Origin of the sequence: Salinimicrobium sediminis (genome assembly GCF_900215295.1) — a bacterium.
GTDB classification, from domain to species: Bacteria; Bacteroidota; Bacteroidia; order Flavobacteriales; family Flavobacteriaceae; genus Salinimicrobium; species Salinimicrobium sediminis.
Map to the genome: position 1 here is coordinate 1,439,510 of NZ_OCMF01000001.1, position 111,641 is coordinate 1,551,150.

At 42.3% G+C, this 111,641-nt stretch carries 119 protein-coding genes and 3 tRNA genes (2 of these 122 running past the window's edge); 50 read left to right on the forward strand and 72 right to left on the reverse strand.

The genetic code is table 11. From position 1 onward, the window contains the following. The 3 genes from CRO16_RS06540 to CRO16_RS06550 form a co-directional block, all read right to left on the reverse strand. Positions 1-1,251, reverse strand: partial view of a hypothetical protein gene (locus tag CRO16_RS06540; RefSeq protein WP_097055488.1) — the 5' portion only. It extends 447 nt beyond the left edge of the window; 1,251 of the gene's 1,698 nt are visible here — the first part of the coding sequence; it begins with the start codon at positions 1,249-1,251; the stop codon falls past the left edge of the window. Positions 1,252-1,391: 140 nt separating this feature from the next. Then, on the reverse strand, positions 1,392-1,781 hold the full coding sequence (locus CRO16_RS06545) for a response regulator (RefSeq protein WP_097055489.1): 390 nt from the start codon (positions 1,779-1,781) through the stop codon (positions 1,392-1,394). A 99-nt stretch (positions 1,782-1,880) separates the two neighbouring features. Next, positions 1,881-2,384 (reverse strand): DUF456 domain-containing protein, encoded by a 504-nt coding sequence (locus CRO16_RS06550; protein WP_097055490.1) that lies wholly within the window; start codon positions 2,382-2,384, stop codon positions 1,881-1,883. A gap of 107 nt (positions 2,385-2,491) precedes the next feature. Here CRO16_RS06550 and CRO16_RS06555 point away from each other — a divergent pair, with 107 nt between their 5' ends. The 4 genes from CRO16_RS06555 (at position 2,492) to CRO16_RS06570 (ending at position 5,922) form a co-directional block, all read left to right on the forward strand. After that, a complete protein-coding gene (locus CRO16_RS06555; RefSeq protein WP_097055491.1) occupies positions 2,492-2,848 on the forward strand; it encodes a BlaI/MecI/CopY family transcriptional regulator in 357 nt (118 codons plus the stop codon). A 4-nt stretch (positions 2,849-2,852) separates the two neighbouring features. Next, positions 2,853-4,205 carry a M56 family metallopeptidase gene (locus tag CRO16_RS06560; RefSeq protein ID WP_097055492.1) on the forward strand — a complete coding sequence of 451 codons (1,353 nt, stop codon included), beginning with the start codon at positions 2,853-2,855 and terminating at the stop codon, positions 4,203-4,205. 10 nt (positions 4,206-4,215) lie between these two features. After that, positions 4,216-5,379, forward strand: a complete 1,164-nt coding sequence (locus tag CRO16_RS06565; protein ID WP_097055814.1) for a tetratricopeptide repeat protein — start codon at positions 4,216-4,218, stop codon at positions 5,377-5,379. Positions 5,380-5,442: 63 nt separating this feature from the next. Then, on the forward strand, positions 5,443-5,922 hold the full coding sequence (locus CRO16_RS06570) for a hypothetical protein (protein ID WP_097055493.1): 480 nt from the start codon (positions 5,443-5,445) through the stop codon (positions 5,920-5,922). 481 nt (positions 5,923-6,403) lie between these two features. On the opposite strand, the gene CRO16_RS06575 is transcribed toward CRO16_RS06570, so the two are convergent. Genes CRO16_RS06575 through CRO16_RS06585 form a run of 3 tightly spaced genes read right to left on the reverse strand, consistent with a single transcriptional unit; the run spans position 6,404 to position 9,420 of the window. Next, the gene (locus CRO16_RS06575) at positions 6,404-7,276 is read right to left on the reverse strand and encodes a hypothetical protein (protein WP_143544445.1); all 873 of its coding nucleotides are present in this window, start codon (positions 7,274-7,276) and stop codon (positions 6,404-6,406) included. A 48-nt stretch (positions 7,277-7,324) separates the two neighbouring features. Continuing rightward, entirely contained in the window at positions 7,325-8,458 is a 1,134-nt protein-coding gene (locus CRO16_RS06580; RefSeq protein WP_097055495.1) for a glycosyltransferase family 2 protein, read from the reverse strand. Next, a complete protein-coding gene (locus CRO16_RS06585; RefSeq protein ID WP_143544447.1) occupies positions 8,455-9,420 on the reverse strand; it encodes a lysylphosphatidylglycerol synthase domain-containing protein in 966 nt (321 codons plus the stop codon). The genes CRO16_RS06580 and CRO16_RS06585 overlap by 4 nt, the downstream gene beginning before the upstream one ends. A gap of 56 nt (positions 9,421-9,476) precedes the next feature. On the opposite strand from CRO16_RS06585, the gene ruvC reads away from it, so the two are divergent. The 10 genes from ruvC to CRO16_RS06640 all read left to right on the forward strand — a co-directional run bounded on the left by ruvC (position 9,477) and on the right by CRO16_RS06640 (position 19,326). After that, entirely contained in the window at positions 9,477-10,028 is a 552-nt protein-coding gene (gene ruvC, locus CRO16_RS06590) for a crossover junction endodeoxyribonuclease RuvC (RefSeq protein WP_097055497.1), read from the forward strand. A 74-nt stretch (positions 10,029-10,102) separates the two neighbouring features. Then, positions 10,103-11,233, forward strand: coding sequence for a radical SAM family heme chaperone HemW (gene hemW, locus CRO16_RS06595; protein ID WP_097055498.1), 1,131 nt, complete (start codon positions 10,103-10,105; stop codon positions 11,231-11,233). 416 nt (positions 11,234-11,649) lie between these two features. Next, a complete protein-coding gene (locus tag CRO16_RS06600; protein ID WP_097055499.1) occupies positions 11,650-11,943 on the forward strand; it encodes a GIY-YIG nuclease family protein in 294 nt (97 codons plus the stop codon). Between the two features lie 389 nt (positions 11,944-12,332). Continuing rightward, on the forward strand, positions 12,333-13,085 hold the full coding sequence (locus CRO16_RS06605) for a cyclase family protein (RefSeq protein ID WP_097055500.1): 753 nt from the start codon (positions 12,333-12,335) through the stop codon (positions 13,083-13,085). Then, a complete protein-coding gene (locus CRO16_RS06610; protein ID WP_097055501.1) occupies positions 13,082-13,459 on the forward strand; it encodes a DUF4260 domain-containing protein in 378 nt (125 codons plus the stop codon). The genes CRO16_RS06605 and CRO16_RS06610 overlap by 4 nt, the downstream gene beginning before the upstream one ends. Before the next feature lie 17 nt (positions 13,460-13,476). Further along, the gene (locus tag CRO16_RS06615; protein ID WP_097055502.1) at positions 13,477-13,833 is read left to right on the forward strand and encodes an MmcQ/YjbR family DNA-binding protein; all 357 of its coding nucleotides are present in this window, start codon (positions 13,477-13,479) and stop codon (positions 13,831-13,833) included. 5 nt (positions 13,834-13,838) lie between these two features. Continuing rightward, entirely contained in the window at positions 13,839-15,614 is a 1,776-nt protein-coding gene (locus CRO16_RS06620; protein ID WP_097055503.1) for a MutS-related protein, read from the forward strand. A 197-nt stretch (positions 15,615-15,811) separates the two neighbouring features. Then, positions 15,812-16,813, forward strand: coding sequence for a metal-dependent hydrolase (locus CRO16_RS06625; RefSeq protein WP_097055504.1), 1,002 nt, complete (start codon positions 15,812-15,814; stop codon positions 16,811-16,813). Between the two features lie 58 nt (positions 16,814-16,871). After that, complete coding sequence (locus CRO16_RS06630; RefSeq protein ID WP_097055505.1) at positions 16,872-18,587, forward strand: DUF885 domain-containing protein; 1,716 nt, start codon at positions 16,872-16,874, stop codon at positions 18,585-18,587. 163 nt (positions 18,588-18,750) lie between these two features. Continuing rightward, entirely contained in the window at positions 18,751-19,326 is a 576-nt protein-coding gene (locus tag CRO16_RS06640) for a PhnA domain-containing protein (protein WP_097055507.1), read from the forward strand. 82 nt (positions 19,327-19,408) lie between these two features. Here CRO16_RS06640 and CRO16_RS16395 read toward each other — a convergent pair whose 3' ends face one another. The 3 genes from CRO16_RS16395 to CRO16_RS06655 all read right to left on the reverse strand — a co-directional run bounded on the left by CRO16_RS16395 (position 19,409) and on the right by CRO16_RS06655 (position 22,957). Next, a complete protein-coding gene (locus CRO16_RS16395) occupies positions 19,409-20,947 on the reverse strand; it encodes a M56 family metallopeptidase (RefSeq protein ID WP_097055508.1) in 1,539 nt (512 codons plus the stop codon). A 2-nt stretch (positions 20,948-20,949) separates the two neighbouring features. Next, entirely contained in the window at positions 20,950-21,315 is a 366-nt protein-coding gene (locus CRO16_RS06650; RefSeq protein ID WP_097055509.1) for a BlaI/MecI/CopY family transcriptional regulator, read from the reverse strand. A gap of 244 nt (positions 21,316-21,559) precedes the next feature. Further along, positions 21,560-22,957 carry a dipeptidase gene (locus CRO16_RS06655; protein WP_097055510.1) on the reverse strand — a complete coding sequence of 466 codons (1,398 nt, stop codon included), beginning with the start codon at positions 22,955-22,957 and terminating at the stop codon, positions 21,560-21,562. Between the two features lie 289 nt (positions 22,958-23,246). Between CRO16_RS06655 and CRO16_RS06660 the strand changes: the two genes are divergently transcribed. From CRO16_RS06660 to CRO16_RS16145, 4 genes are all read left to right on the forward strand, one after another. Continuing rightward, positions 23,247-23,328, forward strand: a tRNA-Leu gene (locus CRO16_RS06660). Positions 23,329-23,367: 39 nt separating this feature from the next. Next, entirely contained in the window at positions 23,368-24,627 is a 1,260-nt protein-coding gene (locus CRO16_RS06665) for a tyrosine-type recombinase/integrase (protein ID WP_097055511.1), read from the forward strand. Between the two features lie 28 nt (positions 24,628-24,655). Further along, positions 24,656-25,222, forward strand: a complete 567-nt coding sequence (locus CRO16_RS06670) for a hypothetical protein (RefSeq protein WP_097055512.1) — start codon at positions 24,656-24,658, stop codon at positions 25,220-25,222. Further along, entirely contained in the window at positions 25,219-25,365 is a 147-nt protein-coding gene (locus CRO16_RS16145) for a hypothetical protein (RefSeq protein ID WP_179670498.1), read from the forward strand. The genes CRO16_RS06670 and CRO16_RS16145 overlap by 4 nt, the downstream gene beginning before the upstream one ends. Positions 25,366-25,470: 105 nt before the next feature. Here the strand turns inward: CRO16_RS16145 and CRO16_RS06675 are convergent, their stop codons facing one another. The 15 genes from CRO16_RS06675 to CRO16_RS06740 form a co-directional block, all read right to left on the reverse strand. Continuing rightward, entirely contained in the window at positions 25,471-25,836 is a 366-nt protein-coding gene (locus tag CRO16_RS06675; RefSeq protein ID WP_179670499.1) for a hypothetical protein, read from the reverse strand. Next, positions 25,736-26,122: a hypothetical protein gene (locus CRO16_RS06680; RefSeq protein WP_143544451.1), complete on the reverse strand. Its 387-nt coding sequence runs from the start codon at positions 26,120-26,122 to the stop codon at positions 25,736-25,738. Before CRO16_RS06680 ends, CRO16_RS06675 begins: the two co-directional genes overlap by 101 nt. Before the next feature lie 120 nt (positions 26,123-26,242). Continuing rightward, entirely contained in the window at positions 26,243-26,683 is a 441-nt protein-coding gene (locus tag CRO16_RS06685; RefSeq protein WP_097055515.1) for a DUF5675 family protein, read from the reverse strand. Next, entirely contained in the window at positions 26,680-27,249 is a 570-nt protein-coding gene (locus tag CRO16_RS06690) for a phage holin family protein (RefSeq protein WP_097055516.1), read from the reverse strand. Before CRO16_RS06690 ends, CRO16_RS06685 begins: the two co-directional genes overlap by 4 nt. A 23-nt stretch (positions 27,250-27,272) precedes the next feature. Next, entirely contained in the window at positions 27,273-27,395 is a 123-nt protein-coding gene (locus CRO16_RS16400; protein ID WP_262507418.1) for a hypothetical protein, read from the reverse strand. An 18-nt stretch (positions 27,396-27,413) separates the two neighbouring features. Beyond that, positions 27,414-27,596 carry a hypothetical protein gene (locus CRO16_RS06695; protein ID WP_097055517.1) on the reverse strand — a complete coding sequence of 61 codons (183 nt, stop codon included), beginning with the start codon at positions 27,594-27,596 and terminating at the stop codon, positions 27,414-27,416. Next, positions 27,596-29,041, reverse strand: coding sequence for a right-handed parallel beta-helix repeat-containing protein (locus CRO16_RS06700; RefSeq protein ID WP_097055518.1), 1,446 nt, complete (start codon positions 29,039-29,041; stop codon positions 27,596-27,598). Before CRO16_RS06700 ends, CRO16_RS06695 begins: the two co-directional genes overlap by 1 nt. 73 nt (positions 29,042-29,114) lie before the next feature. After that, a complete protein-coding gene (locus CRO16_RS06705) occupies positions 29,115-30,086 on the reverse strand; it encodes a hypothetical protein (RefSeq protein ID WP_097055519.1) in 972 nt (323 codons plus the stop codon). Further along, positions 30,087-31,751 (reverse strand): fibronectin type III domain-containing protein, encoded by a 1,665-nt coding sequence (locus CRO16_RS06710; protein WP_097055520.1) that lies wholly within the window; start codon positions 31,749-31,751, stop codon positions 30,087-30,089. Continuing rightward, complete coding sequence (locus CRO16_RS06715; protein WP_143544453.1) at positions 31,751-32,242, reverse strand: DUF6712 family protein; 492 nt, start codon at positions 32,240-32,242, stop codon at positions 31,751-31,753. The genes CRO16_RS06710 and CRO16_RS06715 overlap by 1 nt, the downstream gene beginning before the upstream one ends. Then, a complete protein-coding gene (locus CRO16_RS06720; RefSeq protein ID WP_097055522.1) occupies positions 32,226-33,620 on the reverse strand; it encodes a hypothetical protein in 1,395 nt (464 codons plus the stop codon). The genes CRO16_RS06715 and CRO16_RS06720 overlap by 17 nt, the downstream gene beginning before the upstream one ends. A gap of 4 nt (positions 33,621-33,624) precedes the next feature. Beyond that, complete coding sequence (locus CRO16_RS06725; RefSeq protein ID WP_097055523.1) at positions 33,625-34,152, reverse strand: hypothetical protein; 528 nt, start codon at positions 34,150-34,152, stop codon at positions 33,625-33,627. Between the two features lie 4 nt (positions 34,153-34,156). After that, the gene (locus CRO16_RS06730; RefSeq protein WP_097055524.1) at positions 34,157-34,759 is read right to left on the reverse strand and encodes a hypothetical protein; all 603 of its coding nucleotides are present in this window, start codon (positions 34,757-34,759) and stop codon (positions 34,157-34,159) included. Between the two features lie 37 nt (positions 34,760-34,796). After that, positions 34,797-35,870 carry a hypothetical protein gene (locus tag CRO16_RS06735; RefSeq protein WP_245858893.1) on the reverse strand — a complete coding sequence of 358 codons (1,074 nt, stop codon included), beginning with the start codon at positions 35,868-35,870 and terminating at the stop codon, positions 34,797-34,799. 27 nt (positions 35,871-35,897) lie between these two features. After that, positions 35,898-37,031, reverse strand: a complete 1,134-nt coding sequence (locus CRO16_RS06740) for a head maturation protease, ClpP-related (RefSeq protein WP_097055526.1) — start codon at positions 37,029-37,031, stop codon at positions 35,898-35,900. A gap of 52 nt (positions 37,032-37,083) precedes the next feature. Between CRO16_RS06740 and CRO16_RS06745 the strand changes: the two genes are divergently transcribed. After that, positions 37,084-37,314, forward strand: coding sequence for a hypothetical protein (locus CRO16_RS06745; protein ID WP_097055527.1), 231 nt, complete (start codon positions 37,084-37,086; stop codon positions 37,312-37,314). Further along, the gene (locus CRO16_RS06750; RefSeq protein WP_097055528.1) at positions 37,311-37,559 is read left to right on the forward strand and encodes a hypothetical protein; all 249 of its coding nucleotides are present in this window, start codon (positions 37,311-37,313) and stop codon (positions 37,557-37,559) included. Before CRO16_RS06745 ends, CRO16_RS06750 begins: the two co-directional genes overlap by 4 nt. Here the strand turns inward: CRO16_RS06750 and CRO16_RS06755 are convergent. The 12 genes from CRO16_RS06755 to CRO16_RS06810 all read right to left on the reverse strand — a co-directional run bounded on the left by CRO16_RS06755 (position 37,556) and on the right by CRO16_RS06810 (position 48,084). Then, a complete protein-coding gene (locus tag CRO16_RS06755; RefSeq protein WP_097055529.1) occupies positions 37,556-37,786 on the reverse strand; it encodes a hypothetical protein in 231 nt (76 codons plus the stop codon). The genes CRO16_RS06750 and CRO16_RS06755 overlap by 4 nt on opposite strands. Positions 37,787-38,082: 296 nt before the next feature. Next, the gene (locus tag CRO16_RS06765) at positions 38,083-40,695 is read right to left on the reverse strand and encodes a hypothetical protein (protein ID WP_097055531.1); all 2,613 of its coding nucleotides are present in this window, start codon (positions 40,693-40,695) and stop codon (positions 38,083-38,085) included. Positions 40,696-40,697: 2 nt separating this feature from the next. Further along, positions 40,698-43,289, reverse strand: a complete 2,592-nt coding sequence (locus tag CRO16_RS06770) for a PKD domain-containing protein (RefSeq protein ID WP_097055532.1) — start codon at positions 43,287-43,289, stop codon at positions 40,698-40,700. Next, a complete protein-coding gene (locus tag CRO16_RS06775) occupies positions 43,289-44,386 on the reverse strand; it encodes a hypothetical protein (protein ID WP_097055533.1) in 1,098 nt (365 codons plus the stop codon). The genes CRO16_RS06770 and CRO16_RS06775 overlap by 1 nt, the downstream gene beginning before the upstream one ends. After that, positions 44,386-44,526: a hypothetical protein gene (locus CRO16_RS16150; protein WP_179670500.1), complete on the reverse strand. Its 141-nt coding sequence runs from the start codon at positions 44,524-44,526 to the stop codon at positions 44,386-44,388. Before CRO16_RS16150 ends, CRO16_RS06775 begins: the two co-directional genes overlap by 1 nt. Beyond that, entirely contained in the window at positions 44,526-44,987 is a 462-nt protein-coding gene (locus tag CRO16_RS06780; protein ID WP_097055534.1) for a hypothetical protein, read from the reverse strand. Before CRO16_RS06780 ends, CRO16_RS16150 begins: the two co-directional genes overlap by 1 nt. Beyond that, positions 44,984-45,286 (reverse strand): hypothetical protein, encoded by a 303-nt coding sequence (locus CRO16_RS06785; RefSeq protein ID WP_097055535.1) that lies wholly within the window; start codon positions 45,284-45,286, stop codon positions 44,984-44,986. The genes CRO16_RS06780 and CRO16_RS06785 overlap by 4 nt, the downstream gene beginning before the upstream one ends. A gap of 2 nt (positions 45,287-45,288) precedes the next feature. After that, a complete protein-coding gene (locus tag CRO16_RS06790; RefSeq protein WP_097055536.1) occupies positions 45,289-45,705 on the reverse strand; it encodes a hypothetical protein in 417 nt (138 codons plus the stop codon). After that, positions 45,683-46,264 carry a hypothetical protein gene (locus CRO16_RS06795; protein ID WP_097055537.1) on the reverse strand — a complete coding sequence of 194 codons (582 nt, stop codon included), beginning with the start codon at positions 46,262-46,264 and terminating at the stop codon, positions 45,683-45,685. The genes CRO16_RS06790 and CRO16_RS06795 overlap by 23 nt, the downstream gene beginning before the upstream one ends. Continuing rightward, positions 46,257-47,438, reverse strand: coding sequence for a PBSX family phage terminase large subunit (locus CRO16_RS06800; protein WP_179670501.1), 1,182 nt, complete (start codon positions 47,436-47,438; stop codon positions 46,257-46,259). The genes CRO16_RS06795 and CRO16_RS06800 overlap by 8 nt, the downstream gene beginning before the upstream one ends. Positions 47,439-47,476: 38 nt before the next feature. Next, complete coding sequence (locus CRO16_RS06805) at positions 47,477-47,929, reverse strand: terminase small subunit (protein WP_097055539.1); 453 nt, start codon at positions 47,927-47,929, stop codon at positions 47,477-47,479. Between the two features lie 80 nt (positions 47,930-48,009). Continuing rightward, a tRNA-Met gene (locus tag CRO16_RS06810) sits at positions 48,010-48,084 on the reverse strand. A gap of 337 nt (positions 48,085-48,421) precedes the next feature. Here CRO16_RS06810 and CRO16_RS06815 point away from each other — a divergent pair. Beyond that, a complete protein-coding gene (locus CRO16_RS06815) occupies positions 48,422-48,817 on the forward strand; it encodes a hypothetical protein (protein ID WP_097055540.1) in 396 nt (131 codons plus the stop codon). Positions 48,818-49,293: 476 nt separating this feature from the next. Here CRO16_RS06815 and CRO16_RS06820 read toward each other — a convergent pair whose 3' ends face one another. The 19 genes from CRO16_RS06820 to CRO16_RS06905 are packed head-to-tail and all read right to left on the reverse strand — an operon-like array spanning position 49,294 to position 60,701. Next, positions 49,294-49,674 carry a hypothetical protein gene (locus tag CRO16_RS06820; protein ID WP_097055541.1) on the reverse strand — a complete coding sequence of 127 codons (381 nt, stop codon included), beginning with the start codon at positions 49,672-49,674 and terminating at the stop codon, positions 49,294-49,296. 10 nt (positions 49,675-49,684) lie between these two features. Then, positions 49,685-51,121 carry a replicative DNA helicase gene (gene dnaB, locus CRO16_RS06825; RefSeq protein WP_097055542.1) on the reverse strand — a complete coding sequence of 479 codons (1,437 nt, stop codon included), beginning with the start codon at positions 51,119-51,121 and terminating at the stop codon, positions 49,685-49,687. Between the two features lie 2 nt (positions 51,122-51,123). Beyond that, positions 51,124-51,876: a DUF4373 domain-containing protein gene (locus CRO16_RS06830; protein ID WP_097055543.1), complete on the reverse strand. Its 753-nt coding sequence runs from the start codon at positions 51,874-51,876 to the stop codon at positions 51,124-51,126. A 20-nt stretch (positions 51,877-51,896) separates the two neighbouring features. Further along, entirely contained in the window at positions 51,897-53,093 is a 1,197-nt protein-coding gene (locus tag CRO16_RS06835; protein WP_097055544.1) for a phosphoadenosine phosphosulfate reductase domain-containing protein, read from the reverse strand. Next, positions 53,090-53,341: a hypothetical protein gene (locus tag CRO16_RS06840; protein ID WP_097055545.1), complete on the reverse strand. Its 252-nt coding sequence runs from the start codon at positions 53,339-53,341 to the stop codon at positions 53,090-53,092. Before CRO16_RS06840 ends, CRO16_RS06835 begins: the two co-directional genes overlap by 4 nt. A gap of 1 nt (position 53,342) precedes the next feature. Continuing rightward, positions 53,343-53,888, reverse strand: coding sequence for a hypothetical protein (locus CRO16_RS06845; RefSeq protein ID WP_097055546.1), 546 nt, complete (start codon positions 53,886-53,888; stop codon positions 53,343-53,345). A gap of 2 nt (positions 53,889-53,890) precedes the next feature. Further along, on the reverse strand, positions 53,891-54,166 hold the full coding sequence (locus CRO16_RS06850) for an AsnC family protein (protein WP_097055547.1): 276 nt from the start codon (positions 54,164-54,166) through the stop codon (positions 53,891-53,893). Continuing rightward, positions 54,163-54,357, reverse strand: coding sequence for a hypothetical protein (locus tag CRO16_RS06855; RefSeq protein ID WP_097055548.1), 195 nt, complete (start codon positions 54,355-54,357; stop codon positions 54,163-54,165). Before CRO16_RS06855 ends, CRO16_RS06850 begins: the two co-directional genes overlap by 4 nt. Beyond that, positions 54,357-54,899 carry a hypothetical protein gene (locus CRO16_RS06860; RefSeq protein WP_143544455.1) on the reverse strand — a complete coding sequence of 181 codons (543 nt, stop codon included), beginning with the start codon at positions 54,897-54,899 and terminating at the stop codon, positions 54,357-54,359. Before CRO16_RS06860 ends, CRO16_RS06855 begins: the two co-directional genes overlap by 1 nt. Before the next feature lie 2 nt (positions 54,900-54,901). Next, positions 54,902-55,633 carry an MBL fold metallo-hydrolase gene (locus CRO16_RS06865; protein WP_097055550.1) on the reverse strand — a complete coding sequence of 244 codons (732 nt, stop codon included), beginning with the start codon at positions 55,631-55,633 and terminating at the stop codon, positions 54,902-54,904. Between the two features lies 1 nt (position 55,634). Further along, positions 55,635-56,510, reverse strand: coding sequence for a recombinase RecT (locus CRO16_RS06870; RefSeq protein WP_097055551.1), 876 nt, complete (start codon positions 56,508-56,510; stop codon positions 55,635-55,637). Between the two features lie 10 nt (positions 56,511-56,520). After that, positions 56,521-56,694, reverse strand: coding sequence for a hypothetical protein (locus CRO16_RS16155; protein ID WP_179670502.1), 174 nt, complete (start codon positions 56,692-56,694; stop codon positions 56,521-56,523). A 2-nt stretch (positions 56,695-56,696) separates the two neighbouring features. Beyond that, the gene (locus tag CRO16_RS06875; protein WP_097055552.1) at positions 56,697-58,721 is read right to left on the reverse strand and encodes an AAA family ATPase; all 2,025 of its coding nucleotides are present in this window, start codon (positions 58,719-58,721) and stop codon (positions 56,697-56,699) included. A gap of 2 nt (positions 58,722-58,723) precedes the next feature. After that, positions 58,724-59,344 (reverse strand): hypothetical protein, encoded by a 621-nt coding sequence (locus CRO16_RS06880; RefSeq protein WP_097055553.1) that lies wholly within the window; start codon positions 59,342-59,344, stop codon positions 58,724-58,726. Beyond that, positions 59,341-59,562 carry a hypothetical protein gene (locus tag CRO16_RS06885; RefSeq protein ID WP_097055554.1) on the reverse strand — a complete coding sequence of 74 codons (222 nt, stop codon included), beginning with the start codon at positions 59,560-59,562 and terminating at the stop codon, positions 59,341-59,343. Before CRO16_RS06885 ends, CRO16_RS06880 begins: the two co-directional genes overlap by 4 nt. Next, positions 59,559-59,795 (reverse strand): hypothetical protein, encoded by a 237-nt coding sequence (locus CRO16_RS06890; protein WP_097055555.1) that lies wholly within the window; start codon positions 59,793-59,795, stop codon positions 59,559-59,561. Before CRO16_RS06890 ends, CRO16_RS06885 begins: the two co-directional genes overlap by 4 nt. Before the next feature lie 58 nt (positions 59,796-59,853). After that, complete coding sequence (locus CRO16_RS06895; protein WP_097055556.1) at positions 59,854-60,048, reverse strand: hypothetical protein; 195 nt, start codon at positions 60,046-60,048, stop codon at positions 59,854-59,856. Positions 60,049-60,051: 3 nt separating this feature from the next. Continuing rightward, positions 60,052-60,366, reverse strand: a complete 315-nt coding sequence (locus CRO16_RS06900; protein WP_097055557.1) for a hypothetical protein — start codon at positions 60,364-60,366, stop codon at positions 60,052-60,054. Continuing rightward, positions 60,360-60,701 (reverse strand): response regulator transcription factor, encoded by a 342-nt coding sequence (locus CRO16_RS06905; RefSeq protein WP_097055558.1) that lies wholly within the window; start codon positions 60,699-60,701, stop codon positions 60,360-60,362. The genes CRO16_RS06900 and CRO16_RS06905 overlap by 7 nt, the downstream gene beginning before the upstream one ends. A 146-nt stretch (positions 60,702-60,847) precedes the next feature. Between CRO16_RS06905 and CRO16_RS06910 the strand changes: the two genes are divergently transcribed. The 3 genes from CRO16_RS06910 to CRO16_RS06920 are packed head-to-tail and all read left to right on the forward strand — an operon-like array spanning position 60,848 to position 62,190. Beyond that, positions 60,848-61,585 carry a helix-turn-helix domain-containing protein gene (locus CRO16_RS06910; protein ID WP_097055559.1) on the forward strand — a complete coding sequence of 246 codons (738 nt, stop codon included), beginning with the start codon at positions 60,848-60,850 and terminating at the stop codon, positions 61,583-61,585. After that, positions 61,585-61,926 carry a hypothetical protein gene (locus CRO16_RS06915; protein WP_097055560.1) on the forward strand — a complete coding sequence of 114 codons (342 nt, stop codon included), beginning with the start codon at positions 61,585-61,587 and terminating at the stop codon, positions 61,924-61,926. The genes CRO16_RS06910 and CRO16_RS06915 overlap by 1 nt, the downstream gene beginning before the upstream one ends. A gap of 12 nt (positions 61,927-61,938) precedes the next feature. Then, positions 61,939-62,190 (forward strand): hypothetical protein, encoded by a 252-nt coding sequence (locus CRO16_RS06920; RefSeq protein ID WP_143544457.1) that lies wholly within the window; start codon positions 61,939-61,941, stop codon positions 62,188-62,190. Between the two features lie 526 nt (positions 62,191-62,716). Here the strand turns inward: CRO16_RS06920 and CRO16_RS06925 are convergent. The 3 genes from CRO16_RS06925 to CRO16_RS06940 form a co-directional block, all read right to left on the reverse strand. After that, entirely contained in the window at positions 62,717-63,031 is a 315-nt protein-coding gene (locus tag CRO16_RS06925) for a hypothetical protein (RefSeq protein WP_097055562.1), read from the reverse strand. 246 nt (positions 63,032-63,277) lie between these two features. Beyond that, a complete protein-coding gene (locus CRO16_RS06930) occupies positions 63,278-63,952 on the reverse strand; it encodes a DUF4097 family beta strand repeat-containing protein (RefSeq protein ID WP_097055563.1) in 675 nt (224 codons plus the stop codon). Between the two features lie 573 nt (positions 63,953-64,525). After that, a complete protein-coding gene (locus CRO16_RS06940; protein WP_097055565.1) occupies positions 64,526-64,891 on the reverse strand; it encodes a hypothetical protein in 366 nt (121 codons plus the stop codon). 261 nt (positions 64,892-65,152) lie between these two features. Between CRO16_RS06940 and CRO16_RS06945 the strand changes: the two genes are divergently transcribed. The 4 genes from CRO16_RS06945 (at position 65,153) to CRO16_RS06960 (ending at position 70,323) form a co-directional block, all read left to right on the forward strand. After that, positions 65,153-66,481, forward strand: coding sequence for a DUF5723 family protein (locus tag CRO16_RS06945; protein ID WP_097055566.1), 1,329 nt, complete (start codon positions 65,153-65,155; stop codon positions 66,479-66,481). Positions 66,482-66,612: 131 nt separating this feature from the next. Further along, a complete protein-coding gene (locus tag CRO16_RS06950; RefSeq protein ID WP_097055567.1) occupies positions 66,613-67,290 on the forward strand; it encodes a response regulator transcription factor in 678 nt (225 codons plus the stop codon). 243 nt (positions 67,291-67,533) lie between these two features. Beyond that, a complete protein-coding gene (locus tag CRO16_RS06955; RefSeq protein ID WP_097055568.1) occupies positions 67,534-69,927 on the forward strand; it encodes a PAS domain S-box protein in 2,394 nt (797 codons plus the stop codon). A 48-nt stretch (positions 69,928-69,975) separates the two neighbouring features. After that, positions 69,976-70,323, forward strand: a complete 348-nt coding sequence (locus CRO16_RS06960) for a response regulator transcription factor (RefSeq protein ID WP_097055569.1) — start codon at positions 69,976-69,978, stop codon at positions 70,321-70,323. A 656-nt stretch (positions 70,324-70,979) separates the two neighbouring features. Here the strand turns inward: CRO16_RS06960 and CRO16_RS06970 are convergent. Further along, complete coding sequence (locus tag CRO16_RS06970) at positions 70,980-71,276, reverse strand: GIY-YIG nuclease family protein (RefSeq protein WP_097055571.1); 297 nt, start codon at positions 71,274-71,276, stop codon at positions 70,980-70,982. Positions 71,277-71,604: 328 nt separating this feature from the next. After that, positions 71,605-71,784 carry a hypothetical protein gene (locus tag CRO16_RS06980; protein WP_097055573.1) on the reverse strand — a complete coding sequence of 60 codons (180 nt, stop codon included), beginning with the start codon at positions 71,782-71,784 and terminating at the stop codon, positions 71,605-71,607. A 264-nt stretch (positions 71,785-72,048) separates the two neighbouring features. Between CRO16_RS06980 and CRO16_RS06985 the strand changes: the two genes are divergently transcribed. Further along, on the forward strand, positions 72,049-72,549 hold the full coding sequence (locus tag CRO16_RS06985; RefSeq protein ID WP_097055574.1) for a Cif family virulence factor: 501 nt from the start codon (positions 72,049-72,051) through the stop codon (positions 72,547-72,549). 253 nt (positions 72,550-72,802) lie between these two features. On the opposite strand, the gene CRO16_RS06990 is transcribed toward CRO16_RS06985, so the two are convergent. Both CRO16_RS06990 and CRO16_RS06995 read right to left on the reverse strand, forming a co-directional pair. Further along, positions 72,803-73,372: a DinB family protein gene (locus CRO16_RS06990; RefSeq protein ID WP_097055575.1), complete on the reverse strand. Its 570-nt coding sequence runs from the start codon at positions 73,370-73,372 to the stop codon at positions 72,803-72,805. 57 nt (positions 73,373-73,429) lie between these two features. Next, positions 73,430-73,966 (reverse strand): Crp/Fnr family transcriptional regulator, encoded by a 537-nt coding sequence (locus tag CRO16_RS06995; protein WP_097055576.1) that lies wholly within the window; start codon positions 73,964-73,966, stop codon positions 73,430-73,432. 276 nt (positions 73,967-74,242) lie between these two features. On the opposite strand from CRO16_RS06995, the gene CRO16_RS07000 reads away from it, so the two are divergent. Both CRO16_RS07000 and CRO16_RS07005 read left to right on the forward strand, forming a co-directional pair. Further along, positions 74,243-76,042, forward strand: a complete 1,800-nt coding sequence (locus tag CRO16_RS07000; protein ID WP_097055577.1) for a DUF885 domain-containing protein — start codon at positions 74,243-74,245, stop codon at positions 76,040-76,042. A gap of 301 nt (positions 76,043-76,343) precedes the next feature. Further along, complete coding sequence (locus CRO16_RS07005; protein WP_097055578.1) at positions 76,344-77,177, forward strand: DUF5602 domain-containing protein; 834 nt, start codon at positions 76,344-76,346, stop codon at positions 77,175-77,177. Between the two features lie 198 nt (positions 77,178-77,375). Here CRO16_RS07005 and CRO16_RS07010 read toward each other — a convergent pair whose 3' ends face one another. The 4 genes from CRO16_RS07010 to CRO16_RS07025 form a co-directional block, all read right to left on the reverse strand. Continuing rightward, positions 77,376-77,996: a dioxygenase family protein gene (locus CRO16_RS07010; RefSeq protein ID WP_097055579.1), complete on the reverse strand. Its 621-nt coding sequence runs from the start codon at positions 77,994-77,996 to the stop codon at positions 77,376-77,378. A 69-nt stretch (positions 77,997-78,065) separates the two neighbouring features. Beyond that, positions 78,066-79,046, reverse strand: coding sequence for an HNH endonuclease (locus tag CRO16_RS07015; RefSeq protein ID WP_097055580.1), 981 nt, complete (start codon positions 79,044-79,046; stop codon positions 78,066-78,068). 2 nt (positions 79,047-79,048) lie between these two features. Further along, positions 79,049-82,195 carry a DEAD/DEAH box helicase gene (locus CRO16_RS07020; RefSeq protein ID WP_097055581.1) on the reverse strand — a complete coding sequence of 1,049 codons (3,147 nt, stop codon included), beginning with the start codon at positions 82,193-82,195 and terminating at the stop codon, positions 79,049-79,051. Further along, a complete protein-coding gene (locus tag CRO16_RS07025; RefSeq protein WP_097055815.1) occupies positions 82,192-82,581 on the reverse strand; it encodes a (deoxy)nucleoside triphosphate pyrophosphohydrolase in 390 nt (129 codons plus the stop codon). The genes CRO16_RS07020 and CRO16_RS07025 overlap by 4 nt, the downstream gene beginning before the upstream one ends. Positions 82,582-82,839: 258 nt before the next feature. Between CRO16_RS07025 and CRO16_RS07030 the strand changes: the two genes are divergently transcribed. Continuing rightward, positions 82,840-82,974, forward strand: a complete 135-nt coding sequence (locus tag CRO16_RS07030) for a CIA30 family protein (RefSeq protein WP_097055582.1) — start codon at positions 82,840-82,842, stop codon at positions 82,972-82,974. 99 nt (positions 82,975-83,073) lie between these two features. On the opposite strand, the gene CRO16_RS07035 is transcribed toward CRO16_RS07030, so the two are convergent. Continuing rightward, the gene (locus CRO16_RS07035) at positions 83,074-83,808 is read right to left on the reverse strand and encodes an SDR family oxidoreductase (RefSeq protein ID WP_097055816.1); all 735 of its coding nucleotides are present in this window, start codon (positions 83,806-83,808) and stop codon (positions 83,074-83,076) included. A gap of 355 nt (positions 83,809-84,163) precedes the next feature. On the opposite strand from CRO16_RS07035, the gene CRO16_RS07040 reads away from it, so the two are divergent. The 6 genes from CRO16_RS07040 (at position 84,164) to trxA (ending at position 91,236) form a co-directional block, all read left to right on the forward strand. Further along, entirely contained in the window at positions 84,164-84,655 is a 492-nt protein-coding gene (locus tag CRO16_RS07040; RefSeq protein ID WP_245858898.1) for a CIA30 family protein, read from the forward strand. A gap of 169 nt (positions 84,656-84,824) precedes the next feature. Further along, on the forward strand, positions 84,825-85,052 hold the full coding sequence (locus CRO16_RS07045; protein ID WP_097055584.1) for a hypothetical protein: 228 nt from the start codon (positions 84,825-84,827) through the stop codon (positions 85,050-85,052). Between the two features lie 297 nt (positions 85,053-85,349). Then, entirely contained in the window at positions 85,350-85,715 is a 366-nt protein-coding gene (locus tag CRO16_RS07055; protein ID WP_097055586.1) for a GerW family sporulation protein, read from the forward strand. A gap of 232 nt (positions 85,716-85,947) precedes the next feature. After that, complete coding sequence (gene dinB / locus CRO16_RS07060; RefSeq protein ID WP_097055817.1) at positions 85,948-87,168, forward strand: DNA polymerase IV; 1,221 nt, start codon at positions 85,948-85,950, stop codon at positions 87,166-87,168. Positions 87,169-87,727: 559 nt separating this feature from the next. Next, positions 87,728-90,736, forward strand: a complete 3,009-nt coding sequence (locus tag CRO16_RS07065; protein WP_097055587.1) for a DNA polymerase III subunit alpha — start codon at positions 87,728-87,730, stop codon at positions 90,734-90,736. 182 nt (positions 90,737-90,918) lie between these two features. After that, positions 90,919-91,236, forward strand: a complete 318-nt coding sequence (gene trxA, locus CRO16_RS07070) for a thioredoxin (protein ID WP_097055588.1) — start codon at positions 90,919-90,921, stop codon at positions 91,234-91,236. A gap of 70 nt (positions 91,237-91,306) precedes the next feature. On the opposite strand, the gene CRO16_RS07075 is transcribed toward trxA, so the two are convergent. Beyond that, positions 91,307-91,741, reverse strand: coding sequence for a hypothetical protein (locus CRO16_RS07075; RefSeq protein ID WP_143544461.1), 435 nt, complete (start codon positions 91,739-91,741; stop codon positions 91,307-91,309). A gap of 167 nt (positions 91,742-91,908) precedes the next feature. On the opposite strand from CRO16_RS07075, the gene CRO16_RS07080 reads away from it, so the two are divergent. The 6 genes from CRO16_RS07080 to CRO16_RS07105 all read left to right on the forward strand — a co-directional run bounded on the left by CRO16_RS07080 (position 91,909) and on the right by CRO16_RS07105 (position 96,722). Then, complete coding sequence (locus tag CRO16_RS07080) at positions 91,909-92,835, forward strand: DUF58 domain-containing protein (RefSeq protein WP_097055590.1); 927 nt, start codon at positions 91,909-91,911, stop codon at positions 92,833-92,835. 122 nt (positions 92,836-92,957) lie between these two features. Then, positions 92,958-93,031: transfer RNA gene (locus CRO16_RS07085), tRNA-Asp, on the forward strand. 379 nt (positions 93,032-93,410) lie between these two features. After that, on the forward strand, positions 93,411-93,776 hold the full coding sequence (locus tag CRO16_RS07090) for a hypothetical protein (protein ID WP_097055591.1): 366 nt from the start codon (positions 93,411-93,413) through the stop codon (positions 93,774-93,776). Positions 93,777-93,875: 99 nt separating this feature from the next. Next, positions 93,876-94,379, forward strand: a complete 504-nt coding sequence (locus tag CRO16_RS07095; protein WP_097055592.1) for a hypothetical protein — start codon at positions 93,876-93,878, stop codon at positions 94,377-94,379. A gap of 88 nt (positions 94,380-94,467) precedes the next feature. Beyond that, positions 94,468-95,406 carry a calcium/sodium antiporter gene (locus tag CRO16_RS07100; protein ID WP_097055593.1) on the forward strand — a complete coding sequence of 313 codons (939 nt, stop codon included), beginning with the start codon at positions 94,468-94,470 and terminating at the stop codon, positions 95,404-95,406. Positions 95,407-95,444: 38 nt separating this feature from the next. Continuing rightward, positions 95,445-96,722 carry a dicarboxylate/amino acid:cation symporter gene (locus CRO16_RS07105; protein WP_097055594.1) on the forward strand — a complete coding sequence of 426 codons (1,278 nt, stop codon included), beginning with the start codon at positions 95,445-95,447 and terminating at the stop codon, positions 96,720-96,722. A 99-nt stretch (positions 96,723-96,821) separates the two neighbouring features. Here the strand turns inward: CRO16_RS07105 and CRO16_RS07110 are convergent, their stop codons facing one another. Together CRO16_RS07110 and CRO16_RS07115 are read right to left on the reverse strand one after the other, a co-directional pair. Continuing rightward, positions 96,822-100,379 (reverse strand): ABC transporter permease/M1 family aminopeptidase, encoded by a 3,558-nt coding sequence (locus CRO16_RS07110; RefSeq protein WP_097055595.1) that lies wholly within the window; start codon positions 100,377-100,379, stop codon positions 96,822-96,824. Continuing rightward, positions 100,376-101,302: an ABC transporter ATP-binding protein gene (locus tag CRO16_RS07115; protein ID WP_097055596.1), complete on the reverse strand. Its 927-nt coding sequence runs from the start codon at positions 101,300-101,302 to the stop codon at positions 100,376-100,378. The genes CRO16_RS07110 and CRO16_RS07115 overlap by 4 nt, the downstream gene beginning before the upstream one ends. 321 nt (positions 101,303-101,623) lie before the next feature. Between CRO16_RS07115 and CRO16_RS07120 the strand changes: the two genes are divergently transcribed. From CRO16_RS07120 to CRO16_RS07135, 4 genes are all read left to right on the forward strand, one after another. Further along, complete coding sequence (locus CRO16_RS07120; protein WP_097055597.1) at positions 101,624-103,057, forward strand: serine hydrolase domain-containing protein; 1,434 nt, start codon at positions 101,624-101,626, stop codon at positions 103,055-103,057. 94 nt (positions 103,058-103,151) lie between these two features. Further along, on the forward strand, positions 103,152-104,561 hold the full coding sequence (locus CRO16_RS07125) for a sensor histidine kinase (protein WP_097055598.1): 1,410 nt from the start codon (positions 103,152-103,154) through the stop codon (positions 104,559-104,561). Further along, the gene (locus CRO16_RS07130; RefSeq protein WP_097055599.1) at positions 104,562-105,248 is read left to right on the forward strand and encodes a LytR/AlgR family response regulator transcription factor; all 687 of its coding nucleotides are present in this window, start codon (positions 104,562-104,564) and stop codon (positions 105,246-105,248) included. It abuts the gene before it with no gap. 252 nt (positions 105,249-105,500) lie between these two features. Then, entirely contained in the window at positions 105,501-106,598 is a 1,098-nt protein-coding gene (locus tag CRO16_RS07135; protein WP_097055600.1) for a serine hydrolase domain-containing protein, read from the forward strand. A gap of 172 nt (positions 106,599-106,770) precedes the next feature. Here the strand turns inward: CRO16_RS07135 and CRO16_RS07140 are convergent, their stop codons facing one another. Continuing rightward, positions 106,771-108,045: a sensor histidine kinase gene (locus CRO16_RS07140; RefSeq protein WP_097055601.1), complete on the reverse strand. Its 1,275-nt coding sequence runs from the start codon at positions 108,043-108,045 to the stop codon at positions 106,771-106,773. Positions 108,046-108,054: 9 nt separating this feature from the next. Beyond that, complete coding sequence (locus CRO16_RS07145) at positions 108,055-108,648, reverse strand: DNA-binding response regulator (protein WP_097055602.1); 594 nt, start codon at positions 108,646-108,648, stop codon at positions 108,055-108,057. A 630-nt stretch (positions 108,649-109,278) separates the two neighbouring features. Here CRO16_RS07145 and CRO16_RS07150 point away from each other — a divergent pair. Both CRO16_RS07150 and CRO16_RS07155 read left to right on the forward strand, forming a co-directional pair. Further along, the gene (locus tag CRO16_RS07150; RefSeq protein ID WP_097055603.1) at positions 109,279-110,631 is read left to right on the forward strand and encodes a M24 family metallopeptidase; all 1,353 of its coding nucleotides are present in this window, start codon (positions 109,279-109,281) and stop codon (positions 110,629-110,631) included. Between the two features lie 177 nt (positions 110,632-110,808). Then, positions 110,809-111,641 carry the 5' portion of a hypothetical protein gene (locus CRO16_RS07155; protein WP_097055604.1) on the forward strand. It continues 43 nt past the right edge of the window, so 833 of the gene's 876 nt are visible here — the first part of the coding sequence; the start codon lies at positions 110,809-110,811; its stop codon lies off the right edge, out of view.

A 111,641-nucleotide genomic window follows, 5' to 3' on the forward strand; every position in this document is an offset into this window, starting at 1 on the left:
ATCACCTTTTTTAGCATTGGCATTTTGTTGGCCGTTATTAAAGAAGGCCGTTACTTTATTAAGCACCTTTTCAACCTTGGCTATTTTTTGATCTGCTTCCTGTTCGCTCATATCCTGAGAGGCCAGTAATTGGACGAGGGTCTTTCTGTCCATTGCACTTGCTTTAGCCTTCGCAATATTTGAAGCTTGTTTAGGTTCGTTCAGGATCCTTTTCAGGTCTTCCTCAAGTTTTTCGGGTTGCAATTCTTTATTATCGGTATTCTTAAGAGCTTTTCTTATCTCTACCTGATACTTATCGATCTGTTCCCTGTCTGCCGGAGTGAGTTCTTCAATACCTGATTTTGCTTTCTCTTCATTAGAGGCATTGCTTTGGGCGATATCTTTAAGACTGTTCACATGATCCTTTACGGCTTGCTTATCTTCTTTTGAAAGCGTGCTATTGTCTGTTTCTTCAAGGATTAACCTTTTTACTGAATTGGGATAATCAAAATCGGCTTTTTCTGTCACCTGGAAATCGGTAAGCAAATCCTTTATCTGCTTCTTAAGGTCTTTTATATCTATCTTTTGGGGTTTAAGAGTTTGCACATAATCCTCCACTTTTTTATCTACGTCATGAGTATTGAACAGTTTTTCCAGCTGTTTTCTCATTTCCTTAGCTTCAGTCTTTGCTTTTGTCTTAGCCACATCTTTGGCAACAGAAGCATCTGATTGTGAAAAAACCGAAGATGCAGAAGATAATCCCTGCTTAACAGTTGAAGTAAGGCCTCCTACCAGAGAAGTAACCATGTTTACTTCGAGATAGGTGATCAACATAAAGAATGCTGCCCAAATTACAAGACCTAAAGTTGCACCTATAAAATTAGCTCCAATAAGTCCAAGTTTTACAGCTAACATACTCGCAAAGAACAAAGCTACAGAGGTGGTGACAAGGGTCCAGACTCCCAGTCCTGTAGAAACCTTTTGTCCCACATTCATTCCATCATCATCATCATGCATATCATTCTTGTGGATTTTTTGACGATCTGTATTATTGCTGTTGTGTACTTTTTCCCGCACGTTACCAACAGCAGTTATTCCTCCTGCAACTGAGAGCGCGGTTAGTAAAAGTTGGAATCCAACAGCCAACAAAACACCTGCGACAACACAAATAAAGAAATTTGTATCCTCTAATAGAAGACCTGCTCGGGTCTCCTCCTGCGCAAAAAGTTCCAAAGGAAGTAAAGTAGAAAATAATAATAAATACCTTTTCATATCTGATTTTTAATTGGTTACATCTTAATGTAAGGCTTTAAAAACCAGATTTTTTTAATTTATTCTTAAAACGGACGGGTTTTAAGGATACCTTATAAATTAATTGCGGCAGCGTTAAAGAATTATACTAAAGTTTAAGATTATAGCAGGGGCAACAACTTCATATAGAGTTCTTCACATGCTTGTTTTGAAAGCGGCTTTTCCAGGTAATCCAGGATTAAGGGATATTGTTCTGCTCTATTCCTGTCACTCCTGTTAATGGAGGAGGTGACCATGACCACGAAAATTTTTTTGGAAAAGCTGAGGCGGTTGAGGTAGTCCAGGAAATCCCAGCCGTTAATGTCTGGCATGTTGATATCAAGGAAGATCAATAAATTTTTTCGCGTAGAACGCTGTCGCATAAATTCCAATGCCTGTCCTGCATTGGAAAAAGCATTGACATTTGACGGCAGCGAACTTTTTTGAATAAGTACCTTATGTAAAAACAATACGACTGCATCGTCATCGATAACAACAACGTCTAGATCCATATAAAAGAGTGAAAGCAATCTTGGGCGGGGGAAGCCGGAATTGCAGTGAAAATTCAGCTTTGATTTAAAGTATAAAGATACGAATTAAGGTGGTCAATTCTAAAAATTAAAAAGAACGAACCTGTACTCCCATACTTTCCAGATGAACAAAAGCAGGAATATGGCAGTCACCACAAATTCCATAAAGGTGGAGGCAAGCAAGCCTATAAAAGATCCTGAAGCGGCTTTTAATGCAGTTCGGGAATCAGCTTTATTCAGGACCTCTCCAATATAGGCCCCTACAAAAGGAGCAATAAGAATTGCGAAAGGTATAGGAATGAAAATTCCGGCGAAGAGACCCAGGGTAGCTCCCCACATTCCCTGCTTACTTCCTCCCAGATATTTTGTTCCCAGGGCAGGAATGGCATACTGTAAGGCAAAGATCACTATTGTTATAAGTAAGGTGACTCCAAGGAAGGTATAATTTGTAGGTACTGCAGAGGTGAGATGCAATACCAATAGTCCGGCCCAGCTAAGCGGAATTCCGGGTAACATGGGTAAAAAACTTCCCAGTACGCCAACCAGCATTAAAACGGCTGCCAGTGCAACAATTATAAGATCCATGTTGATAATTTTCGGCTAAGATATAGAAAGAGCCGAAATAAATTTTAACTAAAGTATTAGTTTAAACTAAATATTTAGTTTAACTTAGCTCAAACAGAATAGGAGTTATGAAGCAATTGACCAAAGCAGAAGAAGAGATCATGCAGATCCTCTGGGACTTAAAAGAAGCCAATGTGGCAACTGTCATTGAAAAAATGCCTGAGCCTAAACCTGCTTATAACACAGTTTCCACCATTGTTCGAATCCTGGAAAACAAAGAATTTGTGGATCACCGCAAAGAAGGGAAGGGGTATATCTATTTCCCAAAAGTTGAAAAGGAGACCTACACCAACCAAAGTATGAACAAATTGATCGACGGATACTTTAATGGGTCCTTCAAAAGCATGGTATCCTTTTTTATGAAGAATAATAAAATGGATACTAAAGAATTGGAATCCATTTTAAAAGAGATGAACAAAAAATAATAAGATGCAGCACTACCTCATACAGATCATTGTTTTTCAGCTCTTGTTTTTACTGGTATATGAGCTGTTCCTGAAGAAGGAGACCTTCTTTACCTATAACAGGGCGTACCTCCTAATCACTCCCGTTATAGCCATACTCCTCCCTTTGCTGAAGATCCCTTTTCTGCAAAGCGCCATCCCTGCGGAAACTTTTACAATACTTCCCGAAGTCCTTGTAGGAGGAAGCGGGGAGGTACAATCCAGCCTTACCTCAAGTCCAGTTGCTCCTGAAGCAGATCAAAACATCAACTGGTGGCTGCTGGCCTATAGCGCCGGATTCCTCTTTAACCTGGGAGTATTTTTCCACAAGTTCAGGATCCTGAAGCAGTTATTTTCACATGAACCCATCCTGAACACAGGAAAAATGAAGATCATTGAGGTGCCGGGCAGCACAATTGCCTGTACTTTTTACAACACCGTTTTCCTGGGGACCGAGCTTTCTGAAAAGGAGCGGGAACAGATCCTCTCACATGAGCTGGTGCACGTGCGGCAGCGGCATACCCTGGATCTGTTATTCTTTGAATTCCTGAAACTTGTTTTCTGGTTTAATCCCCTCATCTATATCTACCAGGCCCGCATCTCTACACTTCACGAATTTCTTGCCGATGCAGGGGTAGTCAAAAATGTGGAAAAACAGGATTACTTCCAGCAGCTGCTCAATACTGCTTTTAATACCAGAGACATTTCATTTATAAACCAATTTTTTAATCATTCAATAATCAAAAAACGAATAGTTATGTTGCAAAAATCAAGATCAAAAACAGCTTCAAAATTCAAATTTTTAATCATTCTGCCGCTTATGCTGGCCATGTTGACCTATGTAGCCTGCAGCTCCGGTAAATCGGTTTCTTCTCACGAAGCTCCACCTGCCCCGCCGGAAACTCCGGTAAATGATGTTTCCGTTACAGAGGATGAAAATCTTCCTATACCGTTCGCTGTGGTAGAACAGGTGCCTGTTTTTCCGGGTTGTGAAGACCTTGCCACCAACAAGGAACAAAAGGAATGCATGTCACGAAAAATTACAGAATTTGTTAGTGTAAATTTTAATACCGGACTGGGGAAAGAATTAGGTCTTACAGGTATAAACAGGATCTATGTGCAATTTAAGGTCTCAAAAGATGGGGAGGTCTCAAGTATTAAATCGAGGGCGCCACATCCTGATCTGGGTGCAGAGGCAGAAAGAGTAGTCAATAGTATCCCGGATATGGAACCTGCAGTACACAATGGAGAAAATGTAGCCATTTTATATTCCTTACCCATTGTTTTGAATACTCCGGCACCAGAACCATCAGAGGATGGGGAAGGAAATCAGGATTAAAGGGAGTTTGATGAAATTAAAATTCTTCATTATTTTATTATTATTATCAGCCACTAAAGCCGAAGCACAAACTTCGGCTTTAGCTATAGCCGACAGCCTGTATGCAGTCGGCAACTATTCCGAAGCTATTGAGGAGCTGGAAAAGTTCGGTGATAAATCTGAAGTAATTTTGTTGAGGCTTGCGCAGGCGCAAAAAGCCAATGGGAATATGGCAGCAGCTTTGGCGAATTATAATTCCGTGTTAGAATCCAATCCGGAAAGGATATTGACTGCTGTGGAATATGCAAAACTACTTTCTTCCACCGGGAAATTAAAAGAAGCCGATAGCATTTTCAAGCAGCTCGTGAAGCAATATCCCATGAATGCAAATTTTCATTATCAGCTGGGACTGGTAAAAGAGAAGCAGAATGATTCCACTGCCATGAATCATTATAACATCACTGTTCTGCTACAAAAGAATCACCAGCAGGCTCTGGCAAAAGTGGCAAAACGAGCTTTGGTTTCAGGAAAGTTACTGGAGGCCGAGCGGCTCAGCAAGCAGGGCCTGGATACCAATCCCACTAACTTAACTTTACTTTCAATCCTTGCGCAGGCTTATTACTTTCAGAAAGAGTATAAATTGGCAACAGACCCATTTGAAAAGCTGGTGAGTTTAGGAGAAGGCAGTGAATTTATACATAGCAGGCTTGGCACTTCCTATTATCATCTGGAGCAAATCGAAAAGGCCATAGATAATTTTGAACTTGCGCTTTCTTTTGAAGATAAGAATCATGCTACTCATTATAGTCTCGGGAAACTCTATGCCATGACCGGGAACTACAAAAAATCTGAATTTCATTTGCTTGCAGCCATCCTTCTTAAGGATCAGATTCTGGATGAAGAATTCACCAGCCTGGGGCTTACCTACAAATTTAAGGATGAGCCAAAGAAGGCGCTTGAGTATTTCAACAGGGCACTGGAAGAAAATCCTGATAACGAAAGGGCAATGTTTGAACGCGCCATAGCAGGGGATTCCTTTTATAAGGACCTGGAAACGCGGTTAAAACTTTACGAAGCCTATCTGGAGAAATATGAACCTACAGGAGATTCCTATCTCAGGAAGCTGGCCCGGCGAAGAGTAAAGGATCTCCGGGAAGAAATTCATATGGCCGCTTCGGCTAAAGAAGACAAATAGAAAGGAGATTTTTTCTGCAAACAGCTTAATTTCATTATTTTTGAGTTAAGTTTCCGGTCCCGAATGAAGAAAACTTTACTCTTAATTTTTTTGGCTTTCCTGTTTTCGTCCTGCGAGGAGTTTCAAACACGAAAAATTTCTTCGGAAGAAATTCTGGTAGAAGAAACTCGGGACTTTAACTGGCACGAGGTGGATCAATATCCTGCTTTTGCCGAATGTCGTAATATTTCTGAAGTTGAGGCCGCTAAAACCTGCTTCGGAAATAAGGTTTCTCAATACTTTTTTTCCCGGCTCGAAGCCAAACAGCCTGTTGTGACTTCAGAGATCGATGATACCTTATATCTCTATCTAAAAATCTCAGAAAAAGGCATTCCGGCCATTGATTCCATGGAAATAGATTCGCTTGTACTTGAACAGTTACCCGATATACGCACCTGGCTTGTTCAAAGCGTTGATTCCCTCCCAAAGATCTATCCCGCTACCAAACGTGGAATTCCGGTGAAAACCACCTTTAGAATGCCGGTGGTGATTAAAGCGGAGTAAAAAAGGAGAATCAAGAAACTAGAGTCAAGAGACAAGACTTTTTTAGTGATCAGTACCACCCCCGCTGAATAGCAGGATTGCCGAGCAAAATGATTTTTCAGTAAAGTAGAAGTTAGATTTTAGAAGTACGAATTTCGATTTTCTGCTTATGCCAGCCCCAGCGGGGCGAAATATTGGTAGCCCGGGGTGAAACCCCGGGTTGTAGATATTCCGAATCACCCCGTCCGTAGGAGCGATTCCGAGGTAGTCATATGTAGTGTTCAGGAATCAGAAAAAGTTGGCAGTATGCAGTTCCCAGTGGGCAGTAAATTTGATAGAACATAGACTGCAATAAATGGAAGTGCAAATTCTTTATGTGCTTCTTTTATCATTGCTTTTTGTACTTCCGTCTTTGCGGGCGACTGCAGGGAGCGCAGCAATCCTATAATGGTTAGTAAAATTATGTTCTACAGAAAGCATTTATCGGCAACCGGAAATATACCTACAGGTTGTACTTATACCCAACTGTAAAATCCAGCGGAAAACTTCCGTTGCTGTCCCAAACAATGGCAAAAATGTCATTATAGCCAAGGGTGATAAAACTTTTGGGCGTGATCTGTATATCACTGCCCACTCCAAAACTAAAGGGTGCTGTAAAGGTAAATCCATTATCCTCTCTAATCGCGATCACCTCGCCCTGATCATTGGTGACAGGGATCTTATCTTCCGAATAGAAAAAAGTGGCAAGTTTGGTATTGATATGGAGATCAAAGTTTGAAAAATAGAGTGCTTTAAATCTGTAGTTAAGTGAGAGCTGAGTCGATGTATAGCGATAATCGTCCTGCTTAAATGAATGTCTTAACTGCACAAAAGCCGAATGCCTTGGGGCCAGGTTAGGATCATAGAATTCGTACTCCAGTCCCACCACCGGGACCAGGACATTTTCGGGATTTTCAGTATAAATATTATTGGAGAGTCCGGTGAAGAGGCCAAGGCGGTGATGAATATCATCTGAGGCCTCATTGGCGACATAATCTTCCTGTACCCTGGCATTATATGTATTCGTGAAATGTTTGAGACTATACAGGACAAAAAGTACATCCCGGGTTTTCATTTCTGCGTCTGTCGTAAGCTCCTGTAGTTGCTGCTTGTATTCTTCGTTTCCGTCAGTATTTTTTAGCTCGATGAGGCGGTCTTTCTTTTGAACAAAGTAGCGGTATTTATGGTCTTTTTCGGTCCAGTAGAGGCTTAGAGGCCCGTTAACTTCCCTTTTTAACTCGAGCGTATCCTTATTGATTATAAAGGTTTCCTGTGCAATAAGCGGAAATGCCATACACATAAAAGTCGCGAAAAAGATGATCCTTAAATACTGCATTTTTGGGACTCAGGTGAATTAAAGATAATAAAAATATCCGGCCACCTGCTATTTTTTGAACCTGCGGCCTTTCCATTCGTACCCCGAAAATATAGATAAAATGACCACTGAACTGCTAAAGAAAGGATAAATCATGCTGCTCCAAAAATAGCTTTTAAGGCTGCTTTCCCTGCCAAAGAAGCTTGCAGCTCTATGGATAAGCAGGAAGTCTACGTTGAATTTGAACAGGAACATACCCAGGAAAACAGTATGGGAAAAACTGCCAGAAATCATGGCAATAAATGCTGCGGAAAGCAAAAAGTTCATCAGGAAAACTATCAAACCAACAGCTTTCCCAAAACTGTTCTTTGTTGCTGAAGTCTTTCCTGCCCACCTGATGCGCTGCGAAAGCATTTGACCTACTCCCGAAGCCGGGGAGGTAGCGACAACAGCTCCTGGGGATCTTAAAAAGGCAATTTTAAGCCCCATTTTCTGAAACTTCTCCAGTAAAAAGACATCATCTCCACTGGCAATTGCAGAATTGCCTTCAAAACCGTCGACATTTAAAAAAGCCTTTTTTGAGTAGCAAAAATTCGCGCCGTTACACATAAAAGGAATCCTCACTCCAAAGCCTCCCAGTGTTGCGGCCTGCAGACTGAAAAAATCCATCTCCTGAAATCTTCTCCAAAATCCCATTTTTGACACCCCGCTTTTCAGCATTACCGGCCCGGCTACTGCGTCGGCTTCTTTTTCTGTGATCAGGCCGTTGAATTCGTGTAACCAACCTTCCGGAACAATACAATCTGCATCGGTAGTGAGGATATAATCCATTTTAGCCACTTTGATCGCCGTCTTGATGGCATCCTTTTTCGGGCTTCCGGATTTTCGGATGTTCTGTAAAAGCTGCAGCTTTAGTTCAGGATGCTTCCGCCGGAAATCTTCACAAATTGCTTCCGAAGCATCTTCCGAAGCATCATTGATGAGCAGGATCTCATATTTTTCAGTAGGATAATTCAGCTTCAGCAGGGAATCTAACAGTGTCGGCAGATTTTCAGCTTCATTCCGCATCGGAATGACTATCGAAAAAGTGGTTTTTGGAACAGCATTTTTTCCGGAGAAAACAGGAAGCTGGTAAGTGCCGTACAGCAGGAAGAGCATGGCCAGCACGTAGAGCAGCGTGATGACTATAGCCGCCGGGATCATGCTACGGCGTGCTTTGCCTTTTTATAGCGAAGGACGTAATAACTTCCGGCCAGCCCCGGCAAACCAAAATTGAGGATCCACACGGTCAATACAATGGTGAGGACAATAATCTGTGGTACCTGCAAAAATCCGAAGATCCAGACTCCAAAGCCACCTTTTATAAAAGCGTCAAAAATGATCATGGTGGGGATGATGGAGGCAAGGATGTAGGTGCTAAACACGGCCGAGATCAACAGCGGATAAGAGACATCGATCTTGAACTGTACCAGTAAAAAATAGAATTGATGCGTAAAAATGAGAAATCGCAAACTTGCGAACAGAATAGTCTTCCACCTTATCTCTTTGGAAACTTTATGGAAAGATTCTTCCAGCCGCCTGACAGAATATCCTTTGAGCCTTATCTTGAATTTCTTCATGATGATGTACAAAATGAAGGGCGCCAGTAAAAGACCTATCACGAGGATGGCATTAAAGACAGGCAAGGGCAGGTCTAATTTGGTAATGAGGAAAAGCAGACCCACAATTCCGAAGAAATAGGTGGCAAATAACTGCGCCATGTTCCCTAGAAAATTCAAAAAGATGACCTTTCTCCACGCGGCGCGGGTGTAATAGAGGCATTTAGCTCCATATTCCCCTATGCGGCTGGGAGTGAAAATAGCAGCGGTAAAGGATGCCAGGCTTTCACGTGTCGCGGCTCTAAAGGTGTTCTCCCGCACATGACTGCTAAGGTTTTGCCATTTCAGGATCTCGAAATACCAGTTGAAAATGGTAAAAAGCACCAGGATCACGATATTGGTGAAGGAAAAGATCCTGTATTGATCAAGCATATTCACAAATTGATCAAAATCCATTGTCTCGTCATTGGTCACCTTGTACCAAATAAATGATACTGCGGCCAATACCACCAGGATCTTAAGAGCTAGTGAGAAGAATTGATTAGCTTTGTGCGAGGTAATTCGCATGAATTAATTTAAGAACCGGGGATTAACCGGTATGAACCTGCAATATTACGAAGCTTTTGACTACCGAAAAAATCATTTTAGGGATTGACCCGGGAACTACCATTATGGGCTTTGGCCTTATAAAGGTTGTGAACCGTAAAATGTCCTTTTTGCAACTCAATGAATTGCACCTCCAAAAATACGACGATCCTTACGTGAAACTGAAGCTTATCTTCGAACGTACTGTAGAGCTAATCGACACCTGGCATCCCGACGAGATCGCTATAGAAGCGCCTTTCTTCGGAAAGAACGTGCAATCCATGCTTAAGCTTGGTCGGGCACAGGGAGTGGCGATGGCCGCAGGCCTTAGCCGCGAAGTGCCGGTAACAGAGTATTCTCCTAAAAAGATAAAAATGGCGATCACCGGAAACGGAAACGCTAGCAAGGAACAGGTCGCCGGAATGTTGAAGAGCCTGCTCTCCCTGGAAACCCTCCCCAAAAATCTCGACGCCACCGACGGACTCGCAGCTGCTGTATGTCACTTCTATAACTCAGGAAAAGTGGAGATCGGGAAAAGCTACTCAGGCTGGGAGGCGTTCGTTAAACAAAACCCTGGGAAAATTAAATAATTTGAAGATGTGGAAATTTGAAGATTTGAAAATGATCTTCAAATTCTCAAATCGCCGAATTTTCAAATCGAACTATGGCCGGAATTTATATTCACATACCATTTTGCAAACAAGCCTGTCACTATTGTGACTTTCATTTCTCGACTTCGGTAAAGAAGAAACCGGAGATGGTGGAGGCGATCTGCAAAGAACTTGAGCTGCGGAAGGAGGAAATTGGAGATGAGGTCGAGACTATTTACTTTGGTGGGGGAACTCCGTCTTTACTTTCTGCGGAAGAATTGCAGCAGATATTTAAAACGATCTTCAGCAATTACAAAGTTTCCGAAGATCCTGAAATTACCCTTGAGGCCAATCCCGATGATCTTACTGAAGAAAAGATAAAGATGCTGGCAGCTTCGGGGATAAACAGACTGAGCATAGGCGTACAATCATTCTTTGAAGAGGATCTTAAGCTGATGAACAGGGCGCATAATGCTGAAGAGGCTTTGGAATCCATAAAACTGGCGAAGCAGTATTTTAAGAATATTTCCATTGACCTTATCTACGGCATCCCTGGCATGAGCAATGAGCAATGGAAGGAAAATCTCCAAATCGCTTTGGATCTCGGAGTACCGCATATTTCCAGTTATGCATTGACAGTAGAGCCAAAGACAGCTTTGAAGAGCATGATCGAAAAGGGAAAGATCGCCCCTGCAGAGGAGGAGTTGGCTAAGGAGCAGTATGAGATGATGATCGAAGTATTGTCTGTTGCCGGTTTTGACAACTATGAATTCTCCAACTTCGGCAAACCCGGATTCTTTTCCCGCAACAATACCGCCTACTGGTTTGGAAAGCCTTATCTCGGAATTGGACCATCAGCACATTCCTTTAATGGCTTTCACCGCAAGTGGAACATCAGCAATAACACCATTTACATCAAGGCACTTCAAAAAGGGGAAATTCCGGCGGAGGTTGAGAAGCTTTCTATTGCCGACCGCTACAATGAGCTCGTAATGACCCGCCTCCGCACCAAATGGGGCATTGCCGTAGATGAGGTGGAACGAAGCTTTGGAAAAAAGTATAAAGATTACCTGCTTCGGGAAGCAGCAAAACTCTTAGAAGACGGACTACTGGAATGGAACGACAGCCGGCTGCAGGTTTCCAAAAAAGGGAAATTCTTAAGCGATGGTATTGCCGCGGAGTTGTTTTGGGTGGAGGAGTATTAAAACAGAGATGCTGAAACGAATTCACTTTGAACTGATTTCAGAGTCTACAATTCAGCTCTAAATAGAGATGCTGAAACGAGTTTAGAATGACGATAGGATTTTTTGTCCTCCGTCACCCTGAATTTATTTCAGGGTCTACAATTGAGCTTCAAATAGAGATGCTGAAACAAGTTCAGCATGACGTGGTGTTTTCGCCGTCCCCTTGAATTTATTTCAGGGTCTACAATTGAGCTCTAAATAGAGATGCTGAAACAAGTTCAGCATGACGATAGGTAAAACTGTGCACTCGTCACTCTGAACTGGTTTCAGGGTCTACAATTGAGCTCTAAATAGAGATGCTGAAATAAGTTCAGCATGACGTGGTGTTTTTGCCGTCACCCTGAATTTATTTCAGGGTCTTTTTTACCTTTATTCAAATGAAACGTAGCTACATCTATATTCTATCCAATGAGCGGAGAGCAGTTTTATATATTGGTGTCACAGCAGATCTCTATAAAAGGGTGGCCGAACATAAATCGGGAAGAGGTGCAAATTTTACTCAGAAATATAATTTAAAGGTGCTGCTGTATTTTGAAGAATTCTCATCCATAGATCAGGCAATAGCAAGGGAAAAGCAATTAAAGAACTGGCATAGAGAGTGGAAATGGAATTTAATAAAGAAATTGAATTCGGAGTTGAAGGATCTTTTCGAAGATATTACTCCACACTAGATGCTGAACCAAGTTCAGCATGACGTGGTGTTTCGCCGTCCCCCTGAATTTATTTCAGGGTCTACAATTGAGCTCTAAATAGAGATGCTGAAACAAGTCCAGCATGACGTTAGGATTTTTTGTCCTCCGTCCCCCTGAATTTATTTCAGGGTGTACAATTGAGCTTCAATTAGAGATGCTGAAACGAGTTCAGCATGACGTTAGGAATTTTTTTGTCCTCCGTCACCCTGAATTTATTTCAGGGTCTACAATTGAGCTTCAAATAGAGATGCTGAAACGAGTTCAGCATAACGTTAGGAATTTTTTTGTCCTCCGTTACCCTGAATTAATTTCAGGGTCTCCTTGCATAAAAATATCCTGCTATCTTTGGTTCAATTTAGAATTAAGCAGTGCAGGCAGTAATAAAACATCATCAGCAACAGTACTTAATCGATTTCTCCAAGCCCCTGGACATTTCCCTTAGTTTAAGAGGGGATGACAAGAATCCGGTGGCCTGGTATCTCAAGGCGCCAAAAATCACTCCGGTGCAGGATGGGACCTGGATTGGAAAGGTGAGCAAAGGCGGATCTGTGAATTTCAACAACATTTATTTTAATCCGCATGGCCATACTACGCATACTGAGTGTGTAGGGCATATTACTTCTGAATATCACGGCATTAATGAAAGCTTAAAAACCTTCTTCTTTGCGGCTAAATTAATTTCTGTAGAGCCTGTGAAATTTGGCGAAGATGAGGTGATCACAAAAGATCAGATAAGAAAGCTTTTTAAAGAGGGAGAGGCCCAGGCGATTATAATCCGTACGCTCCCAAACAGCATTGCCAAGCGCAGCAAACACTATTCTCACACCAACTGGCCCTACCTAATGGAAGATGCCGCGGTCTATCTGCGGGAGTGCGGAGTCCAGCATCTGTTGATCGATCTGCCTTCTGTAGACCGGGAAGAGGATGGTGGAAAATTATTGGCTCATAAAGCCTTTTGGAACTATCCGAAGAACACGCGTCACGAAGCAACTATTACCGAACTGGTTTATGTACCGTCACGAATTGAAGACGGCTTTTATTTTTTAAATCTGCAGCCGGCCTCATTTGAAAATGACGCTGCACCATCAAAACCGGTGCTTTACAAACCTCAAAACATATGAAAACAACTCTAAAACTTGAAGAGCTGGCGATGCTGCTGCTCGGTATCTACGTCTTTGGCTTTTTATATTACGAATGGTGGTGGTTCCTGGTCCTTTTTCTGGCACCCGACCTCGGAATGATAGGTTATGTTTTTAACAATAGAGCGGGCGCTTTTCTGTACAACCTCTTTCATCATAAAGGAGTCGCGATCATGATCTATCTTGCCGGATTCTTCTTTTTTGTTCCCGTGTTGCAGCTTATTGGAGTGATCATGTTCTCTCACGCCGCTTTTGACCGGCTGTTGGGCTACGGTCTCAAATATGAGAAGGGTTTCCATTACACACATCTCGGCACCATAGGAAAGGCTAAGAAAGAAGACGCTCAGCTATCCTGATTTCTTATCTTTGAGCTATGGATATAGATAGCTTCAGGAATTATTGTCTGGCAAAGAAAGGAGTGACCGAGGAATTGCCTTTTGGCCCTGATGCTCTTGTCTTTAAAGTGATGGGTAAAATGTTTGCGCTTGCAGCTTTGGAAAGCATTCCTTTCCAGGTGAGCCTAAAGTGTGATCCCGAAAAAGCTCTTACTTTGAGAGATGAATATCCAGATCAAATTGAGGGCGCTTATCACATGAACAAAAAGCACTGGAACAGCCTTCAGGTAGAAAGTCTTCCGCCACAGCTGGTCAGGGAGTTAACAGATCACTCTTACCTGCTGGTGGTCTCTGGTCTCACCAAGAAACTTCAGCAGGAATTACAAAACCTATAGATTTAATGACACAGGATCCCGCGACTTTTTATAATGCTCAAATAGAAAAATATCGTACTCACCTCCATGCTGCTTCCCGAAAGCTTGGGTTTTCCAGCCTTTTGCGGGTGCTGGTTTTCCTGGCGATTGCTTTTGCAGTCTATGTTTTTTGGGGCAATGCGACAGCTATTTTGGCTGTAGTACTGGTTGGAAGCGCAATTTTTATCTTCCTGGTTTCAAGACATTCAGATCTAAGGTACGAGCGGGATAAGTTCCGGGAATTGATCAATATCAATGAGACCGAACTTAAGGTTCTTAAGCGGAATTTCCACAACCTGCCCAACGGATCTGAATTTGCAGATCCCCTGCACCCGTATAGTCAGGATATCGATCTCTTCGGAAAAGGCTCTTTTTTTCAGTACCTCAATCGTTCTACTCTGGTAGAAGGAAAGGAGAAGCTGGCGCAGCTGCTGCTTTCCAATGATATCGAGCATATCGACCTGAAGCAGGAGGCGATTAAAGAACTTGCGGGAATGGCCGACTGGCGACAGAATTTCTCTGCTATTGCAACTCTGGTAAAAACAGAGAACCGTACCCTTACAATCACGAAATGGCTGGACCAATATAAAAATTTTGTTCCCCGTATAATGAAGTGGTTACCTGTGCTATTTTCAGTACTCTCTGCAATTATAATCACGGGTTTTATTCTGGATTATATCAGCGGCGTCTCCCTGGGGATCTGGTTTTTTATAGGGCTTCTAATTACGGGAGTTTATACGAAGCGCATCAATGTGCTTTCTGAAAGTGTGAGTAAGGTGCAGGACACTTTTCACCAGTATTATCAGCTTTTGGCAATAATCGAAAATACCTCGTTTACTTCAGAGCTGTTAAGGAAGAACAAGGAGCTAATAGTCACCGAAAAACAAAAAGCCTCTGTCATTCTTAAGAAATTTTCAAGAGCGATCGATTCCCTTGAACAGCGGAACAATATGATCTTCGGAATTTTGGGAAAGGGTTTTATGCTATGGGATCTCCGATATTCCTGGAAGCTGGAGCAGTGGATAGGCGAGCACGGGCAGGAGGTTCAAAAATGGTTTCGCGCTATAGAATACCTGGATGCCTATAACTCCCTCGGAAATTTTGCTTTCAATCATCCTTCATACATTTTCCCCGACCTGCATCACGATTCCCATATTTCTGAAGCCACTCAGCTGGCACATCCTTTATTGGATCCCGAGAAGCGAATAGCCAATGATTTTTCCATCGAGAAAGAACAGTTCTTCATCATTACCGGTGCAAATATGGCCGGGAAAAGCACCTTTTTGCGAACTGTAAGTCTGCAGATCCTTATGGGAAATGTAGGCCTTCCGGTTTGTGCTACCTACTGTCATTACACCCCGATCAAGCTCATCACCAGTATGCGGACCACAGATTCGCTTACAGATGATGAATCTTATTTTTTCTCAGAATTAAAACGCCTGAAGTTTGTCGTAGATGAGATCAAGACAGACCAGTATTTTATCATCCTCGACGAGATCCTAAAAGGGACGAACAGCACAGATAAAGCCATTGGCTCCCGTAAGTTCATTGAGAAGCTGGTCGGCTCGAATTCCACCGGGATCATCGCCACCCATGATCTTAGTCTATGTGAAGTAGCCGAAGAACTGCCACAGGTAAAGAACTACTATTTTGACGCTGAGATCATCAATGACGAACTCAATTTTGACTACCGTTTCAAAAAAGGCATTTGCCAGAATATGAACGCCTCATTCCTGCTGAAAAAAATGGAAATAGTCGATTGAAGTTAGATGTTAGAAGTACAAAGTTAGAAGTGGAACTTGTTTAGACCTCAGAGGTTTCAAAAACCTGTGAGGTCTTAATTGGAACAACATGATGGCGCGGATTTGTAATTCGGGCCTACTGATTTAGTCTGGTCGAGCGGAGTCGTGATCTTTAAAAAAGAACCTTGAACCTTGAATTTTGAACCTTGAATTTTTAAATGGATAGTTTAACCCAAATAGTCTTTGGCGCCGCGGTAGGCGAAGCAGTTCTTGGCAGGAAAGTGGGGAACAAAGCGATGCTGTACGGTGCTATTGCCGGTACTATTCCCGATCTGGATGCCCTTGCCGGAAATTTTACCGACACTATTACTGCGATCGAGGTCCATAGAGGATTTTCTCATTCCATAGTCTTTGCAGTACTGGCAGCCCCTGTATTTGGCTGGCTTATTTCAAAAATTGAACGAAAAAGCGGCGTAGGCTGGAAAGGTTGGACCTGGCTTATGTTTTGGGGTTTATTTACGCATCCTATTCTTGATTCTTTTACAACCTGGGGTACTCAGCTGTTCTGGCCACTGGACATAAGGCTGGCATTTAAAAACATCTTTGTAATTGACCCTTTATACACCCTTCCTTTCCTCACTTTTATCATTTTGGCCATGCGCCGGAAAAAAGAGGATCCAAAAAGGACAAAATTTAATCGCCTTGGTTTGATTGTTAGTTCAAGCTACCTGATGCTCACTTTACTCCTGAAGTTTATTGCGCACCAGCAGTTCGTCGAAGACCTGGAGCAGCAGGGAATTTTTTACTCCCGAATTGACACGCGTCCCACGCCGCTCAACACCATTCTTTGGTCAGCTAATGTTGAAGCGGAAAAAGATTTTCTCATCGGGTATTATTCCTTTTTTGATGAGGAGATGATAAGGTTTGAACCGGTGCCCAAGAACCATCATTACCTCGGGGGTCTCAAAAATGATAAAAATGTGCAGCGTTTAATTAAGATTACAAAGGGTTGGTATGCAGTTACCGAAAAAGATGGCTTCCTCTATTTTAATGACCTGCGCTTCGGAAAGCTGAATCCTTCAGATGAAGATTCTAACTTCGCATTCAGCTATAAACTCATCCCTGAGGATGGCACAGTGAGAGCTGAAGAAGAACCCAAACGGCCAGAAGATGGAAAGCAGATCCTCGCCGATCTTTGGGAGCGGATCAAAGGGAATTAATTTGAATAAAAAATTATCGCGGGAAATTCTATATTAACATCATTCAAAAAATCTTATCATGAAATACCCTTTTTGGATCCTGTCATTTCTGCTTTTTTTTAACCTTCAAGTACAGAGTCAGAATCCTTCCGAAGCATTAGAGGAGGTAATAGGCGCAGTGGATGAGCACAAGGGATATGATCGCACGGCCAATCCTCTGGGCTTGTATACCGAAGAACTGTACAAAAAAGAAGCAAAATTTGCACGGGAGGCCTTAAAGGAGCTGAAAAAGATCAATAAAGAAAGACTTTCTGAAACCGAAAAGATCTCTTCGGAATTGCTGCGATATGATCTGCAGGAAACAGTCGATTTTTATGAGTATGAAGCCTATTTGAATCCGTTGCTTTCTGATGCCGGTTTTCACGTAAGTCTGCCTTACCACGTGCGGGATTTCAGTAATTATAAGCAGGTAAAGGAGTACCTGAACAAGCTCAATGCGATTCCGGCTTATGTAGACCAACACCTGGTGCTGCTGCGGAAAGGGATCCAAAAAGGCATTTTACAGCCTGCGGTTATTTTTGAAGGATATGAGGCCACTTACAACGACCAGATCGTAGATGATCCAAAAAAGAGTTACTATTATTCACCTTTTTTGAAGCTTCCGCCGGTAATGAATCAGCAGCAGAAGGATTCGGTTCTGGCAGCGGCTGAAAAAGCTGTGGCAACGAATGTGATTCCGCAATTCAGGCGTGTAAAAGACTTTTTTGAGACCGAATATCTTCCGGCAGCGAGGAAGAGCATCGGAGTTTCAGAAATTCCGGGGGGCAGGAAATACTACCAAAACCGGTTGAACTATTATACTACGCTGGATCTTTCCGCAGAAGAGATCCACCAGAAAGGATTGGAAGAAGTTGCAAGAATAAATTCTGAAATGAAAAAGATCATTGCAGAAGTTGGGTTTGAAGGCAGTTTTGAAGACTTTATCCATTTCCTGCGGACAGATGAGCAATTCTATGCTGAAACAGGTGAGGAGCTGCTTAAGGAGGCGAGGGATATCTCAAAGCGAATCGATGCCCAACTCCCGAAATATTTCAAGACCCTTCCGCGAAAACCCTATGGTGTGGCACCTGTGCCCGATGCTATTGCGCCAAAATATACTACAGGACGCTACGTTGGTGCCAACGATGATACTCAACCGGGTTATTACTGGGTGAATACTTATAACCTTTCTAACCGCCCGCTGTACGTGCTTCCGGCATTGACCGCCCATGAAGCAGTTCCGGGACATCACCTGCAAATCTCCCTGAATGGGGAGCTCGGGGACAGCATTCCGAAATTCAGAAGGAATTTCTATTTGTCGGCTTTTGGAGAAGGCTGGGGCTTGTATTCTGAAACCTTAGCCGAAGAAATGGGTATCTACCGTACTCCCTATGAGCGTTTCGGGAAACTGACCTATGAACAATGGCGCGCCGGCCGACTCGTCGTCGATACCGGAATACATGCCATGGGCTGGACCAGAGAACAGGCAGTAGAATTTTTGCGCTCCAATACAGCGCTTTCCATGCATAACATCAACACTGAAGTTGATCGCTATATCTCCTGGCCGGGTCAGGCGGTGTCGTATAAAATAGGAGAAGTGAAGATCCGCGAACTCCGCAAAAAAGCCGAAGCAGCTTTAGGAACAGATTTCGATATTCGAAGGTTTCATGAGGTGATCCTCGAGCAGGGAACGGTTACGCTGCCGATACTAGAGGGGAGGGTTGAGGCTTATATTAAGAGGAGCATGAAAAAGTAATATAAACCTGACCGACCTGCAAGGTTTCCAAAACCTTGTAGGTCTTCAATACAAATAATAAACCTACAAGGTCAAAAAAAAAGCCTTGCAGGTTTGTAAGTGGTTCAGGTCTGCGGATAAATACGATTTTAAAGATTAAATTCGCCCCAAACAAAACCTCCCCATGAGCCTGGAACAAGAGTTATTTCAAAGAAGTGGATCCCAATGTGAATTGTGCGGTTCCAAAGATGATCTGCAGGTATTTGCTGTACCCGATTCCCCTGCAGGTGTAGAAAACCATATCCTCATTTGCGGCACCTGTAAGGAGCAGATCGAGGATTCCGAAAAAACAGATCCCAATCACTGGAGATGTCTTAATGATAGCATGTGGAGCCCGGTGCCGGCAGTACAGGTGATGGCGTGGCGAATTTTGAACAGGCTGCGCGGAGAAGGCTGGCCACAGGACCTGCTGGATATGATGTATATGGAGGAGGAGCAGCTGGAATGGGCTAAAGCCGGACAAGCTACAGGTGAAAGTAGCGGCGGAGTAGTACATAAAGACAGCAACGGAGTAACTATTGAGGCGGGAGACACCGTTGTTTTGATCAAAGATCTCCCGGTACGTGGATCCAGTCTGGTGGCAAAAAGAGGAACTGCAGTAAGGAGAGTGTCTTTAGTTCACGATAATCCGGAGCAGATCGAAGGAAAGGTGGAAGGTCAACAGATCGTGATCCTTACGAAATTTGTAAAAAAGGTATAAAGATAAAGGCACATAAATTTTGCGCCTTTGTTAATATCGGATTAGCCCTCACAGGTTTTCAAAACCTGTGAGGGCTGTTATATTATCTTTTGTTATCAGATATTCTTACCGTTTTTCCGGAACCTTCATCTCTTACCTGTACACTCAGGTTTTTTCCGTTGTTTTCCCGGACTGCCTTAAGTGCTTCCTGGCCGGTGACCTTTTTTCCATTATAGAAGAATTCTGCGCCTTCTTCAATCCAGCCTTTAATAGCTTCTTCGGGCGATGGTGGGGGTGGAGGTGGGGTTGGCACTCCGTTAATCTGCGGAACAGGGGGAGGGGAAGGAACATTTGCATGTTCCGGGGCTGGTGGCGTTGGTGGTGGTGGAGGCGGTGCTGGAATTTGTCCTCTTCTTTCCGCTGCCCGGGCATGTTCTTTAGATATGATTATTTCCCTTTCTTCCCTAACAGCTCTGCGCTCTTCTCTTAGAGCCTGTCTTTCCTGCCTAATAGCTTCGGGTTCTTCCTGTCTTTCGCGGACAGCGGCTGCATTTCGTCTTTCCCGGTCCTGACGGACCACTACAATATCGCCAAGGTCCGGAAAGGCTTCAGAAGATTTCTTCTGTTCAGGCGTCATTAAGCTGAAGATGTGCCGCATTCTATCCAGCGTAGTCCTTGTGATTGCCTTTTCTCCTGTTTCAGCTTTCATTGCCTTAGCCCAGGCGTTGTATTCCGCAACCATTTCAGGAGTGGCTTTTTCCTGAATCATATCATTGGCTTCAGTTGGAATTGGATCTGCCGAAACGGTCTCCCGCGCGCTAAAGCTGTAGAGCAGGATGGCCAGGAGCGGAAGGAAAATAAATGTCCTTACCAAAACGGCTTTTTGAGAGGGTTGTTTTTTCATAACTGTAAATCGTTTTTTGATTGATTGATAATTGATTGAATTGACCAGGTCGGGCTGCTCTTCCGATGAAAAAGAGAGGAGGATTTGTTGATACAGACCTATATTACCTGCTTTTTGTAATGCTGCACTGTCGGCCAGGAATTCATGATTAAGTTTAACTGCCTTTTTTAGGAGGTATATAAGAGGAAGAAACCATAAGAAAACCTGCAGTATTTCCATAAAAAGAATGTCGGCGGTGTGTTTTTGCCTTACATGGGCCATTTCATGATCCATTACTTCCTGCGGAATTTCTTTTCGCACAAATTTTTCCCTGTTTAGGTAGATGTAGCTCCAAAAGGTGTGAGGAATGATCTGTTCCCTAAGAAGTACCTGGGTCGCCCCTGTGGTTTCTACTTTGGGATTATTCTTGGCTCTTTTTAAAAGAGTCCTTAAATTGATGACAAACCTGCTTCCGAAGAAAATTATTCCTAGAATGTAGGCGCTTATTAATACCACTTCAAAAAGGGGAAATTCAGCTGCTGTTTCAGAAATCGAAATTGTACTGAAGGAGGTTGAGCCTTCAGAAGAGATAGTGGTATACTCAGGAAAGGTGATGAGTGGAATTCCAAAAGAAATGATAGGCGCGACAAGTAGAAAAATCCTTTTAAACACATGCATGTGCTCCTTCTCCAGCAATATTTTGTAAAAAAGCATGAGGATGGCAAGGCAGGCAGCAGATTTGATAAAGTACATTTCCATAACTACTTATTTTTAATTTCCCTGTCTATAAGGCTTCGTAATTCTTCGAGTTCTTTTTTGCTCAGGTTGGTTTCCCTTGTAAAGAAAGAGGCGAATTGTGAGGCAGAATCGTTGAAGAAATTTTTGATCATGCCATTCACCTGCTTTGAGAAGTAATCTTTCTTTTTTACAAGAGGAAAGTATTCCCTGGACCTGCCGTATTGTTTATAATCGACAAAGTTTTTATCCTGCATCCGCTTCAGCAGAGTTGCAATCGTGGTTTGGGCAGGCTTTGGATCGGGATAGGCATCGATAAGGTCTTTCATAAAAGCTTTATCCTTTTTCCAGAGGATCTGCATGAGTTGTTCTTCGGCTTTGGATAACTGCATTTTGTTCTACAAGATTAGATGTATATCTACAAATGTAGAATAAATATTTAATTCTACAAACATAGAAGAAGAAAATTTCGAATGACCTGAGGTTTTAAATACCTGGAGGGGATAACAAAAACATACCTACAAGGTCAGGAAAAAGACCTTGCAGGTTTTCACAAAAAAAACCTCACAGGTCTCAAAAATCTGTGAGGTTTGACTATAAAGATGGCGCGGATTTGCAATCCGTGCCTATCTGATCCTACTTTTCCGCCTGCTTGAGCCTGGTAAAATGCTTGTAGAAATAAGGAATGGTCTCAATTCCCTTCAGGTAATTCCAGATCCCGAAGTGTTCGTTTGGGGAATGGATGGCATCTGTATCCAGTCCGAAGCCCATCAGGATCGTCTTGCTCCTAAGTTCCTTTTCAAAAAGAGATACAATAGGAATGCTTCCGCCGCTGTGCTGTGGGATTGGATCTTTTCCGAAGACTTCAGCATAAGCGTCATTGGCAGCCTGATATTCCAGGGTGTCTATAGGAGTGACATAAGCTTGCCCTCCGTGATGGGTGGTTATTTTTACCTTCACCGATTTTGGTGCCAGACTTTCAAAATGTTTGGTGAACAACTCGCTGATCCTTTTCCAATCCTGATCTGAGACCAGGCGCATGGAGATCTTTGCATACGCTTTGGAGGGAAGGACGGTCTTGGCACCTTCACCGGTATATCCGCCCCAAATCCCATTCACATCAAGGGTGGGTCTTATAGATGCACGTTCGAGGGTTGAATATCCCTCTTCTCCCTGTACATCTGCAATATTTAGTTTCTTCTTATATTCTTCAAGATCAAAGGGAGCTTCGGCCATTTTTGCTCTTTCGGCTTCGCTGTATTCCTTTACGTTGTCGTAAAAACCGGGGATAGTAATACGGTTGTTTTCATCCTGCAGGGAGCCGATCATTTTTGAAAGCACATTAATAGGATTTGCTACCGCCCCACCATACAGCCCGCTGTGAAGGTCACGGTTTGGACCCGTAACTTCAACTTCCATATAGCTTAGACCGCGGAGTCCTGTAGTAATGGAAGGAGTCTCTTTTGCGATCATTCCGGTATCGCTGATGAGGATCACGTCGTTCTGTAGCTTTTCCTTGTTCTTCTCTATGAACCAGCCCAGGTGCTCACTTCCAACTTCTTCCTCCCCTTCGATCATGAACTTGACATTGCAGGGAAGTTCATCATTTTTGGTCATATACTCCATGGCCTTGACATGCATGTACATTTGTCCTTTATCATCACAAGCTCCCCTTGCAAAAATGGCACCTTCGGGATGAATTTCTGTCTTTTTGATCACAGGTTCGAATGGTGGAGATTCCCAAAGATCAAGAGGATCTGGCGGTTGGACGTCGTAGTGGCCATAGACCAGCACGGTTGGAAGATTTTTATCAATGATCTTTTCCCCGTAAACCACCGGATGTCCTGGAGTCTCATGGATCTCAGCTACGTCACAACCGGCCTTTAAGAGGCTTTCTTTAACGGCTTCAGCGGTTTTTAAAAGGTCTTTTTTGTATTTGGAATCGGCACTAATGGAAGGGATCTTCAACAATTCAATAAGTTCATCAATGAATCGCTGTTTATTTTCCTCCACGTATTTTTGTATGTCTTGCATAAGGTGTTTTTTGTAGAAAAGTAAAGGTAAAAAATAGATTTTAGATATGAGATTTTAGACGGGAGACTTGAGATAAAACCCTACAGAGTCTCAGTCCTCATATCCAATATCTCACATCTGAAAAGAAAAATTTTTGCTCTTAACAGCAAAAATTTTTCTTTTCTTATTTGCAGATTCAAACTTATACTTATATTTGCATCCGCTTACAACAAGCAAACATATTGAAATTACCAACGCGGGTCTGCCCGCCGGGAAAAATCCCAAAAGGCATGAGCAGCGTTACTACCAGGCGGGCGTGGTGGAATTGGTAGACACGCCAGACTTAGGATCTGGTGCCGCAAGGTGTGGAGGTTCGAGTCCTCTCGCCCGCACAACGTCAGAGAAGACGCCCCTTGAGGGCGTCTTTTTGTATGACGAAATTCTCAGAAGAACTCAAACGCGGATACCGGAACGGATACCAGATGAAATTATGGAAAGGACTTGCTATTTATCCAAAAATTCTTGAGGAGAAGCGAGTCAATGAATTCACTTCTGAAGAAAAAAAAGACCTTACCAGGAAAGGATTCCGCTGGAGGGTGTATTTCTCTTTTTATAATCCCGATGCCGGTAAAGATGGTGCTTTTGAAAAGCATGTAGTTCCAACTTATGGAATAAATAAGGAGTTCGACAAGTTCGAAGACAGGTACCGAGAGATCCACCGCCTCCTTAAAGCTACTGAGCAGATGCTGAAGGATGGACACAATCCCAATGATGTGACCATAATTGATGATGAAGTGGTGACCATTGGAAAAGCTATTGATTTTGCCCTGGACAACAAGAAACTCAAAGTCGGCGCTGACACCTATAAGGATTATTCCATGCGAGCCCGACAATTAAAAGCTTTCCTCAAGAAAAAGGGAGTGCTGAATAGGGACACTCACACCTTCAACTATAAAGTTGTCCGGGAATTCCTGAAAGAAGTAGCAAGAACCTCCTCAATGGCTAACAGGAATAATGTACTTCGTGTGGTCAAAGCTCTATTTTCCGAGATGTACAAGAATGACCTGATTCCTCAGAACCATGTGGCCAAGATTGATATTGAGAAGGTGAAATCGGAGCGGTTCAAAAGCTATTCCCATAAGGAAGCCATGGATATCGTGGAACATTTTGAGAAGAATGATCCTTACCTGGCGCTCTTCTTAAAATTTGTTGGTTACAATTTCCTGAGACTTGTCGAAGTTGCAAGATTAAAGAACCGGGACATCAACCTGGAGGAGAAAACCCTTTCTGTATTTGTGAAGCAGGGGACATATAAGACTAAGCGGATCCCGGATGATATTGTTGAGGAATTGTCAAAATATGACTTGTCAAAAAAAGACAACTTACTTTTTGGTCAGGACCAGATCAGTGGGAAATGGGACATTCCTGCCAGCTCAAGAAGAGCAGCAATTTCAAAAAGGATCACCCGGGTACTCCGGAAGCTAGGATTTGATAAAGGATATGTTCCTTACAGCTTCAGGCATACTTTTGCCACTATTGGTTACAGGAACTTAAGAAAACGAATGAGTAAGGACAATGCCCTTGATACTTTGATGGGATATACTGGCCATAGCACAAGGCAGGCGCTTCTAAAATACATTCACTACATTGATGCTGAGATTGTGGAGGAATATAAAAGTGTTGTAGAGTAGCTCGTTACCTTTTAATTAAATTGATCTTATGGATTCATCACGGAAAGAAAAATTGAGATTAGAGACAGCAGAAGCTTATAAGGCGGTTGGTGAATTTGTAGTTCAATTTGAGCATCTTTCCTATGCCATGAAAAATAAAATAAGACACATCATTGGCATGAGTAAGGCTATTGATGTTCTTTTAGAGCCATACACCTTTAGGCAAACAATTGACGTATTGAAGAAGTTGATTTCATTAAGGACTGAGACTTGGAAAAAAGATCATCCGGATATTGAGTTATACAAGCTTCTTATGAAAGATCTCAATAAACTAAATAATGACCGAAATACTACGATCCATTCCATGTGGTACATTGGATGGTCTGGAGATAAAACTGAAACCACTTCAGAATTTTATGGTCATAAATTTAATGGATCAATTAAAAATTCATCTACTAAAGAAATCCGATACCTAACTGAAAAATGTAAAAATCTTCACAGTGTTTTTTGGACTTTATGGTCTGTTGATGATCCCAGAATAAAAAGAGATTTCATGTTTGCCGATATCTACAGTCGTTCGGAGAATGGTTTCTGGTCTAGAAAAAACATAAAATGAGCGATCATGGAATTTATAAAGATGGTCACTTCATGATCGTCTGTGGCAGCAAAGAGAAAGCTATAGAGATGCTGGAGAATTATCCAGGAGGAGAAGTATATCCAGTTGAACAAGTGAATGGGAAGTGGGTTAAAAAGGAATAGCACCGGCTTTCACATCTTCTTTCTTCCTGGCTTCACTTTTTAGGGATTATCCCAAAACTATTTTCTTTATCAAAGCAAAAGGAACTGCCGAAGGTAAAGCGGGTGCTATTTAACTGAAGCGAAAAAGAACCCTATCAAAAAGGCTCCGGCTCCAATTCCTATTTTCTCCCAAACGGTATTTTTTGGCTTCTTTGCTTTCTCAGCTTCAAATTGAGTATGAAGTAAATTGTAGTTTTTCTCCCAAAGATCATTTTGTTGCTCGGATGCTTTAACTTGGTCCTCGAGATCTGCCACCTGAAGCTGAAATTCAGCAATAGCAATTCCTTGCTGCCTAACAGCTACCTCCAAGACCTGAACCCGTTGGGCGTTCTTAATTGCTTCCTTGGCCTGCTCCGGAGTGATCAGGATAGTACCTTGAGAATAACTGATTGATGCTATCAGCATCACGCATATTATCAACAGCTTTTTCATTTGGAGTTTTTTTAAGTATCTGGTCAACATAAGTGAGAATGTCTTCGATCTTTTGATCCCGCTTTTCAATAGCCTTGACTCTTTCTTTTTTCTGTACTTTCAAACTATCTATGAGATCAAAATTCTTTTGAAGAAAATCCTCATTGTTTTTCTCAAGAATTTCCACGGAAGCTTCCAAAGCAGTATTCCTTTCTTGTTCCTGGATCAACCTGTAGGTTGATAATCCGGTTGAAGTCAAAAGAATTAGCACTGCTACAATTAAATAATGTTGAAAAGTAAGTTTCATATTTCACTTTTATTATCTGCTGCTGCACCGATATTCTTCATTATCGGCTTTTTTTGTAGGAAAACTTAAGGATTAAAAAAAGTACTCCTACTGCAATAGCTGAGATTCCTATCCCTACTATTATTCCTGCTTCGAATTCCATTGTATGGCATATCCATTAATAATCTCCAGTTCAAATTTCTTTGGAAGGAGATCCAGCAGTTTCTTCATCTGGTCACCGCTGGCCGTTACATCGACATACCCATCCTGATTAATATCAGAAAGATCTATACCTGGAAGAATACAACCAAGCGTGTTGCTGTGGTAGTTTCCTTTATGGATCAGGATCTCACTTCTCCCGGGCACATCAAGAACCCAGAAGCAGTTTCCAAAGGTTCGGGATCTGTGTTTGATCACTTGGTATTTACCGACAGGAATGCAGCTCACCCTTCTTTTATTTTCCTTCCAGGGTAGTTCCAGTACTGGACAATCATGAGTGGAGAAATCTTCTTCATCCAAAACAAACATCCTTCCGATTGTCTGCTTTGTATCATCTGTCATGCGTTCGATCAGGAGTCTCATAGGCTGGTAATCTTTTGCATGATCTTCTCATCTATCTTCTTGATCACCCGGTCCAGGAACTCATAATGCGGAGGCTTGGTACCATACCTTCTCTTGTGGTTTTCTCCAATTGAATGCAGGTCGAACAAACAAACCATGATCATCAATCCCACAATGCCATACAAAAAAGCGCTGTAGAAGAAATCATTATCTATAAAAGCAAAGAGGAGACAGAACATGATGAGGAACATCAGCACCAGGAGAACTCCGAATAATTTCCAGAAGCTGGACCATAATTTATCCGATTTGATATATCCCGGAGCTCCTTTGGCTTCAAATTTTGAAGCTCTAAGACCCGTTATAAAATCAGTTCCGAAGATCACCAGGTAACACAAAAGACCTACACCTGCAGAAAGAACCGGAATAGCAAGATCCTTGTGAGTTGTATTTGCCATGATCTTGTCAATGAGTTCAGGGAAAACAGGACTAACAGTCACAGCCGGAACAATGAGAGCTCCATTATGAAAGGTGAAGGTTTTTTTGATAAAGCCAAGAGCTATGGCTGCGACTTGGGAAGTAGGTATCATTTAAGAGGGGCTTTACGAAATTATCAATAAAGAAAAGCGAACAGGAGTCCAATGATCGTAAACATGATCACAGTAAACGCTACTGCTAATTCAGAAAAGGTGAATACCTTTTTCCAGTTGTAAAAATTTGGAAAATGCTTTTTCATTAGAATTGTTTTTAATGATTATTGTTTCGTTTTACTATCCTTGGAAAGCTTAAAACCCATAGTGATCAATCCCACGGCTACCATTCCAGCAAAATGGCTGACCTGGTCTAAGGTTGCTTTGTCAAAATATACCAGGACAAGTGCGATCAAGATGAAAGCAAACCCGGCATAGGCTACTAAATCAGTTCTCCAGTTTTTCATTAATATTCTTTTATTATCTGTTCAGGGGTGTTCCCCTCATTTATTATTTCTGTGGTGTTTCCTAATTTTAAAATGTATTGACCTCCTGAGAAATTATTGTTTCTTACTATTATTTCCCCGGTGCAGTCTTCAAGGTGAACGCTCCTCAAACTTTGTTTGCTGCTCACATTGTCCTCGTTATGCTCAATGGTGATATTCTCGATCCCGATAAACTTAATAGCAGCCTGTGGGCTTCCAAACCAATCCGTTCTTTTATTATAGCCTATGTAGTAATTTTTCCTATTGGAAGGGTTTACTTTATTGGAATCGTAGGCTATCAAAGCTCCTCCTGAATATTCGTTGTGATGGAAACTGATATTTGAAACATTTCCTTTCCCTCCCATAGCCAAAGGCACTTGTACGGCATGGAGTTTATTATCGTATATCTCCACGTTATCTACAAAGCCATTATTAAAAGGCTCTAAATCTATTGAAGCTCTCCTGCCTTTGTGAATTACATTCCCGTAAATTTTAAGGTTTCGTGCTTGTGCTGCTCCTATTCCCTGCCTCCCTACATATTCGATATAGTTGTTTCTGACTATGATATTCTCTGAAGGGTCAAGGGCAGAATTTCCAATATAGATCCCATCACCCCAAACTCCTGAAACCTCGATATTTTCAATGATCCCGTTTTTAGAAGCTCTAACATCAATAGCGTGTTCTGCTTCCCAGGGGGCGTGATATGCGTTTGCACCGTTAATACTTCCTTTGTCCTTACCACCTTTCCAAAAGTCAGGAGTAAATTCAGGAGTAGTTCCTATTAAAGTGCCCTCAATAGTATCTGATCCTTCAATCCGTATATCCTTAACCACAAAATCAGAACAGCCTATAATCCAGATATGCCGCCTGTTGGATTGCTCGTTGCGGTCTATTTTAGACTCAAAGGGTACTGCGGGGGCTTTAGTGTAAAGGGTGGTTTTGTCATCTCCAGAAGGACCTCGGATAATGATATAGTGTTTATTTTCTATCCTTATAATCCCCTTGTTCCCTCTTGGGTTGTTTTCCAGATCTCCTTCAGTCCAGAATCTACCTGAAGGTAGTTGAATCACATTCCAAGCATCGGTAGTTCCACTTGGGATTTTATCTATTTGCTGTTGAAGGGAAACAGTTTGATCTCCTACCTCTGAAAGTTTGATTTTATAAACCTTGCCAATGGTGTCCTTTGGTTTAGTGGGAATAGTGTCTATAGGTTTTTCAGGAATAACCAAAGTATCTGAAGCATCTGCAGTATCTACAGGTATTTCAATTACAGGGTCGGTAGGTTGTGGTAAGTCTACATCTGTATTTTGTAAGCCAATCCATCCACCTACAAATAAGGCAATAGCTAAACCAATCTTCTTTAAGTGCTTTTTGAACATATATCCTAATGCTATAATTGTGAGTATTCCTAAAATCCAGTATATCATTTCTTTACTTTAAATCTTCTCAGCCAAGAGAAAGTTAATACTATTACTAAACCGATTATGTAAATGGATGGTGTCATATATATTGCTGCAGGTTTCTTAGATCGTATTTCGCGTGATACAGGCTCGTTTTTGGATTAGTAACATAAATTTGCGCTATATTGGAATCATCCCAAACCCTTACGCTGTGCCTTAGATTTTCAGCACCACCGTTTAGAATAGCCTGTTGGGTTAAAGTGCCTCCAAGTTTAGATGCTTTTGCCAATATCAATTTTTTATCCGCATCAAAAATGGCGCTATCTGCTTCCGGGTGAATTGTCCCTATCCACCACCATTGATTGTATTTTTCAAAGTATTGCCCGTCTGAAAGTTGAGCAAAGTAACCCGTTTCCGTTCCTGTGATTACATCAATAACCTCGTGCCTTGTATAAGTATAACCCCCGTCTGTAGAAATAGAAGTTTCCCAGGGTTGCGGTAATCCTCCTTTGGTGATGTGCGTCCCTATAATATCATTGGTTCTTTGATAAGGATGGAAATAACCTGTATGGTCATTAGTTCCCACAATCCCTAAAGGTCTCCCTTCATCCGTCCATGTGTTTAAATGGAGTAGGTTCCCTCCCGGTGAAGTGACAAGCCTGGTTTGTTGTTTTCCGTTGTTTCCTGTTTCTGAAGTATCGGTGTGATAATAGAGAAATAAGGTGTTTCCTAACTGTAAAAGAATAGGAGTTTCAGCCTGGTTACCGTCTAAAATCAAACCACCTTCCTCAAAATCGCTCAGGTCTAAATTGTTTCCTTTACCCCAATACAATCCCCCCGGCGGTGGGTTTCCGCTGTCGTGATCTCTTGAATATAGAAAGAAAAAATCTTTATCATTTACAACTGCTGAATAATTTGCGGTTCTGTAAGGTCTGAAGAAATAAAAACTATTGGTAGCAAGGTTTGAAGCGTTCAGCCTTAAAGAATAATCGTATATATCTGGAGAAACAGGGTCAGGAGTGGAATTAACCACACCTGAAGCTCCCATCAAGGCTGAAAAAAAATGATTCATTTAAGAATGGTTTGCGGTTATAGCTGATTCAATACCTGCTTTATCTGTAGTTTTGTTTTCAGCATAGTGGATCACCTCACTTATGTAAGCGTTGGTATCTGTAGGGGTGATCCCATTTCCTCTGCCTCCAATCTCCCATCTGTCTGAAGCAACTTTAGAGCCTGAAATCGACACACTTCCATTGCCATTTCCGTTCATAAATGATTCTACTGAAGTACCTGTATTAATAGCTGTTATTTGTACAGGGCTTCCTATGTAAGAAGCTGAAACAGGAGAGGTGTCAGTTATAACTGTACCATCTGTCTGAAAAGCTATTGTTTCTCCTGAATTGGCACCTACTGAAACTTTAAGGTTTTGTGAAACTCTTTGCGAAGCATCCTGGGAGAACATATAGTTATTACCTTGTGCGTTGAATTGCCCAAAACCAAATGAACTCCATGAGCCGTCAACGTTATTCACCAACTGTCCTATTTCTGATCTGAGGTATTTTTGATTAAAGTAAACTGTAGGCTTTCCGTTTAGGACGTAAATTGTTCCTGCGTTTACAATTTTAGGCTGACTTGCTTCAGGATTACTTACATTTCTTGCGGAGGTGCTTTGGTCATACCATACAGATATAAAACCATCCCCTGCACCTACAAAGTTTAAAAGGGCTGTTTGGTCTAACCTATTATCTGCATTAAACCCAATATCCTGCTCTGTATTATCGCTTGATCTTCTAACTCTAATAGCACTACCTGTATAAGCCGATCTTAGTTTATTAAGTGAATACCCTAAAACTGCACCCGTAAAATCATCGAGTGTGAAGGTTGCTTGGGCTGAGGCAGCCGCATTAGTAGATACACTTAAAGCGGTACTTTGAGCAGATTCATTCCCTGCTGCATCAATTGCAGCCACCGTAAAAGAATAAGCCGTTGAAGCAGTAAGTCCGGTAATTTGGGCTGTCGTTCCACCCACTTCTTTCTCATAAACCCCGTTCTTATAAACTGCATAGCCTGTCACACCAACAGCATCAGTTGAAGCATTCCAAGAAAGATTCACGGAAGTGTCTGTCTTTGAAGTAGAAGTTAATCCTGTAGGAACCGATGGCGCTGTAGTGTCTCCCGTTGGTGCTCCTGAAATAGAATATACTCTGTTTACTCCACGGATATCATCATCTGCCAAGTATGCTATTGATAATTCATTGAAGATGTCAGCTGATGAGCTTTTGGCATCACCGGAAACTTTCCAGGTTGATGGCCATGATCCGGTAAGAGATCCTTTTATTCTTACAGTAGCATAACTTCCAGCAACTTTAGAAGCTGACAAAGCAAGACTTACTGCAGATCCTGTAAGGTAATCGTTGTACTTTGTAGTGGATCCTGTTCCAACATTCAGAGTGCCGGTGAAATCTCCACCCGGTTCTAATCCTCCTCCTGAAGATTCAGCTTTGGAAAAAAGAACATCAGTGAGTGCATTGATCAGGTTGTTTGCGCTGGTGTGAACTGTTCCACCAACTTGAACCTGATTAAAGTGAGTTGTGGCTACAAGTTCCAGACGAGTATCGTAAACACTTACGATTCGAATATAATTGTCCCCAACCTTTAGAGCGATGAAAGATTTATTGTACTCCAGTCCATTTAGGGAGAATTTGCTGGAGCTGATATTTTGAATGGTCGCGATCATTAGTTAATCTTTGAAATATTAAAACCGGACCTCCTTGGAGTGCATCCGGAACTTCTCCACAGTGCATATTCTTTCCTGTTCATGAAAAGAACTACCTCCTCGAAATATGCCGTGGCGGTGTTTTGATTTTGAGTGTAAAGGGTTCGTTTGTGAGCGTCACCAACCGGCTTGGAATCCTGATTGGATTTCTCAACGAAGCCGAAAGCAGTATCTGTGTAGCTGCCAAACATCACATACCTGGCATAAGCGAAAATAGATAGTACTTTCTTCAGCCCGGGATGATCATAAGTTTCTCCATTGTACGTGTACTCACCACCATCTAAGAGCAGTGCGTGATCTAATGGAGCTTTACTGATGGCATTGTATAGCCTTTCTCCTAGAAGTGGCTTCAGGTCCAATCGTTGAGCATCTTCAATGTAAGGTCCGATCTTGTCTTCCCTTACAGATTTAGAGATCTCCCTATGCTTGGCTATTTCAGTCCTGTCGATCAACATCGTTGTTTTCTTCTTTAGGTGTTCCCAACATTTCAGCAGCTTTTTCCGCCGTGATGCCGTAAATTTCTTCGATGATTGCTATTGCAGCACTCCTTTCGGTAGTTCCTGCAGCAACACTTTGTTGGATTTGAAGTAAGGCAGTAACACCACCAACAGATCCTTTAAGAATGGCCTGAGCTTCTTTCTTGGCTGCATCCGGATCTTTCTCCAATTCCTCAGCTTTCGTTTCAACTTCGATGAGCGGAACTATCTTCAGGTTCTCAACCGGCTCCTGGAACTTCTTCATGAGCTTATTTACGATCTCCTCAACCTTGCTTCTTTCGTCAAAGGTTTGATCCTGATAAAAGATTTTCATTTGCTGGATAGCTTCACCACTTTGTCCGAATAGAGCTCCATCTTTGGAACGAATAAGAGCGGCCGGTACATTGTTGAAGCACATCCTGATGTTATCACTCACACTGGTTTCAGTATGTGCGAAAATCTTATCATCGATGTTGCTTTCGATATTCTTGAAAAGGATTTCCTTCTCAATCTTATCACCTTCAAATTCCATCTCCAGGTGAAGTACACCGTCAGCATTTTCAGCACCGATGAACTTCTGAATGGTCTCACGGAATTTGTCCCGGGCATCCTCTTGTTCTTTGAATTCGTCTGGATCTACATCCTTCAGTGAACCATCCACTAGCGGCTTGGTAACAACCAATGTTTTCCCGAAGAATCCTTTTCTTAAAGAGGTGTTTTTATATTTGGAAACTTGCTTTTCAGAATCTGCATCTTCCAAACATGGATGAATAGGAGAAAGAGGGTAAGTCTTTTTACCATACTTGAAATAGAAGATCTGGCCATTGTACCTTTCCAGGCTTTTGGCTCTCCTGATCTGAGTCTTGAGAACCTTTTTATCTGGATTGTAAACATCAACCACCTTGGCGGCCTTTGCTTTTTTGATATCCGTCCAGTTTTCAGAGACCAGGATCTTTCCGTTGTACTTATTATCATCCTGCTTTCCTAATCTACAGTCAGAGAATGGTAGTACATCGAAATCTTTATGGTCAAGGTTCCCGTCGTAGTTCACGTGAATGAATACGCCCCGGTGATTAGCAATGGAATCTGCTATTTCCTGAGCAAATTGAAGAAGAGTAGTGCCTTTTTCTTTGTGAACGATGAGCTTGTTAGGATCATCACCAAAGCCTTTCCCGGAAATGTAAGAGGCCATCAGGTTTGCTGAAAGCGTTGCAGTCACAGAATTCTCGATAAGGGCTTCTACAAGATCGGGGTAGTTATTGTCTACCCCGTTCCTGTGAATTTTTAGTGTCTTATCGTATTTGGCTTCCTTTGATTTGAAGATCTCAAGAAAAGCGGCACCTAAATTCTTCATTCAGTTACTCTTTCACTTCAAGATTTGCAATTTCCTTTTGCTCGATAGCCTCAGAGATCAGATCCTTGTTGGAATAATCCTTTGGATTAAGCTCAAGAGTCTCAGCTAACTTGTCAAGCTCTGGGCGCTTCATATCTTTCAGCTCCTCAAGGCGAGTTTTCTCTGCAGGCTCATTCCCTTCAGGAATAGTTTCGAAAAGATCTTCCCCTGCAGGGTGATTCTTCAAAAGCTTTTGAGCAAGCTCGTCTGTAAGATTAGCATTGGAAACTTGAACGGGACTTCCAAATTCTAATGGAATACCGTTGTACTTCGCTCTTAGCTTATAACCGGAATTAGTGTCTTTTTTGGACATAGTTGATAAATGTTTGATGAATTTTTGGTAGTAGTCTTCCAGGCATTTGGAACACCCGGCATTGATCATGTCAGGATGGAAAGTGTCCTTGTAATCTTTCAGGAACTGACTCAGATATCGGTTGCCATTCTCATCCTTTCCGGTGAAAATGGCAGCCTTATCTATTTCTCTCCAGTCCATCTAACTAAACTGGTGGCTCAGTCGCGAACTTGTTATTGAACGCGGTCAGAGTAGTGTCGTAGGTAGTCTCAAGAAGAACCTTTGGATCATCTTTCTCAAGCATGTTGTCTTTAGAAGACAGCTCAAGAAGAATAGCACCATCATTCTCTATGGAGTTCTCAGTTTTAGAAGAGAGGTACATTCCTGCATCCCATCCAAGAACCAAGAAAGCGTCCTTAGATTCCGCACCTTTGTACTTCTTGTTCACTACTGCCATGTAGCTTTCACCTTTTCCAAGCTTGTTAGCCTGAAGACGGTTAGCAGCTGAAGGAGTAAGGATCCTTCCCCTGATCACGTGACGTGATTTGTCAGGAGTCTGATCATCACCAGGAACAAACTCGGTATTGTAACCGTTGGTTTGCTTTACACCTTCTAAAAGGAATCCTGTCTTACCTGCTTTCAATACCAGGTCAGTGATCAACAAAGGATTTGTTGGATCAAAGGTGGTGGCAGTCTTATCTACATCCCCATGCGGGATCAGAAGGATATCTGATTCAATCCCTGCAATGGTTAAGTTTTCGCAATCATTGGCTATATCTGCAGCCAGTCTATCTGTATAACATCCCATTTCTGTTTGGTTTTAGGTTAACGGCCGAAGCCGCTAATTAATAAGCGGCAACGGTCATGTAGTCCAACAAGTGCTTCGCATCCAACTTCAAATCGAAGTCGATGTAATTCTTCTTGTCCTTTTTCTCATACCAAGATTCGATGTTGTTCAAATCGGCTTCAGAAAGAGTTCCAACAGGAATGTTCTCTTTTACAGTCAACAGGGCACGGTGAGGAAGGTTCCATTTTGTACCGTTGTCCTGGTAAGATCTGATGTTGTTATCCCAATCGTGACGAACTTTGATAGTGATTCCACGGTAAGAAAGACCGTTTACACCATCTTTGGTTTCAGCTAAAGTGAAAGCAAGAGACTTGTCTTCAAGTTGAGCCTGGAACCTTTGGAAGATCTCACGAGTAACCAAATACTGTGGTTCTGCACCTTCATCCATTGCCTCGAAGAAACGAGCGTCAATAGCATCGTGCATCTTACGGAACAATCCAAGAGCATCATAGTCTGCTGGCAAAGCCTGAGCAGCATATCCGGCACCTGCGTTTTGTGAAATGGCTACATAGTTCTTAGCTGTAGTAGGAACTTCAGCAAGGATTTGCTTCCAAAGACCATCGATCACGTTGAAGTATTTCACATCAACACCATCTTTGATCACACCTCCACCGGTTACATTAAGAGCGGCAGTATCACCAAACCATACAAGACGGTTGTTCATTTTCTTCATTGCCTGCTCCACTTTGGAGATGATCACTCCGAACTCCTCACCACCGATGCGGTCGTAGAAATCAGGATTTACCTTCTGAGCTTTTTTGAAAAGCTTGAAGAGGGCGTTCACGTCAGTAGCACAATGTGCAAGACGGTCACCAATAAGAGCCGGATCCCAGAACTTTTCAGTTAGGGAAATCTGAGCGGGGTTTTCGTTACGGTCACACCCGGTAACTTTTGTACCTACAAGTCCAAGGTTCCCGATGAAAGGAATCTGAGTCTTGTGTTCGATACCTGTCACCACTTCGTGGAATTCCGACAGGTCACCACCGGTGATGGTTCTTTCAAAGATTGCCTGAGAAACGTCTTTGGCTTCTTCGGCATTCATGGTCAAGGCTGCTAAATCTAATATTGCCATTATTCAGTTTTTTGATTGATTGATGAATTATTCTTTTTCCTTCCAGACAGATCGCGACTTGCTACCTTCTTTGAAGTTTTTCTTTTTTGGATCGTGATTAAAGGATGATCCGAAGTCCTTTTTGAAAGCCTTGAATTCCTTCTGGAGATCCTGAATAGCTTTCTCATTTGTCTGAAGTTTCTCCTCAGCTGTTTTCTTTTCAGCTTTGGTAGTCTTAAGTTCTTTCTTAAGGTTTTCAACTTCAGTCTTAAGGTTCTCAACCTCTTCTTCATTGCTGTCTTCGGCTTCTTCCTCTTTCGGCTGGATCTCAGTAAGCTCACCGGCTGTGAAAACATAAGTTTCACCGGAAGGCATTACGTGCTCACCTTCGGCGGCAGCACCGTCGATTGTGGCTTTATCACCAACAGAGGGTGTATCATCTTCGGCGAGATCTGGAAAATCGATCTCATTTCCGTTGGCATCTTGTACCAACTTTGCTTCAGGCTTTTTCCCGCCGCCAAAGAGATTCTTCATCTTCTCTTCAAACTTTGCGAACATACCCTGGGCTTCTTCTTTTGTTAGGCTGTCTTTTGCCATTTGTTTAGAATTAGGATTAGTCTTGGTTTTAAGTAGGGCAACCGCCTTCATGACGGTGGCTATTTCTGTGATGAAACCGTGAGTAAGCGCTTCTTCAGCACTCATGAAGGTTTCTTTTTTCATCATGTCCAGGACAGTCTCTTTATTGAGATTGGTTTTGCTGACGTAGAAATCAGCAATCTTGTCCTCGTTTCGCTTCAGTTCATCGGCATACTTCTGAATTTCCTCACTTTCCCCTGCGGCCATTCCCCAGGGCATGTGGATCATAAAGTCTGCATTGGATGTCATTTTGCGGGTATCACCGGCAAGAGCGATCACTGTTGCAATGGAAGCACATTCTCCTTCAATGATGGTGGTGACTGGCTTACCTTGAGATCTTAGGAAGTCGTGAATGGCAAAACCTTCGGAAACTACTCCACCAGGAGAATGAATATGAACGGTTAAAGACTTGGCATCTTTCTGAGCATCGACTTGTTGTTTTATGGACTTCAAATTGACAAGGCCCCATTCACTGGCATAGTCATCTTGTGACCAGTCAATAATCCCATAGATGTAGATGTGAGCTTCTTCCATGGGATCAAACATAGTAATACATTATATTACTTCGTGTGCAGTCATTTTTGCATATATTTAAGAAATGATAGTTTTTGCAGTTTTAGCGGTCTTGGCATTCGGAATAGCAGCTTACTATTTCCTGAAGGGATTATGGCTATTGATGAAAGCGGTGTATTATCGTTGGTTTGCTCCGGAGCGGAAACTGGATGAAGCTTTTAAAAAAGAAGTTTTGGCCAAGGAGCCGGAATACAAGAAGTTCGAATCGGATTTTGATAAACGAATGGATTCTATTTTAAATAAAAGAACCTTATGATTGTAAGGGTAGCTGTAAGGGATGAAATGGATCCCTTTAATGTACCTACTTTCGAAATAGATTTTCCTGAAGCTCCTATTGTTGGAGATTTTATTGATATTCATCACTTAATTGATGAAAATCAAGTTACGGATGAAACCAGAAGGTTTGCTATAGATCAAGTAAAGGTAATCAGCAGGCAATGGCAAAAAAGCTCAGAGGGTAATTCTATCTTGAGAATACTTTGTTTTCAAATTCATTCTTAACCTTTCATCTTCTGAATAATAATATACACGGTCCTCTCACTTACATTGAATTCATCGGCAGTATTTGTAAGGGCCTGTTTTCTTAGCTTCTCCTTTTTCAACTGTTCCTGGTAATACTCATAGATCACTTTGTAATCCAGCCAGTGAGGAGGAAGAATGCCACTCCTGAAGAGGTCGCTGAAATAATCTAGTTTTTCAAGTTTTTCAATCAGTTCATAAGTACTCATTAGCGGGGGGCGCTTTTGGATTGGAATAAGCATTTCTATATTCCATTTGATTGGAATATGATTTATTTTACCACTTACCCAAAGGGCAAGATTCGTTTTTACTTCTCAGTTTGGTGGACAAAGGACAGCCGCACTGGTTGCACTTCAATCCCTTTATTTTCTTCAGTTCAAAGTCCGGCATTAGTTTTTCATACGTCCCCACAACAGCTTCAGGGCAAGTCTCACAAATAGCAGCTCGTTCTTTTTCAAGTTCGGATGCCGATCCTTTGAAGTACCGGCCCCATCCTTCGATGATGTTAGATATTTGCTTCATTGACTATAGTTGCATATTTACCCTGGCCATCGTTGATCTCAGTAACGGCTGTATAGATCCTCACATTCTTCACTGCTTCGGCAGTTGCCTGGGCCATAGCACTGTAATCGATAGGCTGAGAATTTACTTTAACCGGTCCGGTGCTTCCAGATCTCTTAATCATTCCACCTGCAGCGGCATAGTTTGCCGTTTGGCTTAAAGGAATTCCACCGGTGGCTTCATTGACAGCGCTCAGTCCATTGATAAGCTGAGAGGCGCGGCGGTTGATCACATAGATGTTCTCACCTCCTTCGGCCTCAACTATAGGATTTCCGCTTTCATCGTATAATCTTTCTCCTCCTTCGGAATGTCTCTTTCCTCTCAAGGTGATACCTCTTGCTGCTTTGGGAACATTGGCGTTGATGCTGGTGATCTTTTGAACTGCACCAAGTCCAGATGCCAAAACTGTTCCCGTGCTCACCACTTTTTGAATGGTACCAAAAGGCTCCGGTAATACTGAAGGTGCTCTCCATACTTCAGTCACACCTTGATAAGTATTGATAGCAGCCTGAGCCAGTGCAGCGGCTTTCCCCGCAACAGTCTGTTCTCCTAAAAGTTTGGCTACTTGTCCGAATGTTTCAGAGCTTTGCTTCCTCTTTGTAGATTCCTTTTCATAGTTGATCTGCTTCTCGATCTCAGCATACTTTTGATTTATGAGAGCTTTACTTGCACCGGTCTTTTCGGCTTCAGCAAGTTCCTGCTGTCTCATCATATCCAGACGCTGCTTCTCAAGCTCCATGCGAGCGTCGAAGTTCTCCTGGTCAACAGCCATTTGATTCTCTAGATCTGCAAGCTTCCTTTCCTTCTCAACAGCTTCAAGTTCCTGCATGGCTGCAAGACGTTCCTTTTCGGCTTCGATCTCCTTCTGAGCATATTCTTTAGTCAGCTCGGCCTCCTGATCCAGGAACTCATTCTTAGTCTGTAGAACTGCCAGCTCATACTCGGACTGAGTGAGCTTCTTGGCCGCCAGTTCATCCTTCAGGATCTCAAGTCTCTTTTCTCGGACCTGTTCCTGCAGTGCTACTTTTTCAGCAAGGGATTCGGCTTCACGTTTATTCTCTTCTATGAACAGCTCCAGCCTTGTCTTGGATTCTGCAATTGCAGCATCAGTAGCTTTTTGGGCTTCAGCAATTCTTTCCTCCTGAGCTCTTTTGGCAGCTTCGGCCGCGGCTTTTTCTTTGGCCCTTTGCTGATCTACAAGGGAATTAAGTTTGTTCTGTTGTTCCGTTTGGCGCTCGAAAGATTGTGATTGAAGATCATAAAGCTTTGTGGCTTCATCCCGGAAGGACTTCATGTCTTCGACTGTGGATTCAGATAACCCGAGTTGATCCAGAGATACACCTTCTTCGCCGATCTTCCTGATAGTTTCTCTCACTTCATCAGTGACTTCAGCATATCCTAAAAGGGCCGCTACTTTCTTCTCCTGATTCTTAACCTCCTCAGCTGCTAAGTCACGCTCTATCTTCATGTATTCCTTAGCGGAAGAAATCCGATCTTCAGTAGATCTTGTGGTGTCATCAGTGAGAAGCTTTAATTCCTTCAATCGGGAATTTGCTGCGGACCTCCTGATGTCAAGATTAATCTCAGCTCGTTCCACGTTCTGCAGTACTCTCTCCAGTTCCATGGCAAGATTGATCTCTCTCTGGATCTCGTCACCCATTCCGGAGAAAGTTTCAGTGAGATCTTTGAAGCCTCCCTTGATATCACCTGAAATGATTTTGATGAAAGCTCCACCTAACTTGGATAATCGATCAATGACTACATCGGCACCTGCACTAAGAGCAGCAAGAACAGTATTCACCATGTCAATACCTTTCTGAGTTCTGGTGAACATGGCAACCAGAGAGCCAAGCAGCACTACAATGGCACCAATACCGGTGGCAATAAGAGCAACTTTGAAAAGCTTCAGAGCAGTGGAGGAAAGATTGGTAGCAATTGCCACCGCTTTTTGAGTTCCTGAAAATGCTTGAGCTTGAGCACGACCTTCTTTGTAGCTTTTCCCGATATCCAGAACATCTGATTTCACGGCCTTAAAGACAGGACCTACGATATTCATGACATCAGTGAGTAGAGATTGAGCACGACCAAACAATGTGGTTTCTCCAAGAGCTTCCTTCATTCCTTCGGCATAATTTCCAACGTTCCTGCGGTTGTCACCTGTTTGGCTCTCCAGGTCTTTTAATGTTGCAGTGAGTTCAGTCTTCTTCTTGGCCAGCTTATCAGCTTCTGCTGAATTTACACCATAGAGGTTTGCTTGCTTTGCCCATTCCTTGGAAACGACTGATAAAGCAGCACGGCCCTGGTCAATGGTCTTGATCTCTTTACCTTGCAGGTTGATAAGCTTCCCAAGTTCGTTCTGTGAAGAGTTGTATTCTTTCCTCACGGATTTATACCTGGCTTCCAGTTCTACATATTCCCGGCTGGTGGTATCTCCTGAATCCTTTAGCTCCTTCAGTTTGTTCTTGAGGACATCAGCTTCCTTGGCAAATTCTTTTGATGCAGTGATGGCTCCATCAACATCAATATCCAGTTCAAATATTTTAATCTTCTCAGCCATTATTAAGGTTGTATTTGTTGAAAGGTTACTGTTATTGACACCGTGTCTTCACCAGTAGCTCCGAATTCATCTGTCACGATTAATTTGATAGTGTAGGTCCCGTAACTGTCTTCTGTATTTGGAACATTCAACCCTCCATTTACTCCTGAGTTTCCACTCAAGAAAGCTGAAGAGGTGGAAGGCATGGAAACAATTGACCAGGCATAAGATGTAATAGATCCCGTGGTGTCTGTACTTCCGCTTCCGTTCAGAGAAACAAGAGTGCTGGATTGATCGATAGGAATTTCAACAGTTTGATCTGGTCCCGCATTGGCCACTGGAGGATTGTTCACATACTCTCTCACTGTGACATCAATAGTTCCTTCAACTTCACTCCACTGTTCACTTCCTGCATCCTTGATCTTAAAAGTAAAAGCAGCGGAATGTTCTGCAGTTAGATTTCCTGCATCCTGAATGGTGACATTCCAATCTGCTACATTGATCACTGTCTGAGTAGTAATCACATCAGCTCCATTCTTCAGGAGGATGTTTGAATTAAAACCGCCGGTGAACATGATAGCCATCGGCTGGTCGAACTCAGGATCAAAGTAAGCAGGGTTTGACTGGACCGTGATGTTGTCCACGGTTATGGTCGTGGTGTTTTTATAGCTAATGGTTCTGGAATATACTCCAAGGATAGTAGGAGGTAAGTTCACACTGAAGCCATTCAATTGGATTAGTTCAGCTTTAATGATTCGCTCAGGCCGGTGCTTCAAATTGTTCAGGTAGTAATATTTCCCTGTCTGCTTCAGGTACTTCAGCCTGAAGAAATCAAGGTTATAAATGTCGATCTCGTTCAACTTGAAATCAGCATCAACTTGCTTGGCCCTATCGATAAGTAATTTGAAAGCCTTGTAATACTTATTCAGGAAATACTGCATCTGCATATTTTCCAGAGACAGGAAAGGGATCATTCCGGTGACGGTGATCACATTGGCACCATCAAAAAAGGTTGTTTGAATGCTGGTGTCAACCTTTGAGATCCTGAAGATCTTAACCGGTGATTCTTTATTTTCAATAATTGTTTCTCCATCCTCTTCCTTTTCCTCCCAGATAGGAATCTGGTAAACCGTTTTGTTTTTAAAGGTTCTGGATCTGCTGGTCGGAATCTGGTAAGGAGAAGAAAAAAGATTCTTGGCAGGAGTTGCGTTCTCATTATCGATTGTCAGCACTCCATCATAAACCCGATCAATGATTGATTCGGGATAAGCATAGGTAGCTTCATTCCTCCTGGCATATTGGATGTCATATTTTTCGCCAAGAATCTCATTGAGCTTTTCACTCCAATCTTCAGTGTTTGCTTTATCATTCAGCATCTCCTCGAACTGGATGAAGTCATAGGAGTTGGTGTTCTTCACTGGTTTGATCAGGAGTCCGTATCGCTGCATCACATCCTTCACGAATGCCAGCTGGTCCATTTCCGCAACGAAAGTGGAGAAGTCAATGAATTGCCCGCCGGTGAGCTTTGTGATTTGAATAGTTGAGTAAGCGTTATAATTTATGCTGTACTTCCCGTGAATTGTATCCTGCTGTTCGGGTTCCTGTTCTGCCTGTGATATTTCATAGGTACCCGCTAAAACAAAAGTGAGGATATCACCTGCTTTTACATTCAGGTTGATGGTAACCGTTTTAGATGTCAGATTCTCTGGAAGGTCGATCCATGTCTTTGTTGCACCATTGAGATTAACCAGGAGCCGAACATAACTGTCGTTATTGCTGTATGAGGTTTCAATGGAAAGGCTCAGCTGACCATCTTCAGAAGTGACAAGAGAACCATCAGGATTCATTGTGATGCCACTGAAGCTTCCACTCTGGAAAGTGTGTTGATCTTCGAACCGAATCAAAGGATCATTGCTGAAAGTATTCCGGGAAATGATGTTGGTCTGGCCAGAACCTAAAAGCAAAGAAGTGAGCTCCACATTCTTCACCTCGTAACCTTTAGCCGGTGAAATCACTTCGGTTAAGAAGTCTGTATTCTCAGAAAAGAAAGATCCTGAATATCTCAATCCTGCTTCCTCCCAGATCTTATCCCAAACTGTCTTCACAAAAAGAGAAGGTGCCTGTTCCTCGATCTTTATGGTGCTGAAGCCTGACCTTGGCAGGAATTCACCTAAAGCATAAATAAAGCCTTCAGTATTTAAAAGGCTACTTTCATAGGTGGACTGAGTGAGGTAGTGGTTAAGATCTGAGAAATTCAGTTCGTTCAGTTTTTTCCCCTTGATCCTTTCGGAAAGATCAATTAAGCCGTCATAGATCACCACCTCATAATGAGAATTTGCAGCCTTAACAACTGCATAGCCATTCCGTACCATAGGGATGCCATTCAGGATATAATCACACCTGAGCTTCCGGTAAGGCTTCAGGCTGCTATTTCCGCTCACTCCAAGAAAGTCAAAAGCCTTGACGTTATTCGGAGTCATTGGAAGTTTTGTAGTGTTGGAAAAGTTTGCCTGCCTATCCTTCACTTCTCCGATGTTATTGATCTGGAGGGTGCGGGTGATAGGATCAGGACTCAGGTCCATCTTCCAGCCTTCTATGTACAGGATCTCGCTCATTAAAGGGTTTGAGTATTGAGGGTTGGAAGGATCACGCTCACCTGCAGGCTCGTGAGTTTGTTCTTAGATGACTTGGAGAATGTTCCACTGCCAAGCTCCACCTCGATAAAGTCAAGAGTTTCAAAAGGCTGGTAAAGATCATTTGTGTACAGGTAAACCTTTGGTGAATAAAGCAGCGTATCAAGCAGCTCCCTTTCTTCATTGTTGACAAGCCCGGACATCAGCTCCAGTTCCTTCTCAGCTTGCTTGCCGGTGATGGAGATATTTCCTGTTGACTGGCTGATGTTCTTATAATTCCCTGTCAACCTCTCAAGAGTATCGGTTTTGATATTGTCCAGGTGCAGCTCCATAAAATTCCAATAGGACCATCCACCGGAAGGATTGAGCCACTTGAGCAGCTTGCCACATTCGGCTTCTCTTTTGTCCAGGAACAGGGTGAACTTTATTTGAGTGCCAATCCTGAACTCAAGCTCGTTGACTCCAAGATGTAGCGGGATATCGTTCTCAAAGCCTCCGTTGTCATTTTCTCCATTGGAAACAAACAACCTGTTCACACCTTTGGAAAAGTTGTAAGAAGATGAGATTCCCGTTCTTACGTTCGAAATGGTGACAGCTCTTGAAATATCGGAATAGATTGCAATGTCAAAAGGATATCCCTCGAAGTAGGTAAGATGTGCCACCTCAGTTGCACCGGATGTAAGGAGCTTTAGATCTGAAGGGTTGAATTTCTGTTTTCCTACTTGAGCAGCTGATTTGAGGAAAGGATAAACAACCTGAGTCGTTTGGCTGGTGCCATCTTCCAAAGTCACTTCAATGTCTGCTGTGAGTTCATAGAACAATTTGGAGTCATTGAAAAAGAAAGCAGCTGAAGTGGCCACAAGACTGTCGTTGAAAAGATCACCATTGATCAAGGCTTTAATGATGCTCTTGAAGTCAAAGAAGAAAACTCCGGAGGTATTCGGAAATATCTCAAAGGTATGACCGCCGGTTGAGATGGTTGCCACAGTTGGAACACCTGCATCAACTCCAAATTCAATGATGGAATTGTTATAGGCGTTGAAAGGTGGATTCTGCGGTTGGTTGGTTATTGTGATCATTATTCGTTCTTTTCTTTTTCTGGTGACTCATCTTCTCCCAGGAGCTTATCAACTATTTTCCCGTTCAAATAGCCTATGCCATATCCAATGCAGTATATGCTGGTGATTAGCGCAATAAGTTCAAGAGGGTTCAGTTCCATTAAGCTGCCATTTTTTTGAATACTCCAGTGACTTCACTCACGAAGTTGTTAATATGAAATTCAGTAACCTTATCGATGATCTCCTGAATACGCCTTGGAGTGATCACCGCATCAACCAGATCTGTACCTCCTTGCTTGAAGTAGTTAGTTCCTTCCCTGGCAATCTTCCGGGCAATCAAAAAAGCAAGACTGCTAATCTTTATTCCATCGGGTGTGATGCCCTTATCATAAATCCACTGCTCGATCATCTTCACCGGTGGAAACTTACCCGGCCTTCTACCGTTGACAAGCTGCTCGGTGTAATGCGCTCCCCACAATTGACCAGAGAGCCGCTGTGAACGGTTCTCTGTTTCCCTGATCCAATTCTCCGAAGCTGGCATTCCAAGAGTGACATGCTTCTGGATAAGCTCATCCTTCAGCTTATCGAATTCAGCTTTTAAAATGGCAGCATCGTTGATCATTTCACAAACAGTTCTTTTACGATGTTCCGGAACTTCCGGTGCGCGTTTTTTTCGTTAAGGGCCCAGACGTATAAATGCGAAGGATGAATGGAAGCTTTACGCTCGCTCTTGCCTTCATCACCTATTACGAAAGTTTTCTTCTCTTCCACCGGTACCTGGTAAACATTCAATGTGTCAGGATCTAATCCGAACAGGAACATCCCTTTCTTGTACCGAGCAGTAAGCGCCTTCTTTTGGTGCTGCTCTTTCTTTTTTTGCTGTTCAACTATAACCGCGATCTGTTCACCGAATACTCCCATTCCTATTTCGCATAAAGGTTAAAACTCACACTCAAGCCATCAGCATTAAAGTCAAATACATTCACCACCTCGATACTTTGCCAGAACTCCACATCATAATCACAGCGAAGCTTTTGCTTCATCTCTACCATCACCTTCTGAATCAGTGGCTGGATAAACTTCTCATACTTCTCCTCGTAATCTCCATCAAAGTCTGAAGCTGTCAGCACCATGAAGTTTCCGGTGTATCTTATCCCGAGATCTTCCGACTTCCTCACCACAGGATCCAAGAACAAAACAGTCTCACCATTTCCAGCATCAACAAGAGCATCGGATATAAAAGTTGTAGCATCGATGAGATTCTGGTAATCCCTTCGAGCTGCTTTGAACCTCCAGCCGTAGCCGGTGGCGATATCTTTAAGTTTTTGATTTACTTCCATACTTCAGTTGGTTATATGCTGTCTGTACTTCGCCGCTTACTTTGTCATGCAGCATCAGTGAAAAGACAAGATTGTATTTCCAGTTCTCCACCTCCTCTGGTGATTTTCCGAACTGTTGAGCGATTGATTTAAGAGTATTGAGTTCTCCGAAAGCAGCCAGTCTTTTTACACCGGCCATATCCAGAAGGTCATCAGGATCTCCTCCAAGTGATTTGCTTTCCCGCTCTACCAATTGCTTTAGGTTTGAAGTGATCCAGTTGAGTGCATAGAAGTAGCTGATCACATCCTGTCTCAAATATGTCTCAAGTTTGACGTTGAATACAAATTCAAAACACTCGAAAATGTTCTCAAAAGAGGGTTTTGAAAGGTTGTGCTTGATGTTGGCCACTTGTCCAAATGTTAGCTGACCTAAAGGCGTTGCTTCCTTCTTGGCAAACACTCCTCTCGGCTTCAGGTAAAAAGGATTGCCCGGCAAAGTGAATTGCAGGTATTGCTGTGCAAGGTTCTCATCCTTCAGGTGAAAGAACTGCTTTACTGTTATGTTGTCCAGGTTAAACACGTATTCTGGTGGTTCGTTTTGGTTTTAATCTTAATTTCATTTCGATGTATCGCATCGGGTCAATTGTATGGTTCCAGCCGTCAATTGGCTTTCCGGTCTTTTGCCCGTTCTTGTCTTTGTCCCAGAGATATTTTCTCAGCTCCTTGATCATGTTCAGGCTTCTTGCCGTTACATAAAACTCATCTTCCTGCAGCAGTTGAATTCCGAAGTTGATGGAATCCTTTCCCTTTTCCGTGGGATAGATCTTTACTCCGTGCTTCTTTATTTCAGCAATAGACTTAGGCTCCGCGCTATCTGCATAAATCAGCCTGCTTTGCCCGGTCCTGTCTGGAATAGGTTGCTTAGCAGCCTTGGCAAGGTCTGAGTTCAGAAGGCCTTTTTGATACAGCACTTCATCATACACTCGCTTTCCGTTCCATTCGTATCTGTCAATGAGCGTGGAAGGATCCTGGGTATAACCGAAGTCCATACCTGAAGCGGTATATCTTGCCTCCGGTGGAAGGTTGTCAAGGATCTTCCAATTCTGCAAAACCTGTCCTTCCAGGTTCCCAATTTGCCCTTTGATGTAAACCCGGCACCAGTTAGCCCAATATTCGCTTTTGATGTTCTTTGAATCATCCCAATCACCCTGGGGATCATAAAAGGCTTTATCCATCTTGAAGTATAGATCCTCAAGAGTTTCAGCAGGAAGCGCTTCATTGTCTTCGTAGGTCAAAATCAAAAGCTCACTACTCGGCTCGATGAGCACTTCAGTGTGCGCCCAGAATTCTGCATCCGGGTTGAAGTCGATCCAGATCTCTTTCGAGCGGACCATGAGAGCATCGGCAATTTTAAAAGGAATATGATTTCCCTCGTTGATGAAAAGGATATCCCGCTTCCCTGCTGCTTTTGCTTTTCCCTCTGTGTCAAAGGCTTTGAATTGGATCTTACTGCCATTAGCAAAAGTGTATTCCATTGGGGAACCAATCCAGCCTTCCTCTCTCCACCTTCCGGTGTCTTGCATCACTCCCTTGAAAATATCCACAGGTCCATCCTTGGCCGCGGGTATGGTTTCACATACCACCGTGATCTTAAGCTTTGGAATTTTAGCTGCTTTATCGATGAGAATAGGAATGATCCCATAGGTTTTTCCGGAGCTGGTTCCGCCCTGGATCACCTTCTTTCTCTTTTTCAAAGAACGTAGCTTGTTAATAGCCGTAGTTCGCTTGAACATCACTCATCTGGAAATAAGGGTTGTTCAACTGTATGGGTAAGGCTCTGCTTGTCTGCAAGGCCTAAATCCCTGGCTATGATATTTGCATTGAGGAAACCGGAAGCGGCTCCCTCAAATTTCTGTTTGTAGATAATCTCTCGCGCACGTGTAGTGACCCCGATATAATCTTTGCGTTCCTCGTATAACTTGAACCCGTCGACACTTATGTCAATGAAGTTGCAAAGGCCTTGAAGAGTGAAGGGTCTCATCTTCGGTACCTCTTGAAGTACGATCTTTTCTTTGTCACGGGAAACCTTAATCTTCATCGGCACGGTTTCCATGAGAGGATTGTCCTGGCACCACTCGAAGTATTCGTTGCAAGCTTTGAGAAGAGAGGCGGGAGTTTTGAAGATCTTATCCCGACCGTTCTTGTTGCGCATTTTGTAGTAGTAGTTTCCTTTGGGGGCTGCCATTGATGTTGGTTAAATTTTTACCGGCCTTAGAGCCCTACCTCCTCAGCCGGTTGTTGACCTCTCTTGGGTCTTCTGCTATGTAGCAGGAACAGGATTCGAACCTGTGATCTCCGAGTAATGAGCCCGGCGGGATGGACCAACTTCCCTATCCTGCGATATGTCTTCCCACAGGATCTGGTCCTGTGAAGCGGCTAAGAATTCATTCCTACTTTTCATAAGCGTAGGACAAACCTGAAAATCTCCGTTTGGCAAATGTTTAACAGTGCAATTCATAGCCTAATGTTTTAAAACTCCTGAAGATCTCCCGGCTGTACCGTTGCGCGCTTCAAGGGGAAAGTACTACCCGACTATGAGACAATAGTCTTCGTTTCAGGAGTTTATTCTTAACAAACTTAATAAGAAAAGTAATACAATATATTACTTTTTAAAGATTTTTTGAGATTTTATTAAGATGTTAGAGGTTAATACTATTTTAGATGTAAACGTTTTAATATGACTAAGACTCAGGAAAGCTTTGCTGAAGATCTAATTTCTTTTCTTCGCAAATGGGGAGGAATGGCCCTATACCACGAAACCCGAGAGCTACGCGTTGATGTTCAGAGGCACGACAGATCTTTAGCTGTTGAACTGCTAAAAGATTATGGGCTAATAGAAGTTTATCAGAACCAAGGCTTAAGACTAACAAAAGAAGGTTGGGAATTCCCGGGGTTTAAAGAATACAGAAATGATTTAGAAAAAAGGAGAAGTAGAGAAGACCTCATTCAGGATTTAACCATGACTCAATTGAGGAAAGAAATATTCCATTTGAAAAACTGGTGGTGGATAGGATTAATAAATTTACTAGTTTCCGGGTTTATTGCTTTTCTAGTTGCTAAATACACTACATAGTCGCGACATTTTCTAAAGTATAAAATTGTTAAAGTTTTTTCTCCCTATGAGAACAACATATCAATGTTAACATAATCGCCTGACTATCAACATGATTCTTGTGCATAACTCCGCACTTCTGGTTGAAAATTCTTAACCTTTGGTTAAGGGCTATTATATCTAAAGGTAGTATTTTTGAGACTGTACTTTGAGGTACTAAAAAAGCCGGTAAGTTTGGACACCCCGGCTTTTGATAACTGATTAGCGAATCAATTAAACCATATTTCTATGGATTATTTTTTTGGACTGCTTGGACTAGCAGTATTAATTTTTGCTGTTGCAAAATTGATTAAAGAAGTCCGAAAAACAATTTTCTAACCTTTTAATCAGGACCCATCTGCTAGATCAGGTGGGTTCTTTATTTGTTTATCTGTTGTACAAATATACATACCTACAACCAAATAACAACAACAACAACAACATTTGTTGCAACTTTTTTACACCAGGTATAAATCTATTACCTTCTTGGTCATCTCAAAAGACCAGCAAAAACAAGTCTTATATCCTTTCACTTCTAGCTCTTTGAGGGTTTTTGCCTGCTGCTCTACATGATCATTTTTCAGGAGTTCACCGTTCTTTTTGTAAGGGGACTTTGTTTTTAATTCAATTAACAATCCGGCATATCCTTTTCGCGGTTCCAGGATCAGAAGATCCGGACACTTAAAGCCTGCCTTCTGGATGGATTTATTGCGGACCTGCTGAGGAATTGTGAGCTTCACTGAAGCAATGGTATCGGATAAGTACAAAGTTTTCGGGTATTGAATATCCAGGTAGTGGCAGATGCTTTTTTGAAGTTTAAATTCTGGTTGGCTCTTCATCGGTTAAGTTTTAAAATGGCATATCATCATCGTCATCCTGTTGGGTGTCCCAGGCTTCAGCAAGATTTGAGTTTGGTTCTGGTACCGGTGGAATGAATTCTTCTTCATTTTCTTCAATCTCTTCCCAGCCGTTCAGATCATGGAACTGCATGAATTCAAGTTTACAACCAACTACACAAGCACCAACTTTTCCGTTTCTGAATTTTGCAATATTAATCTCGGCCTGACCTGCAGTTGGTGATCTTTGATCATCATCCCATTCATCAACCTTGTAGTATTCCGGTCGGAGTAGGAACATGATGAGATCCGCATCTTGTTCGATGGATCCCGACTCCCGAAGATCTGAAAGGATCGGCCGCTTCATTCCTCCACGTATTTCGACTGCTCTGGAGAGTTGAGCCAAGGCCATAACAGGAACATCGAGTTCTTTTGCAATTCCTTTGAGCGCTGCAGAACAGTCACTGACTTCCTGCTCCCGGTTCCCTTTGTGAGATTTAATTCTCATGAGTTGGAGGTAATCCACGAATAACATTTCAACTCCCTTTTCCCGTTTCCACTTGGAAGCCTGGATCTTTAACTCGAGAGGAGAGATTGCAGGCTTGTCATGGATGTAGATAGGCAGCTTGGAAAAAGCTTCCCGCTTTTCATTCATCAGCCTGAGTTCAAACTTGTCAACCTTGTTCAAGCTGATCTTCTCCACATTGATCTGGCAGAAGTTGGCAAACATCCGAGCAGCAAGTTCTTTGTCGGACATTTCAAGAGAAAAGATTCCCACGGGAATTCCTCGCTTTGCTGCCGCCAAAGCCTCGTTGATCATGAGTGCAGTTTTTCCCATTCCGGGACGGGCGGCCAAGATGATCAGGTTTGTTTTTTGGTAGCCGTTCAGCTTGTATTGTAAACGCTCCAGTGAACTTGGAACTCCTGTGACTTCTTCGTTTGCTGCTTCGAAGATCTTGTTCACCACGCTTTTGAAGTCGGTAGGTTTTTTAACCAGGAGCCAATCTGAAACTTTATCGAGATTGCTGTAAGATGATTCCAGAAGTTCAAAGATGTCGCTCTCCTCGTTGTAAGCTTCCTTGGTGATTTTATCTCCTACCTCAATTGCTTTCCGCTTCACATACATCTGCTGCAGGATCCTTGTGTGGAATTCCAGGTGAGCAGCTGAAGCAACTTTCTGGCAGAGATCCACAAGGAAAATATTTCCTCCAATGGCTTCAAGCTTTCCGAGTTTGATCAGTGCCTGGGAAACTGTAAGCAAGTCAATTCCTTCGCTTTTTTCGTAGAGATCAACAATCACATCGTAGATTGCCTGGTGCTCCGGTTTGAAGAATATTTTTTCTCTTCCAACAAGCTCAATGAGTTCACTGGCTCCACCGCATCCAATGGCAGCGCCAAGAACGCTTTCTTCCAGATCAAGGGCCTGTGGTATTTTTTTTCCGTTGGTCATGGTTAAAATCTTTCAGGGGCTGTTGAAGTATATTTTTCTGTTTCCGGTTGATGGTTGGTTTGGTTTCTCAACCAGCTTCTGGTCCACTTCCGGAGTCTGGGGAGTAGCTGGTCGGCTTCGAAATCAATTTTGCCTTTGCTGATTTCAATCTCAACCGTGTCGTTGAAGTTATCGATCATATCCTGCCACTGCTTCACCTGCTTTTTATTTTGCATCTCGAAGATGTTTAACTCTTCAGATTTTTCAATTTTCAAAAGCTCAAAAGCGCGGGAGGGAGAGAGTTCACTCTCTCTTTCTTTTACTTTACTTTCTTTTACTTTACTCTCCTTTACTTTACTTTGTGGTTTTTCGCTGTCGAAAACTTCTTTCTTTTCTGTTTTCGGTGTCGGTTTTGCAGTTTCTTTTTGTTTTCTGTCTCGGTTACGCTTACTAAGAAGGCTTTCGAACCGTTCTTGCAATTTTTCAGAAAAGATCAAATCTTCCTCTTTTTGGATTAATTTCAGCATCACACAGTAGTCAATTACCTCTTCCAGAATTTTGGGTTCCACATCAAAATCACCGGCCAATAATTCAATGTTTAAAGTTGTCCATTCGTATTCAAAAAAGTCGGCATCAGTCAAAACCTCCAGCATCATATTCCAAATTGCATAGCCTTGAATTCCATACTTTCTTCTCAGTGCTTTTATCTTAGGATCATTCCTCATGTCGGCATCGTGAGAGAAATAATCAGCGTTTAATTTTTTTGGTCGTGCCATTATAGTGGGGGTTTTTATTCTTAATAAAACAGTCTTTTCATCACGCTGCCATCACTGTACATTTTATCCAGTGGTTTGCTGGCTTCCGGTTCAGATCCATCCCAACCTTTTGGATAGACCCTATTGGCGATCAGCTCTTTGATCCTTCTTACTTCTCTTGAATTCAGTATATCAATTTTCGGTCTGTTGATCCTGACCGCTTCAGTATTTACCCGGTTCTGAATGTCCACCACTTTCTCAAGAAAATATTCTCTTGCCTCTAAAGTAAGCGGCCCCATTCTTTGTTGGTTCTTTGCCAAGGTTCCATCCTTCCTTCTTTGACCTCCGGCTTTCCTGTGCCGGTGTTGTGGCAGCTTCATTTCACGGTAAATAGGTTTAAGCTCTTTTAAAGGCTCCAGATACTTCCATTCTGGAATCTGGATAACCAGGTCGAGCGCTTTATCCTTTGAAGCAAGAGGACAACCGATGCATCCAGTACGGGCATTTTTCTCCTCGGCTTCATCACCACCATAAGCATCGGCTAAAATTGTTGTATTCCATCCTCCATACTTGGGCATAGGAGCAAACACTTTGAGCCAGTCCCACACATTGCAGACCCTCCAATGAAGTATAGGAGCTAAGGTTGCACAAAGATCATTTTGCAAACCTGTTTGATACCAGCCTTGACCACATTCAGCACCATCTTTTGAACAGCTTACATTGATCCGTTGATCTCGAATTGAACTTTCTCCAAGTCTTACTCCGGTAAGCATCAAAACCTTTTCATCTTTTTCATGGATGAATTCTGCAAGTGCTGTCTCCATAGGTTCAACTTTAATCTGGCCGGTGCACCATCGGAAAGTATTGGAAGGTGGAGGAACTCCTCGGCCAAGGATATAAACCAGGAACCGATCATCAAGAGGAGCAGTCACCACTTTCACTTTCACACCTCTTTCTTCAAGCTGCTTTGTAATAATCTGAGAAGAGATCCAAAGCGGTACCAGTTCCATCCGTGTATCGGCGGCAAAAATTGTGAAGGTTTCCGGCTTTGGGATTTGGCCTGTGGCAATGAGTTGAGTCACCAGAGTGACCACTGTTGTACTATCTTTTCCCCAGCTCCATGCAGCAGCCCAATGCCTATGTCTTGAGCCGTATTCTTTTAAGCTTTCAATAGTGAGATCAATTGATTCAGCTACAGTTATTTTTTCGGTTCCGAAGATGTTGAGTTGATCATTCATACTATTATCATTTGAAAAGTGGTAGCATCGAAGTACTGGATATATCCGTTCGTTAAGCAGTCTTCAAATTCACCAGGCCAGTGATGGGATTTCCAATTTTCCTGGCATTCCTCTATTGATTTGAAAACAGAGGCTTCTTTTGGATCTTCAGTGACCATATTGTTCCACTCTGTATTGTGCTTGTGGTACAATTGATCCTGAGTCTCATTACCTTTTCTCCATCCGTATATGAAGCCTCTGTTTTTCATTTTAAAACAGCGATTCGCTTATTGCCATCGGCATCAGAATTGCCACCTGATCTTCATACTCCTGAACCTGTACAAGCATTCCTTTTGAAACTCCGTTGAACAAAACTTTTACTCCAAAGTCTTTAGCCCCATACATAGCATCACAGATGGTTTTCAGATAGTCAGGATGGAAGCCGATAACTTCAGTTGATTTTATAGAATGCTGCTGAAAGATATTCTCGAAATCCGGCACCTTGTCGCCGTGATCTTGGTAATCAAAGAAAGCTTTCCGGCCTTCTTTGTCCACGCATTCAATCCCATCTTCAGTAGCGGTGGCGGTTTGATAGCCAAGGATCTCTTTGAAGCTATCCTTGTGAATTGATTTTCCGTTAAGGAAGTCGTGATCCAATACTCCGGAATATTCAAGGTTTTGTTTCACTACTATGTAGCTGTTGCTCACATAGGCATAACCATCGATGAAGTGAATGCAGTTCATTACCGGCCTCATATCATCATCTGAAGCTGCTAAATGGAGTTTACTTATAAAGTTGAATTTGTCTTTAGCCATGGCTATAAAAGGGTTAATTGATTACTTTGATTAATAGTCCAGACGGTAACAGATCTTCCTGTCACGGGACATTTTTTTGTGTCTACTTCCTGAATGCTTCCAGAAGATTTCAATTCGCTCAAGCGTTTCCATACCTGAGATTCACGAAGACCAGCGGCGGCGGCAATATCTCTGAAGCTCCCTTTGTTGATTTTTCTGAGAGCCTGGAGGATTTTCCGGTGCAGTCTTGACTTGTCCTGCTTGATACTTTCGTGTGCTTCAATAGAGGTTGATTTCATGACAAAAAGAATTTGTTACTGTGTAGGGTATCTCTGGATTTAATCTTCTTTTCCTCCACCAGTTCATCGAGGAAAGGATTGAGTTCGTTTACATGGAAACCACAGTGGCCGCCACTCTCTTTGCTCTTTCGCTTGACCAGGAATAAAAGCATGGCCTTGAGCTTGTTCTTTTCTTCAGGACTGAATTGCATTAATATTGGCGTTTTGTCCAGTGAATAATCTTGCCTTTCCAGTCAGAATTAAACCAGTTGCAGAAGTGGTAAAGAGATTCGAAACCATCATTTTTGGCAACCGATTCCATTTCATTCATATCCAGTACTCGATCATCGATCTTAATCACGGGATAGGTTCCATAATGATCACATAAATCTTCATCTGTATAGATAATTTCAGCCTTCTGAATAGATACACAGGCAATAGTTGGAGCAAATTGAAACCGTCTCTTTGTTCTGTTATTGATTACCGGATGAATTTTCATTCCTACCTTCCATCGATCTTTAGGATCTTCGCGGAAAGTGTGAATTTTAGGCTCAATCATTAGTTCATTATATTCACTCATATCCGTACCTAACATCGACCAGTGCTGTAGGGAATAAGATTCATAATGAGATATGTTGATGTCTTTAATTCCATGAATTAGACCTGCCCATATCTTCTCTACAAAGTGATTTGGTTTGCCAGCAATTTCTTCAGGCATGGACTTTGGCCAGTATGTTGAAAATGATAGTGTCATAATCAAAAAGGTGTTTTATTAAGTTCCATCACCAGACCATTGTCAGCGACTGTCACTGTCTTTCCGGTGGCTTTTGTTACTTCTGTTCTGAACAATACTTCATCACTGTTTCCATCGCTTAAATGGATCAGTACAATGTTGTTCACTTTGCTCAGGTCATTCTTTTTCAGAAATTCGATACAGGTGTCCAGGCTCATGTGAGATTGCATCACCCGGTTCTTCAAAAACTCCATGTCATTAAGCTTCACACGAATTACTTCATGAGAATAATTTGCCTCGATAATGATGTTGTGAAGGTTCCTGAAAGTGTAATGGCTGTACATGGTATCAGTCAGGAAAAGCACATTACCCGTCTCTGGATGGTTGATCAGGAAACCACAAGGTTCTGCTGCATCATGTTCGATCTTGAAGGGTAATACTTTGAAGTTACCAAGGACAAAACCTGTTGGCATTTCAAACTTACATGCCCGATGATTATCATATGTTCCACAAGCTTCATGAGTTCCGATTGTAGCCCAAACATTCACTCCGGCTGCCATTGTTTCCTTGATGCTCTTGGCATGATCTCCATGTTCATGAGTGAGAATGCACCCGACAATTTTGGAGAGCTTAAAACTCACCGCTTGCTTGATCGCTTTAATGTTTACACCGCATTCGATAAGGAGTGCCTCCTCCTCATTTTCGAGGAGGTAAGCATTTCCTTTGGATCCCGTACCTATAACCTTTAGTACCATTCTAAAATCCGGGTCCTGTCATTGTTGATTGTCCGGCTTCCTCAGCCATCGCTTCTTCATAAAGCTTTTGGTTTTCATCTTCATCATTCACCTCCTCGGCCACTTCATACCCCTCTTCTTCATCAAAGCCTATTTCCTGCTTATTGGCGTTCTCCTTGATCTGATGCTTCACGTGAGCTTCTGTCACGCTCTCCCTTGGTTCATCCTCCAGTAAAGCAGCATCATCTGAAGAGTTGATGATACTTTTACAGGCGCGGTTGATCACTGACTTCTTGGCCATTTCACCCGAGAAGTTTTTGTGAGCAGGAGAATTACCGTTAGTGGCTCCCTGCTTCCATGCGTTCTGGATATCTTCCATGGTCATGATGGTAGTGTCAATAGTTCCATCTTCCATAGTGGTTACGGCATATGCACCGATGATCTTCTTATTCAGGCTGCCAAAGCTTTGAGAGTGCTTTGAGATCTTGATACGGCCGTCCTGCTCGATGTTGTACTCGAAGTTGTCACCTTCATAGATCAATACTGCTTTCACATCCTTAAGGCCGAACCTCTTTGCAATTGCTATATTCCCCTGGTAAGAAGTCTGGCATTCCAGTTTGTTCCCGTAGACCAAGAAATAACATTGCTTCTTGATAGGGTTAAGACCAAGAGTCACCATCTTAAGAACCGCATTTGCGATACTTGGAGGAGTGCACACTTCAAGAGCGCTCTTTCCGGATTTGTCCTTCGTTTCCTGAAGGATCATTCTTGCAGACTGAGCTGCATTTATAGGTGAATAATTCTGAGGGAATTGCACCCCTGTTTCCTGAAGTCCCAGGATTCTCTCTTCGATCTTAGCGAAGGTGTCAGTTGACTTTTTTGCTACTGCTGTACTCATAATTCAAGTTTTAGTTAATTACTTTTTCTTTTGTTGATGATACCACGAAGAAGATCTTGTGGTCTTTAGGAGCCAGATATTCCATCTTCTCCCGATCCTGGTCGACAGTCGCAAGAGAGGTAGGGACTCTCCGGACTATCTTTTCACCAAATTTTTGTTCCAGGTAATAGTTCTTTTTACTCATGGCTATACAGCTTCAGCAAGTTCCGGAGCCTCCACACGTAGCTTCTTATCTCCTCCGGAAACTATTAGGTTAATGATCTGTGATTGGCTGTCGATAAGATCCACCACGCTCTCTCTATTGTCGATGAAGATTGGAGCAGATACCCGATAGTGATCGCAAAGAGTATTGATGATATCAATCCCTGCATTGATCTTCGATGCTGTGTTGGCATCTGAAAAAGGCACTCCGTTGATAAGAGCTTTACAAGTTGGGACCTCGCCACCATTCACCTGAGTTTCGAATAATTTGAAGTTCACGAACCGGAACCGCTCGTTGATCATTCCTTCCAGCTTGTCAATCTTAGCTTTGATGAACTGCTCGATAGTGAACTGGTCACGCTCGTAGTCTGCAATCTGTTGAGCCAGATCGGACTCCTCTTTTTGAAGATCAGCAATACGCTTATCAGCTTGCTTGATTTGCTCTTCAGCCTGAAGTCTGGATTTGATCTGAGAAATAGCTTCAAGATATTTGGCCTTCTTCTCTTTCAGATCCTGCATGTCCACACCCTCTTCATTTTTGAGAGCTTCTTCCAGTTCACCGATTCTGGTTTGAATAGTCCAATAGCCGGCATTCTTTTCAAGAATCTCCTCAACAATCTCAGCTTGGGACTTTACCTCAGTGCGGTTCTTCTCAGCTTCCAGTTGAGTCTTGATGTTATCCACCTCACTGTTGAGATTCTCTATAAGTGCCTCACCTTTTGAGATTCTGCCTATCAAGGTTTCAACCTCCTGCTTGGCGGCTTCGATCTTCTCCTTGTTGCGCTTACCTTTTTTGGAAAGTTCTTCAAGGTCCTGCATCTTGGCTTTTTGAAAGTTGGCGAAGAATTCTTTTTTCTTAGCCTCTACATCTTCAGCATCGAAGGCTCTTTCACAAGTTGGACACTTGCAGGCGTTTTCATCCATTTTGAACTCATCAGCATTGCGCTTGTTCCATTCCGCCCGGATGTGGTCGTTCTTTTGCTCATACAGTTCGATATCTCCCTGCTCATTCTTAAGCACTGCCTTCAGCTGGGCCAGTGTTCTTTCAGATTTCTGAAGTGAGTCTCTAGAATCTGAAAGCTGCTTAGTCAGGTTATCAACTGCAGAAGATTCTTTCTGGATATGTCTCTGAGCCTCCTGCCTTGCTTCGAACTCGATCTTCTGAAGGTCACTTTTAAGTGAATAGATCTCCTGCTGCTTGTCCTGCCTTCTGTTCAGGATCTCCTGTTGAGCGGCCACCTTATCAGAAATCTGATTTTCCAGTGAAGCCAGCTCCTTTTCATTGGCTGCCAGATCTCTTCTCACCTCGGTGAAATCAATTGCCTCTGGTTTATTCCTTTGCACCTCATCGATCCTGGTAGGGATCATCTTGATCTCATCCTTCGCCTTTCTGATGGAAGAGGCAATCTGCTTCTGGTACTCCTCAAGAGACTTATTGGTGAGCTTCGACATCAACTTTTCGAAGTCAGGGTTTCCTTTGGCCACATCGTAATCTGTCACACCACCAGTGATGTCTATAAGGACCTGACGTTGGTCTTGCCACTTTAGACTGTTGAAGGCCGTTGGACTGGTGATGAGCTTAAAAACACTTTCGTCAACCAGGTTACTGATCTTGGCAGTGTAATCTCTCAAGGTCATTGGAACATCATTCCAATAGTAAAGGGTTTCATTTCCTCCGAATTCAGATTCCAAAGCACCGCGCTTCTTTACCCACTTTTCTCTGAAGGTTCTTTTGATGTTAATCTCCTCACCGTCTACAGTGATTAATGCCTCAACTTCATGGTCAATCTTAGGGATAGGATTGTTTAAAGGATCAAGAGTTTTGATCTCGAAGTTGGTCCTGTCCGTTGAATCTTTACCGAAGAGAATAAAACAAAAGGCATCAAACACGGTTGTTTTTCCTGTTCCATTCGCTCCATAAATTCCCGTCTCTTTACCGAATTTAATAGTGAGATTGCGAATCCCTTTAAAGTTTACAAGGGTCAGTTTTTTTAAGAATATTGTTTTCATGATTAAAGATTTTTAGTTGATAATGCTTCTTTGGGTGCCCAGCCTCTTCTTATTCTTTGGGTAATTACTCTGGAGGAAATACCTAATTTTTCACTCCATTCAGTTGCTGTTCTCGTTACTCCATTCAGTTCAATAGTCACTGATGTAGTTCTGTTTTTGGATTGCTCGGATTTTGGAATCCATTCACAATTTTCAGGGCAATAGTTTTGATCTGGATCTCTTCTCTCTATGGTCAATCCTTCAGCGTAACCTTTGGAAATTGCCCAGTGGTAAAAGTTCTCATAGTTGTTTTTCCATTCTGGACAAACTTCAATTCCCCTGGCACCATAGTCAGGATAAGATTTGCTGTTGGTGTTATAGCAGCGTTCTTTCATTCCTCCCCAAACCTTGTACAGCTTTAGATTTTTAGATCTCAAACCGTGTGTTGTTTTGGCGGCACTGGTTCTTTCTTTCTGAAGGCAACCACAGCTTTGAGTGTGGCCATTTTTAAGAACTCCTCCACGTACAACTTTTTCATTGCCACAGTCACAGGTACAATTCCAGAGAGAGTCATACCGTTTATTTCTACCGGCAAAGCTTTTTACTGTTAACCGTCCGAACTTGTTAGAAGTCAAATCTTTCATACCACTTGTTTTTGAAAGTTGTTATAATTGATGCTTGCTTCTTGATCTCCGGCTTGTCGGTTGATGAAGTGTCTTATTTCCTCATCTTCTTCTGCTTTCCAGATCTTGAATTCCCGGAAGAAATCATTCATGAATTCCTTCTCCTCGGTGTTCAGTTCATGCAGTCTTTTCCCATTGACCAGCCATCGACCGTCTTTAAAAATGATTTCTAGTTTCATATCTTGAAGAGGTGTTTTGTATTGATGTTCACCCCGGTACTGAAACCGATCATTGCAAAGAGAAAACTCTCATAGGTGGTTGATTTCTCCGGACACTCGTCCAGAAGCTGGTGGTAAAACTTTGCAAGCTCCTCATCGTTATCGATTTCCTGATAGCGATTGTACTCTTCGGTTTTTCCAAAATTGATCAGAGGATTTCCGATCGTGATTTTTTTTAGTACATTTGGTTTCATAATCTTATTGTTGGGTTTATACTCAGTTAAGAGCCACCATGCCGGGTGGCTTTTTTTATTAATATTCCTGACTTTTAAAGACCGTTTTAAGAAGCTGCTTTTTGTACCATTCGACAGATCGGCCGGTATCTCTTTTAATTGGTGCTGCTTCATTCGGTTCCCCTTTGATCAACCTGCATAGCGCATCTTTTTCCTCCTGGGTCAATTGCTCCAGGGAAGGTTTCAAGAATTGATATGTGGCTTCAGCGGTCATTGACTACTCGTTCAGAATTGATTTAAGATCTGTGATAGCTTTACCCGCATCCTCAATGAGATTATTACAGTTAATGATCGCAATACGCATCAATTCGATGATTGCTCTTGAATTGCTTTCAGTTAGGTTGTTATTCCTAAAAGCCACGTCACGGACCGTTGAAGATCCCACTCCAGTCATTCTGGATACATTTGCCCGATCATCCTTACCTGTATAGGTTCTTAGATAATTTGACAGCTTTTCGCTGATCGGGTTCCCGAATTGCTCATTCTTCAACATGCTTTCTTCAGGACTCATTGTTGCTTCTTTCACTACCATTGATATTGATTTTTCTTTCCGGATCTACCGGCTCGTGTTGTTCTACTTATTGACCTGGGCGGCTTCCTTAGATCAAGGTCTGCAGCAGTTACTATGATGTGGCCTTGCATTACTAAAAAGACTACCACGGTAAAAAACTGCTTTGGGTTATCAAGTGCGAGGATGAACTTTCTTGCCACATCTACTGCAGATCTTGCAGACCATTTTTTGCGGATGTTGTACGTATGAGTGTGCACAGTTTTAGGACTGATGAACAGTTCAGAGGCAATCTCTTTTTCACTTAATCCTCTGGCGACTAACTCGGCAACTCGGTATTCTGCTTTTGATAATTCCATACGACCTTTGTATTAATCTTTGCCTCTGGTTTCGCTATTTCAACCTTTTGGCGTTTATTTGTTGTAATACAGTTACAAATATACGCAAGGTTATTCGTAATGTGCAAGTATATGCGTAAAATATTTCAATAAAATATGCAATTTATATGCAAGGATCTGAAATAAAAGAACTTAGAAAGCGACTGAGACTTAGCCAGACTGAGTTCGGAAAGCTGATTGGGGCTAGCTTAAGGTCTGTTCAGAATTATGAAAAGGGAAATACGCAACCTTCTGCGGATGTTTTATTGAAGTTGTTAGAGGTGAATGAGAAGCATCTTGCGCAACTGAAGGATGATCTTGCATATCTCAAAGACAAAGTAGATCCCAACGAAATAAAAGTCAATCAGCCCCTGGAGAATTTCCAGACCAAGGCAGGATCTACATACGAAGAATTACCGAACGGAAAATATAAGGTGAAAGTGCCATTCGTGCCGGTAAAGGCCCAGGCAAGATATCTACATGAATTTACTGATGCAGAATTCATGTCTGATCTGGAAGAGATGACCTTCTTTGTGGACCGCGTTGGAAATGGAAAGTACCTGGCATTCGAGATCCAGAACGACAGCATGGATGATGGCACCATTAATTCAATACCTGATGGAGCTGTAGTACTGGCCAGAGAATTAGGAAAGCAACATTGGACCAATAAATTTCACACTCATTCCTTCCCTTACTGGATCATCGTGCACAAGACCACCATCCTTTGTAAAGAGATCCTGAACCATGACATCGAGCGTGGAGTGATCACCTGCCACAGTTTAAATGAAAGTCCGGAGTATTCCGACTTTGAACTGAAGCTGGATGATGTTCACCAGCTTTTTAATATTGTAAAAAAGACTTTTTAATGAAAAAACTTCTACTCTTATTATTCGTGTTCAGTTTATGGAGTTGTCAGGAAAAAACCGAACAGCCGGAAGTGACACGGGAAACAGTTCTCTTGGATCTTGCTAAGGCTGAAACTTTAGATCGATTAAAATCTCCATCAACAGCTACCTTTATAGACAGCCTTTCCACTATTACAAAACTAAAAGGGGAAGGAGATGATCAATACCGTGTTAATGTTTCCGTAGATGCTGAGAATTCTTTCGGTGCAATGGGTAGAGAAAGATATATGTTGATTTACCAGGACAAAACTGGAGACAGCTTAAGTAAAGAAAATTACGAGTTACTGAATTTTTACGACTAAAGGTGTATGTCCATGGCCGATAAACAAATGCTTCATTTGATCGAGATCCTGAAGAGCTCCGGAAGGATTAGGTTCGGAACGGAGTTTTGTGAGGCAGTCGGTTTATTAAAGCAGAACCTTTACAAAATCCAAAAAGGCGAAAAACATTTCACTCCTGATCATATTGAAAAGGCGGTGAAAGAATATAAAGTAAATGCGAACTGGATCTTCGGTGTAAGTGACAAAATCTTCTTACCCATGGAAACTGCCGCGGATACTAAATAATTGAAATAATAACTTTTTAATGCTGTAAGCCCCTGTAAACAGGGCGCTCTCTGGTCAGGGCAAAACTTAGGATCTGGTGCCGCAAGGTGTGGAGGTTCGAGTCCTCTCGCCCGCACAAAAAGCCTCATCGAAAGATGAGGCTTTTTTATTTTGAAACGTTTAATGGTACCGGATAGGCGAGAGGACGAGAAGTTTATCCTGAGCGCAGTCGAAGGGAGTCCTCTCGCCCGCACAGAAAGCCTCATCGAAAGATGAGGCTTTTTTATTTCAAGATGTTTAATGGTATCGGATGGGCGAGAGGACGAGAAGTTTATCCTGCGACCAATGCGAGAAAACTTTGAGATTTAGGGACCGAAGCCGAAGGGCATTTATAGAAACTTTTCAGCTCCTAAGTTTTAAGTAGGAGACAAATGAACCGGAGAGATTAAAATGTAATTAAGCCCCTGTTCAGGGGCTTAATATTATCATTAGCTCTTATTTCCGTAGGCGGATTTATAAACCGGAGAGTCTTGTGATAGTTTTTAGGCTATTGGCAAACGGTACAATAGTTCTGTAGATCACACTCTGTGCACATCATGCAATTGGCAGAATTAAAATAATCACTCTCATTGCACCCGTAAACCTCTGCAAAATACTCATAGGCTTCCTGGCATTCTTTGGAAGCAGCAGGGATAGGAACAGTATTAGTACTTCCTGCGGGACAGGTAAAAGTAAAATTATAACCAGGATTTACGGCTGCCGCCACTTCTTCTAATTCTTCCTCGTCTTCTAAACCTAACAGTTCACAGGAATAAAAAGCAAGGCTGAGCAAAAGAATTGATAGTAAATAAAATTTTTTCATCAAGTTATAGGTTTTGTTAGAAAGCAATATTCTTCAAATTGACTTTACCTGACAATACCTACAAATAGGTAAATTCATTTCATTATAGCAGCTGTTGAGTTTTCCGTGGATCGTTCCTAGTAAGCTCCCCGGGAAGGGGCAGCAAAATCCTTCCCGGGCTCTTCAATTTTTAGATCCTTACCTCCTCAATCCCATTTGTAAAATTTGATTTCCTGAAAATAAGCTTAAATGCTTTCCGGAAGGAACTTAGTTTAAATAAATATCCCCTGTTACGGTACTTAGTGTAAGCTGATTTTTTGAATCCTGCAGATCTTTTATTACTTCCTGGCCAACAAAACCTTTCTTTTTTTCGGCTTCAGGATCATTGCCGTGGATATTGCCCATGACAGTTTTGGCGGTGTAGGAGCTGTCTTTTACCGGCAGGTTTATTTTTCCGGTAACAGAAGTCAGTTCCAAATGACCTTTGAATTTTTTAATATCTATATTCCCTACCACCAGGTCAATTTTGAAATCCCCCTGCAGGGATTCTGAAGTCAGGTTTCCTGTAACACTGGACAATTCCAGTTCCACACCTTTGGGAACCAGGAGGGTGTAATAGATCTTTTGTTTTAGATCATTATGCTGTCCAAACTGGTCATGGTGAGCTTTTATAAGTTCTTTCATATTCGAGCTGATCTCAATCCCTGAATCGCTGCTGTTTATTTGCAGCTCATATTGTTCGGTATATTTCTCATCTTCTGTATCTACCGAAGCTTCAATTCTTATAGATGGTTTATTCCAGGTCTTCATTTCAATATCTGAAGCAAAAGCCAGTTCTACAGTTACGGGCTGTCCTTTATAGGCAACTTCTTTTTCGACTTTCTTCTGAGCCTGCAGATTAAGGCTAACGAATACCAATAATAATAAACTAAGTGTTCTCATTGTTCTGTTTTTTGATTGATTGATTGAAAAATTCTTTATTTAAAGACGAGGGAAAGGATTGTATGTTGCAAAAGGATGTTGAGAGTGAGTACAAGGCCTTTGGGAGGAAGTGAAGAAGAGATTGTGAAAATGCTGCTGAAAGCTGCTCTTACAGGTTTTGCATTAACACTTTCAAAGGAGGAAGCCATATATCTGAAAAATTTATTGTGCACTTAAAGATCTTGCCATATATTTGCCAGCCCAATTACGGAACGCCCTATAAGTTTCGATTGGAATTTTCAAAATATTTTCCCGGCAGCATCTTTTAGCCGGGGGAGAATCAGAGAAAAATACGGCAGGATTTTAGCCGACAGGATAAGCGCCAAATGGTGCAATTGCAGGAAAATTCCTAAGAAGGGATCTGCTGCAAGGAAGATTAGTTGTGTTGTTTGTGGCAAGCTTCGGTTTGCCTTGGGTTTAGAAGTAAACCAATGAGAAGCTTTTCCCTTTTTTGGGAAGGGCTTTTTTGTTTTATGGTTACGGGCCAAACCTTAGGATTAAAAAGAATGATTTCTTTGAATATTCCTTAAAGGTTCAGGATTCCATATTTTTCAGGATCTCTTCTTTTTTAAAACGGTCGTTAGTCCGCCTGATCTTCTTTCCCGGGTCATCTTTTTTTGTGGGAAAGCCTTCCGGAAATTCAAGCTTTCGGTATTCAGATCCATCTTCGAGGTAAAGACTTCCACCGGGATTATCCTTACTTTTTGCTCCCACAAAGAAATACTTTCCGGTGGCGCGGGAATTTAACTCATTAGGATCTGGATCTATGGATGAAATATATTCCCCGTCTTTTTTTTCTGAAAAGAGGTAAAATTCTTCCTTATCAAAATTCACTATTTCCTTCCCCCCGGGCGTTGTAAATAATTCATATTTCCCTTCAGATTTCAATTCCTCTTCCATGCCAAATGTTATTAAAGATTCCTGATTTCAATTTCAAGATACGGCATTTTTCATCCTGATTACACGTCCTGATATTTGGAAATGAGAAAATTAAGAGAAATTTAGTGTGGAAGGAAATCTGTAAAATTCGGGTCCGTAATTAAATCAGGCAATGGATTTCCATATTTCGCTGTGGGTAAGCAGCTGATATATCAGAAATTACCTACTTGTGGGTATTTCAAAACACTTCCTAATAGGATATGTTTGACAAAAATTTTCCTGATGAAGAAAACCTTAGCTTTTACTGCAGTCCTTTCCTGTCTTTCTTTTAATGCCATTGCCCAGTCCTATATTGGTCTCAGTGTAGATAATTACAGCGGCATTCACGGGGTGCTCTATAACCCCGCATCTATTGTAGATTCCAATTTCAGGACAGATATCAATCTGGCTTCGGTAAGTGTTTTCGCAGGAAGTGACTATTTTGGGATTGATCTTGGCAATGCCTTTGAAAGCACAGAAGGTTTTAATATTGATGACCAGGTGCAAAAATTTCCGAAAGATGACAATCAGTTTTTTGTGAATGTGGACGTGCTGGGTCCTTCCTTTATGTTCAATCTTAATCCAAAAAGCAGCCTTGGAATCACTACGAGGGTGAGGGCGTTTATGAACCTCAACAATGTCAATGGAAAACTATATGAAAATATAGAAGACGGTTTTGATGAGACCGAAAATTTTGATTTTGAACTAAGGGAGCTCTCGGGTACTGTTCATTCCTGGGCAGAGATAGGAGTGACCTATGCCCGTATTCTCATGAATGGCGGAGACAATTTTTTAAAGGGTGGAATCTCCTTAAAATATCTGCAGGGAGCGGGTTCGAATTTTATAAATGCACCGTCTGTGAACGGAGAGTTTAATGCCGAAACCGAATTGATCACCACTTCGGGAACTCTTACCTATGGCAAAACCCCGGGATTTGATAGTGACGATGTTGAGTTCAGTAACTTAAGTTCGGGATTTGGAGCAGATCTTGGATTGATATACGAATACAGACCCAACCAGGGTTTGCAAGAAAATATGGATGTTGTGAGCCATAGTGATTATAAGTTGAAACTGGGAATTTCGGTGACAGATATTGGTAGTATTAGTTATGATGGAAGCACAGTTTCCACCTATGATCTTGATAATGCTGTTCATGAGGACCGGTTTGAAGATAATGATCTTGAAACGGTGCTGGAGGAGGATTACCTGGGAACAGAAGAGCTGATAGATGCTAAAATTTCTTTGCCTACTGCGGTACATGCCCTGGTAGATTATAAGTTCCAACGGCATTTGTTCCTTGCTGTACAGGGATCTCTTTCCCTGGTAGGAGAAGGAACCGAGAAGGCAAACAGGATTTTGAATACAGTCACAGCAGTACCGAGATTTGAATCAAAATGGTTTAGCTTTTACCTGCCCGTGGGAATGCGGCAATATGATGGTTTTACCATGGGAGCCGGCTTAAGGCTGGGACCTCTTAGTATAGGATCGGGCTCTTTGATCTCAAACTATATTTCAGATTCTGCAAAGACCACAGATGTTTATGTAGGGCTTAAGATCCCAATCTACAGATAAGAGCTCGTCAATTTCTGGAATAAAATGGAGCTTGTTTTTCAAGGCAAAGCTTCAGGTTTTGTATAGGCAAAGAAAATTTTCAGCAGAAGTTTAGTTTTTTTGAATTAATTTCAGGAGAACAAAACTTCTCAATGACAGCATTTTACCAAGACCCGAAGCTTCAGCAAAAAATAGAAGCCTTCGCGCCGCATGCCGAAATGATGCCTGCGGTGGTCATTATTCAGCAGCTGGAGCCTTTTACCTCTATTTACATGACTTCCCGGGGCCTTAAAGAACTGGGGATCACTATTGATGAGTTGCGGGCGATGGGTCCTGAATACCTGGAGAGGTTCTTTAACCTTGAAGACAGTGAGGATTATCTCGAAAAACTCAAGCGTTTACTGCAGTGCCGAAACACAGAGGAGACTTTTACCTTTTTTCAGCAGGTGAAGATCAACTCCCACGAAGACTGGGTGTGGCATATTGGTTCTACAAGGATCTTTTATATGGACGGGCAGGGCAACCCTACCCATATTGTAACAACTGCTATTCCTATTGATAAACTCAAACATATTCCCAATAAGGCCGAAAGATTACTGGCAGAGAAAAATTTCTTTCATGACAATTTAACCAAATTCCTTAGCCTTGGAAAAAGGGAGAGGGAGGTTCTAAAGCTGGTGGCGTTGGGTAAAAGTTCGGTGCAAATCGGGGATGAGCTGTGTATCTCTTCCATGACCGTGAATTCACATCGAAAAAGCATAAAGAATAAGCTGGGTATTTCCTCAACCTATGAATTCACATTGTATGCCCATGCCTATGACCTGATTTGATCTTTCTAAAGTTTCTTTAAAAAACCTCTAAAAAATGACATTTTGGAAGCTCCTTCCTAATGACTCATTTCTACCGTCATAGCCCCTCGCTCCTCTGTTAAGCAATTCTGTAAGAGCTTGTAGGAAGGGTGTTAAAGGAATGGTAAGATTTAGCTTCCAGCGGTAATTTTTGGTTGTAAACCTTATATTTACTTCCTATATATATTTGTTAGTCGCCAAAAAAGATTAATAAACCGTCCCCTCATGGAAAAGGATTTTGTAAAAGGAAAGGTCAACGACGGACTTCGGGGTGATGATTCTCCCGAATATTTTGAAGACTCACCTCTTGGATTTTACATTTGCGACCCCCGGGGATCCATTATTTATTATAACAGGGCTGCTGCGGAATTATGGGGCAGAAAACCTGTGCCTGCTTCAGAAGTTTGGAGTGGTGCCTGGAAGTTATTCTATCCCGACGGCACCCCAATGGCTGTGGAAGATTCTCCCATGGCAGCACACTTCAGGACCGGAAACGAGGGAAAACATTCAGAAGTATTAATAGAGCGTCCCGATGGCACTTTTAAAATGCTGCTGGTCTTTTGCCGGCCTCAGTTCAGCAAAGATAAACAGCACACCAATTCGCATTTTACACTCGTTGATATTACCGAGCAGCAAAGAGATCATGTAAAGCAGGCTACTCTTTCGGCTATTGTGGCATCTTCAGACGATGCCATCATCAGCAAGGATCTTAACGGGATTATTACAAGTTGGAACCAGGGTGCAGAGAGGATCTTTGGTTATTCGGAAGCAGAAGCTATAGGACAACCTATTACCATGCTTATTCCGGAAGACCGGTTGGGGGAAGAAAAGGAAATTATTGCCAACATTAAAAGCGGCAAAAGGATAAAACATATTGATACCATCAGGCTTGATAAGAACGGAAGGGAAATTCCCATCTCTGTAACAGTTTCTCCCGTTAAAAATGCCTTCGGAAAGATCGTGGGAGCCTCAAAGGTGGCGAGGGATATCAGTGACAGGTTACAAATTGTCGAAAAGCAGGCTATGCTTTCGGCCATTGTGGAATCTTCAGATGATGCCATTGTAAGTAAAAACCTGGAAGGGATCATTATGAGCTGGAACAGGGGAGCAGAGCAGCTCTTTGGTTATACTGAAGCCGAAATCGTGGGAAAATCAATTACCACTTTAATCCCGGAGGAGCGGCTTAAAGAAGAAAATATCATTTTAGACAGGATTAGGAGCGGAAAGAAGGTAGACCATTTCGAAACAGTAAGGTGCCACAAATCCGGCAGGGAATTTCCCGTTTCTATCACCGTTTCTCCTATAAGAGATGCAAAAGGGAGAGTCATTGGAGCCTCGAAGGTAGCAAGGGATATCAGCGTGCAGGTGGAATCTCAGGAAGCGATGGAGAAATATATCAGCAACCTGGAAACTCTTAATACCGTTGGGAAAAGTATTTCTGAAAATCTTGATGTACAGGGGATCCTGCAGCGGGTGACAGATGCTACAACAAAGCTTACAGGAGCTGCATTTGGAGCCTTTTTCTATAATACTACCGATGAAAATGGGGATAGTTTTAAGCTGTTCACTCTTTCCGGCGCACCCAGGGAAGCTATGGAACAACTGGGAATGCCCAGGCATACAGAAATGTTCATCCCCACTTTTGTAAATAAGAAGGTGGTGCGAATTGACGATATAAGGAAATTTAGCGGGCATGGTAATAATGCCCCCTATAATGGTATGCCCACAGGACATTTTGAGGTGGTAAGTTATCTGGCGGTACCGGTGGTGGCGAAATCGGGAGCGGTCATTGGCGGGCTGCTATACGGGCATCCGGAACCGGATGTTTTTACCGCAGAAGCAGAACTTATGGTGGTGAACATTGCTGCACAGGCAGCGGTTTCCCTTGATAATTCCAGGCTTTTTGAGCAGGTAAAATCCTTTAGTGATAAAAAGGATGAATTTATTGCCCTTGCCAGCCATGAATTAAAGACGCCGCTCACTACTATAAAAGGTTATTTGCAGGTGCTGACTAAGAAAGATAATGACCCCATGTCTAAGCTTTTTATAGACAAATCTCTCTACCAGGTAGAAAAGTTGAATGCCCTCATCGAAGACCTGCTGAATATGTCAAGGATCGAAGCAGGCAGGCTGGATTTCAATCTTGAGATATTTGATATGAGGGAATTGCTGGGAGAGATCCTGGAGACCTTTAGCTATTCGGCAACCACTCATGAGGTTGTGAACAACCTGGGAAGTGAGCCGGTTTTTGTAAAAGGAGATAAGCAGCGGATAGAACAGGCAGTTTTAAACCTGTTGATCAACGCAATAAAATATTCTCCTTCTGCAGATAAGGTATACCTGTCTCTCGAGGTAGTGGGGAAAAATGTTACCGTGAGGGTGAAAGATGAAGGAATGGGGCTCACCCGCGAACAAAAAGAACAACTGTTTACCCGCTTTTACAGAGCAGAAAATACCAAAGGGATCAGTGGACTGGGACTTGGGTTGTATCTCACCAAACAGATCATTGAACGGCATAAGGGAGTGATACAGGTGAGCAGCGAATATGGAAAGGGTTCAGAATTCTATTTTACCCTACCCATGAGAAGGAAAAAGATGAAAAAAGAAAAAGCGGTTTAAGACGGGGAAATATAGTTTTCCCGAATTATACCAGAGAAAAAAATTGCTATGAAAGAGATTTTTATTGTAGAGGATGATGACGGGATCAGGGATTTGATAGAATTTCTCCTGGTGAGTCAGCAGTATGTGGTGAAAACTTTTCCCACGGCAAGAGCATTTAAGAACAACATTACGGGTGAAACCCCGGACCTGTTTCTACTGGACATTATGCTGCCCGACGGCAATGGCCTTGATCTTTGTAAAGAATTGAAGAAGAATTCCAACACCAGCAGTATTCCGGTGGTGCTCATGTCTGCCCATGCCGATATAAACCGCATGGAAGGCGCCGATGATTTTATTGCCAAACCCTTTGATGTGGATGAACTGCTAAACAGGATCGAGAAGCAATTGGCGTGAAATTAGTGTTCAGTGTTCAGTGGTCAGTATTCAGTAATCGGTAGGCAGGTCGGTTACCTTGGAAAGTCTTTTAGGCGGAGAGTTTTTTGGCGACTGCAGCAATCCCCTACCCAAAAGTTAAACGAACACGTCTTTGCGAAGGAGCCTTTTTTGGCGACTTTAGCAATCTCCACTCCGGGAATTCAATTAATACGTCTTTGCGAAGGAGCCCTTTTTGGCGACTGAAGCAATCTCCTCCTCGTGAAGTACTCCCTATACTTTTTAGTTCTAACCAGCAGCCAGTCAAACCATGAGCGGATTGCTTCGCTCCACTGCGTGTCACTCGCAAAGACGTTCCCTGGTTTCGTCTTTGCGAAGGAGCCCTTTTGGCGACTGAAGCAATCCCCTCCTCGTGAAGTACTCCTATAATTTTTAGTGCTAACCAGCAGCCAGTTAAACCATGAGCGGATTGCTTCGCTCCACTGCGTGTCACTCGCAAAGACGTTCCGTGTGTTTCATCTTTGCGAAGGAGCCTTTTTTGGCGACTTCAGCAATCTCCACTCCGGGAATTCAATTAATACGTCTTTGCGAAGGAGCCCTTTTTGGCGACTGAAGCAATCTCCTCCTCGTGAAGTGCTACGTATACTTTGTTGTTCGACACAAAAACCTTTTAATCGTCAAAATGAAAAAACCCATCCGTCAGACAGATCCTTCCATTCAGGATTTAGGTCTGTAATTAATTTTTCCTTTTTAGCTCTGCTGCCTGCTTTTATTTTCTTCTCAAAATCAATGGCTTCAGAAATGTTTGAAAATTGCAGAAAGTAGACCAGTTTGGTGCAGTTGTATTTAGATGTAAAGCCTTTATAAGCTTTTGTTTTATGTTGGTAGACTCTCTTTATTAAATTGGAAGTAACACCAGTATAGATCACTGTGTTATGTGGATTGGTCATCATATAAGTATAAGAAAATACCATTTTACAAGCTTAAATACCTTAAACGTCTTTGCGAAGGAGCCTTTCTCGACTGATGCAAACTCCTCCCCGAAAGTATAACAAACACGTCTTTGCGAAGGAGCCATTTGGCGACTGAAGCAATCTCCTCCCTGTAAAGTACTACCTATACTTTTTTGTTCTAACCAGCAGCCAGTTAAACCATGAGCGGATTGCTTCGCTCCACTGCGTGTCACTCGCCAAGACGTTTAAAACAAAAAAAAAGCTGCCGGAAGGATTTTTTAAAAAGAAAATATTCCTCTTTTCAAAAACTCTTCCTGACAGCCTTAACAACTATCAACAGTCGTAAATATTAAGACAGTTTTGCTTTGATCTGTTCCTTGTTATCTCTAACGAGCGTATAAGCATAATATCCGGCTCCGGCGATAGCGCCCCATTTAAGAAGACTACCTGTCCATTGGATCCCTTTCTTAGCCGCCCAAAGTTTAGCTACTTTTTCACCTGCATCTTTTGCATTTCTCTTTAAGTCCATTTTTTTGGTTTTTTAGATTCAGATACAATATCGTGAAGATTAGGCCTCTTTTCCGTTAAAGGCTTATCAAATAACAGTTTTTTAACCCTCCGCCGGAAAGCTGGAGGCAGTTGGCAGGTGGCAGTTCCATTCATAACTCTATACCTTACTGTTTAAAACCCATTTATCCCGTCAAAACTGTATTTCATCTAAAATTCATACATATTTGAGTGTAAGTGTCTGACTTTTAGGTAAATTTATGGAAGAAACCAACATTTTATCTGTATGAAACTATTAAAGACCTTAGGCCTGTTCACCTTTATGCTGCTGCTGATGGTGGCCTGTGAAGAAAAAGCGGAAAGAACTGCCGAAAATGAAATGGAGACTGCAGAAATTCCCAATGCCGATGAAGCTATGAAAGGCTGGAGCGATGCCTGGAATTCCAACGATTCTCAAATGCTGAAGGATTATTCTGCAGATGATGCCGTATTGCTCATGTGGGGACGACAAATGACGGGAGACAGCCTTAATACCTGGATGGATTCTACTGCCACCTGGATGAAAGACCTGAGAACCACCGCCCTTATGACCGAGAAAGATGATAATTTCGCCTGGGAAACCGGCACCTATACCCACGGCACCTCGAGAAACGATACCCTTTCCATGAGAGGCACCTATACCGTGATCTGGGAAAGAGCTGAAGGTGAATACGAGGGAGACTGGAGAATTAAAGTGATGGACATAAGTCCCGAACAGGAACCCATGCAACCACAGGAACAGCAATAACTACGGCTAACCAGCCTAACCGGGAAAAGCCCTTTCTGAGATCTTCAGGGAGGGTTTTTCTTTTCAGGGAGATCCGGGATTTTTCTTTTAGCCGGCTGGCTCACCTGCTTTCGAAAATGACATTATTCCTTCTTTATAAATTTCTTCCCTGTTAAGCAGAAAAGAAGAAACCTGGCCTCCTGCTTTCGAGAAAGGGTAGTTATTCTCTGTATGTGAGCCAGACCTGCAGCCAAAGCGTTTTTAAAAATGTAAGTTAGGCAGCTACTTCAGAATGCTGCGCAGTCTCAACTGCCCTCAACGCCTGAACAATATGTCTTTGATTATGATAGATCACTACTCTAAAAGTATCTCCCAGCTTCAGTTTTAGCATTGGTGCAATGCTAATGGAAGTTTTGGTCTTGTAGAGACTTACCCGTCTTGCAGCGTCGAGTAACTTCAGCATTTTTTTTTGCTGCTGAAGGAATTTTTCTATCGTTGCTTTGTTCAGCCTGCTTCCGTTGGGGTTGGAGACACTCATGGTCTTCATTGGCTTCATCTTCTCTCCCGGTAGCATCATCTTTGCAAAGTAATTCCCCAGCAGGCCCGACTTGAAAACAGGGTCTTGAGGATGTCGGGCAGCTTTTATCCGCTTATCAATTTCCGGCAGATAGAAGTCTCCGTAGAAGTTGAGATGTTCCAGACATTCCAGAGCACTCCAGCTGTCGGCCGTACTTTTATAGTTGATAATTTGAGGACTCAGGTCCTGTAGCTGCTGTGCGTGGTTGAGGTTTTGGCGGGTGCGTTCAATAAGATCGGAGATCAGCTTTTCTGTTGGTGTTTTCATCTTGTTTGTTTTTATACAAATATCTGATCCTGTGCAGGTTCAAAACATTGATCCTAATCAAGATTTTTTGATGCGCGACAAAGTTTCGGGGGTCATTCTTAAATAGGAGGCGATGTAGCGGTGCGGAACTTCCTGGAAGAGCCGCGGACTGCGTGCCAGTACTCTCCTGTATCTCTCTTGCGGCGAGGAGGTGAGCAGGTCCTGTTCCCTTTCCATTTGCTGATAGACCAGTTGCAGCAGGAGGTTCTGGTAGAGCTGCATATTTTCTTTTGATGCTGAAACCATGTCCAGAAAGGTCTTTTTTGAAATCACTTTAAGACTGCTTTTTTTGATCGCCTGTATGTAAAGGGGAGATGGCTGTTCGCTCACAAAGGAATCCAGCGCTGCGACTATGTCCCCGCTGTATGCAAACCTGATGGTGTGTTCCTCCTCCTCATCGGTAACAAAAGCACGCAGGCTTCCGTCAGTCACAAAATATACCTGCGTGTCTTTACTGCCGCTCACCTTGAGGTATTCATTACGGGAGAGCTCCAGCTCCTTTTCCCAAAGCTCACGTTCTTCGATTTGCTGCAGGAGAATTTCCAGGGGATTCATGCTCTAAATTTAACAATTAGCAATGAACAATAAACAATAAACAATAAACAATAATCAATAATCAATAATCAATAATCAATAATCAATAATCAATAATTCTTTTCCTTAAACCTTGAACATTAGCCATTAGCCATTAGCCATTAGCCTAAGTTTTTCGAAATTGACACTTAATAAGCAATAATCCCTAATCACCATTCCCTAATCACCATTCCCCAATCCCCAATCCCCAATCTCCTTTTTTCTATATTAGTAGCTTTACTTTAAAAAATTCAGAAAATGATAAAGAAATTAATATTTCCGTTATGCCTGCTCTTTATTGTTACTGCCTGTAAAACTGAAAACTCCGCGACTCCTTCAGAAGAGAGAGAAAGAGTGAGAACAGAGTTTGACTCGCTGCTAAGCAATTATTATGAAGATGGTCTTAAGCTGAATCCCATTGCTGCAACCACCTCGGGTGACATGAGGTACAATGACCGCTTTCCCAACTTTCTTTCCCCGACTTTTGAAGACAGTCTTAGAAACTACTACAGCACCTACAGGGACAGGGCGAAAGCTTTTGATGATGCACAGCTTAGTGAAAGTGAACAAATGAGTAAGGAAATTCTATTGTGGGAGTGCAATATGAACCTGGAAACCCTCGAATTCAGCAAGGAGAAATATCTGCCTATTGACCAGATGTGGTCTGTGAACCTGTTCATGGGGCAGCTCGCGAGTGGAGCAGGGGCGCAACCTTTTGATACTGTAAAGGATTATGAGGACTGGTTAAAACGGGTGGATGGCTATCTTACCTGGTTTAATACCGCCCGTGAAAATATGCGGGAGGGAATGCGACAGGGATATGTGTTGCCCGCTGCACTTATAAGAAAGGTAGTTCCTCAAATGGCCGCCATGACCGGCGGGGAAGTGGAGAACCACCTGTTCTTTAGTCCGGTGTTGAATTTTCCTGAAGATTTTTCTGAAGCCGAAAAGCAGGACCTTATCGATAAATACCGCAATATGGTAACCGAAAAGGTCATTCCTGCATATGAGCAGATGCATGATTTTATGCAGACCGAATACCTGGCTGCCGGAAGGGAAACCAGCGGAATCACCGGTATTCCTGAAGGGGAGGAGTATTATAAACACCAGATCAAACTCTACACGACAACTAATATGACTGCCGAAGAGATCCACGAGCTGGGGCTGGCCGAGGTGGCGCGTATCTCTTCCGAAATGGAAAAGGTGAAACAGCAGGTTGGCTATGAAGGAGACCTGCAGTCATTCTTTAATTACGTGCGCAACAATAAGGAACTGATGCCATTTGACACAGCCGAAGAGGTGGTAGCTAACTTCAATGCTATCTACGACCGCATGAGACCACATATTCCGAAGCTGTTCGATATGACTCCCAAAACAGGATTTGAGGTGCGTCGTACAGAAGCCTTCAGGGAGAAATCGGCCAGTGCCGAATATAATCCGGGTTCGCTGGATGGAACGCGCCCGGGAATCTTCTACGTGCCGGTGCCCGATGCAACTACTTATAATGTGTATAGCGATGAATCCCTCTTCCTGCACGAGGCCATCCCCGGGCATCATTACCAGATCTCGCTAACGCAGGAGAATGAAGATTTGCCACAATTCAGGAAAACCCTTTGGTACAGCGGCTACGGCGAAGGCTGGGCTCTTTATTCTGAATCCCTGGGAGAGGAGCTGGGGCTTTATGATGATCCTTACCAGTACTTCGGAATGCTGAGTGCAGAGATGCACCGGGCCATTCGGCTGGTAGTAGACACAGGATTGCACAGCAAGGGCTGGACGCGGGAGCAGGCCATTCAGTATTCGCTGGAAAACGAGGCCGAACCCGAATCCAGTGTGATTTCAGAGATAGAACGCTATATGGCCAATCCCGGGCAGGCATTATCTTATAAGATAGGGCAGCTCAAGATCATTGAGTTGAGAAAAAGAGCCGAAGCTGAGCTGGGAGAGAAGTTTGATATTCGCCAGTTCCACAATGAGGTGCTTGAAACCGGCTGCGTACCATTGCAGCTCCTGGAAAATAAGATCGACGGATGGATCGCTGATGTGAAGGGAACCTAAGTTCTCCAGCAGAAAATAATGAAAAGCCCTTTCTGAAATATTCAGGAAGGGTTTTCTTTTAGTAGGCAGTAAGAAGTCGGCAGTAGGCAGTTTTTGGAAAGTAGAAGAAGGAAGTTAGAAGTACGAAACTTGGAAGTTAGAAGTACGAAGGTAGAAGTACGAATTTTTCAGATTCCGAATTTTGAATCCTGAACCTTGAATCTCCTTGTCATCTTCTTCTCTCACAACATTAACTATAGCAGCAGCAGAACCAAAGCAAATTTGAATTAATTTAACGCTCTAATAACCAAAACTTTGCGTCATGAAGAAAACAATTTTTCTCTTGCCGCCCCGATCTCCTTTTTACCTACTCCCCCTGTTTTTTCTCTTTCTACTTGCAGGCTGCCAGCAAGAAAGCCTGCCTGAAGCCGATGGACTCACGAATTCTGCGGCAGCCAAAGCCGCCAATGATGAAGTGAGGGTTAACACCTTTTACGGGCCGGCTGAGCCTTTCAATGGGGGCGTAGTGCGTACCATGGTCACCATGACCCGTGACGGGGTTCCTGTGGAGATCGGGGTGCGTATTTCAGAAAAGGCTCTTGAGGACCTGCCCGAGGACGGAAGGATCATTAGCCTGGACCTGCCCAATCAGATGCAGGGCCTGACTTTTGAACATGTAGACGTTAACTGGAATCCACACGGGCACGAACCTGAAGTTCTGTATGGAGCAGAGCATTTTGATGTGCATTTTTACATGGTGAGCGAGGAATACAAGATGACTATCACCGATCCTCAAAAAGGAGTGGATTATCCCGATGAGGTCTATCAACCCTTCAATTACTTTCCACCCCCACCACAGGTGCCTGCGCAGTTCCAGTTAGTGCCCAATATGGGCGTTCACTGGACCAGGGCCGATGAGCCGTTTCCATTCACACACACCTTCATTTACGGGTCCTATGACAATAGTTTCATCTTTATGGAACCCATGGTCACCCTGGAGTACCTGTTGGAACATGCAGATGGAACAGCATTCAGCATTGCCCAGCCGGATGAATTCGAGAGAAGCGGTTATTATCCCACCACCTACAAAATGTATTATGATGATAAACACAAAGATTATGTGATAAGCATGGGAGATATGGTGTGGTATGATTGAAGTGTTTAGGAATTTAGATTTACGAAGTTAGAAGTACGAATTAAAGTGTTCAGTGATCGGTGATCAGTGATCAGAAAATTGAAAATGAGTAAATCCTGAATTTTGAATGTTGAATAAACCTGTAAGCTCCTTTTGGGAACCTGCAGGTTTTTTCTTTCCAAACCTTAAACCTTGAACCTTAAACCTTAAACCTTGTACCTAGTATCCCGGAATATTCCTTCCCAGTATAAAATCCCTGTTGATCACGTAAATATCATCCTGCTTTTTGAGTTTCACAACTCCGGGAGTGCCGCCACGGGGACTGGAAGAGACATGTTCATTGCTTAGCAAGTCATCCCCCTCGAAAAAATAGGTTTCCAGCCAGTAATATTTCCCGTCCGGCTCCAGGACATAGGGATGTATGTGTGCCGGCGTATTGCGGCTGGGGTAGTGTCCCGGCACCTGCGTGTAAAAGGTGAATTTCCCGTCTGGTCCGGTTTTAGCCCAGCCTCTAAGGTAACCATGCCTTTTTGCCCATCCTTCCTCGTCGCCACGGGTGGGGTAAATACCTTCTGCGTTGGTGTGGTGGATATATATAACTACGCCCTCTGCGGGAGTTTTTCCGTCGGGTTGATAGATAGTGCCGGTGAGCTTCAGCTTTTTTGCGGCCGACTTAAATTCCGGAAGAGTATCTACGGCAGTAAGTTCCCTGTCACCGTACTCCAGCACGGCCTCACAGCCTTCACAACGCCCACCTACCAGGTGTGGCTCCTCTTGTTGCGAATGTGCGCAGGAGGTGAGTAGCAGGAACAGGAATAGAATGCCGAAGCTTTTTGTCATTTTTGAAGACTTTGTAAATCAGTTAGTTAAGTTAATAAAATTTTGTTTAGGTGCGGCAAAAGATCCGGCTTAGAGCAAGAAGACTTCTTTGTTATGCCAGCTTAAGGATTCCTGTGAGGGATAATATTTTTCCTTTTCTGGCAGGGAAATTTGTCGGCCGGCAAACTGTGATAGCTTAAAATGTGACTCCTCCTCCTCAAGTGTTGGAGAAACCCTGACGACATAATCGGAATTAATTGTAATTAATCCCCGGTCAAAAGCTCGATGCAATGTTGGGGATAAAGCTATGCCATTAGTAATGGTGTCATCTCCCGAAAGACTAAAGGGATAAATGTGACAGGCATCAATCATCTGGACATTGTAAGAGGATTGAATCTTCATTCCTGTTATACAACATGTGTGGTTATATATTCTTGGGACAGTCTTTTTGAAGAGTCCACCACGAACAAATAATTCCTGTTCAAATTCATCTTCTTCTAAAGTTTCTTTTAGACTCTGGATATAATTTTTATAAATCTCTTTGGGTTCATTCAAGATTTGATTTTCGATACTTTCTTCTTCATAGTTTTTTTCACGGCTTGAATAAAGATGTTTAGTTGCAGGAAAATAGTTTTCTAAAATGAGCTGCTCAAACCACATTTGGTTTGGTGTCTCCTGAAGAAGGAAGAATAATTCACGATCAATTTCAGCAAAAGCAATGGATTCTTTTAGGTTTTTAAAACTCTTAATACTATTTGAACTTGTAGTGGCTAATTCTTTCCCTGGTTTACCTACTAAATACCAAAAGGGCTCGGAGCGTAGATGAAAAAAGGGGAGAGAAAAATTCCGCTTATGATTAGTGATTACTAATCGGTTCCAGTTCTGCTTAAAAGCTAATAAAAGATCCGGAGTGATAAATATTCGGTTAGAACTTATTACTCCCCTAGAAATTAGCTGAATAACTGATAGTAATAAGATTGGTTTATGTGGCGCTTTACCCATATCCTTGACATTGGCGCACCTCAATTTCCTGAATTGGTTGGAATATTTAAAAATGGTTTCTTCTGTCATTTCTAACCAATAGCTAATTTCTGACTTTCTTTCAAAATATAAGAGGGCATGGGTTCAAGAAGTTTCCATTCTACACTCATAGGTTTTGCACCTTTTGATTTTATAAATTCTGTCTCACCCAAAAATGTGTAAGACATTGTAAAACCATATTCATCCACGTTTTGTTCCCTTACAAAAAGTAGTATTTTCTTGCCAATCGTTTTATGTTGAATGTATGATTCTCCCTTTGGAGAATTTGGAGAGATGCTATTCTGTGATTGCCAATGAAAAAGGGTTTTATTCACGGCATAATCTTCATACATCGTTGTTGGAGAATATTCTTTTTCGGTTTTTTTAAGTGTGACGAATAAAGCCTCCACGTTTAGCTTCTTGTTAAAAGCGGATCCTTCACGGTTAGAAGATTTTTTACTGAAGGTACTCATTTCGATTGCAGCTAAAATTTCTTCTCTATTATATCTACTGTGGAGCTTTAAAGGGAAAGGAAAACCTAACCGAATATCCTTTTCAACAAATTCAATTTTTTCTATTTGATGTTCAACGAATTCTTGCAACTCTTGAAGCATAACCTTGTTTTTTCTCAACAAAGCCATACTGTCTTTTAAATTTGAAAAATCCAATTTTGGTCCTGCCTCTTGCCAAACATCGTAATGGAGCATTAGCAGCATTTTTTCTTCCTCCTGAGTAAGCAGATCGAGATTGGTATTTTCAGAAGTTATTTTCTGGATGAACTGCAGATAACTTAACGAGTTACATTGGATTAGTTTCTTCTGCATACAGGTCGTCAGTTCTTTTTCCTGAGGCTCCTCAAAATCAGTAATAACCTTTGCATCTGCACATAGTCTTTTCCAGCTTCCTTTCCTGTAAATCTGACGAATCTCAAGATGATGAAATTCTAAAAAATTGTTCAGTGTTAGAGGAAGGGTAGAATGGTGTTTGAACTGCTGAATTTTAGTTAATAGCTGTGGTCTCCTAAATTCAGTTGCCTCTCGGATGTTTCTTAGAATAACTTCCTTAGCTTTTTTCTCCAGTACGATTGAACAACCTAAAGGTAAATGGGGAAATTCATCTTCTATTTCCTTTATGATTGAGGTGTGTGTTTTACCTACTAAGGCCCTGAATTTATGTTCAAAATCGTATTCTGGCCGAGCATTACCAACAAAATCTAAAACAGTTAAGCAGTCTTTGTTTTCCGCAAGTCTAAGGCCCCGTCCTAATTGTTGAAGGAAGACAGTTAAGCTTTCTGTAGGTCTGAGAAAAAGGACGGTATCGATGTTTGGGATATCTACACCTTCATTAAAAATATCTACTACGAACAAATAGTTAATCTCTTTTTTCAGGAGTTGATTTCTCAAGAACTCCCTCTCCGAGCTATTACTGCTAACTAAGTAATTGGCTTTTAATTTAGCTATTGTAAATTTCTCGGCCATGTATCGGGCATGCTCTTGACTCACACAAAATCCTATAGCTTGTACATCATGAACATCTGTCAAATATTCCTCACAATTACGGATGATATCTGATACGCGTCTGTCATTTTCCGTATAAAGCTTTGTCAGTTCTTTTATCTCATACTTCCCATTCCTCCAATTTACTGTTGATAAATCAATAGCATCAGAAAGAGCGAAGTATTGGAAGGGACTTAAAAGCTTACGATTTAGAGCTTCTGGTAGTCGAATTTCTGCAGCAATCTTGTTGTGGAAATCTTCTGCTATGTCTCCTCCATCCATTCTTTCTGGAGTTGCTGTTAAGCCTAAAAGGATTTTGGGCTCAAATCTTTTAAGAATTGGACGATAGCTATCGGCCTTGATGTGATGCACTTCATCAACTATTATGTAATCGTAAAAATCAAGTCTCAAATTGATGGTCTTCAACCGATTGTTCAAGGTCTGAACAGACGCGAAAAGTTGAGTATATCTTTCCGGTTCATTTCCATCTACCCACAATTCTCCAAAGTTGGAATCACGCAAGACATGTTGGAATGTTATCTGCGCCTGTTGTAAAATCTCTTTCCGGTGAGCAACAAATAGGAAATTTGCATTTGGATTTTCTAAATAGAACCTCCTAAAATCAAAAGCTGAGATTACAGTTTTCCCAGTTCCTGTGGCTGCCACCAATAAATTTTTATTTCTATTATGGACTTCTCTTTCTGATTGTAACTTAGACAGAATTTCCTCTTGATAAGGATAGGGCTTTAAGTCGAAGAAAGTGGTAATTTGATGTGATCCATAGGAACTTTGTCTCTTTAAAGCCTTACTTAATTTCTCCCTATCTCTTCCTTTTTGGTATTGTTCAAACTCGGGATCTTCCCAATAAGTTTCAAAAGTCTTTTGAAACTTATCAATAATATGGCTAATTTCCTGAGTTGTTACTTTCAGATTCCATTCCAAGCCATTAGTTAAAGCAGATCTGGAAAGATTTGAAGAGCCAATATATCCAGTATGAAAGCCAGAATTTCTTAGAAAGAGGTAAGCTTTGGCGTGCAGTCGTTCATGTTCGGAATTGTATGAAACCTTTATTTCTGTATTGGGTAAAGAAGATAAATATTCAATGGCTTTTACATCTGTAGCTCCCATATAGGAAGTGGTAATAATTTTCAGACTTTTACCACTGCTTGTAAATTCTTCTAATTCCTTCTTGAAAATTCTAATTCCGGAGTACTTTATAAAAGATACTAACCAGTAGATTTCATCGGCAGAAAGAATTTCTTTCCTCAATTCACTTTCCAATGAGATCCCAACGTTATTTCCGGTAAAAAGTTCACTCTGGCTCATTCGAGTATAAGGAGTTATCTCCTTCAGTCGCGCTTCTAAACTTGAAAAGGGAAAATTGAGTTTCGAAAATACAGCTTGCAAGATTCTACCTTCACTTTCCAATAGATTCTCGGATAATTCTACGTTTCCTAATTCCGAGACTAAGAGCTGAATTATTTTATTGGAGAGTTCGATTTGTTTTAGCGGCCGATCTTTTTCTTTGATCTCATTAAGAGCATACTTTATTGTTTCCGCTAGATAAAGACTTAAATACAGCGAAGCTTCTTCTTTGTCCAAAGTCGTTTCGCTAATGTGAAATTTTTCAGAATCAACGGATTCCAATTTATTGGCGACCAGTTTGTTTATTAGCTGTTCGTAGAGTCCTGTTTCGAGGTTCATTGGCTACTTTGAATATAATTTTGAACAATAGGAATGTCGGCATCTGCCCAATCGTACCGTGACAAATCAGTGGGAGATGCCCATTCAACCTTTAAATGTTCTTTTAAATCAATTTCAAATGTTTGTAGGGAACAGCGAAATGGAATTAGTTTAATTACTTTATTATTTGGATAGGAGTGAGTACTAAAAGGTAAACGTTCAATTACTTTTATTTCAACACCTAATTCTTCTTTTATTTCTCTTTTTAAACAGGTTTCTAAATCTTCATCTTTTTCAACCTTTCCTCCAGGAAATTCCCACTTAAGTGGGAGGTTCATCTTTTCACTTCTTTGTGCACAGAGAATTTTTCCATCGAGTTCTATTATGCCACAAGTTACTAGGATCACCCTCTTGAATAGTTGTTTCAATAAAAGTAAGAAAATCCTTAAGAAGTATATGACGGGAAATTTCAAACCATCAGAAAAGGAAGTGGTGATTTTAATTTCCACACCTCTTTCTAATCACCTTCCGCAGCAACACTTCGCAAAATTTAAATTTTGAAACTTTTAGGGGGACAGGAAGAATTACCAGTTCAGGCTCAAAGAGAACTGCAGGACTAAACCTCCTATGCCAAACTATTTGAAACTACCGGAGAATGGTAAAGTGTGGAGATTCCGCTGGATCAAATGAAACCTGTCTACCGCGGCCGGGATCTGGACATGCCCACTTTCTCTGCCAATGCCATTCAGGAAATCAGGTTCCTTATAGACAGCAAAAAGCAAAGGGATTTTGAACTATAGAACAACTAAAAAAACCACAGATCACAAAAAAATCTGTGTATCTGTGGCTTTTCAATGACTATTGATCAATTAGCAATGATCACTAAATATGGAATATTTTTAAGCTTTCCCTGTAGGTTTGATGAGCAGCTCGTTCACGTTGACACTGTCCGGTTGGGAGATCGCGTAGAAGACGGCATCGGCGATATTTTCGGGTTCCAGGTGTGGTTCATTCTCATAGCTGTAATCCTTATCCTTTAGCAATTCCTGGTCGGTAATATCATCCCGCAGATTTGTGGCTACGGTTCCGGGTTCAATGGAGGTGACCCTGATGTTGAATTCCGGAGAGAGTTCCATGCGCATTGCCCTGGAAAGTTCAATGATGGCAGCCTTGGAAGCTCCGTATACTGCCCCGCCTTTAAAGATCTCCTTTCCGTCTACCGAGGCGATGTTTACGATATGCCCGCTCTTTCGCACCTTCATTGGCGGCAGGGCCTCATGTATACAGCGCAGCGTCCCTTTTACATTCACCTCGATGGTTTGCAGCCATTCCTCCAGGTGCCGGTTCTTGAGGTAGGTGAGCGGCATGACTCCGGCACAATTCACCAGGATATCGATCTGGCCCATTTCCCTGTGAATATCTTCAAATGCACCCTGCACGCTTTCGGTATCGGTCACATCCATACTCACCACCAGGCTTTCGTGCTTCAGCTCCCCGGCAGTTTCCTGAAGCTTGTGAATGTTACGACTGGCCAGCGCGACTTTACATCCGGCTTCAGAAAGTTTTATTGCGATCGCTCTTCCTATACCGCCGCTTGCCCCGGTCACTACTGCTACTTTATCTTTTAGTTCCATAATATTATCGCTTTCTCTTAATATCAATATATTATTGCTGAAGCTGAGTTAAAAGAGTTTCAAATAACAGGAATTTAACGGTGTGGAAGAATCAATGTTCAATGATCAATTACCGATTAACAATTAACGAGTGGTCAGTGTTCGGTGTTCAGTGATCAAAAGATTGAAGAATTTGATGATTTGAAATTGAGAAGAATGCTTCGCGAATAGCCAATAGCCAACAGCTCAAAATAGAACTCAAAGCTTTAAAAAGAAAAGCTGAAGAAAAAAATCTATTTCCAATGAACCATAATATACTTATCTTATAAAGAAAATGCTACATAGCCGTTTCCTTTTAATTTTAATAGCCCTGATTATGAATGATCTTACTGTTTTTGATTTTAGTGCCACCAAAGACTGGTCGGGTTGGCGGGTAGAGAATGACGTAGTAATGGGAGGGAATTCGTCCAGTAAGTTAGAGCGCAGTGGCGAGGGGAATGCTGTTTTTACCGGCAGGGTCTCCCTTGAAAACAACGGCGGCTTCGCCTCCCTGCAATATCATTTTCCCCCGAAGGATATTGAAGGTTATAAAAAAGCCCTCCTTTACCTGAAAGGGGACGGAAAGACCTGGCAATTCAGGATAAAATCCCGCCTGGAAGACAAAGCATCCTACATATATGAATTCACTACTACCGGAGACTGGCAAACCGTCGAAATGCCGCTACACGAAATGAGACCGGTATACCGCGGCCGCAGCCTTGAGCTGCCAAATTTTTCTTCAGATACCATACAGGAAGTTCGGTTCCTGATCGGTAATAAAAAGGAGCAGGATTTTCGGCTGGAAATAGACAGGATCATGCTACAATGATCAATTAACAAGCACTAAATTCCAAATTCCAAATTTTTTTAGTGGGTAGAGAGCGGAGGCAGGTAACCAAGCTATTTATTTAATTCTTTGTTAAACTCTCGCGATCCTGATAAAAGTCATCCTTTTAAGTGTCAGTAATTCAGAGATTTAGATTCTTAAAATTGAATGTATGATCTGGCTTCTCATTATTTTAGGACTGTTGCTGACTTTCCTGATCTTTCTATTGCTCACACCGCTCATTCTTGTGATCGATACCGAAAAAGCAGAGTATTCCCTCACTTATAGAGGAGTGGGAGGTGTAAACCTCATTCCCGATGCAGAGGAACTGGTCTTTTTGAGGTACAGAATTTTTTTTTTGAAGGTAATTTTTATCCCCTTAGAGCAAAAAGATCTGTAAAAAAGAAAGAGAAGCCCGGGAAGAAGAGAAAGGAAGGAGGAATAAAAATGAGTCGGATGCCTGAGAGGATGTTTAACGTGTTGCGGTCTTTTAGGGTGAGGGAGCTGAGGTGGGAACTTGACACAGGAAATTACCTGCATAATGCACTGCTTTACCCCATCTTTTATCTTTTAAACCTCCAGGATGCTTCGACAGGTATAAATTTTTTAGGTAGAAACGGGATTCGCATTAGAGTAGGAAACAGGTTAATGAGGATGCTGTTTGCCTTTTTCAAATAATCTTTTAAAATGACTAATCATGGAACTGAGATTTGAAGAATTACTGGACAGAATTACCGATTTTATGAGATCGGAGGCGAAAACTGAAACTGTCATTGGACAACAGTTTAAACTGGGAGAATTTACCTGCGTCCCCGTTATTAAGGTGGGGATGGGTTTTGGTTCCGGTGGCGGTGAGGGAGAGGATCCCAAAAAAGGCAAAGGACAGGGGGGCGGCGCCGGCGCCGGAGTGAACATTCAGCCAATAGGCTTCCTGGTAACTAAAGAGGATGAGATCTCCTTTTTAGGAACAGGTGCAAAGACCGGCCTGGCTGCTGTTTTTGAAAAGGTGCCCGATCTTATTGAAAAACTCTCTGAAAAAGCCAATAAAAAAGAGAAGCTTTGATGTGATGTGGATCGCCCATGTGGGATTGAGGAAGTTATTGTACATTACCCTCTTGTCCTCACTTTGATGGTTCTTCATGGTGTCTGGGGAAACAGCTTCAAAAGCGTTTCTTATAACCTGCTTATTCCCAGTCACTAAAAATTTCTCTTTCATTTTAACGCTCTTTCAGCAGGAGGGAATCTCTTATTTTTATAATTTTGGAAATATTCCAATTAATAGGAAAATATCCAAAATGGAGAAGACAAAAGCTATTTTACACCTCGACCTGGATACCTTTTTTGTATCTGTAGAGCGCAAGCTTCATCCGGAACTCAATAACCGGCCGGTGCTGGTTGGAGGGCTGGGGGATCGCGGGGTGGTAGCGGCATGTAGTTATGAGACCCGCCGCTATGGCGTACATTCGGGGATGGCGATGAAGGTGGCCCGGCAGCTTTGTCCGGCGGCTACGGTGATCAAGGGAGAGACTGTCACCTATAGCAAATATTCCAACGAGGTCACCGAGATCATTAAGAGCAAAGTGCCGGCTTTTGAAAAAGCCAGTATCGACGAATTCTACGCCGACCTTACCGGGATGGATAAGTTCTTTGGCACCTACCGCTTTGCCAGTGAGCTGCGGCAGGAGATCATCCGCGAAAGCGGCCTTCCTATTTCCTTCGGACTTTCCCGAAACAAGGTGGTGTCAAAAATAGCCACGGGCGAGGCTAAACCCAATAATCAGCTGCTCATAGAAAGCGGGAATGAAAGGAATTTTTTAGCACCCCTGTCTGTGCGGAAGATTCCCATGATAGGAGCTAAGACCTTTCAGACGCTGCTGGGGCTGGGGGTGAGGGAGATCAAAACCATCCAGGAGATGCCGGTGGAGATGATGGAAAGCGTCCTGGGCAAGAACGGGCGCACCATCTGGAAACGCGCGCATGGAATAGATGATATTCCTATCATTCCGTTTCACGAGCGCAAATCCATCTCTGCCGAACGTACCTTTCACCGGGATACCATCGATATGGTGCAGCTCAACGCCACGCTTACCGCCATGACCGAGAGTCTGGCGTACCAGCTGCGGCGGGGGAATAAACTCACCTCGAATGTGAGTGTGAAGATCAGGTATTCAGATTTTAATACCTACACCAAACAGGCCAGCATTCCCTACACCAGCGCCGACCATATTTTGATCCCGAAGATCGAAGAGCTCTTCCGGCAGCTGTACAACCGGCGGTTGCTGATAAGGCTCGTGGGAGTGAAGTTCAGCGGACTTGTAGGGGGGCATTACCAGATCAATTTGTTTGATGACAGCCAGGAGATGCTGGACCTGTACAATTCCATCGACCGCATTCGCAACCGGTTTGGGGAAGACAGCGTGATGCGGGCATCAACCATTGGCGGCACCAGCATAGGCGGAAGGGCAAATTCTTTCGACGGCGCCCCACCTATGTTGTATGCGCACAGGCAGAGTTAGCCTCCTGCGGAGGCTATTCAAGGTTCAAAATTCAAGATTCAAAATTGGGTTATATGAATGATAAATTATAGTAAGAATAGGATGGAAATTTCCTTTTACGCAGAATAAGGAGCAAAACTTCGAAATTCAGGAGCACCGATTTTTATCGGGGCTCCGCGAAGTTTTGTGACTGGTTTTTCTCCTGCGGAAGCAGGAGGGAAAATTCCTCGGAAAAGGTGTCCTTTTCTTTGCTTCGTTTCTTTTGGACAAGCAAAAGAAATGAAGGGCAAGTAAAAAATAACATGGACTTATAACCAGAGGATCCAGGGAGATCCGGAATAAACCCGGTATTGATTTCCGTGGCCTCTGCGCGAAAATTCTCGTGCTGTTTTTTTCACGCAAAGAGCGCAAAGAAAAATTCGCAGAGAACGCAAAGAGCGAATGGTTAAAAGTCAACAGCCAACAGTCAAAAGCTCAAAAAACATAACTCATAACTCTAAACTCATAACTTAAAAAAGTCCTGGCTCTTGGTTCTTGTAGCGCAGCGGTCTTGCCTCTTGACCTCAAAATATGATAAGAAATGTATTTAAACAACCACACATATTACTCCCTTCGCTACGGCACTTTTCCGGAGAAGGAATTGTGTGATCTGGCAGAAGAGAATAAGGCGACGGCGGTGGCGGTGACCGATATTAACAACACCTCGGCCTGCCTCAGCTTTTTGAAGACTGCTCAAAAATATGATTTTAAAGCCCTTATCGGGATCGATTTTCGCAATGGTGTGCAGCAGCAGTACGTGGGCCTGGCGCGGAACAATAATGGTTTTAAGCAGCTCAACGATCACCTCTCGGCGCACCTGCATGTGGAGAAAGAATTCGCTGCAGCTGCTCCGCCGCTGGAAGATTGCTGGTTTATTTATCCGCTGGAGCAGGTGATAAGGTGTCAAAAATGGCATTTTAGAGAGGATGAGTTCATAGGAGTTTCGGTGGAAAGCCTGCGCAAGCTGAAATTTTCAAAATACCTGCAGCTAAAGCACAAACTGGTGCTGCTGCAAACCGTAACTTTTAGAAATAAGCGGGATTATAACGCCCATCGCCTGCTGCGGGCGATCGATAAGAATATTCTGTTGAGTCAGCTGCCCGAAAACGAGCAGGGTGCTCCCTCTCATAAAATGCTGCCTCAAAACACCCTTTTTGAAGCCTTTGCAGATTATCCTTTTATCCCGCAGAACACGCAGCGCCTCATCGATGGCTGCGAGCTGAACTTTGGCTTTGACAGCGCCCGGCAAAACCGGAATCTGCAGATCTTCAGCAGCAGCAAAGAGGAAGATGCAGAGATCCTGAAGGAGTTGTGCTACAAGAACCTGCCGCGCCGCTACCCCCATGCCACACCCGAAACCTATGCACGGGTAGAGAAGGAGCTGCAGGCTATTATTAGTCTGGGTTTTGTGAGTTATTTCCTGATCAACCACGATATCATTTCCTATGCAAAATCGAAGAATTATCCATTCATAGGGCGGGGGAGCGGAGCGAATTCGGTAGTGGCCTATATCATTGGGATCACCAATGTGGATCCCATTGAGCTCAACCTGTACTTTGAGCGCTTTATCAACGCCCACCGCCACTCACCGCCCGACTTTGATATTGACTTCTCCTGGAAGGACCGGCAGGATGTGACCGATTATATTTTTAGGAGGTATGAACACACTGCCTTGCTGGCGACCTATGTCACTTTTAAGCGGCGGGCGGTGATTCGGGAGCTGGGGAAGGTATTTGGTTTACCCAAGGCAGAGATCGACAAACTGTCTTCGGGATATTTTGATCCCAAAAGCCTGGATGAGATGGAGCAGCTGGTGTTTCGGTACAGCGGGCTCATCGCCGGCTTCCCCAATTACCTGAGCGTACATTCCGGCGGAATTGCCATTTTACAGGAGCCCATTCACCAATATGCCGGTACCTTTTTGCCGCCTAAAGGTTTTGCGACCATTCAGCTGGATATGAATATTGCCGAAGATGTAGGCATCTTCAAATTTGATATCCTCGCCCAGCGCGGATTATCCAAGATCACCGATGCCATTGAGATCATTAAGGAGAATCAGCCCGAAGCGGAAATTGAAGACATGGAGAATATTTCCGCTTTTAAAAATGATCCTAATATCAATCATTTGTTACGCACCGGCGACTGCATGGGGGTGTTCTATGTGGAATCGCCTGCCATGCGCGGACTTTTTCAGAAATTACAAACCGATGATTACCTGGGGCTGGTGGCGGCGAGCTCTATTATTCGACCCGGAGTTTCCAATGGTGGCATGAAAGAAGAATACATCAAACGTCACCGCGATCCCGAAAGAAGAAAACAGGCGCATCCCGTGCTGGCGAAGATCCTGGACGAAACCTACGGCATTATGGTGTACCAGGAAGATGTGCTTAAGATCGCCCACTATTTCGCAGGACTCTCCCTTGAGGAAGCCGATATCCTGCGCCGGGGCATGAGCGGCAAGAAGCGAAATGAGGTAGACTTTCGGCGGCTGGAGGATAAATTTAGAAATAACTGCCGGGAAAAAGGTTATTCAGAAAGCCTTATTGAAGAGGTGTGGACCCAGATCATGTCTTTTGCAGGCTATGCCTTTCCGAAGGGACATTCGGCCTCCTATGCGGTGGAGAGCTATCAAAGCCTTTACCTTAAATATTATTTTCCGCTGGAATTTATGGTGGCCTGCCTCAACAACGGCGGCGGGTTCTATGATGTGGAAACCTATATTCAGGAGATCCGGAAATGCGGCGGAAGGGTGCATGCGCCCTGTATCAACAAAAGCGACCACCATACGGTGATCTGCGGAAAGGATATTTACCTGGGGCTGGGCTATATCAAGGAGCTGGAGATAAAAGTGGTGCAGCGCATTTTAGAGGATCGAAATTTCTTCGGAAGCTTTAGATCCTTTGATGATTTTATTGACCGGGTGCCCATTTCCATTGAGCAGCTGAGTATCCTGCTGAAGATCGATGCCTTCAGATTTACCGGGGTGGATAAACATCACCTGCTGTGGAAGGCCTATTTTAAACTGAATAAAGGAAAGACCGCTACCGGGCAGGCGTTGCTGTTTAAACCGCCCCACCGGGATTTTGACCTGCCAGAACTGTCACATTCTTTTCTTATTGATGCTTATGATCAAATGGAACTCCTGGGCTTCTCCCTGCATGACCATTTTAAGCTCCTCAAGCCGGAATGCTTCCACAACCTGATGCGTCCCGGCGTGGTCAAAGCCAAAGACCTGCAGCAGTACCTGGGGCAACAGATCGAGATCTACGGACATTTGATCACTGCCAAACGTACCCCTACAGTGAACCGGCAGTACATGTGTTTTGGCACTTTCTACGACCGGGACGGGGATATTTTCGATGTGGTGCAGTTTCCCAGGGCTGCAGAGCGATTTCCGCTGCACAGCAAAGGGATCTATTTATGTAAGGGAAAGGTGATGGAGGAACTGGGATATATTTATATCACGATAGACTGGATGGAGCGGCAGGAGACCATAGGAGATCCGCGGTATGTAAGTCCCTCCAAAAAAGGCCTTTTAAAGGTAGAGTAAAAAGATTCAGAATTTAAAATTCAATATTCAAAATTGGAATTTGGTGCTTGAAATTTGATTTTTCAGGAATTGTATAGCCTTCTACAATGTGCAAATAGCTATTTCTGATATGTACAGCACCAACTTTGGTTAGATTTTTGACTACTTTTACTTATATTTATTTACGAACAAAAAATTGAATTATGGCTTTAGAGATAACAGACGCAACATTTGAAGAGCAAGTGCTAAAAAGTGACAAACCGGTAATGGTTGACTTTTGGGCAGCCTGGTGTGGACCTTGTAGAATGGTAGGTCCAATCATTGACGACATCAGTAAAGAATACGAAGGTAAAGCAGTAGTAGGAAAACTGGATGTGGATGCAAACCAGGAATTTGCTGCCAAATATGGAGTGAGGAATATCCCCACAGTTTTGATCTTCAAAAATGGGGAAGTAGTAGGAAGACAGGTAGGAGTTGCTCCTAAAAATACATATGCAGAAGCTTTAGACCAGCTTTTGTAATGGATGATTCCATAAAAAAATAAACAGGCCCGGAATTTTCCGGGCCTGTTTATTTTTGGTCTGATTTACATCACTCCCATTTTCGGGCTAATTCGGTTTTCCAGTCCTGGATATAGGAATAATATTCCTGCCAAATCTCACGGGCTTTTTCCTCGCCGCCCACTTTTTTCATGAATGCATCCCTGAATTTTGCTCCGGTAGGGCTTATTTCATAATCCAGTGTCTTGATACCTTCTTCAAGTTCCCAGATAAATATCATATCCCATTCTCCCGAAACCAGGTCCAGCATCATGTGAGGTCCGGGTAAATTTGATTCCATACCCGTAGCCATGAAATGATCCTTAATGATCGCCTGGGCTTTTTCTTTTTGCCCTGCCTTATATTTCACCTGTACAATCTCAAACCATTGAGGATTTTCAAATTGTTTCGCTTTGGTCTCCTGTCCCTGTGCCGTAGAAGTAAACAGGAACAATGTCCACATCGTCAATAGCATTAAATTTTTCATATAATAAAAGTTTTTGGTTTCCGGTGTATTTAGCTTTAATTTACTAAAAATCAGCTTATTAAATAAGAGTTTAGAAAAATAATCAGGTTTTGGAAGGGTCCGGCTGTTGAAAAGCTTATCTCTATGAACTGAGATTTAATTAATTTAGAAGATTTGACACCACATCTATGCAGCTGGAACAGGAAATAAATAAATCGGAATTTCTTAACCTGGACCTTCTTTCGAGGCAGGTAGTAGAGGGATTTATTTCCGGACTGCATAAAAGTCCCTTCCATGGTTTTTCTGCGGAATTTGCTGAACATAAGGTTTATAACCCCGGAGAGACAACCCGGCATATAGACTGGAAACTTTTCGCACGTACAGATAAGCTTTATACCAAACGCTACGAAGAGGAAACCAATTTAAGATGCCATTTGATCATCGATAATTCGGCTTCAATGCATTTTCCGCAGAAGAAAGTACAAAATCTTGGAAACCTCAATAAAATAGGATTTTCGGTACTTGCTGCGGCCTGTTTGATGCAGATCCTTAAGAAACAGAGAGATGCGGTGGGTTTAAGCATCTATAGTGATCAATATGAATATTATGCTCCCGAAAAAGGCGGCGAACGTCACCGGCGTATGCTGCTTCACGTGTTAGAAGAAACCTTGAAACAACAAAAATCGGGTAAGGAGACCAATACCTATACCTACCTGCACCAGATCGCCGAGAAGATGAAACGGCGTTCCCTGATCTTTCTTTTTACAGATATGTTCCAGGATGAGGTGGAAGAGGATAAGTTGTTCGAGTCCCTGAGACATCTAAAGTATAACAAACATGAATTGATCATGTTTCATGTGTTGGATCGCAGGAAAGAATTCAATTTTGATTTTGGAGATACCCCGCAACGTTTTACCGATGTTGAAACCGGGGAGAAAATTGACCTTTATGCTGAAAATGTGAAGGATAGCTACCGGCAGGTTGTAACTGAATACTTTGATAAGCTGAAATTACGGTGCTCCCGGTACGGGATCAAATATGTGGAAGCAGACATCAATGAGAATTTCAATAAAATTTTGTCCACTTATCTGGTTGAGCGACAGAAGTTTGTTTAAGCAGGAAAAAATTCTTCCAAAATAATTTCAAAAAGGTTTGCTGAATTTAAAATGTGCAGTATATTTGCCCTCGCAATCAAGGAACGCTATTTGTTTAAGGTTGTAAGTTCTTAAAAAGAGTTGGTCTGGTAGTTCAGTTGGTTAGAATACCTGCCTGTCACGCAGGGGGTCGCGAGTTCGAGTCTCGTCCAGACCGCAACATGAAAAAGAAGCTCCTCATTAGAGGGGCTTTTTTTATGGGGTAAAGTGAGCTTTATTATAATTAAGGTCTTTGATGGCGGTCTTTTAAAAAAAAAATCATCTCTTCCGGGCCTAAGGGTTTGCCAGTCATTATTCCTAATCAGTTTTTCTAAAATTTTCATTTCCTTAAACATCCTCTTTAAAATTGGTTTTATAGGGATTCCTAATATCCCCAAGTGACTTCTTTTTCCTTTAGTTGATGATATTTACGATGGTAAATGACCTTGTAATTGTTTAAATTTCAGGAGTTAAAAAAAATAATTTTGTCCAAAAAAATATTTTATGCTGTTGGTTTTGCTATGTTTTTTTAACATAACAATATCTTACATTTGATCATGAAAATGCTGAAAACTGTTAGTATCTCACCTGGAGTGATTTTCTTGTTGCTAATGCTTCTTGGAAGCAGTAGTCCGCTTTTTTCAGCTAATAATTTTATTGAGAATTCTGCCATTCAGGAAGACTCAGTAGAGTTTTGGAGTGATAGTCTGGAAGATGAACAGTTAAATATTTTAAATGACTCCATTCTTCCCTTTCAAAACAATCCTGTTTTTGTCTACGGCTTTTCCGGCTTGTATGGTGAATACGATGCTCTTCTTAAAATCCATAGCATTGCATCCCTTAGCTACGTTATCTCGTGCCGTTCCATTGTTCCCGGTCTGGGCATAAGGGAGTTGATCTATCCGTTCCACGTTTTTCTTTAAATCCTTTTCATAAAAAACTAGAGGTAAATAGCCTTTTAGGTATCTCACCAGTTGATTGATACCTCTTATTTTATGTCTTAATATTTAATTGAAAAAAAAATGAAACTTGATATCATAATTGTGGACCTGATCCTTATTGCAGCAGTTGCATTACCTTATATATTATTTATCCTTTTGGGAAAAAAGGAAGAGGGTGGACTAAAAAGTAAATTTTTCGAAGAGGTTAAAAAAAATGAATTACATCTTCAGGAAAAGGACAAATGGAATACTAACCTTGTAGGCCTTGATAAGGAAAAGGCCAAAATAATTATTGTTCAAAAAAGGAAGGCCGGTTTTGTAACTGAACTTATTGACCTGAGGCAGGTACAGGCATGTAATATTCTCCAGGAGACACAAACCTTGAAATTGAACAAACGAACAGCAAACATTCTCCAAAAAATAGACCTTCAGTTTATTTTATTTGATGGAAGCATTCAAATAATCAACCTGTTCAACTGTGAGGAAACCTTTTCGCAGGAATATGAATTAGTGCATGCAGAAAAATGGAATCAAATTATAAATAGATCTCTGGTCAATCGTCCCAATGTAAATTCTGCAGCATAATAAAATATAGGAGAGGAGCCGTCATTTAAGACGCTCTTCTCCATTTCAATTTCCTCATATTTCTAAAATTCATTTCTTAAATATATAGATGATACTACAAATTATTCTACTCATTGCCGGATTTTTACTGCTGATAAAGGGGGCCGACTGGCTTGTGGAGAACTCGTCGTCCTTTGCCCGTAAAAAGAAAATATCCGATTTGGCTATAGGTCTTACCATAGTTGCTTTTGGAACCTCGGCTCCTGAACTCGTTGTGAATGTGGTTGCGGCCTATCAGGGTCATGAAGACATAGTCTTTGCGAATATAATTGGAAGTAATAACTTCAACCTGTTTTTCATTCTTGGAGTAGCCGGGCTTATATCTCCTTTGCTGGTACAGCATACTACTGTATGGAAAGAGATTCCCATCTCCTTATTTGCGGCTATAGTACTTTATTTTTTAGTCATGGAAGGTTTCTTAAGCAGGTGGGATGCTTTAGTTTTGATCATCTTTTTCCTTGGGTTTTTGTTCTACGTATACAAGCAGCTAAAAGATGTGCCTTCCACTTCTCCCGCACCTTTACAAGAGAAATCAAACCTCAGAATTTTTGTTTTTATTATTCTGGGCCTGACAGGCTTAATAGTGGGTGGAAGACTCGTGGTGGAAAGTGCAATGGATATTGCAGGAAGTCTTGGGATGAGTGAAAAGATTATTGGGATAACTATTGTAGCTGCAGGTACTTCTTTGCCTGAATTAGCTACTTCTGTTATTGCAGCTTTAAAGAAGAACAATGACATTGCTGTAGGCAATATTATTGGCTCCAATATCTTTAATATTTTCTTTATTCTTGGATTAAGTGCGTTGGTGAGACCTATAAATTTCAGTCCGGTTTTTAATATTGATCTATATCTGCTCTTTGCCGGTACAGGGCTCTTGTTTCTCTTTATGTTCCTGGGTGGAAAAAGAAAACTTGAACGTTGGGAAGCCGGGTTCTTACTTATGAGCTATATAGGCTATACCACTTATCTGGTGCTTAAGGAGGTGTAATTTTCTTTTCTCTGATCATTAATTAGTAATTGGATTTTATGAAGAAACAAGGATTTCCTTTGCATTGGAAGATTCTTATTGGAATGTTTCTCGGGGTAATTGTAGGTTTAATATTAGGACAATTTGAATGGGGACCTGGTTTTGGGAGGGATTGGATCAAACCTTTTGGTACTATGTTCATAAATGCCCTGAAGCTTATAGCAGTACCTTTAATACTTGCGTCTCTCATTAAAGGTGTTTCAGACCTTAAGGATCTTTCAAGTCTTTCTAAAATGGGATTTCGTACGATCACTATTTTTCTTTTTACCACCGTCACTGCAGTATCATTAGGACTTCTCCTGGTAAACACCATCAAGCCCGGTTCTTCAATATCTGAAGAAACCAGGAAAAATTTATTGGCAAGTTATGAATCAGAAACTGCCGCAAACATTGAAAAGGCAGATGAACGTTTGGAAACAGGGCCCCTACAGGGGATTGTAGAAATTATACCGGAAAACTTTATCTGGGCTGCTGCAGACAATCGTAATATGCTCCAGGTAATTTTCTTTGCCCTTTTAATAGGGGTAGCATTAATTCTAATTCCTGAGAAATCGGCAAAGCCCTTAAAGGAATTTTTTGACAGCTTCAATGAGGTGATACTTAAGATCATTGATATTATAATGATGACAGCTCCTCTTGGGGCATTTGCTTTACTGGCGGCTCTCGTTATTGATGCCCCAAGTGTAGATCTTTTTGCTGCGCTTGGCTGGTATTCTATTACGGTTATCATAGGCCTGTTCCTGATGATTTGCGTCTATGGAATTCTGGTGTACACCTTTGCAGGCAAATCTCCGTTCCAATTTTTTAAGAAATTGGCGCCGGCTCAATTATTAGCCTTTTCTACCAGTTCAAGTGCAGCGACGCTTCCTGTCACTATGGAAAGAGTAACAGAGCACATAGGTGTGCCTAAAGAGGTAGCAAGCTTTGTTCTTCCCATAGGTGCCACTATAAACATGGACGGTACCAGTTTATACCAGGCTGTGGCTGCTGTATTTATAGCTCAGGCCTTTGGTTTGGATCTAAGTTTGGGAACTCAGTTAGGTATCATAGTAACTGCAACTCTTGCTTCTATTGGGTCTGCGGCAGTCCCCGGTGCGGGAATGGTCATGTTGGTAATTGTACTCGCACAGGCGGGAATTCCTGAAGCGGGCCTGGCTTTAATTTTCGGAATTGACAGGCCATTAGATATGTGTAGAACAGTAGTAAATGTCTCGGGAGATGCAGCGGTTTCAACATTGGTGGCAAAAGCCATACCTACTTATAAAGATGGGGAATGACTTTTAAATAACAGAGGATAAACCGGTCACCCTGACATCGGTCTTTTTAAAAAAAGCCTCCAAATCATCGTTTTTAGAGGCTTTTTTGTTTTTGATATTTTACAGCTTTTTAAAATTATTTAAGGGTTCCCTGTCTATGAGCAAATGATTGGGATCTATTCCCACCAAATCGGGTTCTTTATTCACCTGAATTGTGACCGAATTTTCTCCTGAAGTTATTCTATGCCTTTTTAAGTAAAGTAATTCTCCGAGATCACCTTCGGGAGAGTTGGCGTATACGGCCAGATCAATATAATCCGCAACAGGCAATTCTGTGACCACACCTTTTTCATCTACTGCAATTTTTTTGATCTCAAAATTAAAAGTGACCTCCCATTTACCATTTTTGGAAGGAGTGACAACAGATTCTTTGGCTTCCATTTCCCAGAAAGTATTCTGCGCAAAAAGGTCGTGCAGCAGGTACTGCAGGGAATCGGGGGTTACCTGTTGGAGTTCGGCGTAGAGATCGAGGGTCGTGGGAAGTGGCGGTTCTCTGGACTCAAATCTTTCCAGCAGTCTTTTCAACGCCAGATTCACCTTTTCTTCTCCAATATATTCCTGAACAGTGTACAGCGCGAATGGACCCTTGCGGTAAGCGTTAAATTTATCTGTAGCTCGAAGGAGAGGAACATCGGCGGGGGAGCGCGGAGATTCATACTCCATTCTCATCACGTGTAACAGCGTCTCGAGATGCTCCTTCCCGAAGGTATTTTTCACCAGCATCCACGAGCTGTACCACGCCAGGCTTTCAGTAAGTATGGGAGCTCCTTCAATATAGGCAGGCCTCAGTTCATTCCCCCACCATTGGTGCGCCACTTCATGACCGGTTACAGCAAACGGAAAATCAAGTTTCCGGTGATCTTTTTCGGGTGCAAAGAAGGAAAAACCTTCAGTGTACGACATGGTTACGGGATTACCATTAAGCCCGACTCCGCTTCCGGGAAATTCAACCAGCCTAATCTGGCTGTGAGGATACGGACTAAAATTTTCAGAAAAATATTCCAGCGAGGCTTGAACTCCATGAAGCATTCGCTCAAGATTTCGGGTGTGTCCGGGATGATAAAAGATCTGGATATCGACATCATTCCAGCTCGATTCGTGCAGTTTGTATTCCGCAGAAAAGATCTCGTAATTATGTGTGATCGGAACATCTGTGGCGTAGTCAAAATAGTTGCGATCGTCTTCTTTCCAGCTTCTTTTGAGAGTCCCGGCGGTAATTGCAGTCTGCTCTGAAGATGTACCCAAAACCGCTTCAAAATGTATTTTTTCGGCTCCGCTTATGTCCATGGTTCTAGTGCGGTCATATAATGATGGCACCCTGGACTGCAGCGGCAAACCAAATTTTTCCCTTTGCGCCTTATCACTTATTTCCCGGCCCTCCTTATACCCAATAGCAGGTAATAAATGATAACCAATATAAGTCCCATTTGCAACTACCTCCTGATTTCGGCCATAATTGCTGAATCCCTTTTGATCCAAACGCGCTAAAAATTCCAGCTGAAGGGAATCTCCCGGCAAAAGCGGCTTTTTAAGCCTGTAGATTCTGTGTCCAAGATCATTGTCGATAATGACCGCGGAAGTTTCTTCGGAAAACTTCATTTTTTCAGGATCAACGTCTGAAGTAGTTGAGATATGAAGCGTATCGATCGCTTCGGAAGTTTTGTTCACGAGCTTGTAAGTTCCTTTAATTTCTGCTGCCTGTTCTTCAGGATAAAGTTCCACCTGAAGTTTGACTTCAGAAAGGATTGGCTGAAGCGCATTTTTGAAATTTCCGTATTTATTCTCATAAAGTACCTTCCGTTCTGTTTTCTCAGTGACCGAATTGTAGTCGTTCAGGACATTGGTATTGTAAAACACATATCCTCCGACAAGGAAAACAACCAGAAGGGCCGGCAGGCCAACCTTTGCGGGAGTTCCGGAGAAATTTTCCTTCGCCTGATTATACCTTCTGCTAAATTTAGATTCCTTTCCTCTCACCCAGAACAACCTCGACACCAATGCGAGCAGGATCGCCCAAACCGCCCAATAGAACTTGAACCAAAGCCACGGACCGATTGATGATGCAAAACCACTGATTTCAGAATAAAACCATTCCGGAGCCGCGCCGTAGATCAGCAGGTTGTGATGAAGGTTCATTAGCCCCGGGAAGTACATGTAAAAGAACATGATAAAGAGTACCAAATGCCCCACATACTTCTGGTTGACCAACACGTGAACCAGAAAAGCCACGGCGGTAAAAAGCAGCAGATCAAAAAATCTCAAACCGAAAAGCACTTTTAGATAGAGCATAAGATCAACTGACGGGGAATCAAGTAAATACTGAACAATAAAACCGGTACACATCACCAGCAACTGCAAAAAGAACAGCAGGATCGCAAGACCGAAAAATTTTGAAAGGAACAAGACCGAATCCTTAACCGGGGCAGCATCATTGATCTCGTTCAAGCGTGAGTCCCGTTCTTTCCAGATGAGATCACCGGCGTAATATGTGATCAAAAGTGCAAAGACCAAACCTGTTCCCATGGCTTTGAGAAAGCCAATCACGACATAGGTTGTAGGGATCATAGGCACGCCCAACTGACCTTCAAGGACTTCTTTACTGGCGATGATGCTAAGCACAGCAATAGCCGGATAGATGAGCCACACCATTCCCTTAAACATGCTTCGGAAGGAGCTTAGACTCAGGTAAGTCACCTGCCGGATTTTTGTTCTGAGGTCAAAACTTCTTTGAACCAAGGGTGCAGCAACTCCGTTGCTCCATATCTTTTTTGGAATTTCTGAAGTGCCTGGATTATTTGTCCTGGATTTTCTTTTACTGCCGGTTTGTAACTTAAAACTGAAACTGAAATATGCCCAGGCCAGTAAAACAAAGGAGCCGGCCAGCCAGAACAGCCTGTTTAGAAAGAGGAACTTATCGGCTGCCACAAATCCCGATTTTAGCTCCAGGGGCGTCTGTACCTTCCGGAGTTCCTTAAGAATGGTAAGACCCGAAAGGTCCAGTTTTTTAGCCAAAGCCCATTTTCCAATTTCCCCGGCAAGGATGTCCATCGTGAATAGAGCGATCATAAAAAGCAAGGCTGCTCCAAGAAAGGCGGCCATAGATTTTCTTGTGGCCAGGCTAAGCGCAAAAAGAAAGCTGCTGGTTATTAAAGTATTCGGAATTGCAAAATAGAGAATTGCAGAGGTGTAGGAAGTGAAATAATTAGGCCCAAAATACTCGTGTAAAGCAGGAATGAGCGACGTCAGGAAGAGAGATAAAATAATTACCAGCAAAACCATAAAGTTAATGCTGAGCAGCGCCAGGAATCTTCCACCCAGGTAATTGATCTTTCCCAGCGAAGTGGTGAACAGAAGGGGTTCCATTCCTGCCTGCCGGTCCCTAACAGCTGCATTTCCACAAAGTGCAGCTGTTAACAGCAGGCCGAACATGCTGCTTACCGCTGTGACCAAAGAAACAATGACAGGAGAGTTCAGAAAATAACCGCCCTCTTTGACACTGTCGATCAGCGAAACAGTCGCCAGGCCACTAAAGCCCAGGACTACCACAATAAAGATCCAGGTCGCGGGGCGGCTTAGCTGATACTTTAATTCGAATTGAAAAATTTCCCTGAACCTCATGACAGTACCTCCCTTTCTTTTTGTTGCGCTACTTTTCCGAGAAAACCTGACATAGTACTGAAATAAACATCTTCCAGATCGGGTTGTACAGGATGGAATTCGGGAGCCGGCTTCTCTTCAGAATAAAAATGCACCACCGTTTGCCCCGCAAGAAGCTTTGTAGAAATCACCTGATAATTTCTTTCAAGGGCGGCTAATTCAGTTTTGGCTGAAATTTTCCTCCAGATCTTTCCTTCCAGGTCCTTAACTGATGCTATGGGTTCTGCCTCAAGAAGAATTTCCCCTTTATTGATGATGGCCATGCGGGTGCATAGTTCAGAAACATCTTCTACAATATGAGTAGAAAGGATAACTGCGCTGTTCTCCCCCAATTCACTTAAAAGGTTCAGGAAACGGACTCTTTCCGCAGGATCGAGTCCGGCAGTTGGTTCATCTACGATCATCAGCTTTGGATTTCCAATTAGTGCTACTGCCACTCCAAAGCGCTGTTTCATTCCGCCGGAATAGCCGCCGAGTTTCTGCTTCCGTACATCCCAGAGATTGGTTTGCTTCAGCAGAGCTTCAGTAACATCTTTCCTTTCGGACTTGTTGGTGATTCCCTTCAAAACCGCAAAATGATCAAGAAGTTTTTCCGCAGAAATGCCTTTATAGACTCCGAATTCCTGCGGCAGATATCCAAGGGTTTTTCGAAGCTCTTCCTTTTGCTTCACCACGTCCATACCGTCGAATAGAATTTCACCTTCATCGGGATCCTGCAGGGTCGCAAGAATTCTCATTAAGGTAGATTTCCCCGCCCCGTTGGGCCCCAGAAGTCCGTACATCCCCGGGGGAATTGTGAGAGAAACATCCTTTAGCGCCTGCACGCCATTGGGGTAAGATTTCGAGACATTCCTGATCTGTAAGATTGCTTCCTGATTTGTCATTTTTAGAGATTATGATTGATTAAACAACATTAAAACATCTTCTTCCGGAAGAAAATAAATTGTGACGGAAGCAGGTATTTATGTGACGGCTTTCCGTTCGCATACCAATTGCTGACCTAAATATTAAGATTGACAATCAGGCACTTATGGCTACCCTTATTTTATTTAAGACGCCTTACATCAGGAATTGTAACAGATGAAGGTCCGCTACTCCTTTTACTTACCTGCCTTTCCATTGGTCACATCTTTTAATGCATCTGTCACATAAACTTCCTTTTTAGATGGGTCTGCCATAGACTTGTAGGTGTAAAAAACAACTGTATGAAACCTATCTATTTATTGTTTGTGGGGTTTTTTGTGTACAATCCCGCACTGGCTTTTCAGTCTGAGATCATTGATAACAAACCCGGTGATCCTTTTAATTTTGAGAGGGTTGAACAGGTTTCGGACTCTCTTGCACATTTACTTATTAAGGACAACCTGATAACCGGGATGAGCATAGCCATAGCCGAGGCGGGCAAGGTGGTACTTTCTAAAGGCTATGGCCTCGCCAATGTTGAGCACAAGGTCCAGGCCACTCCGGAAACCGTGTACAGAGTCGCCTCAATAACAAAGCAGTTCACGGCAGCAGTTATATTAAAACTCATAGAAGAGGGCAAAATGGAAATCAGCGATACGCTGGGAAAATATTTTCCTGAATATCCAGCTCATGGTGCCGGAATTACCATTCAACAGCTTCTCAACCAGACTTCGGGAATTGGAAGTAAAAAATATAACACTGAAGTAGAAAAAATTGCAGCCGGAAGGAAAGCGTTTTATGAACTTTCTGAAGAGGAAATAATTGAGATGTTTGCCAATGCACCACTGGACTTTGAACCCGGCGAGCAATTCGCATACAGGAACCAGAATTATATTCTCCTGGGTATGATCATAGAAAAAGTCAGTGGATTGCCTTACGGGCAGTATTTGGAGGAAAAATTTCTGAAGCCACTGGGGCTTGAACAGACCGGGTACTGTGATGAAAGTCGAATTATAGGGAGCAGGGCACAGGGCTATATCTCTGCCAAGGGCGAAATCTTCAATGCACCTTATATCAATATGAAGAATCCCGGCGGAGCCGGGGGCTTATGTTCCACAGTGTTGGATCTCGTTCGCTGGAATCATCTTCTTTATTCGGGACAGGTAGTAAGCCGGGAGTCTTTAGATCAAATGACTGCTTCAGGAATTTTGGAAGACGGTCGCCCCACTGAATATGGATTTGGTTTGAAACTGGGTAAGCTCGGAGATCACCGGAAAATATACCATGGCGGCTCTATCCAGGGCTTCAATTCCAACCTCGAGTTCTATCCTGAAGAAGATCTCAGTATTGCTGTGATGACCAACACAGGATCAGGCCAGGATGAGAAAATATCTGAAGCTTTGGCAAGGGCCGCATTTGGCCTGGAAATTAAAAACAGCGAGCTGTCGGCGGCCGAAAGACAAAAGTATGAAGGAAGTTACATGGTCAAAATTCCCGAAAAGACAATTGAGATCCGCTTCTTCTCAAAGGATGACCAACTACAGGTTGACCTCGCCGGTCAGGGTATTTCCCCGCTGTTGTTCCAGGGGAACAGTAGGTTTGTGGCGGAATTAGACAAGAATTTAGTTTTTACATTTTTGGAAGAGGATCAAGGATTCCCTGAACTTACAGTTGAAATGCAGGGAAAAACATTTTCCGGCACCCGAAAAGATCTTACTTCCATAGAAGATAATTAAAGTGCCCGAAATTCGTCACTTTGGGCACTTCATTCATCACATTTACTATTTTTTCGCAGCTAATTATGTTAATCTTGTTCTATAAATATTGATAATGAATATTCTTAATGCATTTGATTTGAAAAGGGAGTACAGCCTCACAGAAAAGGTGGAGTTCGGTCTTGCGACCCTCTTATTCTTTCTGGGATTTACAGTAATTATTGCTGAAGGTCCAATTCCGTATGCTGCTCTTTGGGGAGTGGATTATCTCTACTTTATTCTTGTCCTTTGTTTTTTTTACTTGTCATTTCTACTGCTGAATTTTGTAGTTGTTCCCACCATAGGAAAGCGCGAAGCCTTATTGCGGAACATGGTCGCCATAGTAGCAATCTTTGGAATTTCCTTTGCTCTTTCCCCGCACCTCGATGATAATGTTCTTATTACTGTCCTGGTAGTGTATTTTTTTATAAAATTCAGTGTCATTTTTCTATGGAGAAGATTCAGGGCCTTTAGAGAGGAAAAAGGCAGCTTTTCTACAGGGATCTTACTTGCTGTTATCTTCTATCTCCTCCTCATGTTTTCAATGTTCTTAGGGGAGGCGCACCCCGGAGCAATAGCAGTTCCGGGCATTCTTGTCCCCTATAGCATTGGATTTTATGTTTTTTCATTTCATAAGCTCTTGCCGGTGGCTGTGCAAAAGAAGCACCCGGTCTGGGATTATGTCTGGAAGACTTTTCTCGTCCTTTTATTTTCGGGCATTCCACTCGGTTTTCTGATATACCTGTTAACCGGGGATGAAGATTTGCCTCTAATAGTGGCGATGCTTAATTTCCCTGTACAGTTTTTCATCACCGCTCCAATTAGCTGGCTTGTTTATAAGCGGCATACAAAGGGGAAGGAAGAAGTGGACAAACTCCAGAAGGAACTGGGACAATCTACGGCAAAATTTGACTTTTTGAGATCTCAGATCAATCCGCACTTTCTGTTCAATGCTTTAAATACTCTTTATGGCACGGCAATCCAGGAGAATGCAGATCGCACAGGGGAGGGCATTCAGAAATTGGGAGATATGATGCGGTTCATGCTGCATGAGAATATGCAGGAAAAAATTTCGCTTGAGCGGGAGATCGAATATCTTGAGAATTACATCAGCCTGCAACGGCTGCGGACAGATCCGAGTCCCACAGTTACCATTCAGGCGCAAATACAGCAGCAATTTGAATATGCGCAGGTCTCTCCGATGTTATTGATCCCTTTTGTGGAGAATGCTTTTAAGCACGGGATTAGTTTCAGGGAAGCTTCTCACATCAAGATAGCGTTGGAGAAGAAGGAAAATACGCTATATTTCGATGTGTACAACAGCAAACACCCCCGGGTGGAAAACGATCCGGAAAAGGACAAAAGCGGGATTGGACTGACAAATGTGAAACAACGGTTGCAACTGCTGTATCCTAAAAAGCATGAACTTTTGATAAGGGAAAATTCAAAGGAGTTTTTCGTTCACCTTACACTTCAGTTGAGTTAGATGAAAGCAATCGCCATAGATGACGAACCTTTAGCACTGGAGGTGGTAAAATCACATGCTTCAAAAGTACCTTTTTTGGAACTCTCGGCGACGTTCACCGATGCCTTTAAAGCTCTCGAATATCTGCAGAGGGAAAAGGTGGATCTCATCTTCCTGGATATTAAAATGCCAGATATCTCCGGAATAGATCTCTTCAGCAGCCTGAGTAAAAAACCCCTGGTCATTTTTACTACTGCTTATTCTGAACACGCCGTGACCAGCTTTGAACTCGATGCCGTGGATTATCTGCTGAAGCCTTTTTCGCTGACCCGGTTTATTAAAAGCTGTAATAAAGCAAATGAATTATTCAATTTCAGAAACTCTGCCGAGCCTTCAGATTTTATTTTTGTTAAAGACGGATATGATCAGCTGAAGATCCACTACGACGACATCCTCTATCTGGAAGCCGCAGGGAATTATGTCACTTTTATGCTGAAGGAAAAGAAAGTGCTTACCAGAAGTACATTTCAGGAAGCCCTGAATCTTTTACCGTCAGAAAAGTTTGTGAGGGTGCATCGGTCATATATTGTCGCAGTGTCGAAAATTGATAAAATTGAGAGGCATCAGGTGACGATTCAGAAGAACACTGTTCCTGTTAGCGGGGCATATAGGGAAGACCTGAATAAAGCGTTGTCGAAAATAAAGTGAGAATTCAAGTAATCCCTCCACCCTGTCTTTATTGTACTGCAATTCGGTGATTATAGAAATGAAGTCTCCGGAGTGGCCTATATAAAAAGTGGAATTGGACGAGTCGTTCGGGCATCAACCAGACAACAATTTGAAAAAGAAGATCCTCAATGGAGGAGCTTTTTTTTATGGAGCAAAAAGGTTATCAATACCCATATATAGGTATTGTCTTAGTTTTTATTTAAAAATATCTTTCCTGAAAATTTAAAGTATATGAAGAGCTGTTTTTACCTTCTTCTTTTTGTTTTGTTGTTGGCCGGATGCGATCCCGCAGATGATAAAATTGAGGAGAACTTAACCGGATCGGAAATATTTGAATCCCTTGATGAAAAAATTCAAAAACTTCTGGATGATCATAATGTAAGTGGAGCACAGCTCGCAATAGTAAGGGATGAAAAACTTGTTTATTCCCAGTCTTATGGATTTGCGAATCTTGAGGAATCTATTCCGGTTACTTCACAATCCCGGTTTCGAATAGCCAGTATTTCCAAGCCTATAACTGCAGTAGCAATATTAAAACTTAAAGAACAAGGTTTGCTTGATCTGGATGATCCTGTTTTTGGTGTAGGTGCAATTCTTGGAACTACCTATGGAAATAAACCTTATGGAGAGGATATAAAGAAGATTACAGTAAAGCATCTTCTGGAGCATAGATCGGGGTGGACCAATACCCCTAATGATCCTATGTTCGCAAATTTGAATTTTACTCATGCGCAGCTTATTGGAGATGTACTGGATAACCGGTCTCTCACAAATGCACCCGGAAGTACAGAGTTTTATTCAAATTTTGGATACAACGTGCTGGGACGGGTTATTGAAGCTATCACCAACAAACCATACAGCACTTATGTAAAACAGGAAATCCTTACGCCGGCAGGAATAACAAATATGGAGATTGGAGGTAATACTTATTCAGAAAGGCTTATGAATGAAGTAAAATATTACACCCAGGAGAATTTTGATCCATACAAAATGAATGTTTCCCGGATGGATTCACACGGAGGTTGGATAGCTTCTGCTGAAGACCTGGTAAAATTGCTTGTAAGAATAGATCGCAAATCATCCAAACCCGATATATTAAGTAATTCCTCCCTTCAGGAATTATATTTTGGATATCAATACTGGTATTTCTTTGGATCCTTACCGGGCACATCAACAGTACTATCAAGAGTGAATGACCGTACCGGGTACGCACTACTTTTGAATTCAAGAACTCTTCCTCCCAACGGAATTTTAGAGGAAATGAACAGCATTGTACGAAATGAACTTATCTCGATCCCTAATTGGCCGAATCAGGATCTTTTTAAGTAGGACTGTGATGCGATATTATATCAAGACTACCATTTTTATTTAGGTTTAGAATTTCCGAAAAATAAATTAGCCTCTAAAACCTATCTAACAATAGTCCCCTTTCTTTTAACGGAAAGGGGACTTTCTTCTTTACCCAAAAAAATTAGCCCAATAGATAAATTCCCTATAAATATTAAGGAAAGCTGAGAATGGTAGTGGTGCCGGTTCCAATTTCCGACTTGATTTCGAGACCTCCTTTTAGTTGTTTCGTCAGGGAATGCATGAGAGACATTCCCGATCTCCTTTTATTTTTATAAAGATCGAAACCGTTTCCATTATCTCTGATCTTAAGAATGTATTTATCAGAATAACTAAAGAAGATCTCCAGTCTTGGCTGATCAGTGTTTATGAAGCCGTGCTTAAAACTATTGGTTATAATTTCGTTGCAGATCAATCCAAGCGAAATAATTTTTTCCACAGGTAATTCCAGGGGCTCAATGTTGTAATCAATAATTTCCTTACCATCCTTAGTCTCATTGCTCCCATTATAAAGAGAAAGTATACTTTCACAGAGCTCCTGAATATATTCAGGTATATATATGCTTATCCTCTGGTTAGGACCGTATAGCTTTTGATGCACAAGAATAATAGAAATAAGACGATTCTTGGTTTCTTCAACCTGGGAATGTTTTTCTCTATTTTCTTCATCCAGGATCTGCATGTCCAGAAGGCTAATGACCAATTGCAGGTTATTCTTTACCCGATGACTTAATTCCTGCAGGAGGGTTTCAATATACAGGTTTCTCTCTTTGATCTGGGACAAAGAATTTTCCAGAGCTTCATGCTTCTCTTTTAATTGTACAGATTGATTTTCTATTTCTAAACTTTTCTTAATGATCTCCTGCCGGTCTTTGGACATCCTGTTCCTAAAATAGATCGTGACATAAGTTGTAAGACCCATGGAATAGAACATGGTGGTCATATGATCAACGGCCGCCTCTCCATTGGAATTATAAGGGGTGATCCAGTGTGGGAAAAAATATTGCAGGAGGAAAAGGGAAAAAAGAAATAAATAAAGACTTCCGGCTATATGTTTTTGATATTTCTTTGGGGTGACCAGGATGAAAACGTTGAGTAAAACAAGAACCAGGTAAGGAACTGTACCGCTAAACCCACTGTTATAAAAATACATGATTCCAAGGATCAGAAATATCGCACTTAAATAATAAACAATGAAGATGCTGGAGAACCTGAACTTATATCTGGAGAGATAAAATAAGTAGAATGCCACTAAACTCCCTATGAAACTTAATCCTACGACTATGAGGTTTAGACCGATTAAATAGTTTAGCAGAGTTCCTACAAGAGCAAAAACCCCAATTGAAAATGCTGAAATATTAAAGATCTTTTCTTCAATTTCGAGTTCAGGACTCCCTCCAAGATTTCGAAAAAAACCTGCCAGATTCATCGATCTGTTTTAATCATTTTTTATCCATTTTAGTCTCGAGGAGAGTGCAATGAGTTCATAGGTTGAATTTACCTTATACTTCCTGAGCATATTTTTTCTTTGAGTTTTAATAGTGTGCTCACTTAAAAAAAGGAAATTACCTATGTCTCTGCTATTGAAGCCTTTTATGAGGAGTTCAATTATTTGAAGCTCCCGGGCACTGGGCTTCACTATACTATCTTCCAACCTGTTTTTTTCAACTTTGTTCAATGCTATTGAAAAAGCCACAAGCAACTGTCTTTCAAGAAAGGGTTTGATAAGATATGTCACGGGTTCTGTTTCCAGGGCTGCATCCAGGTAATTCTTGTCACTGTACGCAGTTACGTAGATTACGGGAACATACCGTTCCTGCTGAATTTTTTTGACAACACAAGTACCGTCATGACTATTGTTCAAATGGATGTCACTTATGATTAAATCAACCGGCTCTTTTTTAAAGATTAAAAGCGCATCCTCCTCGTTATCTACTATGGTAATATCACAGTCGGTATGCTTTTGAAGAATATAGCTGATATTCTCTGCGACGAGAATCTCATCCTCAATAATTAAAATGTTGATTTTCATCTATTAAGGATTTAAAACTTTTAAGTACTTGTAGAGCGTGTCCAAATAAAATAAAATTCCTGATTAAATATGATATGATTTTGTTCCTCTCTAAAATTTTTTTTCAGGTATTTTTAGAGATAAATAAAAGTAGACCACCAGATTTGACCTAACAATACCTATAATTAGGTAAAATAGGGAAAGAGACCGGGGGTTCCTGCCGTTCAAGGGTGCAGGTTTTTATAGGGAAATCTTAATTCTTTCCTCCGCCTGAAAATATTTTCTTCTTTCACAGCAAAGCAGTCATAATATGAGCAGGAGAAAGTACTACTCAGGGGAATTTTGGGCTTAAAAAATACCACTAAAGAGGTATTTTAGGAGAAGCAACTGTAAGATATATTTGTTTATACAGTATAGGCAATGAAAGAACTGGTTGAACAGGACGAAGAATTTAAGGAGGTGTACTTAGCTACCAAAGCAAGTATATTGACCTTAAGTCTGACTATCGTAGCTGTCTCAGCCCTCCTCATTACTTTCATCATTTTCTTATAATAGCCTGAACTCCTTTCCGGATTCTTAACCCTTCACCTGTAGAAGAGTATAAATTGCTCTTATTGATTTTTTATATCTTCAGGATCTATTGCTAACCTTATGAACATATCTCTTTCTATTTCCAAGACCTGTTTTTCAGTTTTCCTCTTTTTTGTTCTGTTTTCTTCCGAGGCACAAATTGCTTCTGAAAAAGAGCAGGCACAGATCGTCGATGAGGTGCTGGAGGACCGGTTTAATAAATTACTGCCAAAATTAATGGACCGTACCAAGATTGACATGTGGATCCTTATTTCCAGGGAATACAATGAAGATCCTGTAATGCGGACCATGTTGCCTGCTACCTGGCTGAATGCCCGCCGCAGGACGATGCTGGTTTTTTACAGGGATAAGGAAATTGATACTCTGGAAAGACTGGCCGTTGCAAGATACGACGTGGGCAAAAGTATTACTTCTTCCTGGGATTCCGAATCACAGCCCGATCAATGGCAGGCACTGCTGGAGATTATTACAGAACGGGAACCCGAAAAAATCGGGCTGAATTTTTCTGAAGATTTTAATATTGCAGATGGAATTGTAAAGACAGATTATGAAGCCTTTATGGCAGTACTTCCTGAGACATACAAAAAGAGGATCGTATCTGCCGAAGCCCTCGCCAATGCATGGATCGAAACCCGTACAGAGAAAGAAATGGAACTGTACAGGGAGCTTGTTGCTATAACAAAAGATATTATCCGGGAGGCTTTTAGTAAAAAGGTCATTACTCCCGGAAAGACCACATCTGATGATGTGGTTTGGCGGATGCGCCAAAAGGTGACAGATCTCGGGTTGGAAACCTGGTTTCATCCCACAGTAGATATACAGAGAAAAGAAGAAGCCCTCAAAGATCATATTGAAGCTTTTTCCTCGGGTTACGCAGACCAGGTGATTTTACCCGGAGATCTTTTGCATTGCGATTTTGGCATCACTTACCTTGGACTTAACACAGACTGTCAGCAACATGCCTATGTGCTAAGGACAGGAGAGAGCAATGCTCCGGCTTATCTGCAGCAGGCACTCGCCACAGGAAACAGGCTGCAGGATATTCTCACCTCTAACTTTAAAACAGGTCGCAGCGGAAATGAAATTCTTGCTGCTTCATTAAAACAGGCAAAGGACGAAGGATTACGACCTTCAATATATACCCACCCGTTAGGGACCTATGGACATTCTTCAGGACCCACCATAGGAATGTGGGATTCGCAGGATGGGGTGCCGGGAGCAGGGGATTATCCTTTATTTCCACAGACTGTTTATGCCATTGAGCTTAACACTACTATTGCGATTCCGGAATGGGAAAAAGATATCCGTATCATGCTCGAGGAAGTTGGTTATTGGGGAGAAGAAGGATTCAGATATATCAATGGGCGACAAACCGATCTCCTGCTGATATCATCAAAAGAGGAGGAAGAGTAAAAGAAGTTCTTCAACAGAGTGTCTTTTTTAATGGGATAATCAGGAAATTTTTCGCTCTGTCTTTTTTCTTTACAATATTGCTCCTTTTGTTCTGAGGCCTTTGCTGGAAAGGCTTCAGGTGCAGAGTGTTTCTTAAAAATTTGGCGTTTATGAGGTAATTCTTTATAATCCCACCCTATGAAAGAAAAACTCCATCAAGAACAATTGGACCATCAAAATGAATTCAGGATCACCGGGATCTCGAGAAGCGGAAATCACGCCGTGATCAACTGGATCCTGGGTCATATTCAGGATAAGGAATTCTGTTTCCTCAATTGTACCGAGCCTAAGTTCAATCCATACGAAACCTGCCGTCCCCTGGGGTCCGAAGAGGATTCCTGGTATACCAATATTCCGGATTTCAATATTGAAGAAGAGCGAAAAGGAAATTTTATTTGGAAGGATTATTTGCTTTACAGCCACGAAGATTCTTTCCTGGGTCCTTTAGAGCATAGAGAATTCAAGAAGAACAGGGAAAGGTGGATAGGAAAAGCGAAAAACAGAAAAGACATCCTTATCATCAGGGATCCCTTCAATCTTTTCGCCAGCCGGAGAAAGGCGGGATTCCTTTTAGGACACGAACCTGAAGCCGGTCCCAAACCCATGTCTGTACATTCCATACGTCGCATTTATAAACAGCATGCAAAGGAAGTTTTAGGCAAATCAAATTTTCTTAAAGATAAGGTGGTCATCAATTTTAACAGGTGGGTGAAGAACCCTGTTTATAGAGAAGCAATTGCTTTAGAACTGGGGCTGGAACACACAGATGAAGGCATGCAGGAAGTGAGCCGGGTAGCAGGTGGCAGTTCTTTCGACGGGACTTCAATTTCTGCAGCGGAGCTTCACCGAAAACTGGAAGAGCGTTGGAAAATTTACGCCCCCGATCCTGCTTTTCAAGGAATATTTGACGCCGAACTTATAGCACTCAGCAAAGAGATCTTTGGTGAAACAGAAGCATTAAAAGCCATTTT

What these genes read in the sequence shown, in the direction of transcription:
- CRO16_RS06545 (WP_097055489.1), bottom strand. Translation starts at nt 1,781, where the DNA reads ATGGATCTAGACGTTGTTGTTATCGATGACGATGCAGTCGTATTGTTT.
- CRO16_RS06550 (WP_097055490.1), bottom strand. Translation starts at nt 2,384, where the DNA reads ATGGATCTTATAATTGTTGCACTGGCAGCCGTTTTAATGCTGGTTGGC.
- CRO16_RS06555 (WP_097055491.1), top strand. Translation starts at nt 2,492, where the DNA reads ATGAAGCAATTGACCAAAGCAGAAGAAGAGATCATGCAGATCCTCTGG.
- CRO16_RS06560 (WP_097055492.1), top strand. Translation starts at nt 2,853, where the DNA reads ATGCAGCACTACCTCATACAGATCATTGTTTTTCAGCTCTTGTTTTTA.
- CRO16_RS06565 (WP_097055814.1), top strand. Translation starts at nt 4,216, where the DNA reads ATGAAATTAAAATTCTTCATTATTTTATTATTATTATCAGCCACTAAA.
- CRO16_RS06570 (WP_097055493.1), top strand. Translation starts at nt 5,443, where the DNA reads ATGAAGAAAACTTTACTCTTAATTTTTTTGGCTTTCCTGTTTTCGTCC.
- CRO16_RS06575 (WP_143544445.1), bottom strand. Translation starts at nt 7,276, where the DNA reads ATGCAGTATTTAAGGATCATCTTTTTCGCGACTTTTATGTGTATGGCA.
- CRO16_RS06580 (WP_097055495.1), bottom strand. Translation starts at nt 8,458, where the DNA reads ATGATCCCGGCGGCTATAGTCATCACGCTGCTCTACGTGCTGGCCATG.
- CRO16_RS06585 (WP_143544447.1), bottom strand. Translation starts at nt 9,420, where the DNA reads ATGCGAATTACCTCGCACAAAGCTAATCAATTCTTCTCACTAGCTCTT.
- hemW (WP_097055498.1), top strand. Translation starts at nt 10,103, where the DNA reads ATGGCCGGAATTTATATTCACATACCATTTTGCAAACAAGCCTGTCAC.
- CRO16_RS06600 (WP_097055499.1), top strand. Translation starts at nt 11,650, where the DNA reads ATGAAACGTAGCTACATCTATATTCTATCCAATGAGCGGAGAGCAGTT.
- CRO16_RS06610 (WP_097055501.1), top strand. Translation starts at nt 13,082, where the DNA reads ATGAAAACAACTCTAAAACTTGAAGAGCTGGCGATGCTGCTGCTCGGT.
- CRO16_RS06615 (WP_097055502.1), top strand. Translation starts at nt 13,477, where the DNA reads ATGGATATAGATAGCTTCAGGAATTATTGTCTGGCAAAGAAAGGAGTG.
- CRO16_RS06620 (WP_097055503.1), top strand. Translation starts at nt 13,839, where the DNA reads ATGACACAGGATCCCGCGACTTTTTATAATGCTCAAATAGAAAAATAT.
- CRO16_RS06625 (WP_097055504.1), top strand. Translation starts at nt 15,812, where the DNA reads ATGGATAGTTTAACCCAAATAGTCTTTGGCGCCGCGGTAGGCGAAGCA.
- CRO16_RS06630 (WP_097055505.1), top strand. Translation starts at nt 16,872, where the DNA reads ATGAAATACCCTTTTTGGATCCTGTCATTTCTGCTTTTTTTTAACCTT.
- CRO16_RS06640 (WP_097055507.1), top strand. Translation starts at nt 18,751, where the DNA reads ATGAGCCTGGAACAAGAGTTATTTCAAAGAAGTGGATCCCAATGTGAA.
- CRO16_RS16395 (WP_097055508.1), bottom strand. Translation starts at nt 20,947, where the DNA reads ATGGAAATGTACTTTATCAAATCTGCTGCCTGCCTTGCCATCCTCATG.
- CRO16_RS06650 (WP_097055509.1), bottom strand. Translation starts at nt 21,315, where the DNA reads ATGCAGTTATCCAAAGCCGAAGAACAACTCATGCAGATCCTCTGGAAA.
- CRO16_RS06655 (WP_097055510.1), bottom strand. Translation starts at nt 22,957, where the DNA reads ATGCAAGACATACAAAAATACGTGGAGGAAAATAAACAGCGATTCATT.
- CRO16_RS06665 (WP_097055511.1), top strand. Translation starts at nt 23,368, where the DNA reads ATGACGAAATTCTCAGAAGAACTCAAACGCGGATACCGGAACGGATAC.
- CRO16_RS06670 (WP_097055512.1), top strand. Translation starts at nt 24,656, where the DNA reads ATGGATTCATCACGGAAAGAAAAATTGAGATTAGAGACAGCAGAAGCT.
- CRO16_RS16145 (WP_179670498.1), top strand. Translation starts at nt 25,219, where the DNA reads ATGAGCGATCATGGAATTTATAAAGATGGTCACTTCATGATCGTCTGT.
- CRO16_RS06675 (WP_179670499.1), bottom strand. Translation starts at nt 25,836, where the DNA reads ATGAAAAAGCTGTTGATAATATGCGTGATGCTGATAGCATCAATCAGT.
- CRO16_RS06680 (WP_143544451.1), bottom strand. Translation starts at nt 26,122, where the DNA reads ATGAAACTTACTTTTCAACATTATTTAATTGTAGCAGTGCTAATTCTT.
- CRO16_RS06685 (WP_097055515.1), bottom strand. Translation starts at nt 26,683, where the DNA reads ATGAGACTCCTGATCGAACGCATGACAGATGATACAAAGCAGACAATC.
- CRO16_RS06690 (WP_097055516.1), bottom strand. Translation starts at nt 27,249, where the DNA reads ATGATACCTACTTCCCAAGTCGCAGCCATAGCTCTTGGCTTTATCAAA.
- CRO16_RS16400 (WP_262507418.1), bottom strand. Translation starts at nt 27,395, where the DNA reads ATGAAAAAGCATTTTCCAAATTTTTACAACTGGAAAAAGGTATTCACC.
- CRO16_RS06695 (WP_097055517.1), bottom strand. Translation starts at nt 27,596, where the DNA reads ATGAAAAACTGGAGAACTGATTTAGTAGCCTATGCCGGGTTTGCTTTC.
- CRO16_RS06700 (WP_097055518.1), bottom strand. Translation starts at nt 29,041, where the DNA reads ATGATATACTGGATTTTAGGAATACTCACAATTATAGCATTAGGATAT.
- CRO16_RS06705 (WP_097055519.1), bottom strand. Translation starts at nt 30,086, where the DNA reads ATGAATCATTTTTTTTCAGCCTTGATGGGAGCTTCAGGTGTGGTTAAT.
- CRO16_RS06710 (WP_097055520.1), bottom strand. Translation starts at nt 31,751, where the DNA reads ATGATCGCGACCATTCAAAATATCAGCTCCAGCAAATTCTCCCTAAAT.
- CRO16_RS06720 (WP_097055522.1), bottom strand. Translation starts at nt 33,620, where the DNA reads ATGAAGAATTTAGGTGCCGCTTTTCTTGAGATCTTCAAATCAAAGGAA.
- CRO16_RS06725 (WP_097055523.1), bottom strand. Translation starts at nt 34,152, where the DNA reads ATGGACTGGAGAGAAATAGATAAGGCTGCCATTTTCACCGGAAAGGAT.
- CRO16_RS06730 (WP_097055524.1), bottom strand. Translation starts at nt 34,759, where the DNA reads ATGGGATGTTATACAGATAGACTGGCTGCAGATATAGCCAATGATTGC.
- CRO16_RS06735 (WP_245858893.1), bottom strand. Translation starts at nt 35,870, where the DNA reads ATGGCAATATTAGATTTAGCAGCCTTGACCATGAATGCCGAAGAAGCC.
- CRO16_RS06740 (WP_097055526.1), bottom strand. Translation starts at nt 37,031, where the DNA reads ATGTTTGATCCCATGGAAGAAGCTCACATCTACATCTATGGGATTATT.
- CRO16_RS06745 (WP_097055527.1), top strand. Translation starts at nt 37,084, where the DNA reads ATGATAGTTTTTGCAGTTTTAGCGGTCTTGGCATTCGGAATAGCAGCT.
- CRO16_RS06750 (WP_097055528.1), top strand. Translation starts at nt 37,311, where the DNA reads ATGATTGTAAGGGTAGCTGTAAGGGATGAAATGGATCCCTTTAATGTA.
- CRO16_RS06755 (WP_097055529.1), bottom strand. Translation starts at nt 37,786, where the DNA reads ATGAGTACTTATGAACTGATTGAAAAACTTGAAAAACTAGATTATTTC.
- CRO16_RS06765 (WP_097055531.1), bottom strand. Translation starts at nt 40,695, where the DNA reads ATGGCTGAGAAGATTAAAATATTTGAACTGGATATTGATGTTGATGGA.
- CRO16_RS06770 (WP_097055532.1), bottom strand. Translation starts at nt 43,289, where the DNA reads ATGAGCGAGATCCTGTACATAGAAGGCTGGAAGATGGACCTGAGTCCT.
- CRO16_RS06775 (WP_097055533.1), bottom strand. Translation starts at nt 44,386, where the DNA reads ATGATCACAATAACCAACCAACCGCAGAATCCACCTTTCAACGCCTAT.
- CRO16_RS16150 (WP_179670500.1), bottom strand. Translation starts at nt 44,526, where the DNA reads ATGGAACTGAACCCTCTTGAACTTATTGCGCTAATCACCAGCATATAC.
- CRO16_RS06780 (WP_097055534.1), bottom strand. Translation starts at nt 44,987, where the DNA reads ATGATCAACGATGCTGCCATTTTAAAAGCTGAATTCGATAAGCTGAAG.
- CRO16_RS06785 (WP_097055535.1), bottom strand. Translation starts at nt 45,286, where the DNA reads ATGGGAGTATTCGGTGAACAGATCGCGGTTATAGTTGAACAGCAAAAA.
- CRO16_RS06790 (WP_097055536.1), bottom strand. Translation starts at nt 45,705, where the DNA reads ATGGAAGTAAATCAAAAACTTAAAGATATCGCCACCGGCTACGGCTGG.
- CRO16_RS06805 (WP_097055539.1), bottom strand. Translation starts at nt 47,929, where the DNA reads ATGGCAGCCCCCAAAGGAAACTACTACTACAAAATGCGCAACAAGAAC.
- CRO16_RS06815 (WP_097055540.1), top strand. Translation starts at nt 48,422, where the DNA reads ATGACTAAGACTCAGGAAAGCTTTGCTGAAGATCTAATTTCTTTTCTT.
- CRO16_RS06820 (WP_097055541.1), bottom strand. Translation starts at nt 49,674, where the DNA reads ATGAAGAGCCAACCAGAATTTAAACTTCAAAAAAGCATCTGCCACTAC.
- dnaB (WP_097055542.1), bottom strand. Translation starts at nt 51,121, where the DNA reads ATGACCAACGGAAAAAAAATACCACAGGCCCTTGATCTGGAAGAAAGC.
- CRO16_RS06830 (WP_097055543.1), bottom strand. Translation starts at nt 51,876, where the DNA reads ATGGCACGACCAAAAAAATTAAACGCTGATTATTTCTCTCACGATGCC.
- CRO16_RS06835 (WP_097055544.1), bottom strand. Translation starts at nt 53,093, where the DNA reads ATGAATGATCAACTCAACATCTTCGGAACCGAAAAAATAACTGTAGCT.
- CRO16_RS06840 (WP_097055545.1), bottom strand. Translation starts at nt 53,341, where the DNA reads ATGAAAAACAGAGGCTTCATATACGGATGGAGAAAAGGTAATGAGACT.
- CRO16_RS06845 (WP_097055546.1), bottom strand. Translation starts at nt 53,888, where the DNA reads ATGGCTAAAGACAAATTCAACTTTATAAGTAAACTCCATTTAGCAGCT.
- CRO16_RS06850 (WP_097055547.1), bottom strand. Translation starts at nt 54,166, where the DNA reads ATGAAATCAACCTCTATTGAAGCACACGAAAGTATCAAGCAGGACAAG.
- CRO16_RS06855 (WP_097055548.1), bottom strand. Translation starts at nt 54,357, where the DNA reads ATGCAATTCAGTCCTGAAGAAAAGAACAAGCTCAAGGCCATGCTTTTA.
- CRO16_RS06860 (WP_143544455.1), bottom strand. Translation starts at nt 54,899, where the DNA reads ATGACACTATCATTTTCAACATACTGGCCAAAGTCCATGCCTGAAGAA.
- CRO16_RS06865 (WP_097055550.1), bottom strand. Translation starts at nt 55,633, where the DNA reads ATGGTACTAAAGGTTATAGGTACGGGATCCAAAGGAAATGCTTACCTC.
- CRO16_RS06870 (WP_097055551.1), bottom strand. Translation starts at nt 56,510, where the DNA reads ATGAGTACAGCAGTAGCAAAAAAGTCAACTGACACCTTCGCTAAGATC.
- CRO16_RS16155 (WP_179670502.1), bottom strand. Translation starts at nt 56,694, where the DNA reads ATGAGTAAAAAGAACTATTACCTGGAACAAAAATTTGGTGAAAAGATA.
- CRO16_RS06875 (WP_097055552.1), bottom strand. Translation starts at nt 58,721, where the DNA reads ATGAAAACAATATTCTTAAAAAAACTGACCCTTGTAAACTTTAAAGGG.
- CRO16_RS06880 (WP_097055553.1), bottom strand. Translation starts at nt 59,344, where the DNA reads ATGAAAGATTTGACTTCTAACAAGTTCGGACGGTTAACAGTAAAAAGC.
- CRO16_RS06885 (WP_097055554.1), bottom strand. Translation starts at nt 59,562, where the DNA reads ATGAAACTAGAAATCATTTTTAAAGACGGTCGATGGCTGGTCAATGGG.
- CRO16_RS06890 (WP_097055555.1), bottom strand. Translation starts at nt 59,795, where the DNA reads ATGAAACCAAATGTACTAAAAAAAATCACGATCGGAAATCCTCTGATC.
- CRO16_RS06895 (WP_097055556.1), bottom strand. Translation starts at nt 60,048, where the DNA reads ATGACCGCTGAAGCCACATATCAATTCTTGAAACCTTCCCTGGAGCAA.
- CRO16_RS06900 (WP_097055557.1), bottom strand. Translation starts at nt 60,366, where the DNA reads ATGGTAGTGAAAGAAGCAACAATGAGTCCTGAAGAAAGCATGTTGAAG.
- CRO16_RS06905 (WP_097055558.1), bottom strand. Translation starts at nt 60,701, where the DNA reads ATGGAATTATCAAAAGCAGAATACCGAGTTGCCGAGTTAGTCGCCAGA.
- CRO16_RS06910 (WP_097055559.1), top strand. Translation starts at nt 60,848, where the DNA reads ATGCAAGGATCTGAAATAAAAGAACTTAGAAAGCGACTGAGACTTAGC.
- CRO16_RS06915 (WP_097055560.1), top strand. Translation starts at nt 61,585, where the DNA reads ATGAAAAAACTTCTACTCTTATTATTCGTGTTCAGTTTATGGAGTTGT.
- CRO16_RS06920 (WP_143544457.1), top strand. Translation starts at nt 61,939, where the DNA reads ATGGCCGATAAACAAATGCTTCATTTGATCGAGATCCTGAAGAGCTCC.
- CRO16_RS06925 (WP_097055562.1), bottom strand. Translation starts at nt 63,031, where the DNA reads ATGAAAAAATTTTATTTACTATCAATTCTTTTGCTCAGCCTTGCTTTT.
- CRO16_RS06930 (WP_097055563.1), bottom strand. Translation starts at nt 63,952, where the DNA reads ATGAGAACACTTAGTTTATTATTATTGGTATTCGTTAGCCTTAATCTG.
- CRO16_RS06940 (WP_097055565.1), bottom strand. Translation starts at nt 64,891, where the DNA reads ATGGAAGAGGAATTGAAATCTGAAGGGAAATATGAATTATTTACAACG.
- CRO16_RS06945 (WP_097055566.1), top strand. Translation starts at nt 65,153, where the DNA reads ATGAAGAAAACCTTAGCTTTTACTGCAGTCCTTTCCTGTCTTTCTTTT.
- CRO16_RS06950 (WP_097055567.1), top strand. Translation starts at nt 66,613, where the DNA reads ATGACAGCATTTTACCAAGACCCGAAGCTTCAGCAAAAAATAGAAGCC.
- CRO16_RS06955 (WP_097055568.1), top strand. Translation starts at nt 67,534, where the DNA reads ATGGAAAAGGATTTTGTAAAAGGAAAGGTCAACGACGGACTTCGGGGT.
- CRO16_RS06960 (WP_097055569.1), top strand. Translation starts at nt 69,976, where the DNA reads ATGAAAGAGATTTTTATTGTAGAGGATGATGACGGGATCAGGGATTTG.
- CRO16_RS06970 (WP_097055571.1), bottom strand. Translation starts at nt 71,276, where the DNA reads ATGGTATTTTCTTATACTTATATGATGACCAATCCACATAACACAGTG.
- CRO16_RS06980 (WP_097055573.1), bottom strand. Translation starts at nt 71,784, where the DNA reads ATGGACTTAAAGAGAAATGCAAAAGATGCAGGTGAAAAAGTAGCTAAA.
- CRO16_RS06985 (WP_097055574.1), top strand. Translation starts at nt 72,049, where the DNA reads ATGAAACTATTAAAGACCTTAGGCCTGTTCACCTTTATGCTGCTGCTG.
- CRO16_RS06990 (WP_097055575.1), bottom strand. Translation starts at nt 73,372, where the DNA reads ATGAAAACACCAACAGAAAAGCTGATCTCCGATCTTATTGAACGCACC.
- CRO16_RS06995 (WP_097055576.1), bottom strand. Translation starts at nt 73,966, where the DNA reads ATGAATCCCCTGGAAATTCTCCTGCAGCAAATCGAAGAACGTGAGCTT.
- CRO16_RS07000 (WP_097055577.1), top strand. Translation starts at nt 74,243, where the DNA reads ATGATAAAGAAATTAATATTTCCGTTATGCCTGCTCTTTATTGTTACT.
- CRO16_RS07005 (WP_097055578.1), top strand. Translation starts at nt 76,344, where the DNA reads ATGAAGAAAACAATTTTTCTCTTGCCGCCCCGATCTCCTTTTTACCTA.
- CRO16_RS07010 (WP_097055579.1), bottom strand. Translation starts at nt 77,996, where the DNA reads ATGACAAAAAGCTTCGGCATTCTATTCCTGTTCCTGCTACTCACCTCC.
- CRO16_RS07015 (WP_097055580.1), bottom strand. Translation starts at nt 79,046, where the DNA reads ATGACAGAAGAAACCATTTTTAAATATTCCAACCAATTCAGGAAATTG.
- CRO16_RS07020 (WP_097055581.1), bottom strand. Translation starts at nt 82,195, where the DNA reads ATGAACCTCGAAACAGGACTCTACGAACAGCTAATAAACAAACTGGTC.
- CRO16_RS07035 (WP_097055816.1), bottom strand. Translation starts at nt 83,808, where the DNA reads ATGGAACTAAAAGATAAAGTAGCAGTAGTGACCGGGGCAAGCGGCGGT.
- CRO16_RS07040 (WP_245858898.1), top strand. Translation starts at nt 84,164, where the DNA reads ATGAATGATCTTACTGTTTTTGATTTTAGTGCCACCAAAGACTGGTCG.
- CRO16_RS07045 (WP_097055584.1), top strand. Translation starts at nt 84,825, where the DNA reads ATGATCTGGCTTCTCATTATTTTAGGACTGTTGCTGACTTTCCTGATC.
- CRO16_RS07055 (WP_097055586.1), top strand. Translation starts at nt 85,350, where the DNA reads ATGGAACTGAGATTTGAAGAATTACTGGACAGAATTACCGATTTTATG.
- dinB (WP_097055817.1), top strand. Translation starts at nt 85,948, where the DNA reads ATGGAGAAGACAAAAGCTATTTTACACCTCGACCTGGATACCTTTTTT.
- CRO16_RS07065 (WP_097055587.1), top strand. Translation starts at nt 87,728, where the DNA reads ATGTATTTAAACAACCACACATATTACTCCCTTCGCTACGGCACTTTT.
- trxA (WP_097055588.1), top strand. Translation starts at nt 90,919, where the DNA reads ATGGCTTTAGAGATAACAGACGCAACATTTGAAGAGCAAGTGCTAAAA.
- CRO16_RS07075 (WP_143544461.1), bottom strand. Translation starts at nt 91,741, where the DNA reads ATGAAAAATTTAATGCTATTGACGATGTGGACATTGTTCCTGTTTACT.
- CRO16_RS07080 (WP_097055590.1), top strand. Translation starts at nt 91,909, where the DNA reads ATGCAGCTGGAACAGGAAATAAATAAATCGGAATTTCTTAACCTGGAC.
- CRO16_RS07090 (WP_097055591.1), top strand. Translation starts at nt 93,411, where the DNA reads ATGAAAATGCTGAAAACTGTTAGTATCTCACCTGGAGTGATTTTCTTG.
- CRO16_RS07095 (WP_097055592.1), top strand. Translation starts at nt 93,876, where the DNA reads ATGAAACTTGATATCATAATTGTGGACCTGATCCTTATTGCAGCAGTT.
- CRO16_RS07100 (WP_097055593.1), top strand. Translation starts at nt 94,468, where the DNA reads ATGATACTACAAATTATTCTACTCATTGCCGGATTTTTACTGCTGATA.
- CRO16_RS07105 (WP_097055594.1), top strand. Translation starts at nt 95,445, where the DNA reads ATGAAGAAACAAGGATTTCCTTTGCATTGGAAGATTCTTATTGGAATG.
- CRO16_RS07110 (WP_097055595.1), bottom strand. Translation starts at nt 100,379, where the DNA reads ATGAGGTTCAGGGAAATTTTTCAATTCGAATTAAAGTATCAGCTAAGC.
- CRO16_RS07115 (WP_097055596.1), bottom strand. Translation starts at nt 101,302, where the DNA reads ATGACAAATCAGGAAGCAATCTTACAGATCAGGAATGTCTCGAAATCT.
- CRO16_RS07120 (WP_097055597.1), top strand. Translation starts at nt 101,624, where the DNA reads ATGAAACCTATCTATTTATTGTTTGTGGGGTTTTTTGTGTACAATCCC.
- CRO16_RS07125 (WP_097055598.1), top strand. Translation starts at nt 103,152, where the DNA reads ATGAATATTCTTAATGCATTTGATTTGAAAAGGGAGTACAGCCTCACA.
- CRO16_RS07130 (WP_097055599.1), top strand. Translation starts at nt 104,562, where the DNA reads ATGAAAGCAATCGCCATAGATGACGAACCTTTAGCACTGGAGGTGGTA.
- CRO16_RS07135 (WP_097055600.1), top strand. Translation starts at nt 105,501, where the DNA reads ATGAAGAGCTGTTTTTACCTTCTTCTTTTTGTTTTGTTGTTGGCCGGA.
- CRO16_RS07140 (WP_097055601.1), bottom strand. Translation starts at nt 108,045, where the DNA reads ATGAATCTGGCAGGTTTTTTTCGAAATCTTGGAGGGAGTCCTGAACTC.
- CRO16_RS07145 (WP_097055602.1), bottom strand. Translation starts at nt 108,648, where the DNA reads ATGAAAATCAACATTTTAATTATTGAGGATGAGATTCTCGTCGCAGAG.
- CRO16_RS07150 (WP_097055603.1), top strand. Translation starts at nt 109,279, where the DNA reads ATGAACATATCTCTTTCTATTTCCAAGACCTGTTTTTCAGTTTTCCTC.